We start from the raw sequence: 110,150 nt of genomic DNA on the forward strand, positions 1-110,150 counted from the left end.
CGTGGACTGCATGGAAGTGAGAATGTCGGCTTGAGTAGCGAAAACATGGGTGAGAATCCCATGCCCCGAAACCCTAAGGGTTCCTCCGGCAGGCTCGTCCGCGGAGGGTTAGTCAGGACCTAAGGCGAGGCCGAAAGGCGTAGTCGATGGACAACAGGTCAACATTCCTGTACCTGTCATGTTTTGGGAAGGGGGACGGAGAAGGCTAGCCCAGCCAGATGTTGGTTACTGGTTCAAGCGTTCGAGGCGTTGAGGGGTGGTGAAAACATCCCGAGCTGAGGCGTGAGTACGAGCTGCTACGGCAGCGAAGTGGGTGATGTCAAGCTTCCAAGAAAAGCCCTATACCCGTTAAGGCATGACGGCCTGTACCCGAAACCGACACAGGTGGGGTGGTAGAGAATACCGAGGGGCGCGAGGTAACTCTCTCTAAGGAACTCGGCAAAATGGCCCCGTAACTTCGGGAGAAGGGGTGCCACCGCAAGGTGGTCGCAGTGAAGAGGCCCAGGCGACTGTTTACCAAAAACACAGGTCTCCGCTAAGTCGCAAGACGATGTATGGGGGCTGACGCCTGCCCAGTGCCGGAAGGTTAAGGAAGCTGGTCAGCGAAAGCGAAGCTGGCGACTGAAGCCCCGGTGAACGGCGGCCGTAACTATAACGGTCCTAAGGTAGCGAAATTCCTTGTCGGGTAAGTTCCGACCCGCACGAAAGGCGTAACGATCTGGGCGCTGTCTCGGAGAGAGGCTCGGCGAAATAGAATTGTCTGTGAAGATGCGGACTACGTGCACCCGGACAGAAAGACCCTATGAAGCTTTACTGTAGCTTGGTATTGTGCCCGGGCTCTGAATGCGCAGGATAGGTGGGAGACATTGATGCATGGCTTGCGGGTCATGCGGAGTCAACGGTGAGATACCACTCTTTCAGAGCTAGGGTTCTAACAGCCACCCGTTATCCGGGGGCTGGACAGTATCAGGTGGGCAGTTTGACTGGGGCGGTCGCCTCCTAAAAGGTAACGGAGGCGCGCAAAGGTTTGCTCAGGCTGGTTGGAAATCAGCCGACGAGTGTAAAAGCAGAAGCAAGCTTGACTGTGAGACCTACAAGTCGAACAGGGACGAAAGTCGGCTTTAGTGATCCGACGGTTCTGAGTGGAAGGGCCGTCGCTCAACGGATAAAAGTTACTCTAGGGATAACAGGCTGATCTCCCCCAAGAGTTCACATCGACGGGGAGGTTTGGCACCTCGATGTCGGCTCATCGCAACCTGGGGCTGAAGTCGGTCCCAAGGGTTGGGCTGTTCGCCCATTAAAGCGGTACGCGAGCTGGGTTCAGAACGTCGTGAGACAGTTCGGTCCATATCCGGTGCATGCGTAAGAACATTGAGAGGAGTTCTCCCTAGTACGAGAGGACCGGGAGGAACGCACCTCTGGTGTACCAGTTATCGTGCCAACGGTAAACGCTGGGTAGCCATGTGCGGAGAGGATAACCGCTGAAAGCATCTAAGTGGGAAGCCCACCTCAAGATGAGTGTTCTCATGGCTTAAGCCAGTAAGGTCACGGGAAGAACACCCGTTGATAGGCTCTACGTGGAAGCTTGGCAACAGGTGAAGCGGAGGAGTACTAATAGACCGAGGGCTTGACCAACACTTGGCTCCTTGCTGAGGAGACCAGGGATGCATTGTTTCCAGACGTCACCTTGAGATGACTCATTGCAGCAGGCTTGTGCTTGTCAGTAATGAGATAACTTCGATAGGATGACTAGCTTATGCAGTTCTCAGGGTTCACCTGAGGATGAAAAGTCTATTTCCTGGTGTTCATGGCACTGTGGCCCCACTCCGATCCATCTCGAACTCGGTTGTGAAACGCAGTAGCGGCGAAGATAGTTGGAGGGTAGCTTCCTGCAAAAATAGCTCAATGCCAGGATAAAACTTTTCATTCCTACCAAGTTTTGCATTGATCGAGCTTGTCATCTGATGATGATGAATCGAGAGAAGCAAAACACTGAAAGCCACCCGAAAGGGTGGCTTTTTTGTTGGTTGCGTGTTGGCTGGAGGATGAATTGCTGGTGGGGCAGATTCAAGACACATGCTGGGCACCATTTGTTCATGGGTTTCGCCTCTTCGCTCCCAGCAAGTGCTGCTGCAACAGGACTCTGTGAGGCGTGATCCAGCTGCCCATGCCAAGAACTGCGCTGTGCAGCCGCTGGTGTGTGCTTAAAGTATGCAGGCTGGCCGTGTTGATACTGTGCCGATCAGGCTTCCGCTGGCAGCAAAGAGGCTCGCTCTGACTGGTTGGAGGGCCTATCGCCTCTGGGATCGTTGCGACTGTATTGACCTCAGTGCGGCCTTTGCGTATCACACACTTCAATCCATATTCCCAGTGTTGCTGATCGTGCTCTCTACTGCGAGTGGCATTCTCGGTAGAGAGGATGGGCTTACTGAACAGATTATCAGTTGGTCTGCCCAGTTTTTCCCCGAGGCTTCTTTGCCACTGATTCGCACCACTCTGCTCAAGTTGCAATCTGCCAGGGCCAGTGCTGGTTGGTTTGGGTTGGGGATGTTGTTGCTCACCTCCAGCAACGCCTATCTCACACTGCAGCGTGGGGCTGATCGTCTCTGGGGCGATGACTCGGCCATCCCTTCCGTTGCCTCTCCCATTCAGCAACAGCAGCCCTGGTTCGCTGTGCGCCGCTTTGTATTGCAACGCCTCAAGGCGTTTGGGTTCGTGGGTTCAGTCGGTCTCCTGTTGGTGATTGATCAGCTCACCACTAACCTCCGATCAATGGGCACGCAGACGTGGCGTTCCATGTTTGATTCACACTTCTCCTGGTTGATCCAGGTCTTCCTTCCTGACCCGACCGTGTTGAATCTGGTGGGGTCGCTGCTCATATCCGTGTTGGTGGCACTTCTTCTTTTGCGCGTGTTGCCTTCAGGGGTGACGCCTTGGCGTCCCCTGCTGCCTGCTGCGTTGTTGATCGGGGTGGTGCAGTTGGTGTTGAACCTAGCGGTGGGCCGCAGTCTCGTTTCCCTAGGGACCCGCTTTCAGGCCTATGGCGTGATCAGTGGTGTGCTCGTGCTGACTCTTTGGGTCTGGTTGCAGGGTCTGATTTTTTATTACGGCATCGCATGGAGCGTCGTTCTGGGCCGGCGGCGCAGTGGGGGCGATCCACACCTCGATTCGGCCGATGGTCTTGCGCCATTCGCGCGAGGATAAGGGGAGCTAGGAGTAAACCCGTGGCCCGACCAGGTCTCTCCCTCCGACCACTCCCCGCCAGCCTTTTGCTGCTTGCTGCCGGTGTGGGCTCCATCGTTCTGATTGGCCTTCTCAGCCTTGCCTTGGTGCCTGTGCTGCTGGGGGCTGGCCTCCTGCTTTGCTTTTTGGTGGGCGTTGTGCTTTTCAGCTGGGCTGGTATTGAGGGGCTTGCGGCTCTGGAGAGGTGGATCGAAAGCGACCCTCGCTTTCAACGCTGATGGAGCGGCGGATTCCCTGGGTCTGGATTCTGTTGGGTGCTCTGCTGCTCTTGGCACCGGGACCTGCTGGACGGCTCATCCTTGATCTGTTGGGTGGACTCACCCTCATCATTGTGCTGCTGCCATTTTTGCTGGCCGGCGGTGGATGGGTGGCGTGGAGAATCATTAGCAGCCGCGTGCGCACTTGTCCCACCTGCGGACTCACCACCCTGTCGGCGGTGAACTGCCCGGCCTGTGGATCCCGACTTGATCTAGATGGACCACAGGCTCGTGGCGTCGATCAGCAAACACAGGCACCAATGGACGCCGGATTACGGCGAAATCCGTTTTCTGCCTCGTTGTTCAACCGCTCTCTTTTCATTCAGGTCGATGACGACCCTGGGAGGGACCAAGCGAGCCGCACTACTGGTTCAGAACGCGAGGCAACCGATGTGACCATTGACGTTGCTGCCAGGCCGATCAGTGACAACGAACCGCCGGAATGATCAAGCACCGATGACACTGTTTGTGTTGATCGTATCCAGAAGAGATTGAGGAGACCCCCAGGTGAGTACGGTCTCCCATCGCTAACGGCGACACCACATGAGTGGTAGTGAGTCAGCGGGACCCCTGGCCGTAAACATACAGACTCTGCTTCGGACATCTACACTTGATAGCGTTCGCGCCGCCTAACCATCCAACACTGTCGACATCGCCGATGTCCCCACTGATTGTCTCCGTGAACACCATTGAAGCTTGAACCCTGTTGTCAGCGGTTTTTTCAACCGCCGGCATCACTGTTCACCGACGCTCAAGCGGCTGAGACTGGTGACTCGCCTCTATCCGGCTGCTGAAAGATCAACCGAGCCGCGGGAGATTGGCCCAACGGAACCGAGCAGAGGCGCGGCCAGCAGGAACGGACCGGTCCTCTGTTCTCCTACGTCCCCAACCAAGGACCGAATCCCCAAGCGCCACCCCATGCGGCAGGCACAGGAGTTGGACCACTAGGTGCTCGACCGGCTGACTCCAAGCTTTTTCAGGCTGTACCCCGAGGGTGCCTGGCCCCCAATCCCTCCTGAGCAGTTGCTGATGGCCCTGTTGCTGCAGGGGATCTACGGCAATCGCACGGAGTGACGTGACCCCCTTTGCTGGTCCAGTTCCTCTGAGAGCTTGGGGGTAGTCAGGCCGCTCTCCACTGCTGGAGGACTTCCAGGGGCGTACGCCCCTGGAGCGCCGAATGCGGTCTGTAGGTGTTGTACTCGATTCGGTGCTGTTCAGCCAACAGCCTGGCTTCCGCCACCGTTGCGAACAGCTCGATATTCAGGAACTCATCCCGGAAGCGGCCGTTGAACGACTCCACGAATGGATTCTCCCAGGGCGAACCTGGCTCGATGTAAGCCGTACCCAAACCGCTGCCTGTGCACCACTCCTGCAGGGCATGAGCAATGAACTCAGGCCCATTGTCCATTCGCAGATAGGTGGGTGCCGGAAACAGCCTGAGCAGCTCCTCGATCGTGTCGATCACATCTACAGCCTTGCAGCGGCGGCCGACACGAATGGCCAGGCAGACCCGGCTGTATTCATCCAGCACGTTCAGGAACTTCAGCGTCCGTCCATCCATCGTCTGGTCAAACTGGAAGTCGATCGCCCAAACGTGGTGGGGGTATTCGGCCCGCAGGAGCTCTCAGGAGCCGCTGGCAGTGCGGGAACGCTTGCGCCGGCGCGGCAGGGGCCGCTGGAGGCCCTCCTCCCGCCAGATCCGTTGCACCCGCTTGTGGTTGACACTCCAGCCCTCCAGCCGCAGCCGGCGGTAGACCAGACGCCGGCCCCAGCGCACATGGCGCCGGGCCAGCTCACGGATCCGCCGGCGGAGCTTCTGCTCCTCGATCGCCGCCACCGGCATGGGCCGGCGCTGGGTGTTGCGGTTCTGGCCGGCCAGCCGGCAGGCCCGTCTCTGGGAGACCCGGAATTGATCCTGCAGAACCATCACGGCCCTGCGACGTCGTTCCGGGCTCAGAAGTTTCCCTCGGCCAGCTCCTTCAGCATCGCCTTGTCCAGCTCAGCGTCGGCCAGCAATCGCTTGAGACGAGTGTTCTCCTGCTCAAGCTCCTTGAGGCGCTTGGCTTCTGTGGCCTTCATGCCGCCGTAGAGCTGCTGCCAGCGGTGGTAGGTCGGGACCGACACCTCCAGGGCTCGACACACGTCGGCGACGGTCTGACCCTGGTTGAGGAGCTGCTCAGCGGTGCGCAGCTTGCGGATGATCTGATCGGGCGTGTGGCGCTTGCGTTTCATGGGGCTTCTCCTGGCCAAGTCTGGCCGGTAGGGAAGCTCTCATAAGGGCTGGCTCAGTTTTCGGGGTCCACGTCAGGAGCGGATGCACACAGATGCGCACAGGAATCGCCCGATTGGCCGATCGACCTCCCCACATGGCGCCGACAAACGACGCCGGTGGTGGTGCAAGCGCTACAGCAATCGGTTGAGCGGCAATTTCAGCGGGCTCCTATCCGCTGGCTGCGTTGGTATGGTCCAGCTCCTGCAACCGCCGTTCGCGAAGGAACAGGAACAAAGGAGCACCGCAGGCGAAGGCCAGCGTCACACAGCAGAGGAGGCAGATCGCGATGCCCTTCACCTGCAGCCGACGGGCTTCTGCCACCATCCAGATGGTTATGGCTGTAGCGCCAATGAAAAGATCACGCGAAAGAGACTGCGCCGCTGGATTGGCATTCGCCAGGCGGAGGAACAGACCCAGATCAAAGGCGCTGTTGCTGAGCTGGATGAACTCCAGATTGGCCAGCCAGGGCAGGACGGCTCCCGCCACCGCCAACGCCAGATAGAGCCACTGAAGTCGATGCGAACTGGCGGGCGCCCCTGTGATCGGAAGGAAAGTGGGCCGTTCTGACCGTTCCGGGATTGTCATGGCTGCGTCTCGATGAATGGGGCGGCAGTGGCTTGATCACTTGCGTTGACCTCAAGCTGCAAGACCTCTTGCTCCACCTGCTTCAGTACGGCTTCGCAACGGTGGCCGTAGGCCAGTGCCCGCTGATAGAGCTCCGCCATTCTTTCCACCTCAAGATCCTCCGACTGGAGCTGGGCCAGGGCCAGCTCCAGTGCCGTGAGGGCCTGGCTGTATGTGAGTTCGCCGATCTCCGCAGCCCAGGCGGGCGGAACGCCGGCAAGGGGGCCTGCTGCGCGGGCTTTGGCCTGTGGCTTGCTTTTGCGTAGGGTCATGAAGGGGGCAAGCTGACGAAAGACTCCACCATGGCTTCGCCGATGGGGCTGGTGTCGGTGACCTGAACGTCCGCTAGCCCATCAGTCCATTCCAGCTGAAGGTGCTGGCCGATGCCCACCTGTCTGAGCGAACGCACCAGCTGACCGTTCTCGCCACGGGCCAGACAGAAGCCCCGACGCAGCAGGCGTTGAGGCGAAAGGGCTTCGCGCAGATTCTCCAATTGCTGAAGCCGCTGGCGACGGTCCTGCAGGACCCGGGCGGGATGGCAACGGTCGCGCTGGGCCGCTAGGGCGAGCAGGTTCTGGCGCTGGCTCTGCAGGCGCCAGCGCAATTCGCCGCCCAGCTGGGACCTGAGCGAGCGCAGGCGCTGGAGGGCACTGGAGCGGTCCGGCAACAGGGCCACCAGCGCAGCGGTAGGTGTGGCGGCCCGATAGTCCGCCACCAGGTCAGCGATGGTGGTGTCGCTTTCATGGCCGAGCCCGGTGATGACGGGGAGCGGGCACGTTGCCAGAGCCTGGGCCAGTCGTTCACCATCGAAGACGGAGAGATCTTCACGGCTCCCCCCACCACGGGCCAGCACCAGCGCCTCAAGGCCGAGGGCGCCGGCGTGCCGGCCCGCAGCGGCAATGGCACGACAGATCTCGTCCTCCACGCCCCCCTGCACAGGGATCGGCAGGATCACGATCCGGGTGGCCGGCCATCGTTCCCGCGCGGTGCGAAGCATGTCCGCGAGCGCTGCGCTCGGCACGCTGGTGAGTAAGGCAATCGCCTCGGGGAGAGCGGGGAGGGGACGTTTGCGGGCGGCACTGAAGATCCCGGACGGTTCCAGCAGGTCGCGGACCCGCTCAAAACGACGCAGCACACTGCTGAGGCTTGGCCGAACGTCGAGAACCTGTACACAGAGAGTGGCCCGCGCCGGCCAGAAATTCAGCTTCCCCACCACCGTGACGCCGTCCCCATCGCCGGGGCGAAAGCTGAGACGCGGCAACTGGGAAGCCCACACCACACCGGCAATGGAGGCCTCTTCGTCCATCAGCGTGAGCCAGAGGTGACCCTTCTTGAGCTGAGGCCGGGACACCGTGGCTTCGATCAGGAAGCGTGGCGCGAAGCCCCGCTCGATCAAAGTGCCGATCGCCACGTTGAGTTCGGCGACGCTGAAGCGGGGGAGAACACCGGTGGCGGAGTCAGCGTTCAAGACGGCCGTAGCAGAAACCCCAGTAGAGACTCACGGCGGCGGCCACCAGGAAAATGGATCGGCCGCTGGGGTGATCAAAACGGACCAATCCCGCGGCGCACACCACGAGGGCTGTGCTCAACAGGCGAGATCCATCGCGTCGGTTCTTGACGTAGAACGGAGCCATGCGAGCAACGTCGGCACGGAAGGCCCAGTCTTGCCGATCAGCAGTCGTCGTGGTGGACCAGTGGACAGGCCCACTGTGAAACGTCAAAGGAATAGGCCCCACCACTCCTGAAGAAGCGGCGAGGCCAATGGGACGCTGCAGGCAGGAAATCAGCCCAGGCCGATCTGGGAGAGAATTCCCTGGCCGGTCAGCACTTCGGTGGTCAGGCCGATCACGAAGCCCAGCATGGCCAGGCGGCCATTCCAGGTTTCCGCGAAGTTGACGAAGCCGAAGCGGGGGGAGGTGGAGTCAGCCATGACGCAAGCTCAATGACAGATCAAATCGTAACGAAAGATGGGGATGGCTTGACAGTTGCTCGTCTGTCGTTGGGAGGTTCGGGAATCCGTTCTGGTGATGCTTGCTCCACCGTGTTTCCGAGGGTTCTACCAACTGCCAACGACCAACCGGCAAACAGCCAGCAGTTATTGAGCCAGCAGACAGCCACAGACAACTGCGGCAGAGGCCGCCGACCAGCACTTCGCGAGCCAACCCGCCGCAGTTCAGCCCTCCGCAACCCAGCGCTCGGCAATCCACCCCTTTGCGATCGTTCACTCCGCACGCTTCAGCGATCAACGCTCCACCCGTCAACGCCCCACCGATCAACATCCCATCGTTTACCCCGCCATCGATAACCACCCCTTCAACCAGCACGCCGGCGGCCAACACTTCGGTGAACATCTCACCAACGACCACCGCGCCATTGGCCATCCCGCCGCTGATGTCCGCGCCATCAGTCGCTGCGCGACCGACCATCCGGCCACGGCCCAGCTGGTGGCTCGACTGCCGCGGGAGCCGCAGCTCGTGCTCGTCACCGATCTCGACGGCACGCTGCTGGAGGGCAGTCCGGCGGCCAAAGGCGCCTTCTACGCCTGGCTGGAGCAGCGCCGCGACCGGGTGCTGCACGTCTTCAGCACCGGCAGGGATCTGGCCTCCGTGGGTCGCTTGCTGCTCCAGGAGACCATCCAGCGGCCACCAGCTCCCCATCTGGTGATCAGTGACGTGGGCGCCACCGTGGCCTGTGGCACCAGCCTGGCGCTACTGCCGGGTCTGGTGGATCCGATCGATCGCCGCTGGCAGGGCTGCGCGGAACGGCTGGCCCCTCTGCTGCGGAACCAGCCCGGGCTCAGCCCCCAGCCGGTGAGCGCCCACCGCCGCCTCGCCTACGACGTGGATCTTGGCAAGCTCGACCCGGGCCTGCCGTCCCGCCTGAGCGACTTGGGGGTGGATTGCCTCATCTCCGCCGACCGCTACCTGGATGTGCTGCCGGCGGGAGTCAACAAGGGCTCGACACTGCAGGCACTGGTGGAGTGGCTGGAGCTGGATCCGAACACAGTGATCACCGCCGGCGACAGCCTCAACGATCTGGCCATGTTCGAGACCGGCCTCAAGGGCGTGATGGTGGGCAATGCAGAACCCGCCCTGCGCCAGGAGCTGCCCCGGCTGCAGCGCACCTATGCGGCGCGCGCTCCTGGCTGTGAGGGTATAGCGGAGGGGTTGAGGCATTTCGGCTTTGCCCACCTGTTCGACTGACACTTCGGGCCAGCCCTTCGACGTCGGCTCGTCGCTGCCACATCTTCGCCGCCGTCATGTTGCGGTCATTTCCGGGCAGCGGGCTTGGCGCGGCTCGTGGGCAGGGCCTGGCGGGGATCCTCCGGCCAGGGATGGCGCGGATAGCGGCCCCGAAGCTCGGCGCGCACCTGCCGGTAGCTGCTGCCCCAGAAGCCGTCGAGGTCCTGGGTGATCTGGACCGGGCGGCCCGCGGGGGAGAGCAGGTGCAGGGTTACGTTCAGGCGCCCCTGGAGCAGCGCCGGCGTGCGGCTGCAACCGAACATCTCCTGCAGCCGCACGGCCAGCACGGGGGGAGAGTGGCCGTAGTCGATCGGTACCAGCCGTCCGGATGGCACCAGCAGCTTGGCAGGCAGGAGCTGGTCCAGGTCGCGGCGGCAATCCCAGGGGATCCCCGACCAGAGCGCTTCCTGTAGATCGAGCGCCTGCAACTCCTGCAGGGAACGCCGGCCGGCGAGTTGATCGCCGAGCCAGGCGCCGAAATCACCCCCCAGGGCCGCCTCGCTCCGGTCGGGCCAGGGTGGCCCCAGCTCCCGATGGGCCAGGCAGAGGCGTTGCTGCAACTGCCGGCTGCCGGCGCTCCAGGGCAGGGCGATGAGGCCGTGCTCCCGCAGGCCCGCCATCAGGGCGTCCTGCACCTGATCGAGCGGGGCGTCCTGCCAGGGCCGCCGGCTCAGCACCAGGGCCCCCAGTCGGTGCTCCCGCACGGCCACCACCCGTTGCTCCTGGCCATCCCAGCGAACCGTTGCCACGCTGCTGCCTTCAAGCTGGGCCAACTGCTCCAGGCTGGCCCTCGCCAGGGGGAGGGCCAGCAGAATCCGCGCCTCGCTGCCTCCGGCGTCGGCCCGGGCGATGGCCAGGACCTCGGCGCCCGCCAACGGATCGCCGGGATGGAGCCGGGCGCCGCGACCGTTACGCATCAGAAAGCGGCCCCCGGCTTCCTGACGGGCCAGGGCCACCTGCTCCGGGTAGGCCAAGCCGATCAGCTCGGCCGCCTGCTGGGCTTCAGAGCCACCCGTGCTGGCTCTGAAGCCGCTGGTCGCCAACGGTTGGGCCACGCGCCACCCGCCCGCCTGCCGCTGCAGCTGTGCCAGCTGTTGGAGCAGGAGCTGACGGCGAGGGTCAGCGCCTCCTTGCCTCAACCAGTCGAGCCGCCGCAGCAGATCCGAGCCGGCTTCCTGTAGCCCGAGCGGATCGCGGGCCTCCAGCAGCACCGCCAGCTCGCAGGCCAACGGCAGCAGGTTGCGCTGCTTGGCGATCAGCAGCATGTGGGCGAGCCGGGGATGCAGGCCTAGCTGGGCCATGGCACGGCCATGGGCCGTGATGCGGCCGTGGACGTCCGTGGCTCCGAGCTGGCCCAGCAGGTCGATCGCCGCCAGCAATGGCTGCTGTGGGGGGGGATCCAGCCAGGGCAACGACCCCCCGGCTCCAGCGCCCCACTGCGCCAGTTGCAGGGCCACCGGCAGGGGATCCCGCTCCAGCAGCTCCGGCAGATCGAACGGAGGACGCCGCTGCTGCTCTGCCGGCGACCAGAGCCGCAGACAGCGGCCCGGGCCCAGTCGTCCGGCCCTGCCCTGACGCTGGATGGCTGAGGCCTGGCTCGCTGGCTGCGTGACCAGCCCATCCATGCCGGTGCCGTGATCGAAGCGGCTGCGACGGCTGAGGCCGCTGTCGATCACCAGACGCACCCCCGCGATCGTGAGCGAGCTCTCGGCGATGGCGCTGGCGAGCACTACCTTGCCCGCCTCGCTGCGTGCCTCCCGCATGGCCGCCGACTGCGCTCCCAGCGGCAAGCCACCGTGCAGGGGGGCAAGTTCCAGCTCCGCCCCCCAGCCAGTGGCCTGGATCGCCCGTTGGCATTGGAGGATTTCCCGCTGCCCGGGCAGAAACACCAGCACGGTTTCGCCTGTGCCGCGGGCTTCCAGCCAATGCTGCTCAAGCCCGCGCACCACCTGCTGCTCCAGGGTCTCCTGCGGCCTCGGGGGCTGGTACGCCAGTTGCACCGGGAAGCTTTTCCCTTCACTGCGGATCACTGCGGCCTCCGGCAGCTGGCGGGCCAGCGGGGTGAGATCCAGCGTGGCCGACATCACCAGCAGTCGCAGCTCCGGCGCCAGCAGTGGCCGGGATTCCAGTAGTAACGCCAGGGCGAGATCCGTGTCCGCTCGGCGCTCGTGAAACTCGTCGAAGATCACACACGACACGCCCGTGAGTGCGGGATCTCCTTGCAGCCGCCGCAGGAACAGCCCATCGGTCAGCACTTCAATCCGGGTGGCTGCCGAACAGCGCTGCTCAAGCCGCACCCGATAGCCCACCGTGCCGCCCACCGCTTCATCGAGGCTGGCGGCGAGCCGCTGTGCGGCGGCCTTGGCCGCCAGACGCCGGGGCTCCAGCATCAGAACGGTGTGGGGTTCAGCCTGGGGCAGTTGCTCCTGCAGGCGGCGCAGTAGCGCCAGCGGGACACGTGTGGTCTTGCCTGCTCCGGGGGGGGCGTGCAGCAGCACTGTGGATCCGGCCGGCTCAAGCCGCTCCAGGATGTCCGGCAGAACCGCCTCAATCGGCAGGGGGGCCTTGGACGGGCCAGAGGCCGGAGGGAAGCTACGACCGAGCGGTTGCATGCCGGATCTCAGCGGCAGTCCGACGATGGTCCCCGGCAACGCAGGCGGGGGGTCAGCCGGAGGTCGCTGCGGGATCAGCCGAGCAGCTTCAGGATCAGAGCCAGCAGGGCGGTGCTGAGCAGCCCGAGGGATGCCAGCAGTCTCACCAGGGGTCCGATGGACAGGGCCAGCGAGGACATAAAGAAAAACGGAAGAAACCGATGCGTCCGTTTTAGCGCCCCTCTGGACCACAGGTGGTGGTCTTAGCCACGTTTCTTTGCCTGTTGATCAGGGGTAGCGCCGCTGCCACGCCGATCGTCAGCAGCTTGCGCACGGCACCGCCGGCCGCCTTTCAACGCACGTGACGGGCGCCATCCACCGGGTGATACGCCTCGCCGGTGGTTTCTTCGTAGACGACTGCCGGCAAGCCGGTTTCAAACATCGTCTGCAGGGCTTCCTTCAGGTAGGGGTTCCAGCCCCCGGTTGTGACCTTGCCGTGCCGCACGGTCCAGTCCCAGGTGCCCTGCAGGTCGCGGGGGATCCTGCCCTCCCGATCGCGGCGTGCCACGAGATCCTGGGATTCCACCAGGCCCACCAGGATCGGATCCTTGCCGTAGGAGGGCGTGAGGCTCAGCTCCAGGCGGATCGGATCCTCCTTCGTGAGCTGGAGGCGAAACCGGGGAGGAAGTTTGAGGCTGCGCAGAACGGCTGCCACGATTCGAGTTCTCTGATCCAACTGTCGGCCTCCGCCGTGATTCGGTTCTACGTTCTGGTTGTACCAGCCCATGGGACCGCAGCAGGCTGATCCGGTGCGCATGTGCGCAAGCCAAGGCTCCGCTCAGAGCGGGTAGCAGTTCATGGCGCCTTGGCTGGGCTAAGGGGTTTCCGGAGGAAGAACCGTTTCCTCCGCACCATCACTGAAGCGCACTGTCAACAGATCCTCCTGGGTAAGGCTGCCGTCGGCGTCGAGTAACTCCGGGTGGATGGTGAGACGGCCGGTGCGGTCAGTGCTCTCCGGCTGAGCACTGACCGGGGCGAAGGGGCTGGGAAACGGGAGATCGGCGGGTCGGGAGACCGCTGTGAATCCCTTGGCCATCACCCGGAACGCCTGCCACAGCAGGCCAAGCAGGCAGGCGCCGTAGAGGAGGGGAAACAGGCGGGCGAGAAAGGGGTCCATCGGTGATGGGCAAGCTGCCGTGGCCGTGGAAGGCCATGGCCCATCATCGCCTGCTTGAAGACCCGGGTGCCATGCTCCAGGCCCAGAGGGTGCTGCAGGCGGCGCCAAAGGCGAGAAACACCAGCAGAACGCTGCTTGTGTCCATATTCATTCATAAAAGTTCTTCAACCCTAGGGGCGGAGCGTCTTGCGTGCAGAGATCCTTTGAGCCTGCGCTTTGCCGCACTTCGTCACACCTTCACTGCCGCAGGCGTTCCTCAACGCCAGGCAACACCGTTACGGTCGGAATCACGTCCCGTTCCTGTTCTGATCGCCATGTCCATAAGGCGTTTGTCTCTCCGCCAGCTGCCTTATCTGCTCCCCCTTGCCGTTCTGCTGGCCTCCCCGGTGCTCACCCGGCCCGCTCCTGCGCCGGCCCAGGCTCAGCCAGGCGGTGCGCCTGGGCTCTCCCGGCAGTCGTTCGTCGCGGACGCTGTCCGCAGCGCCGGGCCGGCGGTGGTGACGATCGACACGGAGCGCACGGTGGTGAGCGGTGGCGGCTCAGGGCTGCCGCGCGGCCTGATGGCTGATCCCTTTTTCCGCCAGTTCTTCAACCTGCCCCAGGCGCAGCAGCCGTCCCAGCGCACCGAGCGGGGTCAGGGCAGCGGTGTGATCTTCCAGGCCGATGGCCTGCTTCTGACCAACGCTCACGTGGTGGAGAACAGCGACCGGGTGTATGTGGGCCTCAAGGATGGGCGCCGGGTGGAAGGGAAAGTGGTGGGGCTTGACCGGCTCACCGATCTCGCCTTGGTGCGTTTGCTGAGCCCAGGGCCGTGGCCGGTGGCCAGGCTCGGGAACTCTGATGCGCTGCAGGTGGGCGACTGGGCGATTGCAGTGGGCAATCCCTTCGGTCTCGATAACACCGTGACCATGGGGATCATCAGTAACCTCAACCGCAACGTGAGCAAGCTGGGCATCACCGACAAGCGGCTGGATCTGATCCAGACCGATGCCGCCATCAATCCCGGCAATTCCGGCGGGCCCTTGCTCAATGCCGATGGTGAAGTGGTGGGGATCAACACCCTGGTGCGCTCCGGCCCCGGCGCCGGCCTTGGTTTTGCGATTCCGATCAACCGCGCCCGCAGCATCGCGAATCAGCTGCTGGCCACCGGCCGAGTGGACCACCCGATGATCGGCGTCGGCCTCGACAACGTGCCCGGCACAAATCCAGGCAGCGCCCCGCGCGGTGCCCTCGTGCGCTCGGTGCTGCCGGGCAGCCCTGCCGCATCAGCGGGTCTGCGGCCCGGCGATGTGATCGTGGCGGTCGAGGGGCGTCCGCTGCCCGGCCCCGCCCAGATGATCGCCGCCGTGGAAAGCAATGGTGTGGGCCGGCCGATGGCGTTGCGCATCATCCGGAACGGCGCTGACATCGACCTTCAGGTCACCCCGACCGCCATGGTGGGCCAGGGCCAGCGGCGCTGATCGATCTCCGGTGCCCAGCGATCCGGGCCACTGAGCAGCTCGCAGAAACGGACGGTGATCAGCAGGGCCACAAAAACGAGCACTGCTGCAGACCCTGGCGAGAGGAACCACGAAGCGAAAGGTCAGAGAAAAGCCATTGGGTCGTCAGACCCAATGGCTTGCTCGTTGGCGTTCAGGCTTGAGTCAAACGGGCTTGGGCCCGTCCTCCTTGGGACAATCGGCCGTGCGCCAATCGGCATTGCGATCGGATCTTTTGAACCATGCAGCCGCTGGTTGAGCGCTGCCGGCCGGAGGGGCTGGCAGCGCTGCGGCGACAGTTCAGAGGCCACCGTCAGAGCACATCCGGGCCAGCCACGGAAAACTCCTGATTCACTTTGAGAGCCGTGGGCTGGCTCTGCCCCGGAGGGTCGCTGAGGCGGCTCGGCGGACTGCCGAGCTGCTGGCGCATCATCCACTCGGTAGCGGCCCGCTGGGTTTGCCAGGCCTGGAGCAACTGTTTGGCCAGACCGCGCAGCGACTGGGCGTCTCCGGTGGAGTCAATGACGCGGGTCATGCGCTCCAACTCAAATTGCTGGCCAAGGGTGAGGGCGAGCGGTTCGGACATTCCTGGCATCGCGGCGGATCAATGAGCCGCCCCAATGCTACGAAGTGTTTCGAGGTCGCTCGTATCGATCGCCACAGAGTTAGAGGGATCGTGTCAGGGTCCCACCATGGCGGGTCTCGCGCCCAGGGATCAGTGGTGCATCCGCAATTGCTCTACACACTCGGTGATGCAGGCACCATCATCCAGTGAGCAAGTGGTGATGCATTCGAAGTAAGACTCGACAGAGTCTCCTGCGGCATCTCGCCCGAGGGCAGCATCCATGGCGATCATGCCGCCGTCAAGGGCATCGGCGCCAAAGGAGGAGGAGGAGGTCAGACGGGGATCGCTCATTGGTCCTGCGGCGTGGGATACGGTCAGGATATGCAGATCAATAGGAGGGGTCCAGGAAAATGAGTTTTCCTGCCTAAGCCTTCATGAAGTTTTCTGTGGTATTCGCTGCATAGAGCGGGCTCTCAGGCGCTTCTCCTGCCTCAGGTCCAGGTGATGCATCCGGCCGTAAGCGGGTGTGGAGTGGCGGGAAGCGGGCCTGGCCATGGTTGGCGCCCCGCTCAAGAGGCCTGGGCACCACTGACCCCGCACAGCTGAAGCCCGGCTCCGACAGCGGGTGATCAGACGTTGAGGGGCCGGTGGGATGCACCGATTGGTCCGGTTGCTTTCGGTTGGTACCCCTGCTTCCTGGTGGCCAACCGTCTGGGGTTGGCGCTGTGGCTTGCCCTGGCTGCGGGCGGCCGCGCTCAGTCCTGGCGGGTCTTGCGCGAGGCCGCTTTGGCCTGCTGCTTTTCCTTGTTGGCGGCCGTTCTGGCGCGACGGGCCTGGACCTCCTGCTCCAGCCGCTCGGCTTCGGCCTCTTCGCGCTTTTTCTCCAGGTAGTAGGCGTAATCCCCCCGGTAGAGCACCAGCTCACCATCGCGCAGCTCCACGATGCGGTTGGCCACCTGGGCGATGAAAAAGCGGTCGTGGGAGACGATCAGCGCCGCCCCGTCGTACTCCTGCAGTGCCTGCTCGAGCATCTGCTTGGCGGGGATGTCGAGGTGGTTGGTGGGCTCGTCAAGGATCAGCAGGTTGCAGGGAGTGAGCAGCATCAACGCCAGAGCCAGCCGCGCCTTTTCGCCGCCGCTGAGCTGCCCCACCTGTTTGAACACCGCATCGTTGCTGAAGCAGAAGCTGCCCAGCAGGGAGCGCACCTGGGTCTGGGTCCAGTCGGGCACCGCCTCGAACAGGGTGTCGATCACGGTTTTCTCCAGATCGAGTGCCTCGGCTTGGTTCTGCTCGAAGTAACCCGGCACCACGTTGTGATCGCCAAGGCGGGCGATGCCCTCGTCGACCGGCTCCAGTCCCATCACCAGGCGCAGCAGCGTCGATTTTCCGGCGCCGTTGGGGCCGACAAAGGCGATCCGATCGCCCCGCTCCACTTCGAGCCCTGCGCCGAGAAACAGGATCCGGTCGCCGTAGCTGTGGCTCATGTCTTCGATCAGCGCCACCTGCCGGCCGGAGCGGGGCGCCGGCGGGAACTGGAAGCTGGGGCCGGACACCCCTTCCAGCGGAGCTTCGATCCGCTCCACCTTCTCCAGCAGCTTTTCGCGGCTCTTGGCCTGGGTGCTGCGGGTGGCGCTGGCGCGGAAGCGGTCGATGTAGGCCTGCTGGCCCGCCAGTTCCTTCTGCTGCCGTTCGAAGGCGGCCTGGGTGGCTTCCCTCTCCAGTGCCTTCTGCTCAAGGTGCTGGCTGTAGTTGCCCAGGTAGGTGCGGGAGATGCCGCGCTCGGTTTCCACGATCTGGTTGCAGATCCTGTCGAGGAAGGTGCGGTCGTGACTGACCACAACGATCGGCACGGGCTGGGCCACCAGGTAACCCTCCAGCCACTGGATCGTTTCCACATCCAGGTGGTTGGTGGGTTCGTCGAGCAGCAGCAGATCGGGATCCTGCAGCAGGACCTTGCCGAGCGCGATCCGCATCTGCCAGCCGCCGGAGTAGTCGCCCACCGGCAGGTCGGCGGATTCGGGGGTGAAGCCGATCGTGGGCAGGAGCTTGTCGATGCGGGCGTCGAGTTCGTAGCCGTGCAGGGCTTCGAAGCGGCTGTGCAGCCGCCCCAGTTCGTGGATCAGATCGTCGAGATGATCGGGGTCGGCGCTGGCCTGCTCGCTCGCCATTTCATGCTCCACCCGGTGCTGCCGGATCAGCACCTCGGCGGCCTCCCCGAACGCCTGGAAGAGCTCCTCCCGCACGGTACGGCTGGGATCCACATCGAATTCCTGCTTGAGGTACACGATGCGGGGATTCCCCTGGCGCACCACCTGGCCGCTGCTGGGTTCCTCAAGCCCGGCGATCAGCCGCAGCTGGGTGGATTTGCCGGCACCGTTCACCCCCACCAGACCGATACGGTCGCCTGGCTTCACTTCCCAGGTGACGTCGCGCAGCACTTCGCCGGTGGGGTAAAGCTTTGAGACGCGTTCCAGACGAAGCACAGCGTGGGGGGTATTGGGAGTTGTGTCCCATCATCACGCCTGTGCCCGCCTGGAACCGTATCGGCACACTGGAGGGAGGAGAAAGGCGCCGCGATGATGACCCACCGGCTGGAGCCATGGTGAAACGACTGGAGCAAGTGGCGGCGCTGGTGGTGGCCGCCGGTCTGGCACTGGTGAGCTACTGGCTGTTCTTCAGCTGGTCGCAGGGTGGCCGCTCCGATCGCCTGGCTCCGCGCAGCCTGACGCCCATGCCGGAAGGAACGGGAACCGAGCTGGCGCGCCCCCAAGGAACAGCCGCGCCGTTAGCAGGGGGCAACCTGCCGCTGCCAGCGGACCGCACACACCCCTGAGCTGGCGCACCTCCCTCTTCATCAGACGTGCGCCAAGGGGCTTGCGCAGAGCCACGCCGGCTGGGTTACGTAGAGCTCGCTGGCCTGGCCTGAGCAGGTAGCTGCGCACCTCGATCAGAGCCCGCCGCGCGCCTTGACCAGCCACTGCCGCGTGCCTTCATCGTGGCTGGCCAGATGCTCCTTCACCTGCTCGGCGGTGACGGGCAGATTCCATTGCGCGCCCAGTTCCACGATCCGCTGCAAGGTGCCCTTCGGGTCTTGCAGCGCCTGGCGGAACAGCAACTGGGTGAGCTCGTGGTCTTGCTGGATGCGGGCGTACAGCTCGGCAACGGGGGTTGGAGCAGCGCTGGAATCTGTCATGGAAACGGATGGGAGCCGTTGATCTGGTTCGACGTTATGGGTGGCTGGTGAGTGGGGCGAGAGATTGTGTGGTGTTGATGGACTTCGGCACCAGGCTGCGGCGGAAGGGGCGTGCCTCCCGCGGGGCCCGCAGCAGCTGGGAGAACAGCACCGCAAGCGCCTTCCACTCCGGCGGAGCCTGACGCTGCGGCCAGCTGCCCGGGGTGCAGTACAGAAACTGAATGAGCGCGTTGTGGCTGTCCCAGCTGAGCGCCTCCCAGGCCAGTGCCACGTTCCGTTCGCGCTTGGCCAGGCAGCTGGCCGGCAGGGGCGCCGGCAGGCCAGGCAGCTGCAGGGTGGCCTCGCTGAACGGCTGCAGGTCGGCGGTGAGGCGGCCTTCCAACCCCCGCTCGCTGATGGCTTCGAGCTGGAGCGTGCAGGTGATCCCCTCCGCCCGCAGCTGGACCGGCAGGTGGAGCGCCAGCCAGGGGGTGGGATCGAGACAGGGGGGATCGATGCAGCAGCGCAACGCCACCAGCAGGGCAAAGGTGTTGAGGCCGCCCCAGAACAGCCCCACCCAGTGGGTGGTGGGAGCCAGCGGGCCCGCCTGCAGCTGCAGCAGCACGGCGCCGAGGTTGGCGAGGTTGACCACCAGCAGCACGAGCAGCGGCAACATCAACGACCAGGCGCCTCCGCCGTGCTGGCGCAGGCGGTGCTTGGGCGTGATCGTGAAGCCTCCGCCCGGCATCACCAGGCTGCGCAGCACGGTGATCGCCAGTGGCACCGCCAACAGCCAGCTCATCAGCTCCGGCAGCAGGGCATGGCGGGAGCCGCGGGTGAGCCAGCCCACCAGGGCCAGTTGGCTGCAGAGCACGGGCAGGGCGTAAACGAGAAACTGCTCGAGCGTCATGCGGATCGGCAGGATGCCCAGCAGCCCCACACACAACGGCATCAGCAGCAGGATCAGCCGGGGCAGGTTGTTGAACCAGTGCAGCAGCCCCTCGCTGTAGGAGAAGCGCTGCTGGGCCGAGAGCCCCCGCAGCCGCAGCGGATTGGCGTTCAGGCGCAGGGTCTGCAGGGTGCCGGTGCACCAGCGCAAGCGCTGCTGGACGAAATCGGCCATCGTTTCCGCCGCCAGACCGGCGCTGAGCTTCTCCGGCAGGTACACGAGGCGATGGCCGCGGGCGGTGAGCTCCAGGCCGGCCACGAAATCCTCGGAGAGCGCCCCCGGGTTGAACCCACCGATGGCCGCCAGCGCCGAACGCCGCACCACGAAGGAGGTGCCGGCACAGACGACGGCGGCATTGCCATCCCGCACCGGCTGGATCCAGCGGTAGAAGCTCTCCTCATCGGGCAGCAGCCAGCGCTCCATCGCCAGGTTGCGCATCAACGGATCGGCGTTGATGAAGGTCTGGGGGGTTTGCACCAGCGCCACATCCGCCTCCAGAAAGAAGCCGAGCGTGCGCTCGAGAAAGTGGGTCTGCGGGATGAAGTCGGCATCGAACACCGCCACCAGTTCCGCATGGCTGTGGCTGAGACCGAAATTCAGATTGCCCGCCTTGGCGCCGCGGCGATCGAGGCGGCTGAGGTAAGTGCAACCGAGGCGGTTGGCGAGCTCTTCCACCTCAGCGCGGCCGCTGTCGTCGAGCACGAACACGCGCTTGTGGGGATAACGCATCGCTGTCACTCCCACCAGACAGCGCCGCAACACCGCCAGCGGCTCGCCGCAGGTGGGAATCAGCACATCCACCGGCGGCTGCCAGGTTCCGGTGCGGAAACAGGCTTCGAGTCGATCGGCCTGCCGCTCCCGTGGCGGAATCGCGCGCCAGCTGAGCAGGATCTGCATCATGCCGGTGCCCAGCAGGAAGGCTTCGCAGCCCAGCAGCACCAGGGAGAGGGTGAGCGCCAGCGCTGATGAGGTGTTGAGGCTGAAGCCCACCCGCCACACCAGGTAACGCAGCACCAGAAACAGCAGCAGCGCCACCGCCAATCGGCGCGCCGCCAGCGGACGCAGGGCTTCAGGCCGGTGGGTGAGCCAGCGGGCCGCCGCCAGCACCAACAGCACCGGCAGCAGGGCGGGGGCCAGCGAGGCCGAAGGAATCAGAGGGAAGGCGTCCAAGGTGGGGTCGGCGTTCCCTGAATACCGTCCAAACACCTTGCCGGATGCATTCCTGCGCCGTGGAAATCGCCGGCCGGGCCTGTGACAGGGTGCGTCTGAGCGTTGCTTGGCCAGCGGGACAGGGGCGCTCGCCTCTGGCGCGTTGGTGTTCTGGGTTGCGCTCAGGCGAGTGGCGCTCAGCCGGGTTCAGGCTGGCACAAGGGGTGGGTAGGCTTCGCCGCGCAGCCGCTCACCTCAGGCCGCGCACGGCGAGTCGAGCTCCTCCTGTTCGGACGCGGAGGCATCTTCCATGGTGCGGGCGTCGAGGCAGAGCACCTTGCGCAGTTGGGCGTAGTTGGAGGCCTGGGATTTGTGGCCCTCCTGGGCTGCGGCGAACTCCGCGCGCTGAAGAACGTGGTGCAGATGGGTGAGCAGATACGTGCTGATCACGGCGGACACGAGCACGTCACTTTTCTCGGCGCCACGGCCCGATCGATCGCTGCGGCCGGCGGCGCGGGCTGCAGTGCTGGCGGCAGCCTGGGCTGGCAGTTTGCTGGCGGCGCGCCTGGCGGGTTTCGAGGCTGCCACCTGGCTTGCCTTGGTGTCGCCGGGGGTGGTGGGTCCGTCCGTGGCCCGGGTCACAGCCCTTGTCACGGCTTTCGTCATGGCTTCGGTCGTGGCTTTGGTCATGGCTTGGGGGCGGCGCATGCGCAGAGCTCCACAAGCATACGGCTGGATACTATCCCTGTGCACTTCTGTACACTCGTGTGTAGAGCAAGCGCACCCTGGGGCCGTGGCCACCCGTCAGACCTCCGCCAGCGGCCGCCCCAAGTCACCTCGCATTCAGGTGGTGCTGCCTGAAGAACTCTGTGAACGGCTCGCCGCGGTGGCGGAGGCGGAGTCGCGCACGGTCAGCAACATGGCCAAGGTGCTCATCCAGCAGGGCCTGGATCGTCTCGATCAGCCGCCGCCCGAGCTGCCGCCGGAACGGCCGCGCGATGCCCGCAGTCAGCGCCAGTTGCGCACCGATCAGTTCCGCCAAGCCCTGGAGCGGCAGCAACGCAATGGACCAGGTCGTCTGCGGGGGGCGCCGCGGCGCCTACGGCTCTACCGGCCGGCGAGCTGAACGGCTTTCTGGTCCGCCGGTTGACCGCGGCTTGGGCTGGCCGGTGCCTGCGGCGGCGGCAGTCGCGGGCGCTCAGGTGGTGGGAGTTGCGCGCACGCCCAGCACTGCGCTGCGGGAGGCCCCGGTGACGGAAGGCAGGGAACCGGGATGGCGGTGGTGGTGCCACCAGGCCAGCAGCGCGAAACCCAGCGCTTCCCGCTGGGCCGGCTCCACCCCCAGCTCCGACAGGGGCCTCACCATCACGCCGCGGCAGCGCTGGCGGAGCTCACGCACCAGCGTGCCGTTGTGGGCGCCGCCGCCGGCCAGTACCAGCTCCACTGGCCGGGTGCCCCGCTCCAGGTCCTGAGCGACAACCGCCGCACTGAAGGCGGTGAGGGTGGCAAGTGCATCTGCCTGCTGGGTGGCAAGTCCTGAGTTCCCGGGTTCGGCTGCCAGGGCGAGTTCCTGCAGGCGGCGGCGCAGATCCTCCTGGCCGAACAGTTCGCGGCCGGTGGACTTCGGCGGTGGCAAGTGGAAATAGTCGTCCTGCAGCCAACGGGCGATCAAGGCGTTCTGCACCTTGCCGCGGGCAGCCCAGGCGCCATCGCGGTCGTAGCCGAGGCGGCCATCGCTGAACTGCGCCACCGCAAGGTCGATCAGGGTGTTGGCCGGGCCGCAGTCCCAGCCCGTCACCGGGGCCTGCCGCTCCGGGCCACTGGCCGGCGGCAGCAAGGTGAGATTGGCGATGCCACCGAGGTTGAGCACCGCCCGCCAGCCGCCGATGCGTGGCAGCAACGCGGCATCGGCGGCTGGCACCAGTGGCGCGCCATGCCCGCCGAGTGCCAGGTCATGGGCGCGCAGATCAAACACCACCGGCGTGTGCAACAGCTGGGCCAGCAGGGGGCCCTGCAGGAGTTGCCAGCTGGCACCGCGACCTTCGGGTGTGGGCGGGCGATGCCAGAGGGTCTGGCCATGGCAGCCCACCAGCTCCGCATCGCCGGCAGGATCGCAGCTGCGGGCGGCGCGCGCCTGTTCGACGGTGACCGCCTCCGCCAGATCCAAGAGCGCGGCGGCGGTGTGTGGCTCCCCCTGACCCACCGCCACCAACTGGGAGCGCAGCTGCTCGGGGTAGGGGGTCGAGGTGCTGTGCAAGACACGCCAACGGGGATGGTCGCGAGGACCTTCAAAGCTGGCCAGCACGGCGTCGATGCCATCGGCGCTTGTGCCGCTCATCAGGCCCAGAACCTTCATCGGCTCAATGGGAGGGAAGGGCCTCGAGCGCCTCGCTGCTGCCCATCACCACCAGCAGTTCGTCCTCGTTGAGCACGTGGGAGGCCGGCGGGTTCACGGTGAGGTGGTTCTGGGGACCGGCCGCCAGCACGCTGACGTCGTGGTTCTTGCGCAGGTTCAGATCGCGCAACGAGCGACCCACGAACGCCGTCGGTACCTTGATCTCCTCGATGCTGTTGCGGTCGTCGAGACGCAGCCGCTCCAGCAAGTTGGGCCGCACCAACTCCATGCCGAGCCGGGTGCCCTGCATCTTCGAGGGGAACACCACCCGATCGGCGCCGACCCGCCGGAGCATCTTTTCGTGAAGATCGCTGGTGGCCCGCGCGATCACCTGGCGCACGCGGCTGCCGGGAGCATCCTTGACGATCAAGGTGGCGGTGATGCTCGCCTCGATCGGCTCACTGATCGCCACCACCACCGTGCCCACATCAAGGGCGCCAGCTGCGCGCAGCGCTTCCTCATCGGTGCAGTCCACGACCCGCGCCTCGATGGCCGGGTCCACCTGGCGCATTTCATCGATCGCCCGCTGGGAGTTGTCGATGGCCAGCACCTCCGCATCGAAGCGAAGCAACTCCTTGCAGACGGCACTGCCGAAGCGGCCCACGCCGATCACGGCGAAGCTTCTCGATACCGTGTCGCTGCCACCTTGCCACTGCCACCACTGGGTCATGAGCGGTGCAATGGCAGGGGACACAGGGAAAGGCGCATGACGATCAGAGGGGGAGCTCTTCGCGGGGATAGCCCTCACGATTGTGGGTCCTGTTGGGGTAGAGGGAGGAGAGCAGCAGCAGAATCCCCACCCGGCCCACAAGCATGCCCACCATCAGCACCAACTGCCCGCAGCGGTTGAACTGGGCGGTGACGCCCACATTGAGCCTCACGGCGTCGAAGGCCAAGCACCGGGGCCATGGCCACCACGCACAGCACGAAGCAGGGCGAATGTGGTGGTTGTGGTGCCGACACCGACGATCGACAGCTGCATGACCGTGATCACCGAGGTGACGGTGAACAACCCTTCCCACCAGCACACGTCGTCGCTGGAGCAGAACGGGCTGGCCATCACCACGGTGCTCAGGGCGATCACCAGCATCCCTGTCACCAGGGTGAACTGCGGAACGATGAGACGTGCTGCCAGCCCGATCGTGTGATCACGTGTTGGGCTGGGGGGTCATGCGCAGGTAGGGCTTGACCTCAGTGACGCCTTTGGGGAACTTGGCCCGGGCGTCTTCGGTGGAGATCGAGGGAACCACGACGCAGTCGTCGCCCTGCTGCCAGTTCACCGGTGTGGCCACCTGGTGGTGATCGGTGAGCTGCAGGGAATCGATCACCCGGAGGATTTCATGGAAGTTCCGGCCCGTGCTGGCGGGATAGGTGATCTGCAGACGCAGTTTCTTGCTGGGATCGATGATGAACACCGAACGCACGGTGAGGTTGTTCAGCGCCTTCGGGTGGATCATCCCGTACAGATCGCTCACTGATTTGTCCGCATCCGCCAGGATCGGATAATCAACGATCGTGCACTGGGTTTCATTGATGTCGCCGATCCAGCCTTTGTGGCTCTCGGCGGAATCAACGCTCAGGGCAATCGTCTTGACATTGCGCTTCTCCCACTCCGGGCGCAGGCGGGCCACTTCACCCAGCTCCGTGGTGCACACGGGGGTGTAGTCAGCCGGGTGGGAAAACAGCACGACCCAGCTGTCGCCGGCGAAGTCGTAGAGGTTGATCGGACCCAGCTGGGAATCCTGGGTGAAATCGGGGACGGTGTCACCGAGTTGAAGAGGCATGGCAGGGGGGATGAGACATGGTTGATCGTGCCATAGCCCTGCGGTCAGCTGACCCGGGTGATCATCCAGTTACGCAGTCCCTCCAGGCCGAAGTTTGCGGTCGCTGACACAAACAGCATGGTGGGGTGCAAGGTGCGGGCCAGCTCCAGCGCCTGCGCGTCGCAGCGGTCGATCTGGTTGCCCACCATCTGACGCGGCGCGGTGCTGCCGAGGGTGTCGAGCAGGGCGTTCACTGCTTCGAGCTGCTGCGGCCAGGCCGGGTCCGAAAGATCGACCACCACCAGCAGCTGATCGGCGTCGAGGGTTTCCTCCAGCGTCGAGCGGAACGCCTCCACCAGGGGCGGCGGGAGGGCGCGGATGAAGCCGACCGTGTCAGTGATCAACAGCCGCACCAGCCCCCCTTGCCCATCCGGCAGGTCAAGCCGCCGCGTGGTGGGATCGAGGGTGGCGAACAGCTTGTTCTCGGCCAGCACCTCCTCCCCCGCCACCGGGCGGGTGAGGGCATTGAGCAGGGAGCTCTTGCCGGCATTGGTGTAGCCCACCAGGGCCAGCCGCCTGACGCCCTGGCGTCCCTCGCGCAGGCGCGCCCGGTGCTCCCCCAGCCGCTGAACCTCCCGCTGCAGTCGGTCGAGGCGTCGGGCAATGGCCCGCCGGTCTTTTTCCAGCTGGGTTTCCCCCGGGCCCCGGGTGCCGATGCCACCCCCCTGACGCGAGAGGCTCTGGCCGCGGCCGCTGAGCCGCGGCAGCCGGTAGCGCAGCTGGGCCAGTTCCACCTGCAGACGCCCGGCGCCGCTGGCGGCCCGCTGGGCAAAGATGTCGAGAATCAGTTCGGTGCGGTCGCTGATCGGCAGGTCCAGCAGCCGCTCCAGGTTGCGGGCCTGCACCGGCGTCAGGTCCCGATCGGTCACCACCAGGGTGGCTCCCAGTCGGCGGGCCTCCAGGGCCGCCTCGCGCAGTTTCCCTTCTCCCCAGAGCGTCTGGGGCGCCGCTTGCTGGCGCTTCTGCTGGATCAAGCCCACCGGCAGCGCGCCGGCGCTGCGCACCAGCCCTTCGAGCTCGGCGATGTCGCGCTGGCTGGCGGCACCGTCCTCACCGATCAGGGCCAGCAACAGCACCCGCTCGGGCCCAGCCTGGGGCGCCGGCCCCGGGGCGTCGTTGGCGGCCTCCGCGGGCAACGGCGAGTCAGCGGCCTCGCAGAGCTCGGCCAGGTCGGCCTCTCGGTACAGGGCCCAGGGGCGCCCCTCCTCCTGGCTGATGGTGTAGGACGCTGCCGCCCAGCGCCCGCCCGCGGCGGCCTTGTCGGGGTAGCGCAGCCACACCAGCGGCTCCAGATCGAGCCCCACCAGCGCTTCGCTGGCCAGCGGCTCCAGGCCGGGCTTGCGGCCCACGCAGGTGATCAGGCGCAGGTCGCTCCCCTGGCGCCGCTCGCTGCCGGGCAGTCGCTCGATCAGCCGGCCCGATTGCTCCAGTGGCCCCACCCACAGCAGGCGGGTGAGGCCGCGGCCGTCCACCACCAGGCTCAGCGGCAGCTCCAGCTCACGGGCCTCGGCGGCCAGCCGTTGCAGGCAGAGCAGTTCCGCGCCTCCCCCTTCCGGGTGCCGGCGGTGAGACAGCCGCTCCAGGCGGCGTTTCTGGGCGGGGCGCAGACCGCTGACACGCCCCAGCAGCACAGCTTGTTTCAACGGCGCGGGTGCATCGGGTCAGGGGCGTTGGATCCGCAGGCAACGCACACCGGTGGCAGCCGCCCCTTCAGCATCCTCGGGGCTGTCCCCCACATGCCACACCTCAGCGGCCTCAAGGCCGAGGGCCGTCAGCGCCAGCCGGAAGGGCAGGGGATCGGGTTTGGCGGCCCCGGCCGCGCTGGACACGATCACCGCCTGAAGATGTTCCGCCAGGCCCAGCCCGCTGAGCAGCCCGTTCAGACGCCCGTCGAAATTGCTCACCACCGCCAGCCGGAGGCCCACGGCCGCCCAGTGTTCAAGCGCGGGAGCCACCCCGGGGAGCACCCGCCACAAAGCAGGATCAGCAAAGCGGAGATACAGCTCCTCCTGCAGGGCGCCAGGGGCGGGCGCGCCGCTGCCAGCGCCCTGCAGGGCAGCATCGATGCGTGCGCCCCACCACTGCCGCTCGGCCCGTTCCAGTTCCTGCTGTTGCAGACCCGGAAAGGCCAGGGGCGGGGCCTGGCGCAGCACGGCCGGAAAGACCTGGTCGATCGCGGCAGCGCTCAGCGTGATTCCATGCCCGGCGGCGGCGGCGGCATAGGTGGTGCCCACCGATTCCCGCAGGCCGATCAGGGTGCCCATCGCATCGAGCAGCAGCCCCTTCGGGGCCGGCCAGGCGTCCGTGGCAGCGGCGGCGATCAGGGTCGGGGCGGCGGCGTGCGGGCGGGTTCGCCGGCGCCGAACAGGGGGCGGCCCAGATCGGAAAGCCAGCCGGCGGCCACGCGCAGCTGGTGGGGGAGCCCCGGCAGACGGCCCAGGTAGGTGAGCTGGCGGAGGCGGTAGGCGGCGGATCCGGCCAGGGTGAGGCCCAGCCCGGTGAGGCTGGCCTCGCCGATGCCAAGGCTGATCATCTCGCCGAGATCGTTCCAACGGAATGGGCTGGTGGGTTCGCCGGCCAGGCTGCGAATCAGGTTGTCGGCCAGCACGTCGGCCTGCTGGAAGGCCACCTGGGCCGTGCCGGCCAGGGGCTCACCATCGGCATCGGCCGCATGGGCCACATCGCCGAGGGCAAACAGGTGGGGATGGTGCACCAACGACAGATCGGGGTGGCAAAGCAGACGGCCGCGGCGGTCGGTGGCCGCGGTGGGCGTGATCGCCGGCGCCGCCGCTGTCACCCCGGCGGTCCAGACCACGCCATCGACGCTGAGATGCTCCGTGTTGGCGGCGCCCCCGCCCGCCGGTTCGTGTCGCAGCGTGACCCCGCCCGCCTCCACGGCTTCCACCCGGGTGTGGGTGCGCAGGCGCACATCGCGGCGCAGCAGGGCGGCGCGGGCCTGCTCCCGGTTGAAGGCTCGCGCCTCAGGCAACAGCTCGGCGCCCTGCTCCACCAGTTCCAGCACGGCGTGGCCGTGCAGCAGGTCGGCAAGCTTGCAGGCCAGCTCCACTCCGCTGGCCCCGGCCCCCACGATCGCCAGACGCTGCAGGGGGCGCTGCTGCGCCTGGAGTTGTTGTACCAGCGCCTGAAGGCGCTCCACATCCGCCAGGCAGCGGAACTGCAGGGCGTGGTCGTGCACGCCGGGGATGCCGAAATCATTGCTGCGGCTACCGGTGGCCACCACCAGCCGGGAGTAGGGAAGGCAGCGGCCCTGCGCGGTGGTGACGGTGCCGCTGGCGGCGTCGATGCTCACCACCCGGTCGCGCAGCCAGGCGATGCCGCGGCTGGCCAGCAGGCTGGCGTAGGGCGGCGCCACCTCCCAGGCACGCAGCTCATCGGAGAGCAGCTCGTAGAGGAGCGGCAGAAAAACGAACCGCTCGTTCGGCTCCACCAGCACCACAGGCGGAGGGTCACGCCGGGCAGCCAGGGCGAGCGCCGTGTAGAGGCCACCGAAGCCGCCCCCGACGATCACCACCGGATGGGGGGGCTCCCACGAGGACGTGGTGCCCGCACCGGCTTCGGCTGGATTGGGGAAGGGGGTGCGGTCCCCGCTGGTCTCCGCCATGGGTACGGCGTCTCGGTTGTGGCGTTGGCTACCCGAACCCTAACCAGAGCGTTTCATCACAGGAGATGATGGCGTTCATGGCCGCCACCATCTCCCCCACCCTTCCCACCGACCGCCAGGGCCTGCCACTCGACGCCGAGGCCGCAGGGGCGGTACTGGAAAGCCTCACTCCCCCGCATCAGCTGCGCTGGGGAACGGACACCTTCGGGGATCGCTTCGCCGTGATCACCAGCTTTGGCATTCAGTCTGCGGTGCTGTTGCACATGGCCGCCGCCCACGATCCCGCTCTGCCGGTGATCTGGGTCGACACGGGCTATCTCCCCCCCGAGACCTACCGCTATGCAGAGCAGCTCACGGATCTGCTGTCGCTCAATCTGCACGTGGCCCAAGCCGAGCTCAGCCCAGCCCGTATGGAGGCTCTGCATGGCCGGCTGTGGGCCACAGGCGATGCCGATGATCTGGATCTGTACCACCGCCTCCGCAAGGTGGAACCACTCGATCGCGCGTTCGACACGATCGGCGTGGCCTGCTGGGCCAGCGGGGTGCGTGGCGTACAGACTGACCACCGCGCCTCAATGCTGCCGCTCCAACCGGTGCGGGGCCGCTGGTCGCTTCGACCGCTGCTGAACTGGACCAACCGGGACGTCTACTACTACCTGCAGAACAACGGCCTCCCCCAGCACCCGCTCTTCGAACAGGGGTACTCCACTGTGGGCGACTGGCACTCCAGCGGCCCCGACGACGGTAGTGGCCGCGCCACCCGGTTCGGTGGCCTGCATCAGGAATGCGGCATCCATCTCTCCGGTGTGATGGGCGAGGGCATCTAGGTGGTGGGGCTCGCCGGCGGCACTCCGGGCCGCGCTGCGAGCCTGGTGCTGCTGATCGGCAACACTCACTGGCACTGGGGGCGGCGCGAACCGGCCTCGGAGCCTGATGAACTGGCAGGCCTCCGCTGCTGGAGCACGCGGCCGCCCCAGAGCCTGGAGCCAGCAGACCGCGACCTGCTGGTGGCCTGGGCCGCCGTGGGCCCCTTGCCGCCGGAGCTGGCCTTGCCGCTGCGGCACAGGTGCACGCTTGATGCCGTGCCCCTGCTGGGCATGCCGGCCTGGCTTGGCATCGATCGGGCTCTGGCGGGCTGGGGAGCCTGGCAGCGTCAGCAGGCGCGTCTGGCGCCTCAAGGGCGCCTGGGGGGTGGTGGCCAAAGCGATGGCACCAGTGGCGCGGTGCTGGTAGCCGATGCCGGCACGGCGCTGAGCCTCACCCGGGTGGCCGGAAGCGGCGCCTTCGCGGGCGGAAGGCTGCTGGCTGGCGCCGGTCTGCAGCTGGCGGCGCTGGCCGGGGCCACGGCCCTGCTGCCGCAAGAGCGACTGCCGGATCCGGGCATGCCCCTCGACCTCTGGCCCAGCGTCACTGGAGCTGCCATGGCCAGCGGTTGCCTGTGGGGGTTGGCCCATGCGATCGCCGGGGCCTGCCGGCAACACGATCCGGAGCCGCCGCCGGGCCTGTGGCTCACCGGCGGCGATGGCCCCCGGCTGGCCCCGCTGCTGCAGGAGCTGGGTCAGCCGTTCGAGCTCGTGCCCGACCTGGCGCTGGAGGCGCTGGACGCGCTGAGCGCTGCCCGGCTCAGGCGGCTGGGGCGCTCAGGCCCAGATCGATGAGCACCTGCTCCGCCATTTCCTCGGCTTTCACCTTGCGGTAGATCTTCTCGAGGGTGCCATCGGGGGCCACCACGAAGCTGTGGCGCATCATCCCCATGTATTCCTTGCCCATGAACTTCTTCAGTCCATAGCTCTCGTAGGCGGTGGCCACCGGACAGGGTTCCGCATCCGTGAGCAGGGTGAAGGGGAGCTCGTATTTGCTGATGAACTTGCCGTGGCTGGCGGCCCCGTCCTTGCTGATGCCCAGCACCTTGATGCCATGGGCTTCGAACTGGCTCCACAGATCGCGGAAGCCGCAGGCTTCCTTGGTGCAGCCCGGGGTGTCATCCTTCGGATAGAAGTAGATCACCACGCGCTGGCCCTTCAGGGCGGAGAGCTGCACCGGATGGCCTTCCTGATCCGGCAGGGTGAACTCGGGCGCGGGATCACCGATCTCAAGGGTCATGAAGCTGTCCAAAGCTGGGCTGGCTGGAGCCTAGGGGCGGCTAGGGTCCGCCCACTTCCTGGCCGCTCATGGCCCCCGTCGTGCGCCTTGGTCTGATCGGAATCCTGGTGGCGCTCGGCCTGGCCGGCCTCACCCAGATGCGCCTGCACCCCCCCCTGGCCAGCCGTACCGATGCGGACACGGCGGGGCTGTTGGCGCGGCTGGAGACCCAGGAAGCCCTGCTCGGGCAGCGCCAACAGGTGTCGCTCTTGCTGAACCGTTTCGTGGGCGCGGAGATCACCCGCTACTTCTGGGGCGGCTTCACCCCTTACCTCGATGTGCTCGGCATCGAGATTCCCGCCACCATGACGGCCGATGTGGTCTTCAACCAGGACCGGGTTCAGCTGGTGCTCACCCCGACCGGTGGCGATGAGATCTACCTTGCCCGGGTGGAGGCGGTCGAGAATGCCCCCCGCGGTGCCGTCTGCCGTGGATCCCGGCCGGCGCCTGATCCCGAGGCCTTCCCCAGCCAGGACAACCGGCTCCTGTGTCCCGCCGGCTGGGTGGCCCTACCGGCCGTTCGCCCCGCCACCGCAGGGGCGGTGCGGTCTTGAACCCCTGGTGAGCGGCCTGCCGGTCATGCCCCACGCTGATGAGGTTCCGCTGCAGAGGCGCCGCATCCCTAGCACCTGACGCGCTTGGGTCTTCATGTTCGACCGATGACGAGTTGTTGGCAGATGCAACCGGGCTGATTAGGTTCGGATTGTTGTTCCAGAACTGATCCGTGCTGAAGCGTCTTGCCGCTGGCCTCCTGATGGGGTCGGCTCTCGTGGCCTCCACCCTGCCGGCCTCCGCCGCTGTTGATAACGACCTCCCCGTGCGCTGGAACACCGGCGGTGCCGTTTGGTCCACCCCCATGGGCGCTTTCGGCACCTTCCTTGAAACCGGCGAAATCACCGACCGTGGCTTGGCTGGTGGCCTCAATCTTTCCGGCTGGACGGCCGCCGAAGTGCGCGACGGTCTCTCCAAGTCGTACAGCGTCGACCTGGTCGGCGTCACCCGTTTCCTCTATTCCGATGAGGGCGTGAAGTTCCTCAAGAATCAGAGCCGCAGCTATTTCCCGTACTGGACGATGAGCACCTACGCCGTGCAGGGTCTGCGCAGCGCGATCATTGCCGATGCCAAGGATGGCCAGATTTCCTCGGCCGGAATCATGGCGGCGCTGCCGGTGGATTACCGCCTGGCTGATACCTGCGGCACCTACGACGGCAAGCAGAACATCTGCGCCGAAGGCAAGTGCAAGGAAGGTTCCGCCCAGTGCACCTCCCTGCTGTCCTGGTACGTCTTCCTGCCGGCCTGCATCCAGGCCAACCAGATGGGCGATCCCGTGGCCAAGGTTCAAAACTTCCAGGCTCCTGTGGTTGCCCCTGCCGCCGCCGACCCCATGCCCATCCGCGGCCTCTGGTGAACCCTCGCGGTTCAGCCTTACCGCCCCGGGATTCCCGGGGCTTTTTTCATGGCCACCAGCAGCGTGTGCTGCAAGGCCTGTGCCAGCTCTGCCCCTTCCAGATCGGCGCTGAGCTGCTCCAGCCGCCCGGTGGAGTTGCTGCCGAGGGCGGCGCTCAGCTGGCGCCCATAGCTCGCCCCCTCGCTGAACCAGCGCTGACGCAAACCGGCGGAGAGCGTCACGCTGAGCGGTTCGCGCCACTGCTCCGCTGCCACGCGCCAGCCCCGCGCCTCAAGGCCCTGTTGCAGGGCGTCCGCGCCGGGGCCGTTGGCCAGTTCGCCGCTCTCCCAGGCAGCCGCCTGCTGCAGAAGGGTGGCCAGCTCCCGGGGCATGGATCGCTGCCGTTGCCGCACCAGCTCAGTGAGGGCTCCTGCTGGACCGATCAGCGGCAGGCTCTGCAGCAACCGGATCTGGGCCTGGGGCGCCGCCAGCTCGTCGATGCGATCCAGCCAGGCCGCCAGGCCTGACGGCCCCAGCTCCTGAAAAGGGGAGCGGCCCACGATCCACTCGAAGCGCTCACCCGGCTCCAGAGTCGCGATCAGTGCCTCGGGCTGATCACTGGGAACGCACAGCAGCCGCGGGCGTCGCAGCTGATCCAGCACCTGCAGCTGGGCCTCCAGCCGGCCCCGTTCCGCCTCTGCCGCCACCGTGATCACCACGCCTCCTTCCGGCGTGGCGTCGAGCGGATCCAGGCTCCACAGCAGCGAGCGCGCATTCAACACCAGGCAGCGGTCCTGCCGCTGCCACCGCACCCCCTGCCAGAAGCGCTGCCGCAGCCGCTCGAGGCGCTGGCCCTCACTGCCGATCTGGCGCCGTAGCCAACGTTGCAGAGCCGGATCCTCCGGGCCAGTGGTGAGCAGGATCCCCTGCTCGAGATCGGCTTCGGCCGCGGCCGCCAGCTGGGCAGCCCGACGCCGCTGCAGGCCCGCTCCGAGCCCTCCCTCCCAGCCCAGGGCACCCGGCTTCCAGAACACCTCCCCCTGCAGGGCACCGGGCAGATATTGCTGGGCCACCCAGTGCTCCGCGTAGGCGTGGGGGTAGCGGTAGCCCACCCCGTCGCCGAAGGCCTTGCCATCGCGGTTGGCATCCCGCAGGTGGGAGGGCACCTCCTGGCGGCTGGTGGCATGCACGCTCTTGAGCGCATCGAAGAACCCCAGCACGCTGTTGCTCTTTTCGGTGGAGGCCAGGTAGAGCGCCGCCTGGGCCAGGGGGTAGAGCCCTTCGGGCAGGCCCACCCGCTCGAAGGCGGCGGCGCAGGCCTCCACCACCACCACGGCCTGCGGATCCGCCAGCCCCACGTCCTCACCGGCGGCGATCAGCATGCGGCGGAAGATGAAGCGGGGGTTTTCGCCTGCCTCCACCATGCGGGCCAGCCAGAACAGGGCGGCATCGGGATCGGAGCCCCGCAGTGACTTGATGAAGGCACTGATCGTGTCGAAGTGGGCATCGCCCTGCTTGTCGTAGAGCACGGCCCGCTGCTGAATCGACTCTTCGGCGATCGCCAGATCGATGCGGATCACCCCATCGGCGCCGGGGTCTGTGGTTTCCACCGCCAGTTCCAGGGCATTGAGCAGGCTGCGGGCATCGCCGCCGGCCACATCCAGCAGGTGGGCGCTGGCGTCGGCCTCGATCTGGATCGGCCGCCCGCCATAGCCATGCTCCACATCCGCCAGCGCCCTCTCCAGTAAGCGGCGCAGATCCCCAGGCTCGAGCGGTTGCAGGCGGAACAGGCGGGAGCGGCTCACCAGCGCCTTGTTCACCTCGAAGAACGGGTTTTCCGTGGTGGCGCCGATCAGGGTGATCGTGCCGTTCTCGACCCAGGGCAACAGGGCGTCCTGCTGGGCAGCGTTGAAGCGGTGCACCTCATCGATGAACAGGAAGCTGCGCAGACCGTGCCGACCCAGCCGTTCACGCGCGGCCTCCACCTCGGCCCGCAGCTCCTTCACCCCCGCCAGCACCGCGTTCAGGCTGGCGAAGTGGGAGCGGGTGGTCCCGGCGATGATGCGGGCGAGTGTGGTCTTCCCCACACCAGGTGGCCCGTGCAGGATCAGGTTGCCCACCCGGTCGGCGGCGATGGCGCGGCGCAGCAGGCGCCCCGGGCCGAGGATCGCCTCCTGGCCGACGAAGTCATCAAGCCCGCGCGGCCGCATGCGGTCGGCCAGCGGGGCGATCTGCTGGCGCTGGCGCGCAGCTTCGAAGTCGAACAGATCGGTCACACCCTTCTGGTTCGCCGCAATCCTCGGCATGCTGACCCGGTGGGTGACAATCCTGCGACCCACCCCGGCGCAGTGCATTGACGCGTGGGTCCTTCAGAATCCCCCCAACCAGAGCCTGCTGCGTGATTCTTCCTCTCCGCTCCATGTCAGTTGGAACGGGTGTGTCTCTGGCGGCCGCCCTGCTGGCACTCTCGGGTTGTGGAAGCGGCCCGCCAGCGCCGCAGCAGCGCCAGGTGCAGGTGTCCACCCAGCCGGTGGCGCTGGGTCGCTTCAGCAACGATGTCGACACGATCAGCACCCTGGAGGCGATTGAGGAGGTGCAGCTGGCCGCCCAGACCGCCGGCCGCATCGAGCGCCTGTTCGTGCGTCAGGGCGATGTGGTGCGCCAGGGCCAGCTTCTGCTCGTGCTCGACCAGGCCCAGGTGCGCGCCGATGTGGCCAGCCTGATCGCGCAGCGCGACAAGGACCGGCTCAATTACGAGCGCTTTGAGTTCCTGGTGCGCCAGGGTGCCGCCAGCGCACTGCAGCGTGATCAGCTGCGCGCCGAATACATCCAGTCGCGCGAGGCGGTGGTGGCCCGACAGGCTGACCTCGCCTTCAACAACCTCACCGCGCCGATCGGGGGGGTGATCAGTGACCTGCAGGTGAAGCAGGGCGATGTGATCGCCGCCGGCGCGCCCTTCACCAAGGTGGTGCGCAACGACCGGCTGATGGCCCGCATCGATGTGCCGGGCGCCTTCAGCGACCGGGTGCGGCCCGGCCTGCCGGTGGTGCTCCAGGAGCCGCTGGGCGATCGGGTGCTGGCCAGGGGCGTGGTGGGATCGGTGGACCCGGCCGTCACCCCCGGCACCCAGGCGTTGCTGCTGAAGGCGGAGTTCCCCAATCCCAATGGCGCGTTGCGCACCGGTCTGCGGCTGCGCACCCGCGTGCAGCTGGCGGCTGGCGATGTGCCCTCCGTGCCGTTCGTGGCGGTCACCCAATCGTCGGGTCAGAGCTTTGTGTTCGCGGTGGGAACCCTGCAGGATCTGGAGCGCAACCCCGGCAGGGCCGACCTGGAGGCGCTGCGCAAGTTGCCACCGGGCACCAGCTTCGCCTTGCAGGTGCCGGTGCAGCTCGGTGAGCTGCAGAACAACCGCTATCCGGTGCTCAAGGGCGTGGATCTCAACGATCGGGTGATCACAACCAACCTGCTCACCCTGCGTCACGGCACACCCGTGACGGTGAAGTAGGGAGCCGCCGATGTCTGCTTCCGACAATTTCATCACGCGGCCGGTTCTGACCACCGTCTGCAGCCTTCTGATCGTGATCGGCGGATTGATTGCGATTCCGCTGCTGCCGATCGAGAACCTCCCTGATATTGCTCCGCCCACCGTCACGGTTAATTCCAGTTACAACGGCGCCGATGCGGTGTCGGTGGAGGAGGGGGTCACCAATGTGCTGGAGCAGCAGATCAACGGGGTGGAGAACATGGAGTTCATCACCTCCTCCAGCTCCGCTTCGGGGGCCAGTTCCATCACCGTGTCGTTTGCCAGTGGCACCGACGGTGACATCAACCAGGTGAATGTGCAGAACCGGGTGTCTCAAGCCCAGCCCCAGTTGCCCGAGGAAGTGAGGCAGTCGGGGGTCTTGGTGAACAAAGCCTCCAACTCCATTCTGCTCGTTTATAACTTCGGCAGCGAGGATGCCGCCAATGCCTACAGCACGGAATTCATCAGTGGTCTGCTTGACCAGAACCTGATCGATGAGCTCAAACGGGTGCGTGGGGTGGGCAACATTGCCTACGCCGGTAACCGCAAGCTCGCCTTCCGTCTCTGGCTCGACCCCGACCGGCTCGCGGCCAACAAGCTGAGCTCGGCCGATGTGGTGAACGCGTTGCGCAGCCAGAGCCGTCTGGTGCCGGCCGGCCAGGTGGGCGGCGAGCCTTCACCGGAGGGCCAGCTGTTCACCTTCACCGTGCAACTGCAGGGCCGCCTGCGCAGCACCCAGGAATTCAGCAACCTGATTCTGCGCACCACCGATCAGGGCGGCCTGGTGCGTCTGCGAGATGTGGGCCGGGTGGAGCTGGGGGCGGAAAGCTACGACGCCAATGCCACTGACCTCAGGGCGACACCTTCTGTGGGCCTGCTGGTTTATCAGCTGGGCGGCAGCAATGCTCTGGAGGTGTCAGAGGCGGTGGAGAACGTGATCGAGAACTTCCGGCTCACGATTCCGCCGGGAATGAAGATCGAGAAGATCTACGACACCACCGATTTCATCAACGCGTCCATCAGAGGCGTCACCAACTCGCTGCGGGATGCGGTGGTGCTTGTGGTGCTGATCCTGTTCCTGTTTCTCCAGAACTGGAAAGCCACGCTCGTGCCCGGCATTGCCATTCCGGTGGCGCTGGTGGGTACCTTCCTGTTTGTGAAGGTGGCGGGCTTCTCGCTCAATCAGCTCACCCTGTTCGGCCTGGTGCTGGCCACAGGCCTGGTGGTGGATGACGCGATCACCGTGATCGAAGACACCTCCACCAAAAAGGGGCAGGGCATGACTGCCCTGGAGGCCGCCAAGAGCACGATGAACGAGCTGTTCGGCGCCGTGATTGCCACGTCGCTCGTGCTGTTTGCGGTGTTCCTCCCGGTGCTCTTCTTCCCGGGGGCCACCGGCACGATCTACCAGCAGTTCGCCGCCACGATCATCTTTTCGGTGGCGATCTCCACCTTCAATGCGCTCACCTTTTCCCCCATGCTCTCGGCCCTGCTGCTGGCCAGGGAGGGGGATCCGCCAGGCCGCCGCGCTTACACGATCGCCGGCGGATCCATCGGCTTCATCTACGGCCTGCTGGTGAGTGGCCGCGGGGCTCTGCTGGTGATCGGTGTGGTAGTCGCGGGCCTGCTGCTGGGCTATCTGCTGAGTCTGATCACCCGGCTGCCACTTCGTCTGCCCATCACGATCGGCGCTGCCGTGGTGGGGCTGCTGATGGCCCGGGTGGAAGCGCCGATCACGGTGCTGGTGTTCACCGCGATCGGCGTGCTGGTGGGTTTCTTCCTCGGCCCGATCTTCAAGGGCTTCAACCGGGTCTATGCCTCCGGAGAAGCGTGGTACCAGCGGGCCCTGGGCTGGGTGCTCAGCCGCCGCGCTCTGATCATGGGAGTGCTGGTGGGGGGCGTGGTGCTGACGGGAGTGGCCTTCACCTCAATCCCCTCCGGCTTCGTGCCGATCGAAGACCAGGGCTATGCGATCGGTTTTGTGCAGGCCCCCGATGGCAGCTCCTCTCAGACCACCAGCAAGATCAACGATCAGGTGGCGGAGATCCTTCGCACCGAAAAAGACATCAGTACCGCCTTGCTCATCAGTGGCTTCAGCCTGGATGGCAATGCCCCCAACAAGGGCCTGTTCTTCTTCGGTACCAAGAACTGGGACGTACGTCCCAACCCCGATCAGGCCATGGAGGCGATCGTGGAGAGGCTGAACCGCAAGCTTTCGGTGATCAGTGGCGCTCGGATTTTCGTGGTGGAGCCCCCCGCGATCCCCGGCTACGGCACCTCCGGTGGTTTCGAGTTCCAGATGCTCGACCAGAGCGCCGGCGCCCTCACCCTGCCCGATTTCTTCGCCAGAGCCCAACAGCTGATCGCCAAGGCCACCGCCACCGGTGATTTTGGCCGGGTGTTCACCCAGTTCAGCCCTGAATCTCCGCAGCTGGAGGTGAGTGTCAACCGCGATCAGCTGGCGGCTCTCCAGGTGGATTACGGCCAGGCGATGCAGGCCTTCAGCTTCTATTTCGGTGGTGCCTACATCAACGACACCTTCCAGGAGGGCAAGATCCGGCGTGTCTATGTGCAGTCGGATGAGGCTTTCCGGGCCACGCCGCAGCAGCTCACCTCGCTGTTCGTCAACAATCTCAAGGGTGAACCCGTTCCGTTGGCAGAGGTGTTCACGGTGGAACCTGCCACCGGCCCTTCGGTGATCCCTCACTTCAACCTGTTCCGCTCGATCAAGGTGGAAGGCAGCCCGGCGCCGGGGCGCAGCTCCGGCCAAGCGATCACGGGCATTCAGGACCTGTTCAAGCAGATGGAGGTCAACGGGCTCGGCTTCGACTGGACCGGCCTCTCGCGCGAGGAGATCAAGGCCGGAGCGCTGGCTGTGGTGATCTTCGCTCTCGGCATCCTGGTGGTGTACCTGGTGTTGGCCGCCCAATATGAGAGCTACACCGATCCGATCATCATCCTGATGACCGTGCCCACCGCCATGCTCGGCGCTCTGGCGTTTCTGGCGGCCCGCGGCGAGGTGCTCAACATCTATGCCCAGGTAGGCCTGGTGATGCTGATCGGCCTGGCGGCCAAGAACGGCATCCTGATCGTGGATCTGGCCAACCAGCGCATGGCTGAGGGGGCCACGGCGATGGCGGCGGCGCGGGACGCGGCGGAATCCCGCCTGCGGCCGATCCTGATGACGGCCATCTCGTCTCTGTTTGGCTTTCTCCCCCTGGTGCTGGCCAATGGTGCCGGCGCCCGCAGCCAGGCCTCACTCGGCACCGTGGTGTTCGGTGGCCTCACGGTGGCCACGGTGTTGTCTCTGTTCGTGGTGCCTGTGTTTTACGTGGTGCTGAAGGGATTCGGCTCCGCTGAGGCTTCCAAGCCTGACCAGTTGCCCTCCGCTGCTCCCTGATGGCCTGTCCTCCCGAGCCCCTGCAAGGCCGCCGCATCGTTCTCGCCGGACTTGTGGGGGCCGTGCTCGGTCTTTCCGTCAGCCTCTTTCTTCAGGCCATCGTTGCCCATACACCGGTCACGGTGAGCTCCAGTGCTTTGGTGTGGTTCCGCATCCTGTTGGCCTCCTTCGGCAGCCTGGGTGGCATGGCGATTGAAACCGTGCGACAGCTGCAGGTCACTAACCCGGATCCCGCTTACCACAGGAAGGTTTACCGAACGGGCCGAAGCTGCGAACGGATCTGATCCTTCCGATCGGCACAGTGGGCATCGGTGCCACAAGGTTTACGCGGGTCTGTGATAGGCGATCGCTTTCGCTATCGCATTCCCACGCAACCCATCAACACGCAACGGAGTGGCGATGGGTGTAGACACCACAGCCGTTGTGCGCCAGCCTGGGGCGAACGCATGACCAGGCAGTTGCGGCCACCCACCACCGTTCTGGCGGCATCCTCTCTTCTCTCGCTGGTTGCTCTCATTGGCTGTGCGCCGGCCAAGCTTCCCGAGCAGCCCCCGGCGGCCGTCAGGCTGGTGAATCCACGCACTTCCGTCTTCACCGACTCCGCCGATTACCAGAGCACGCTGGAGGCTATCCGCGAGGTCAAGCTCGCTCCAGAGATCGATGGCCGCATCGTGGCGATGCCGATGCAGGAGGGACAGGCGGTGCGAAAGGGAGAGTTGCTCTTCCGGCTCGACCAGGTGCAGCAGGAGGCCACCACCAATTCGGATCGGGCGGAAGCCCGGAAGGACCTGGTGAACGCCGAGCGTTATATTTTTCTCAACGAGCAGGGTGCCGTAACCACCAAGGAACGTGATTTTTATGTCACCCAGGCTCTGGTGAGCCGTGATCGGCTGCTGTCCTCGAAAGCCACCCTGGGTTACAAGAACGTCACGGCTCCGATCACCGGTCAGGTGGGCAGCATCAACGCCAAGCTTGGTGATGTCGTTCGTGCCGGCGGTGTTGTCACCAGCGTGGTCGACAACTCCCGCCTGTGGGTGCGCCTCGATGTGCCGGGCACCGATGCCGCCCGCGTGAAGGTGGGGATGCCCGTGGTGCTGAGCGCGCCCGATCGCCCCGAGCTCACGGCCCGCGGCGCCGTGAGTTTTGTGGCCCCGTCCCTCGACAAGGAGCGCCAGACCCTGCTGGTGAAGGCCACCTTCGCCAACGACGACGGCGTCCTGCGCAACAGCCAGCGGGTGAACGCCAGGTTGATCTTCTCGCAGGGCAACGCGTTGTCGATTCCCGAGCAGGCGGTGCTGCTCCAGGCCGGCAAGACCTTCGTGTTCCTGGCTGTGAGCCCCGAGGAGGCACGGCAGCGGCTGGGCCGGCCGATTGAGCCACCGCCACCCGCCGGTGCCCTGGTGGCGGTGCAGGTGCCCGTCACCCTGGGCACGCTGCAGGGCGGGATGTTCCCGGTGGCTTCGGGCCTGCAGAGCACCGATTCGGTGATCCTGGGCAACCTGGCCCAGTTGCGCAGTGGCCTGGCTGTGCGCGCCGCCGCTGCAGCGGCGCCTGCTTCCGCCCCCCCGGCGGCCCGTCAATGAGCCTTTCGGACACCTTCATCCGCCGCCCCGTGCTCAGCACGGTGTGCAGTGTGCTCATCCTGCTGGCAGGCGTGATCGCCCTGCCCCTGCTGCCGATCGAGAACCTGCCGGACATCGCTCCGCCCACGATTCAGGTGAACGCCAACCTGCCCGGGGCCGATGCGCTCACGGTGGAAAGCGCCGTGACCGGGCCGCTTGAGGAGCAGATCAACGGGGCGCCGGGGATGGATTACATCACCTCCACCAGCACCGGGGAGGGCAGCAGCCAGATCAACGTCTACTTCAAGCCGGGCACGAACGCGGACATCGATCAGGTGAACGTGCTGAACCGCGTTCAGACCGCCACCCCGCAATTACCGCCCCAGGTGAATGCTCAAGGGGTCACGGTTCAGCAGACCTCCGGCAGCTACCTCCTCGTTTACAACCTCACGTCCACAGCAGGCCAGTTCGACGGCACCTTCTTGAACGGGCTCCTGCAACTGAATCTTGTGTATCCGCTCACGCGCGCGGATGGTGTCGGCCAGGTGAACATCTTCGGGGCCAGTGATCCCGCCTTCCGCCTCTGGGTGGATCCACTACGACTGGCCCGTTTCAACCTTTCCATCACCGATGTGGTGAATGCGCTGAAATCTCAGAACGTGGTGGTGATCGCTGGCAGCGTGGGCGGCCCGCCCTCACTGCCTACAAACCGCTCCACCTTCCCGATTCTGGTGAACGGCAATCTGGAGACAGTTGGTGACTTCGAAAAACTCATTCTCTCCAAGGGCCCCGACGGTGGATTGATTCGTCTGGGGGATGTGGGCCGCGCAGAATACGCCTTTCAGAACTTCAATCAGGCCGCCATCAACGCCATCAGCGGCTACCCATCGGTGGGCTTCGGGGTGATCCAGTTGCCTGGCAGCAATGCGATTACTACAGCGGATGCGGTGGATGAGGTGCTCACCCAGTTCCGCAACTCCCTGCCGCCAGGTGTGGTGCTGGAGAAGGTGTTTGACCAGACCGACTTCATCAATGCCTCGATCGAAGGGGCCCTCGATGCCCTGCGCGATGCGGTGGTGCTGGTGTTGCTGATCATCTTCCTGTTTCTGCAGGATTGGAAGGCCACGGCCGTGCCGGCCCTCGCCCTGCCCATCGCCCTGCTGGGGGCGATGGTGTTCGTGAAGGCGTTCGGCTTTTCGATCAACGAACTCACGCTCCTGGGCATCATCCTGGCCACCGGCCTGGTGGTGGATGACGCGATCGTGGTGGTGGAGGCCGTGTCGGCGCGCATCGAAGCCGGCGACCCACCGTTTGTGGCGGCCTCCAATGCCATGAAGGAACTCACTGGCGCCATCTTGGCCACCGCCCTGGTGCTGCTGGCCGTGTTCGTGCCTGTGGCCTTCTTCCCGGGCGCCACCGGCGTGATTTACCGGCAGTTCGCGCTCACGATCGTCTTCTCGATCATCGTGTCCACCTTCAATGCGATCACCGGCAAGCCTCTGCAATCGGCGTTGCTGCTCGGTGGCGGCAAAACCGAACCCAGGGGCTGGCGTTGGACGGCGATCGGCGGGGCCTTCGGGGCGTTGTACGGCACCCTGGCCGGCGGCTGGCTGCTGGCTGTGGTGCTGGGCCTGGTGGGGGCCGTGGTGGGCACCTTCCTGATGCCCATCTTCACGGCCTTCAACAAGGTGTTCGATCAGGTGGCCCGTGGCTATGCCGCCCTGCTTCAACAGGTGATCCGGCTTAGGCGGCTGGTGCTGGCGGCGTTGCTGGGCGGGGTGCTGCTCACCGGCGCCGCCTTCGTGCTGATTCCCACCGGTTTCGTTCCCACCGAAGACCAGGGCTATGGCCTTGGCATCATCCAGTTGCCGGCCCAGTCGTCGATCGAGGCCACCATGGCGGTGGCGGATGAGGCCCGCAGGATCATCGCCAAGGAGCCTGATGTGGTGTCCGGAGAACTGGTGGGTGGGGCCGGATTCAACGGCGGCTCGTTGAACCAGGGCATCTTCTTCTTCGGCTTCAAGCCGATCGAGGAACGCACCAGCCCGGAGCAATCGGCGAATGCCATCATCGGGCGGATGAACCAGGCCTTCGCCAAGATTCCCGGGGCGATTGTGCTCGCTCAGGCGCCCGCGGCCGTGCCTGGCTTCGGCGCCCAGGGGGGGCTCTCCTTCCAGTTCAACGACCTCAGCAATGGCGGCTACAGCCCCACCGAACTGGCCGGCCTCGCCAAGCAACTGATCGCCAAGGCCAGGGGCACCGGCACCTTCGGCAACCTCTACACCCAGTTCGTCAGTGATGCGCCGGTGTGGCGCCTCGACGTGGACCGCGACCGCATGGCCTCGCTCGACATCGACTTCAGTGCCGCCATGGAGGCCCTGGGTACCCTCACGGGCGGCAGCTTCGTGAACCAGACCTACGAGCAGCAGCAATACCGGCAGGTGTATGTCCAGGCCGATGCGAGCCACCGCACCATGATCCAGGACCTCAACAATCTCTATGTGAGCAACCGCTCCGGTGGGCTGGTGCCTCTTTCCAACGTGGTGAAGGCCCGCCTCGACAGCGCCCCGCCGATCATCAGCCACTTCGATCTCTATCGCACCGTGCTGATTCAGGGGGTGGAGGCCGCCGGCAAGAGCAGCGGCCAGGCGATCGATACGATCGCGGCGGTGTTCCGCCGGCTCAATTTCGCCAACATCGGCTCAGCCTGGTCGGCGTTGACCCGATCGGAGGTGCAGGCCGGCGCCCTGGCCATCCTGGTGTTCGCGCTGGGGATCGTGGTGGTGTACCTGGTGCTCTCCGCTCAGTACGGCAGCTACATCGATCCGCTGATCATCCTGATGACGGTGCCCCTGGCCATGCTCGGGGCGCTGATGTTCCTTGTGTTGCGCGGCCAGGTGAACAACGTGTACGCCCAGGTGGGCCTGGTGACATTGATCGGCCTGGCGGCCAAGAACGGCATCCTGATCGTGGATCTGGCCAACCAGCGCATGGAGCAGGGCATGAGCTCCGCCGAAGCGGCCATGGCGGCCGCCTGCTCTCGCCTGCGCCCGATCCTGATGACGGCCATGGCGGCATTGGCCGGTTTCTTCCCCCTGCTGGTGGCCAGCGGTGCCGGCGCCCTCAGCCAGCAGTCGCTGGGGGCCGTGATCTTCGGTGGCTTGCTGGTGGCCACGGTGCTCAGCCTGTTTGTGGTGCCCTCCTTCTATGTGCTGATGAAGCAGCTGGAAGCCTCCTGGTTCCCCGCCAGCCAGGCCACCGAACCGGTGCTGCCGTCAGGCCCGGCCGCCTGAGATGCCCCTGCCCCGCCCTGCCGGCTACCGTCCGCGCCGCCAGTTGCGGGTGGATTGCCGCCGCATCGCCCTGGCCGGATGTCTCTATGCCCTCGCCGTGCTGGTGCTGCTGGTGTTGGCCCACCACGCCTCGCGCACCCCTGGTGAACTTCTGCCGACCATCCACCCCCGCTTCTGGGCTCTGGTGATCGGCATGGCGGGCTTCTGCGGCGCCTGGGGAGAAACGCTGCGGCAGATCAGCCTCACCCGCCGCGGCCAACCTGGCGCGCCGCTGGACGAACGCGGAGACGACTTCTGAGGGCCGGCCGCGAGCCCCACAACCGGCCCGCCCCGCACACGGACGGTCCGCACGTGCTGGGTGTGGCGCTGCTGAGGGGCATGCTGCCGGTCCGCCGCTCCGGCCTCGCCGACGACCTGCTCGCCGGGCTCACCCTGGCGGCTCTGGCCATTCCCGAGGTGATGGGCTACACCCGCATCTCGCACACCCCTGTGGTGACCGGGCTTTACACCCTGCTGATCCCGGTGCTGGCCTTTGCCGTGTTCGGCGCCTCCCGCCAGCTGGTGGTGGCGGCCGATTCCGCCACCGCCGCGATCCTGGCGGCCACGCTCAGCGCGGTGGCGGCGCCAGGTTCCAGCGCCTATGTGCAGCTCACCTCGGCGGTAGCCCTGCTGGTGGGGGCCATGCTTGTGCTTGCCACCTGGCTGCGGCTGGGCTTTCTTGCAGACTTCCTTTCCCGCAGTGCTCTGATCGGCCTGCTCACTGGGATCGGCCTGCAGGTGGCCGCCGGCGAGCTCAGTGGCCTGCTGGGTCTGGAGAAGCAAGGGGACGGATCGTTCGCGCAGATCCTCTCGGTGCTGCAGCGGCTGGGGCAGGCCAGCGGCGTGTCCCTGCTGCTGGCGGTGCTGGTGCTGGTGGTGATCGCTGGCTGCAAGCGCTGGTCGCCGCGGCTGCCTGGGGCTCTGATCGCGGTGGTGGCCACGATCGTGGCCAGTGCCGCGCTCGATTTCCAGCACCACGGCCTGGAGGTGGTGGGCGCGGTTCCCCATGGTCTGCCGCAGCTGGCCTGGCCCACGCTGCAGGCCGCCCAGCTCAATCAGGCCCTCACCACCGCCGCTTCCTGCTTTGTGGTGATTCTTGCCCAGAGTGCTGCCACGGCCCGGGCCTATGCCCAGCGGCATCACGAACGTGTGGATCAGAATGGCGATCTGATCGGCCTGGCCATCGCCAACCTGGGCGCGGCGCTCTCCGGGACGTTCGTGGTCAACGGCAGCCCCACCAAGACGGAAATGCTGGATGCCGCCGGCGGCCGCAGCCAGGTGGCGCACTTCACCATGGCCACGGTGGTGCTGGCGGTGCTGGCTTTTTTCACCGATCCGCTCGGCTTTCTCCCGGCTGTGGTGTTGTCGACGATCGTGTTTGTGATCGGCCTGAAGTTGATCGATCTTCGTGGCCTGCGTGAGCTCTACCGGTTGCAGCGCAGCGAGTTCGTGATTGCCATCCTCACCGCCCTCTGTGTGGCGCTGCTGGGGGTGATGCAGGGGATTCTGCTGGCAGTGGGCCTGTCGTTGATCGATCAGGTGCGGCACACCTACAGGCCCCGAACGCGCCTGTGGGCCCATGACGCCGACCGGGGCTGGCACACAGTGCCGGTGGCGGCGGGGGTGTTTGCGGCGCCGGGCATCGTGGCCTATCGCTTCGAGGCCAATCTGTTTTATGCCAACGCCAGCGCCTTCATGGAGGAGGTGCTGAACCTGATCACACTCAATGGCCCGGACCTCAAGGGGCTGGTGATCGATGCCTCCGGTATCGATGCGGTGGATTATTCAGCCGCCAAGACATTGATGGATCTCCAGGCCGAGTTCCAGCGCCGTCAGTTGTTTCCGGTGTTCGTGGTGAGCGCTGACGAGCTGTTGGCCAAACTGTCGCGCTATGGCTTCACCCCCCACGGCAAGCCCTATCGCACCGTCAAGAAGGCGATCCGGGCGCTGTCGGCGCAGCTTGCCCAGCAGGATGCCACCAGCTCGGCGGCGACCAGACCGACGACGGCAGCGCTTGACCCCGCGGACGATGCTGCCGCCCCGGAGGATTGAGTTGGAGACGATGCCAAGCCGGAAGAAGGCCCAGTCCCAGTTTTAGGTCCAGGCACTGAACCAGATACAGGCGTAATCCCTGCCCTAGGCACAGAACTAGGTCCAGGTCCAGTTCCCGGCCAAGGCCCAGAACCAGGTCAAGACCCAGGCCCGCGCCGGATCGAACCGCCGATCAGGTGATCACCGTGGGCTGATCCATGCCGGTGCGGCTGCGGATCTCGGCCAGGCCATCGGCGGCGTTGATCAGATCGGCGAGGGCCGCCTGGGGATCCTGGGCCAGGTTGCCGCCGGAGGGCACGAAGCTCTCGAGGTAAAGGCGCAGAGTGGCGCCCTGGGTGCCGGTGCCGGAGAGGCGGAAGACCACCCGGCTGCCGTCGTCGAGCAGCAGGCGCAGACCCTGCCCCCGCGTTGTCGATTGATCCACCGGATCGTCGTAGCTGAAGTCGTCGGCGGTGGCGATCGAGCGACCGGCAAAGCCGGTGCCCTTCAAGGAGGGCAGCAGGGCATGAAGGCGGTCGTAGAGGCCGTGGGCGCGGTCGCTGGCGATGGCTTCGTAATCGTGGCGGGAGTAGTAGTGGCGGCCGAAGCGGGCCCAGTGACTGGCCATCACCTCGGCCACTGAGCAGCGGCGCCGGGCCAGGATCTGCAGCCAGAACAGCACCGCCCACAGCCCGTCTTTTTCGCGGATGTGGTTGCTGCCGGTGCCGAAGCTTTCCTCGCCGCAGAGGGTGATCCGGCCGGCATCCAGCAGGTTGCCGAAGAACTTCCAGCCCGTGGGCGTTTCGTAGCAGGGGAGCCCCAGCTCGGCAGCCACCACATCCACCGCAGCGCTCGTGGGCATCGAGCGGGCCACGCCCGCCAGGCCGCCGGCATATCCCGGTGCCAACGTCGCGTTGGCGGTGAGCACCGCCAGGCTGTCGCTGGGGTTCACGAAACAGCGGCGGCCCAGGATCATGTTGCGATCGCCATCGCCATCGCAGGCGGCGCCGAAGCTGTAGGCATCGCCCTTCAGCAGCAGATCCGCCAGCTCATGGGCATAGGTGAGGTTGGGGTCGGGGTGCCCGTCGCCGAAATCCTCGAGGGGGATGCCGTTGCGCACCGTGCCTGCGGGTGCCCCCAGCAGCCCTTCGAACAAGCGGCGGGCGTAGGGGCCGGTGACGGCGTGCATGGCATCGAAGGCCACCGGGAAGTCACCCGCCAGCAGGTCGGCGATCGCGTCGAAGTCGAACAGGCTCTCCAGCAGCGTCAGATAGTCGTCCACGCCGTCGATCACCTCCACCTGCAACCCGCCGATGTGGTGGGTGCCGGGCGCCTCCAATGGCAAGGGGCTGCCCTCCACGATCCGGTAGCCGTCGAGGGTCTGGGTGACGGCGTAGATGGCGTCGGTGATCGATTCCGGCGCCGGACCACCGTTCGCCCCGTTCACCTTCACACCGAAGTCGCCGTCGGGACCGCCGGAGTTGTGGCTGGCCGAGAGGATGATGCCGCCGATCGCCGCGTGCCTGCGGATCAGGTGGGAGGCGGCGGGGGTCGAGAGGATGCCGTCGGTGGTGGTGATCAGCCGGGCCAGGCCGTGGGCGGCGCCCATGCGGCAGATCACATCGATGGCCTGGCGGTTGCCGTAACGGCCATCGCCCCCGAGGATCAAGGTGCCGCCCTCCACGCCAGGAAGCACCCGGAACACAGCTTCCACGAAGCTTTCCAGGTAGTGGGCCTGCTGGAACTGCCTGGTGCTTTTACGCAGCCCGGAGGTGCCCGGTTTCTGGTCGGTGAACGGGCTGGCCAGCGTCACGCGGCAGGAGGCAACAGAGCCTGCGGAAGCGCTGCTCGTCATCGGGCCAACTGTGTGGGGGTCCAACGTAACCCTGCCTCCTGTGAGGCAGATCCGGGCGACCTCGGTAGCGTGCGCAAGGACACCCCCCTTCGCTTTTCCGGCCCGTGACCCTGTTCACTCCCGTCCTGCGTCGTCCGCGGGGCCGATACGCCCTGGTGACGTCCCTGCTGGCCGCCATCGCCCTGGTGGGAGCGCCTTCCCTCCCGGCCCGTGGCGGTGTTCCTGCGGCTGCTCCATCGCCTGCCCTCGCCCAGGCGATCAACCGCACCCGGGAGGCCGCCCAAGCGGTGCTCGATCAATCGGGCACGGAGCATTGCCTGCGCGGCAAGCTCACCAACGCACTCCTGGGGCTCTCCGCCAGTTGCGCCGGTGCCGCCTCGCCGCTCTGTGAGCTGGCTGATCGCGTGGTGGTCACCACCGGCTGGTCGGTGACGTTCATGGAAACGACAGCGCGTCAGCTGCTGGCGCTGGCAGCCCCGCCTGCAGGCCCTCACACCCAACCCTGACCGCCGATGGACATCGAACGCACCGGCGGCAAGCCCCTGACCGCGGAGCAGCAGGCCCTGCTGGATCTCTTCCGCGCCAAGGTGGACGAGGTGATCAAGTACCGCGGTCTCTCCGAATCCGACGTGAAGCGTCTGGTCAAGGAGGTGCGGGCCCATCCTGATTGCGGTCCTGAAATCCTCGCCACCGTGTTCGCCGAGCTGAGCGAACGGATGCCCGGTTCCCGCCTCAGCTACGACTGGGACTGACCCGCGTCAGGAGCCACCGGCGCCGGCGGGCCGCCCGCTGCCGGCTCCATGCCCACCAGCGGCGGGCGGACGGCGGGGGCCATCGTCCTGCTTCCTGGTGCTGGCGGCGCTGGGTTGCTGGCAGCGCTTGAGCAGTTGTTCACCCGCCCGATCGAGGTCGTCGCGGCGCTGGAAGCTGTTGGTGGCGGCCGGCTCGGCCTGCTGCACGATGCTCCACACCGTGTCCTTGCAGAATGAGGTCAGCAGGGGGTTGTCCATCAGCGGATCCGCGAGGCTGCGGGCGCGGCTGCAGGGTTCGGCACCGTTCTCGCGGGAGCAGGCGAAGGTGGCCAACTGAATCGTGCGCAACTCCGCCGTGGTGGGAAACGCCGGCGGCTTGGGCCTGGCCGCGGCGACGGGGCTGGCCCCCGTCAGGGCTCCAGCCGCCAGCCAACCACCCAGCAGCCAGCCGGCGCCCACAGGTCCAGTCCATGGCGGGAGCCTTCGGGAGATGGCGGAGCGCCAGATGGGGAGGCGGTGCCGGGACATGGGGCGCGGAGGGGTAGCCCGCTCATCATGACCGCAGCGGCCGTGATGCTGGGGTAACGCCGTGGTCACACGCGCAGTCGCACCGGCAGGAAGCCGTCGCGGAGCGGTGCCTGGCGCCGCACCCAGAGCGCCTTCACCAGGGGGCCGGCCAGGGGCGCCAGTGGCGCGAGCAGAAAGCGCAGATCCGGCCGCCGCCGCAAAAGATCGCCCTGGGCCGCCTCGGCCTGCTGGGCCCGCTGCGCCAGCTGGATCTCCGCCTGCCGCTCCTGCTGAATCCGGGGCAGCACCGCATCGATGGCCTGCGTGCCGGCGCCCTGCTGCAGCGGCGGCACCAGCCAGTTGGCCGCCACGATCGCGTCGCGGAGCGCCATGTTGATGCCCTGCGCCCGCACCGGGCTCATCGGGTGGGCGGCATCTCCGAGCAGCAGCAGGCCGGGCTCCTGCCAGCGCGGGCAGCAGCCCACCTGCACCGACAGCGCCTCCGGACCCCGGATCGCAGCAGCATGGCCCCGAACGTGGGCGGCCAGCCAGTCGGGCGCCAGGGAGGCGAAGGCCTCTGCCCACTCCAGCGACGTGCGCGTGATCCGCTCGCCAGGGCCCACCAGCCAGCCCAGCTGCAGCTCGCCGCCTTCTGCGGCGGGAAAGACGCTGCAGCCGCCGCCGGGGCCGAGCAGCACCATGAAGCGGTTGTCGGCGCTGCAGCGCGGCTGGGCGGGCAGCCGGAACCAGAGCACGTCGATCGGGCTGGGAGCGCTGACGATCGGCAGGCCGGCCGCGCGCCGCAGGCCCGAGCTGCGGCCATCGCAGGCGATCACCAGATCGGCGGCCAGCACCCGATCGCCGGAGAGCCGCACCCCATCGACGCGCCCCTGTCGGCGCACGAGGCCCTGCACGGTTTCCCCCGGCCTCCAGCTGAAGCTCTCGTTCCGGCAGGCCCGCTGCACCAGCGCCTCCAGCAGGGCCGGCTGGGGCACGAGCGTGCACGGTCTTGTGCTGCCCAGTGGCTCGGCGGCGTCGAACAGCTCGCGCCCGTTGATCCAGAACGACCACCCCGCCAGCGCCCGTTGGGGCAGACCGGCCAGTAGGGGCTCCAGACCCATCTCGGCGAGCGCCTCCAGCCCGCAGGGCATCAGCCCTTGGCCGCGGAACTGGCGATCGAAGCGGCGGGTCGCCTCCACCAGCGTGACCCTCAGGCCCCGCTCCGCCAGCAGCAGGCCAAGGGAGGCACCGGCAGGGCCGGCGCCCACGATCACAACATCGCTGCGGGAAGGGGCGGCAGCGGCGGAGGAGGCGACGGGCAAGGGGTGGAGCGGCCGGGTGGCGGTCGGTGGGGCGCAGGGCTGCCCAGACCCATGGTGGGACCCACGTGGATGAATTGCGTGGGTGGGGTGCACGGCAATGGTGCGCACCCTGTTCGTATAGAGAGACGCTGGATCCGCTTTCCGTGATGCAGATGGTGGGCCTTTCTGCCGTCACAGCCGCTTATCTCCACGACCTTTCGGAGCGCCTGGCCTGGAAGCTTTCCGGTTGAGAACGGCGCGATCAGCCCGGCGCTACTCGTTGCTACGGATCCGGCGCTGGGATGGCTTCATGCCGCGTCAACTGCGCTGCTCACCGATGCCGCAGCGTTGCCTGCTTTGTTGAAGCTTGCGCTGCAGTCGTGGCGTCAGTCCCAGCTCGGCCCCTTGCCACAGTTGATCCATTTCGCGGTTGAAGTGGGCGGCCAGCTGCGGTGAGCGGATGATCATCAGGGTTTCGTCATTGCCATGGGCCGCTGATGGACTCCAGTTGAAAGAGCCGGTGATCACGCTGCGGTCATCGATCACTGCCACCTTGTGGTGCAGCTTGTCGCCCCGGGCCAGCCGCGGCGTGCCTACCCCAGCGAGGGGATGGGCCAGGGGCGCGTTGCCCGCTTCCCGTTTGCAGCGGTGATCGGCCATGGCCAGGCCCAGCAGGTCGAGCACCTCCGAGAAGGAGCGGGTGGCGAAGCCTGGATCTGCCAGCACCCGGATCCGTACCCCCTGCTGGTGCAGTTGGGCGATGCGATTGGCCAGATTCTGGGCAGAGAACACGAACAGATTGAGATCGAGGCGCTGCTGCGCCTGGCCCAGTTCCGTCTCGATCAGGGCGAGGCCGTTGCGGGGATCGCGACGCCGGTGTGGTGCGAACAGCACTTCCACCTTGGTGGGGCCCACCATCACCTGCTGGAGGTCCCCGTTGTCCTTGCCGATGCCGAAGCGGCTGTTCGGCAAGCCGCCAGGGCCATCGCCCCAGAGACGGGAAAACTCGTGGTTGAACACAGTCGCCAGGGGGCGGCTGTCGATCCGCAGCAGGTGGTTGGCATTGCCCCGGGTGCGCCCATCATTGAGGTCGCCGTGAATGCAGGAGGGGGTGAAATTCGCCGAGCCGGTCACCACCCAGCGGCCATCCACCACGAGAAACTTGTGGTGCATCAGACCGCTGCCGGCGCTGCCATCGGCGGTGTCATCGAGCAGGGGCACACCGCCGCGCCGCAGCAGCGCCACCGCATCCCCCTGTTGCCGTTCCTCCAGGCTGAGCACCCCGTCACGGTTGCTGTCCGCCAGTGCCTTCAACTGGTGGTGCCGGCTGCGCTGGCGGCTGTCGAGATCCACCGGGTGCTCTTCGCTCCACGGCCGGCTGTAGGTGTTCTCCAGCACCACCTTCACACTGACCCCGGCATGCTGTTTGGCCACCAGCGCCCGCGAGACCTCCGGCAGGCTGAGCTCCTGCACCGCCACGAGGATCTCCCGTTGGGCGCGAGCGATCGTATCGAGCAGCATCTGCTCGAGGTTGTCGCCATTGCGCTTCAGGCCACTGACCGGGCTGCGGTAGTGACGGTCAACCCTGTGGTTGAACGCCACCTCCATGCCCGGCGGCAAAGACAGATCGGAGGGAGGCTGCCCGGTGATGCGCGCGGCGCCGCTGCAACCGGCCAGGCTGAGCATCAACCCGCCCAGGGCGAGCACGGTGACTCCGGACCTCCGCCGCGTCCTTGCGACGTTCGGCAACTCCCCAGCAGCGGGTGGTCGCCGGCACGGCGAAGGGATGCGAAGCAGCACGTGCGCTGGCACTGGCTTGGGCACGGGCGGACGGCGTGAACTCAGCTGAGCGTTCCCAGCCTGCCGCCATTCGGTACGGACAAAAGCGCTCTGCTGCAACCGCCGGCCGAAGGCCTCGGGAATGCAAGAGAGCGCTGGATAGAGACAATGAGAGCAACAAACCCTCGGCACAGCTCATGATCAGCGCCGTGCAGACAGAAGCAATGCGATCAGGAGATGGCGGACAGTGGTCTGGGTTTAGCTGCTTGCACGTGGCAGTTGGAAGCTGACAGCCTGTAATCACAGGCTCGAGATGCAACTCCTCCGGTGTTCAAGAGCAACACGTGAGGGAGTAGATCGCCCGGTCAAGGGGGGGTGAGATCCTCGTCAGGCTGTGATTACCGCCAGCAGATGATCAACTGAACAGGATTCTGGGATCCTGATGAGTTCATGGTCGACTTCAGCGCCTCAACACAGGGCGCAACGGGCAAGCTCAGTGGTGGCCAGGCATCTCGGCAGTGCGCAGCATGGCCACAAACCACACGCAGCTGGCGGCCACTGCTACGCCCACACCGGTGCTCACCCCGAAACGCACCATCAGCACGGGCACCACGAGGGGCAGTACCACCGCTCCCACCAGCGGGGTGAAGGCCACGAAAGCCTTCAGAGCCGCGCGTGAGTCAGAGTGAGCCGCAGTAGCGGCCGAATCCTCGCTGGGCGGTGGGGTCAGAACCATTCGGCCACGGCCTGGCTGGCCGGGTTGCTGTTGTCTTCGGGGGTGAAGCGCTCAAACTGCAGGGTGATGTTGCGCTTTTGCTCGCCATCGGCGGCAACCGCCTGGATGGGATAGAGCTGCTGGCCGTCGCGGAACGGAACCTGCACCCGGAAGGTGCCTTCGGCGGAGAGCGGCACCACCTCAGAGCCGATCGTGAGCTGGGCGGAAGGATCTGTGGCGCCGTAGACAATCAGCTCAGCATCAGCCACGAGCCAGAAGGAGCGCTGGCGGGGAGCCACTCCACCCACGCCGGATTCATTACGACCACTGGCCCAGGCACCGACGCCGGAGTCGCTGAGCGCGCGCCGCTGATGATCCGCCCCTGAATCCTCCACTTCGTGGAAGGCTTCAGAGCCGCGACCGAAGTGTTTCCAGCGCACGGTGGCCGTTTGATAGAGCCGTTCGTGCAGGCCGTTGTCGGCATAGTCGGCGGGAGCGGGCAGGCTGCCCGGTGCAGGTGCCACATCAAGGGAAAAGGGCACGAACTGATCAAGGATCTGCTCGCTCGGATGAAGGGCGGGAACGCGTGCCACCGAGGAGAAGGCCAGGGAGATCCAGCCGCCGCCGATCTTGCGATAGCCCAGCTCAAGCCTGTAGTCGCGGTCGCTCAGGGGCACCGGCAGGTACCACTCCGAGGCATGGCTGTCGACGGGAACTTCCTGCAGCGTGTGGGGATGGGCGGCGCCCTCGCTCAGACCGGTGACGTCGGCGACCCGCAGGCAGAGCTGGCTGGCACCCACATTGAGGGCCTGGCGCCGATCAGCTTCGGCGATTTCCCAGAACACGTAGGCCCATTGGGGATCGCGGGGCAGGAACACCACCCGGGTCTGGGCGGTGGGACGGGGGGCCGGCTCGAAGCTGGCTTCCAGATCCGCCAGGGTGGCGGGTGAGGCGGGTTCACCGCTGGCCCCACCGGAGGCAGCGGCTTCACTGAAGCCAGTGCTCGCGGCCTGGGCCGACGGCTGGCGGGTGGTGATTTCCGTGACCAGCTCGTCTTTGGATTTACGGCTGTACAGGCTCACACCCAGATCACTGGCGATCTGGCGGAGTTGCCTGAGCGTCATACGAGCGAGGGCATTGAGGGCCTGGGTCACCTGATCTCCAGCTTTTGTTTGGGATCAGTCTGGGGGTAGATCCCCGGTTTTGACGTGGTTCCCCGCCGCTGCGTCAGCAAGCTCTGACGGCCCCTGTGTCCTCCCGGCGGCGTTGGACACAAAAAAACGGCGGGGGACCGCCGTTTGCTGCTCTGGGAGCCAGGAGACGGGGCACAGGGCCCCGCCGGTTTGTCAGCGTCCGACGCTGCGATAAGGAACCTTGGAGAGGTAATCCATGCCGGCGTTGCCGGAGGACGCAGCCCCCACACGCAGGGCGGGCAGCGTGCGCACCCAGGGGAGGTAATCCTCGGGATAGCCACCACGGCGCTGACGCGCGCGCTCGGGCAGGGAGCGCTTGGTGCCGGTGTAGATGATCTGGGGGAAGCCCAGGATGCCCCGGTGGTAGGCGTCGTAACGGGGGGTGGTGATGTTGAAGGGGGTTTCACCCACCTCGCGGGAGCCGACCACCCGGTTGCGATGGTACGGAACCGTGTCGTAGCCGAAGTTCTCGAGGTATTCATCGCTGTCGAGAATCTTGTCGACAGCACCGGCCACGCCCTTGGTCATGATGACGGCGGACCAGGCGATTTCCTCAGCCTTGCCATACACCTGGCGGCCCAGCAGCTTCTCCACAAGGTGGCGGGCCACCCGGTAGTTGTTATTGAGGTTGTAGAAGCTGCGAGTGAAGGTGTCAGACAGGCAGAGTGCGCGGATGAAATCACGCACGGTGATCTGACCGTCGCGCAGTTGCGACTCGAGAATCGTGTCGCGGTCAACCTTGAACGCGTGGAAGAAAATCTGGCGGTAAGCCGACTCGATCACGAAGTTCTGGTCTTCACGGTCGATCGCCTTGTCGAGCGCGACAGCCTTCGGGTCCTCCTCGGAACCCACGCGGAAGGCCTTCACCCGGGAGTTCTGGGTGGTGGGCGCGTACTTCAGAAGCGGAATTGCCACACGAGCATCGTCATCCGTCGCTGTGGATCGTAGAAGTGAGGCCCCGCGGACCCCGTCAGCGAAGGGGCAGGGCTCACAGTCCGTAACGTTTGCGACATCGGCGGCTCACCAGCCGAAAGCGGACAGCCTCTCGTTGCCATCGCCGGTTACGGCCCCCACCGACGCTGCTTCCCCCCCGGCGGCCTCGCTGCCTGGGGCGTTGTCGTCGCGGCAGCGGGTTTCCATGCAGAAGGATGCGGTGTTCGAAAGCCCCTCCACCGTGCTGGTGCGCAGGCGCAGATCCGGGTTGGGGAACCAGAAGCGCTCCAGGGAGCTCATCGTTTCGTAGGCGGTGGTGAGCAGCAGGCCGTCGCGCTCATCCATGCAGAACCGCCCGGCCACCGGGGCTGTTTCGGCGTAGCCGCGGTCGCGCAGCAGCAGGCCCTCGCGCCCGTCCGCATCGGTGGGGATCAGGCCGAACACCGACTCCCCCTGGTGCTCCTCTCCGGCCTTATCCCAATCCATCGAACCGCTCCAGCGCACCTGGCAGCCCCCCACCAGCGCGCCGGGATCCTGGCCATGCAGCTCGGCGATTGCCACCAGGCGGGGATCGTCGGCGCTCACGTCCACCACCTGGATCAGCGAGCCGCCCCCCTCGGCGCGTCGATGCAACAGGTGGTGGCTGGTGCGCTGGGAACGCCAGCGGCCGCAACTCAGCCGGAAAAAGCTGATGGCATCGGCGATCGGAACGGTCACGGCGGGTGGACGGCTACAGCGATGATCGCAATCCGTCCACCTCGACTGTTGCCGGTGGCCATCACGGGAGTTCTGGCCGCCCTCGCCGCCGCTTTCTGCTGGACAGCCTCCAGCAGCCTCTGGCGGCAGCTGCCCACCTCGCTGAGCGCTGCCCAGCTCAACCTGGTGAAGAACCTGCTGGCGGTGGCGACGCTGCTGCCGCTCGTGCTGCTGAGTCCCTGGCGCGTCGCGCCCCTGCCGCTGGCGTTGCTGGTGCTGAGCGGTGTGGTGGGGATTGCCCTGGGCGACAGCCTTTATCTGGCAGCCCTGCGCCGGCTCGGCACCCGCCGCACCCTCACCCTCGATGCCGGCGGCCCGGCTGTGGCAATGCTTGGCGGGGTGGTGTTCCTGGCAGAGGTGCCCACGTTGGTGCAGTGGCTGGGGGTGGGGCTGATCTGTCTGTCGGTCCTGCTGGTGGCGCGACAGGCCCCTGCCACCCCACTGGTGCCGCAGCGGGATCGGCTTGGCCTGGCCCTGGCGCTGGCGGCGCTGCTGTGCGGCAGCACGGGCGCCCTGCTGGCCCGCGCTGCGCTGCGGGCCTCGGCCCTGACTCCCCTGGAATCGGCCACCCTGCGCCTGGCGTCCGCAGCCGTGGTGATGCTGCCGCTGCTGTGGCGGTTGCCGCTCCCTGGCCAGCGGCCCCGGCTGGGCTGGCGGCGCTGGCCGCTGGTGCTGCTGGCCACGCTGCTGGGCACCAGCGCGGGCATCGTGCTGCAGCAGACCGCCCTGCAGCACCTGCCGGGCGGTCTGGCGGTGGCGCTGCTGGCCACGGCGCCTGTGATGGCGCTGCCATTGGCTGGGCTGGAAGGCGACACGCCTGGCTGGCGGGGCCTGGCGGCCGCCGTGCTGGCTTTGGCCGGGGTCAGCCTGGTGACGGGGGCGCTGGGGAACCTGGCTGCGGCGATGACGCGGTGACGCGGGAGCGGGCCAGACCATCGACCCAGGTGATCAGGTCGTCGAGCTGCAGCGAAAGCGGCGCGCGGCCCAGGGCCCCGGCGAGGGCGTCGAGCTGGCAGGCGGCGCGATCGAGTTCCGTCAGGAAAGCCTGACGAAAGCCGGGATCACCTGCCACTACTGGATGGTTGTTGACCCAGCGCTCCCGCTCCGGCTGGCTGGGCAGGGCGCCGTCGCGGCGGCCTGCGATCTCCTGAAGGCTGCGCAGGCTGTGGGCCAGCAGCCGCAGGTGGTGGCGTTCGAGCGCGGGGAGCAGGTTGGCTTCGAGCAGGGCCAGGTCGTCGTGGCTGAGTGGGCCTGCCTCAGCCATCACCGGGGGTGTCGCTGGAGCTGGTGGGGGCGGCCGGGGGGCGTGGGGTGAGCCGGAAGCCGCAGGAGTGGCCGCCCTCCAACCGCCAGTGGACGCGCTCCACGGTGCAATCGGGGAAGGTGTGGCGGATCTGCTGGAGCTCCTGGTCGCAGATCAGCGGGAACTGGTCGGCGATGCGGGAGACGGAGCAGTGGAATTCGCTCATGCACCAGGAAAGCCCGTCGCCGTCGCGGCGGCATTCGGTCATGTAGCCCTCGCGGCGACGCAGCTCCACCAGCCGCTGCACCCGCTCGGTGAGGCTGCCTTCGCCGATCAGGCGTCGATCGACGCTGGCCTTGGCGACCGCCTGCTGCTTCAGCAAAGTCTGGATGGCATCGCGGGGCATGCTCGCCGCCATCGACTGCAGCAGGCCGATGGCGAAGTTCTCGCCACTGTCGGGAAAGCTATCGTGGCCTTGGCGGGTGAGGCGCCAGTGATTGCTGGGACGGCCTGGACCTTCGGGCGTGGGGCTGGCTTCAAGCACGCCTTCTTCTTCGAGGCTGCGCAGATGGCGACGCATCGCCTGAACCGACACCGAGAGTGCTTCTGCGAGCTGGGCCGCTGTGGCCTCACCGAGACGCATCAGCAGCGTGAGCACCGCCTCGCGGGTGGGGGCCTGGGTGGTGGAAGGCATGGAAAAGCAGGCCGGTCTGGCGAGACGCAACCTTCCTCACACCTTGCCACGCTCCGCTGGCGACTGGGGGAGAGTGACCGGTGATGTGCGCGGATCACCGGCCGGCGGTCTCGCTGTCCTAGGCTCAGGTGATTAACGAAACTTCCTGGTTTCGTAATTCGCGTAGCTCTTTCCCGCCACCAGATCGCCTCTGGTTGATCGCTTCCGGCGAGCGGGTCTCTTCTTCTTCTCGAAGGGGGCCGGCCACGCGAAACCCTTGCCGCGATCCCCGCTTCAGGCCAGCCACCAGCCTTTCGCCCGCTTTCCCGCCGAGCCCATGCCCGAATCCGTTTCCGCCCCCTCCGCCCCCACCAGCGAAAGCCTGGAGGTGATCCGGAAGTTTGCCGAAACCTACGCCCAGCGCACCGGCACCTACTTCTGCAGCGATCCCGGCGTCACCGCCGTGGTCCTGGAAGGCCTCGCCCGCCACAAAGACCAGCTGGGCGGCGCCCTCTGCCCCTGCCGCCACTACGAAGACAAGCAGGCGGAAGTGTCCCAGGCGTTCTGGAACTGCCCTTGCGTGCCGATGCGGGAACGCAAGGAGTGCCACTGCATGCTCTTCCTCACCGAAGACAATCCCTTCCGCGGCGACCAGCAGACGATCAGCACCGAAGAGATTCTTTCCCATACAGCCGGCTGAGGAGGCCTCCGTCATGTCCACAGCGCCCACCGTTGGTGATCTGGTCAGCCAGCCGTACAAGTACGGCTTCGTCACCGACATCGAAACCGAGAAGATCGCCAAGGGCCTCAGCGAGGACGTGGTGCGGCTGATCTCGGCCAAGAAGAACGAGCCCGCCTTCCTGCTGGATTTCCGCCTGCGGGCCTACCGGCAGTGGCTGCGCATGACTGAGCCCGATTGGGCAGCCCTTGGCCATGCCCCGATCGATTATCAGGAGCTGATCTACTACGCGGCGCCCAAGCAGCAGGAAAAGAAGGCCAGTCTTGATGAGGTGGATCCCAAGCTGCTGGAAACCTTCGACAAGCTCGGCATTCCGCTGAGCGAGCAGAAGCGGCTCAGCAATGTGGCTGTGGATGCGGTGTTCGACAGCGTGTCGATCGCCACCACCTACCGGGAGAAGCTGGCCGAGCACGGCGTGATCTTTTGCTCGATCAGTGAGGCGGTGAAAGACCATCCCGAACTGATCGCCCGTTATCTCGGCACGGTGGTTCCCAGCAACGACAACTTCTTCGCTGCTCTCAATTCGGCGGTGTTCAGCGACGGCTCCTTCGTGTTCATCCCGAAGGGGGTGGAGTGCCCGATGGAGCTCTCCACCTATTTCCGGATCAACTCCGGTGACACCGGCCAGTTCGAGCGCACCCTGATCGTGGCGGAGGAAGGCGCATCGGTCAGCTATCTGGAGGGCTGCACCGCCCCGATGTTCGACACCAACCAACTGCACGCCGCCGTTGTGGAGCTGGTGGCCCTCGATGATGCCTCGATCAAGTATTCCACCGTTCAGAACTGGTATGCCGGCGATGAGCACGGCAAGGGTGGCATCTACAACTTCGTTACCAAGCGGGGACAGTGCCGCGGCGATCGCAGCCATATCAGCTGGACCCAGGTGGAAACCGGCTCAGCGATCACCTGGAAGTATCCCAGCTGTGTTCTGCAGGGGGCTGATTCGGTGGGCGAGTTCTACTCCGTAGCCCTCACCAACAACCGCCAGCAGGCCGACACCGGCACCAAGATGATCCATCTGGGTCCGCGCAGCCGCTCCACGATCGTGAGCAAGGGCATCAGCGCCGGCCAGTCGTCGAACAGCTACCGGGGGCTGGTGCAGATCGGCCCCAAGGCCGTGGGCGCCAAGAACTACAGCCAGTGCGATTCGATGCTGATCGGCGACCAGGCCGCCGCCAACACCTACCCCTACATCCGCTCCCAGCAGCCGGATGCCGCGATCGAGCATGAGGCGAGCACCTGTCGCATCTCTGCCGATCAGCTGTTCTATCTGCAGAGCCGCGGCATCGGTTTCGAAGCGGCGGTGTCGATGATGGTGAGTGGCTTCTGCCGCGATGTGTTCAACCAGCTGCCGATGGAGTTCGCCGCCGAAGCCGACAAACTGCTGGCCCTGAAGCTCGAAGGCTCCGTGGGCTGATCGCCGCCACTCAGCTCCGCCGCCTCTCTGGCGGCCCCGCTCCCTCTCCCCACCCCGTTCTCCCCTGCCCCCCTGCCCGTGATTCGCCCCGACGCTGATCTTCTGCTTGAAATCGTGGATCTCCATGCGCGCGTGGAGGACCAGCCGATCCTCAAGGGTGTGAACCTCACGGTGCGTGCCGGCGAGATCCATGCGGTGATGGGCCGGAACGGCAGCGGCAAGAGCACGCTGTCCAAGGTGCTGGCCGGCCACCCTGCCTACACCGTCACCGGAGGCAGCGTGCGGTACCGGGGTGCTGATCTGCTTGATCTGGAGCCGGAGCAGCGCTCCCGCATCGGTCTGTTCCTCGGTTTTCAATACCCCGTGGAGATCCCCGGGGTCAGCAATCTCGAGTTCCTGCGGGTGTCCACCAACGCCCGTCGCAGTGAGCTGGGCAAGGAAGAACTGGACACCTTCGCCTTTGAAGATGTGGTGCGCGAGCGGCTGGAGGTGGTGAAGATGGACCCCGCCTTCCTGGAGCGCAGTGTGAACGAAGGCTTCTCCGGTGGTGAGAAGAAGCGCAATGAAATCCTGCAGATGGCGCTGCTGGAGCCGTCGGTGGCGATCCTCGATGAAACCGATTCCGGCCTCGACATCGACGCCCTGCGCATCGTTGCCGCCGGCGTCAATCAGCTCTCCACCCCGGAGAACGCCACGCTGCTGATCACCCACTACCAGCGCCTGCTGGATGTGATCATCCCCGACTACGTGCATGTGATGGCGGCCGGGCGGATCCTGCGTACCGGCGGTAAGGAACTGGCGTTCGAACTGGAAGAGCGCGGTTACGACTGGGTCGACGCCGAACTGGCATCCGAGCAGCGCAGCGTTGCCGAGGTGGCCTGATGATGGCGTCCCTTTCCGACACTGACGCCGCCGCCCTCGCCCAGGGCGTGGCCACCGCCCCCTGGACCCAGCGCTTCCTCGACGCGCTCGATGCGCCGGTCGGCGAGCTGGAAACCGTGCAGTGGCGCGGCCGCGAAGCCCTGGCCCGTCAGCCGCTGCCCTCCCGCCGCGACGAAGACTGGCGCTTCACCGACCTGGCTCCCCTCCTGGCGGTGTTCGACGGCACCGCCCCCACAACCGGCAGCTCCGGCGGCACTGACAGCCCTGCCGCTGCCAGCGCCCTGCCCCCACCGGCGCCGGACACGGTGCGGCTGCTGCTGGATGGCCGCAGTGATCCCCTGGCCGGCCAGAGCCTGCCTGCCGGCCTGTCGCTGCTGGGCGAAGGCGAATGGCCGCTGGCCTTGGGCCACACCCTGGCGGCCACCGGCTGCCAGGCCCACTGGCCGGTGGAACTGAACCAGGCCACCGCCACCCGCTGCCTGGCGTTGCGCGTCAGCGGCACGGTGGCTTCCACGCTGGAGCTGGTGAGTGTGGCGGGCGCGAATCGTCCCGATGCAGCTGAACCCGGCACTCACCCCATCGGGCAGCGCCTCACCCCGGTGCGGGTGCTGCTGCTGCTCGAGGAGAAGGCGAGCCTGAATGTGCTCCAGGTGCAGCTGGGCGATGGCCCATGCCTGAGCAGCCTGGTGTGTGAGGCCCGGCTGGGACGTGGCTCCACTTTGCGCCACGGTCTGCTGGCGTTCGGTACGGGCGAGGCCTGTTTCCTGGGCCATCTGGCGGTGGAGCAGGAGATCGAAAGCCGTCTGGAATCGGTGTGGGCCAGCCGCGGCTGGGCGCTGGCGCGCTTCGAGCCGCGGGTGAGCCAGGCCGAGGGCGGTGCCTTCACCAGCCTCAAGGCCCTGCAGCTGGCTGAAGAGCACCAGCGCGTGGACACCCACAGCCGGGTGGTGTTCGAAGGGCCCGACGGGCAGTTGGAGCAACTCCACAAGGCGATCGCCGACGGCCACGGCCGCAGCGTGTTCAACGGCGCCGTGAAGGTGCCGCGGCTGGCCCAGCGCACCAATGCCGCCCAGTTGAGCCGCAACCTGCTGCTCTCCAACCAGGCCCGCATCGACACCAAGCCCGAGCTCGAGATCGTTGCCGACGACGTGCGCTGCGCCCATGGCGCCACGGTGAGCCGTCTGCAGCAGAACGAACTCTTCTATCTGCAGAGCCGGGGCATCAGTGCCGCCGTGGCCGCGGGGCTGCTCAAGCGGGGCTTCTGCCAGGAGGTGCTACGCGATCTGCCGCCGGCGGCGGCAGGGTGGGAGCCCCTCAAGCGTCTGCTCGCGGAGGCCTGACCCCGATGCCCGTCACCGTTCCCTCGCTGACCACAGCCACCACGGAGCCCAACGGTGCTCCGGGCACCGAGCCGAATGGTGCTTCAGGCGCGATGGCCTCTGGGGTTGCCGCTGCGGCGACTGGGACCGCCCCGGGCGAGAACCTGGCGGCGCTCACCCGGCCCGATTTTCCGCTGCTCGCCCAGCAGGCCTGCCTGGGGCAACCGCTGATTTATCTCGATCACGCCGCCACCAGCCAGAAGCCGCGGCAGGTGCTGGAGGCGCTGCAGGGCTACTACTCCCACGACAATGCCAACGTGCACCGCGGCGCCCACCAGCTGAGCGCTCGGGCCACCGATGCGTTTGAAGGCGCTCGCGACAAGACCGCCCGCTTCATCGCTGCGGCCACCCCCAGGGAGATCGTGTTCACCCGCAATGCCAGCGAGGCGATCAATCTGGTGGCCCGCAGCTGGGGGGATGCATTCCTGCGGCCCGGCGACGAAATCCTGCTCACGGTGATGGAGCACCACAGCAATCTGGTGCCCTGGCAGCTGCTGGCGGCCCGCACCGGCGCCGTGCTGCGCCACGCCGGCCTCACCGACACCGGCGAGCTCGACATGGAGGATTTCAGCCGTCTGCTCAATGAACGCACGCGGCTGGTGAGCGTGGTGCAGATCAGCAACACGCTCGGTTGCCTCAATCCGATCGCGGCGATCGCCCAGCTCACGCACCAGGCCGGTGCGCTGCTGCTGGTGGATGCCTGCCAGAGCCTGCCGCACCTGCCGGTGAACGTGGCCGCGCTGGGCGCTGATTTCCTGGTGGGCTCTTCGCACAAGCTCTGCGGCCCCACCGGCATGGGCTTCCTCTGGGCCCGCGAGGCGCTGCTGGAGGCGATGCCGCCATTTCTGGGCGGCGGCGAGATGATCCAGGATGTGGGCCTCGACGTCAGCACCTGGGCGGAGCTGCCCCATAAGTTTGAAGCCGGCACCCCGGCGATCGGTGAAGCGGTGGGGATGGGCGCCGCGCTCGACTACCTCAATGCCATCGGTCTGGAGCGTATCCACGCCTGGGAGCAGGGGCTCACCCGCCACCTGTTCCAGCGGCTGCAGGCGATCGAAGGGCTCACGGTCCTCGGCCCCACGCCGGAGCAGCAACCCGATCGCGGCGCCCTGGCCGCCTTCACGGTGGAGGGCCTGCATGCCAACGACCTCTCGGCCCTGCTGGATGCCGGTGGCATCTGCATCCGCAGCGGCCACCACTGCACCCAGCCGTTGCATCGCCACTACGGCCTGTCGGCCACGGCGCGCGCCAGCCTGGCCTTCACCACCACCTTCGAAGAAATCGACCGCTTCGCCGACGAACTGCAGAGCAGCGTGGAGTTTCTGAAGGAGCACGGCTGACCACCGGCCGCCGGTCAGCAGGGGGTGAGCAGGGCCAGGGCTTCGGCGCGGTGGCTTCCACGCCAGAGCCACTGCCATCGCCAGCCGCACGCTTCTGCCGTGTGCTGGATCGCGGTCGCGTCGGCGGGGTGATCAAAGCGGCTGAGGTGATCCATCACCCGCTGCCGTTCTTCGGCTGCGAGCGCCTGCCAGCCGTCCGAGATGCGCTGCACGTAACGGGCCACATAGGCCTCGCGGCTTTCGCCCGGTTCACGGAACACATCGGCCCAGAGGAGGAGGCCGGTGGGTGCGAGCCGTGCGCGGCAGGCCGCCAGAAACCGGGCCTTCTCCGGCGTGGTGAGGTGATGCACCGCGAAGGAGGTGTGGATCAGATCCACCGGTGCGGCGGCGCTGGCGCCGGGGTCGTCGCTGGCCGGCTCCAGCGCCCAGGAGAGCAGATCCTGCTCACGCCAGGCGCAGGGATAGGGCACCCCCTGCAGCTGGGCGGCGGCCAGGGGCAGCACGGGAGCGGCAAGATCAATCCCGAGGTACGACCCCAGCGGCAGCCGCCGCAGCAGCGGCGCCAGCAGGGCCAGATCGCCACAGCCCAGATCCACCATCCGGGGCAGCGGCGACCCTGACGGGCGCTGGGCCAGCCAGCCTTCGATCGCCGCTGTGGTGGCTGCCGAGAGCGCCTTGTGCTCCATCAGGTCGTGGTCGACCACGCGGCGGTAGGTGCTCCACTGGCGCTCGAAAAGGTCCATGGCTCAGGACTGGGCTGCCGGTGAGGCCTCCCGCAGCTTGTGCAGGGAGCGTAGGTGGCTGGTGTGGAACGCCGTGCGGATGGCTCGAAGGATCTGGTGACTGGAAGGATCTGGTGGCTTGAAAGATCTGAGGACGTGAACGTTGCTGGTTCGGCGCAGATCATCAGGGCCGCTTTCCATTGAGGCTCATCAGGGCGTGGACACGTGTGTCCTGGCCTCCAACACCCTCGGCAGATTCACTTCAATCCAGTTGGCCAAGGTGGCGACATGCTCGGCCACTTCTTCTCCCAGGGGCGTGAGGCTGTACTCCACGAATGGAGGCACCACCGGATAGGACACGCGCAGGACAAAGCCATCGTCTGCGAGAGCTTGGAGGCTCTGGGCCAGCATTTTCTCGCTGACGCCACCGATTTTGCGTCTGAGCTCACTGAACCGATGCGTGCCCTGGCGCAGGGATAGCAGGCAGAGCACTCCCCAGCGGCTGCATACGTGCTTGAGGATGTCGCGCGAGGGGCAGGGTTGGGCGAAGAGATCGCCCTGGTCGAGGCGCTGGCTCAGCGAGTCGGGCTGGGCAGGGAAGACGCTCATGCACTTACCTTTTGGTTGGTACTTGCGATTCGTTAGTGTCTCACATTACGGTGACCTTGCCGACCAAAAGGAACGAGCTGACTTCATGATTGTTGTGACGGGCGCCTCGGGGCAACTTGGGCAGTTGGTTGTGCGTGAGCTGTTGCAATCGGTTCCGGCCAGTGCGTTGGTGGCCGCGGTTCGTAACCCTCAGAGCGTTGCTGGCTTCGCCAGCCTTGGTGTACAGGTTCGGCAGATCGATTACGCCCAGCCCTCCACGCTGGACGCCGCATTTTCCGGTGCCGACAAAGTGTTGTTGATCTCCGGCAGTGAGGTTGGAAGCCGCGTGCCGCAGCATGCCAACGTGATCCATGCCTGCAAAGCTGTGGGTGTAAAGCTGCTGGCGTATACCAGCCTTCTGTACGCTGATGTGAGCCCGCTTCTGCTAGCGGCAGAACATCACCAGACGGAAATCCTCCTGCAAGACTCTGGAGTTCCCCACGTTGTCTTGCGGCATGGCTGGTACACCGAGAACTATCTCGCCAGCATTCCGGCCGCCCTTGGCTATGGTGTCGTGATGGGCTGCGCGGGTGAAGGCCGAATTGCTTCGGCAACGCGCGCTGATTACGCAGCTGCCGATGCTGCTGTGTTGCTGGCCGATGATCAGGCTGGCAAGGTGTATGAATTGGCAGGTGATGAGGCTTACACGTTGACGGAGTTTGCGGACGAGCTCAGCCGGCAGGCTCACAAGCCGGTCTGCTATCAGAACATGTCTCAGGCTGACTACAGCCAAGCGCTGGAAGGTGCCGGCTTCCCGCCGCCCTTTGCCATCATGCTGGCGGAGTCAGACACTGGCGCTGCTCAGGGTGGATTGTATGACGACAGCAGAACCTTGAGCAGACTGATCGGCCGTCCGACGACTCCACTCAGCACATCGATTCAAGCAACACTTCTCGCCTGACCAGCGACTCAAGTGTAGACATCAGGCCTCTGCTCCTGGCGGCTAGCCTTCGGTTGTTCAGTGATGAACGAATAGTGCCGTCAGTGGAGGCATGGGCTTTACGCTGCGCTCTTGACCCGTGCAGCCGTGATCTCTGTGCACTGCTTCACGCTTGCATGGCATTCAGGCACGCGCCGTCGACCCCGACGGGAGTGAATCGCGTAGCTAGCATCCAGAGACTGTGTCAACCCTCTTTCCCGTGCCCGCACTGGAACCCGTTTCTGAAGACGAGGCCCGTTCAATCATCCTGGAGTGGGGACGTCTGCACGATCTGCAGGTGGGGTTGTCTGCGTTCCTCCCTGTCATTGCCACGGATGGCTTCTACATGCGTTTTGGTGATAAGCAATGGGTTGGTTACGCGGATTTTGAAGCCCATCAGATCGCGAAGAGAAGATTCTTCGATGAGATTCACGATTACACCTCCATCCATGTGGCGGTTCAGGAGCCTTTCACCATGGCCAGGACGGTGATGCTGTGGACCTATCGCCATCGCCCTGAGAACAGCCCAACCAGCCAGCTCCTGAAGGCCCGCATTGAGCACACCTGGGAGTTTCGCCGTTGCCCCACGTCTGGATGTGCCTTCATGCAAGGGCATGTTGTTGATCGTTTCGAATACATCGATGGGTTTAGGCCCGTCTCCGCTGAACAAGCGGCTCAGGGCGAAGACCCGCATCTTGATCCCCGTTGGACAACCCGCTGATGGGCTGCCACGCACGAGCTGGCGATGTGAGTGGTGTGGACTTGCAGGCTGATGGCTCTGGCCGGCGCTGCTTCAGGCTTCTTTTAAGCCACTCGTTTCGCAATCATCTTCAGTTTGGTGAATCCTGGGTGTCATCGGTGAGGTCATTGGTGAGGTCAATTCAGGGGCTTTTCGGACGACGTCAGGCGGAAGGCTTGAGGCCATTGTTTGGATCTCGCTTCGGGGCAGACGAGGAGCCATGGTTCAAGTCATTTCTGGATTCAGGCTTGGAGTTTTTTGCGTTGTCTCGGTGCGATGCCTGACTGCCGGCTCTAGGTGGTGACCTGCCGATGACCCGCTTCATCCACATCACATCTGCGAAGTTCTCCATTCTTCCAGGAGAAGCTGATCAGATCATCAACGAAGGCACCTATGGGAAGGCCCTGGCGGAGTATCTCACTGACAGACTGCGGGAACTTGGATACCTTGCTCCATTCTTCTGTTGTGAAGACTGGGGGTGGTGGGTGGAGTTGGCCGGCTACCCCTTCACCTTTGGCGTGTGTATTTATGGGCGTGCCTGTGCTGATGGCAGCCTGGAGCTCTACCTCGGCGATGGGGCTACTCCCACAAGACGGTGGAGTTGGCGTCGCTTTCGCTTCGTTAACACCGGTGCCGATGAAGCTGCCGGAGCATTGCACAACGACTTGGTGGCTATCCTCTGCGCCGATCCCGATGTGCACGTGCATGCCACCGATCTGGATTCACCATTTTCCGACGAGGTTCTGATGCCACCTTGTTGACGGATCCGTGTGGCTTCTCGCTTCCACCGGTTCTTGTCTTTTTGGCATTCCGCAATGACCCTGAGCCTGGCCATCTCTGTTCCAGGTCCTGAGCCTCAGCAATGCTGTCGTGATCGCCATGCTTCAGCATGGAGACTGGCATGGATGAGGGGTTGCTGAAGGGTTCGCGCAGATGGCGATCGCGTTGATTGGGTACCACTTCCCTGACAGCAGAGAGGAGGATATTGGCTTACTTGTTGCAGGCTGGTTGCTCGCTGTCTTTCTTGCAAGCGTTGGGGCCAGCCTCTATAACAAGACTGTTGCTAAGTCCTCGATGGGCATGCAGGCACACGTCTCGGTCGGCGACATTGACGATGATGAAGAGGAGCGTCCTTTGTCGTCCAGGCCGGAGCGCTTGCCGCCGGCTGGCTTCACGAGGGGCGTCCGTGTGGGTATGCCCTTGCTCCCAGCTTCAGGCCCAGACCTTCACCTGCAGGTTTCTCCATGGACATCGGCCTTCTTGTGTTTCCTCAGGTTGAAGAGCTCGATGTGATCGGCCCATGGGAGATGTTCTCGCTCTGGAAGCAGCATGACGGTGGCCCCAGCAGCTGCCTCACCGTGGCGGAGCGGCTGGAGCCGGTGGTCTGCGCCAATGGCCTGTCGATCAATCCGCATGTGTCCTTCGAGGCGTGCCCAGCACTCGATGTCTTGCTGGTACCGGGCGGCCAGGGAACCCGCGTAGAAGTGTTCAACACTTGCCTGCTGGAGTTCGTGGCGGAGCAGGCCCGCTCTTGTCAGGCGGTGTTGTCCGTATGCACCGGTGCTTTTCTGCTGCAGGCGGCGGGGCTGCTCGCCGGCAAGCGAGCCACCACTCACTGGGCCTCGCTGGATCGTTTGCGTGCCTTTGGCGATGTGGAGGTGGTGGAGGAGCGATTCACCCGGGATGGAATGATCTGGTGTTCTGCGGGTGTTTCTGCTGGTATTGATCTCACGCTGCGCTTCATTGCTGAGGTGGCGGGTGAGGAGGTGGCCGGCAAGGTGCAGTTCGATGCCGAGTACTTCCCATCGGGTGTTGTTTATGGCCATGCCCACAGTGATGATCAAGCTCCGGATTATCTCCGGAAAACTGACTGACTGGCTGCTTCTCGTCAAACCAGCTCTGTTCCCTGGAACCATTCCCGTCGTGCTAGGTGCAGGTGGCCATGCCATTCCTATTGAGCTTCATCCTTCGCAGATGGGAGGTTCGTAACATCTTGAGTAGCCTCCTTGCGGTTGGCCACGGGGTCGCCCCCGGTTGGCTGCGGCTCGGTCAAAGGTTGGTCACCTGTTGGCTGGAGGATGGCCACAGGGAGGCCAGGGGGTATCGCCCCTGGGCACACTCAGGACGTCCTGACACAGGATTGGCTCCTGGTTTTGACCTCAGATGAGGTTTCTGGCTTTGGTCTCCTGATGCGCTTTCATGAGCTCCCTTCAGGGTGATCGCCAGAGCTGGCTCACCGCCTGCGGCCTCTTGTCTGGATCGCTAAAGCACCCCAGGCCCGCGCCTCAGGTCCGGCTTGTACGTGAGCCCGGTGAGGGCTGGGATTAGGGTCTAGGCCGGCAGACTTCTTTCCTCTCTTGACCAGCAGCGGCTGATGCAAAGCACCATCTTCACGGCGGTTCTGCTGCCGCTTGCGTTGGCGATCGTGATGCTGGGCATGGGGCTCAGTCTGGTGGCTGAGGATTTTCAGCGCATCACACGTGATCCCAAGGCTGTGGCCATCGGTACGTTGTGCCAGCTCCTGGTGTTGCCGCTGATCGGCGTTCTTGTGGCCCTGGTGGTGCCCATGCAGCCGACGATTGCGGTGGGTCTGATTGTGTTGACGCTCTGTCCTGGTGGCCCCTCCTCCAACCTGCTCACCTATCTGGCGCGGGGTGATGTGGCGTTGTCGGTCACTCTCACGGCCGTGAGCAGCATCCTCACCGTGTTCACGATTCCGCTGTTCACCAACCTGGCACTGCAGCATTTTCTCAACGCGCAGGCGGCGATTTCCCTGCCAATTGGATCCACCATGCTGCAGATCTTCCTGATCACCCTCTTGCCTACAGCGATCGGCATGATCATTCGCCGGCGCTTCCCCAGAACGGCGCGACGTCTCGAGCCGCACATGAGCCGCCTGGCGGCGGGGCTGCTGGCGCTCATCATTGTGCTGTTGCTCGCGCGGGAGGGCACCAGGCTGCCGGGCTTCCTGGCGCAGGTGGGCCTCGCTGTGCTGATGCTCAACCTGCTGGCGATGCTGGCGGGTTTCTTCACTGGCCGTCTGTTTCGTCTGCCCCCAGCTCAGCGGATCTGCCTGGCGATCGAGGTGGGCCTCCAGAACGGCACGCTGGCGATCGCCATCACCGCCGGCCTGCTCAACAGCCCGGAGATGGCGATACCAGCCGCCGTCTACAGCCTGTTGATGTATGTCACCGGTTTCGGCGCCATTGTCTATGGCCGTCGCAGCAGCGCAGCACGCGCTGCCCGCTGAATGAATGGCTTGCTGCAGGAAGGTTTCGTGCACGAATGGCATGCTGAAACAATGGTCCGCTCAGTGACTATCCCGCGAGGGGGATGGACTTGGAAAGGCTCCCCGCTCCTTCCCGCCACCAGATGCTCTTGCCTCTACGCCTTCATCAGTGCTGTATCCGCAACGCATGAGCAGGTCATCCGCTCTGCATCAACTGAATACCTCCCAGCTGACCACGCGATGAACATCGGCGGCACCTGTAGTTCCCCTGGCCGGGCGGATTGACGAGCCTGGCCGCTTAGCTGTGCAGTGCCACTTGGAACACCACGAGCACATCAACGGATGTAGATGCCCTGACGCCCTGCCAGGCAATCAATTGTTGATGGAAGACAGGATCCTGGCTGTGGCCGACGTGGTTGAGACGATGTGTTTCCACCGGTCCTACCGTGCAGGCTTGGGCCCCACTGCCGCTGTCGAGGAGATCACCCACCACCGCGGTGTTCTCTACGACTCGGAGGTGGCGGATGCCTGCCTGGTGTTGTTCAACGACAAGGGATACCGCTGCCCGAGCTGAAGGCTGCGTTCCAACGCCGACAACCGCCAGAACAGGACGCCTTCTTTCCGCCGCCTGACCCTGGTGGCTTCGGCTAACGCAGCGAATGCAGCCCGATTGGGTTGCCCTCCGTGTCGATGACCACGGAGATGAAGCCGAAGTTGCCGATCGCCATCTTCGGCCGGCACACCGTGCCGCCAGCGGGCACCACGCGGCTTTCCTCCACCGCGCAATCGTCGCAATTGAAATACACCATCGTGCCGCCTTTGCCCGGTTCGCACCCCGCCATCTTCATCAATGCCCCACCGGCGCCCACCTGCCCGTCATCCATCGGGAAGCACCAGTAGGCCATCTCTGGGTTGGAGAAGTCCTGGAACTCCACCTGGAACACGGCCGTATAGAACGCTTTGGCCCGCTCGATGTCGTGCACGTTCAGCTCAAACCAGGTGACCGGATTCGACGCCATGGCCTGGAGGGATGGGTTTCGCTGATTTTAGGTTGGTTTTCTGATCATTTCCTGCCGTGGTGTTCTGGCTCACGTCCCCGCCCGGCGCCGCTGGGCAGCAGGGCGAAACAATGGGGCCGATGCCCGCACCCCCCGCACCCCCATGAACATCGACGGCAGGCCCTGGCGCACCATCTGGCTGGAGGATGGCGGCCGCTCGGTCGGTGTGATCGACCAGACCCTGCTGCCGCACTGCTTCGTCACCCGCTCGCTCACCAGCGTTGAGGAGGCGGCCGAGGCGATCGTCACCATGGTGGTGCGGGGGGCTCCTCTGATCGGCGTCACCGGGGCTTACGGCCTGATGCTGGCCCTGCAGGCCGATCCCTCCGATGCCTCCCTGGCTGAGGCCTTCGAGCGCCTCGATGCCACCCGCCCCACCGCCATCAACCTGCGCTGGGCCCTGGAGCGGGTGCGGGCCGCCGTGCTGCCTCTGGCGGTGGAGCTGCGCGCCGAGGCGGCCAAGGCCGAGGCGGCCGCCATCGCCGAGGAGGACGTGGCCATGTGCGAGGCGATCGGCGACCACGGCCTGCGCCTGTTTCAGGAGATCGCCGCCCGCCGCCCCGAGGAGCGCCGCGGCCAGCCCCTGAACGTGCTCACCCATTGCAACGCCGGCTGGCTGGCCACGGTCGACTGGGGCACGGCCCTGGCGCCGATCTACAAGGCGCACCGCTGCGGCCTGCCGATCCACGTGTGGGTCGACGAGACCCGCCCCCGCAACCAGGGGGCCAGCCTGACGGCCTTCGAGCTGGGCCGCGAAGGGGTGCCCCACACGGTGATCGTCGACAACGCAGGCGGGCACCTGATGCAGCACGGCCAGGTGGATGCGGTGATCGTCGGCACTGACCGCACCACACGCTGCGGCGATGTCTGCAACAAGATCGGCACCTACCTCAAGGCCCTGGCCGCCCACGACAACGGCGTGCCCTTCTACGTGGCCCTGCCTGCCTCCACCATCGACTGGTCGATCGCCGACGGGGTGGCCGAGATCCCGATCGAGGCCCGTTCCCCCCTGGAGGTGACCCGCATCGCCGGCAAGCCCGTCGCAGGGGAGCCCACCAGCGTGCAGCTGGTGCCCGACGGCAGCGACGGCTTCAACCCCGCCTTCGATGTCACCCCCGCCCGCCTGGTGACGGCCCTGATCACCGAGCGGGGCGTGGCGCCGGCCAGCGAGGCGGGCCTCCAGGCCCTCTATGCCGCCTCGGTGGCGGTGGCCGCGGGTTGATCAGCTGCCCGTCGCCGCCCGGTGCTCGATTCAGAGCGAGGGCCGCAGCAGGCTGATGGGTTCACCGGCGCCGTCCGGTCGGACCGTCAGGGTGGAGTAGGTCCAGGTGCCGGCGCTCTGGCGGGCCTCCACGTACAGGGTGCCGTTGCCCCTGGACCCCTGCAGGGGAATGGCCAGGTTGGCCTGGCCCGTGCCACCGGAAAGATTGACGCTGCCGGACACCAGCAAGCCCCCATTGATCGGGGCGCCCAGCCGACTGATCACCACCGGATCCTTCTGGGCCTTGGCCAGGGCCTGCTGGTAGGGCGTGGTCGATTTGATCAGCCCGAACACGAGGCCGACGATCAGAGCGATGAAGCCGGCAAGCCCGGCCACCCCCGTGAGGCAGCCGGCCGGCACCAGCCATTTCCAGTTGCGGGCCCACCAGTTGGGGGCTGGCTTGCTGTCCATGGGGCCACTCTGGTCCTTGACCCCTCAGAGCCCTTCGAAGCGGACGTTGAGGTTCAGCTGGTTGGGGCCGAGGGCGGTGGCCTGAAGCACCAGGGCGGCCGCCTTGCCCTCGGCGGTGCCATCCACCTTGGTGCCCGCCGGCGGATCCAGCACCAGGTTGAAGCCCCACGGGCCCACCACGGTGTTGATCTTGCGCTCGCTGTAGCCCTGCTTGGCCAGGGAGGCCTTCACCTTGGCGAGCAGCTCGTCCGGCTTGCCGGGCAGCTGGGTGTTGAGGCTGGTCTGGCCGATGGCGTTCGCGGCGAACAGGCTGGCGGCCGGCTTGGGCAGCGGCAGTGACAGGCCCTTGAGCAGGGATCCGGCCGGGGTGGCCAGGGCGGCTCCGCCGACCAGGGCGCCGGCTCCCACCAGCAGGGAGGTGGAGAAGGCCAGCAGACGGGGACGCCAGTGCATGGCTTGGTCTTCGCGGCAGCAGTGCAACCGTACCCCGATTCAGCCGGGCTGGCTGCGGCGAGAATGCAGTCCCCCGCCGCTGCCGCTCCGCCGCCATGGCCCAGGCCCAGCCCGCCGCTCCGGCCCTGACCGCCGCCGCCCCGCCCCCCAACTGGGTGGCTTCGCGCCATCCCCTCGGCTGGCTGATCGACCGGCTGCTGGCGGTCGAGCCCCTGCGCCGGCTGCTGTTCCTGCAGGCCCGCCAGCTGATCATCCGCACCGCCGAGCGACGCGGCATCGCCTGGCGGGCCCGGCGCGAGGAGCTCGTGCGGCAGGCCGAGCCGCTGCTGGCCAGCAGCACGGATGCGGCCACCGCCACGCCGGCCTACTACCGGGCCCGCTTCCACGCTTACCAGGAGGGCAACCTCTGCTGGCAGGCGGCCGGTGAGGCGGAGCAGGCCACCGATGCCATGGCCCTGCGGGTGTGGCCGGGGGAAACCCTGGAGCCCCAGGACGCCCAGCGGCGGCTGCGGGACGCGATCTTCGCGGCGATCGAGCCCAGCCTCACCGGCCCGGTGCGCAGTGCCCTCGACATCGGCTGCTCGGTGGGCGTCGGCACCCTGGCCCTCAAGAACTGGCTGGAGCGGCGTGAGGGCACAGGCGTCGCCGTCGACGGCCTCGACCTCTCCCCCCAGATGCTGGCGGTGGCCAGGGTCCGCGACCCCGGCGGCCGCATCCGCCGCTGGCACCACGCCGCCGCCGAAGCCACCGGCCTGCCGGCGGCCAGCGTCGACCTGATCACCCTCCAGTTCGTCTGCCACGAGCTGCCCGCAGGCGCCACCCAGGCGGTGCTGCGGGAGGCGGCCCGCCTGCTGCGGCCCGGCGGGGTGGTGGCCCTGGTGGATCAGGACCCCGATTCAGACGTGATCCGCCGCCTGCCGGCGCCGATCGCCACCCTGCTCAAGAGCACCGAGCCCTACCTGGCCGACTACTTCAGCCTCGATCTGCCCAGGACCCTGGAGCAGGCCGGCTTCCGCGACGTGCGCCGGCAGGCCTGCGACCCCCGCCACCGGGTGCTGGTGGCGCGGCTGGCCTAGTCCCAGCCCACCAGCGCGATCTTGCCGATCGTGCTCCCGGAGGCCAGCTGGGCATGGGCAAGCTCCAGGTTGGCGGCGTTGATGGGGCTGAGGGTGCGGCCCAGGGTGGGGCGCAGCTCGCCGGCCTCGAAAAGCGCGGCGAGGTGATCCAGGATCTCCCCCTGCCGCCCCATGTCGGCGGTCTGGAACTGGGAGCGGCTGAACATGAACTCCCAGGCGAACGTCACGCTCTTGGCCTTGAGCCGGTTGAGGTCAAGGGGGTGGCGGTTGCCCACGATCGCCACGATCGAGCCCAGCGGGGCGATGAGCTCGGCCATCACCTCCCAGTAGGCGTCAGTGTCGCTGAAGTTGGCGATCCGATCCACCGCCTCGAAGCCCAGGGCGGCCAGCTGGGGAGCCAGGGGCCGGTGGTGGTCGACGACGTGGTGGGCCCCCAGCTCCTGCACCCAGGCGGCGCTCTCGGGGCGCGAGGCACTGGCGATCACCACCGCCCCGGCCCGGCGGGCCAGCTGGATGGCGATCGAGCCCACCCCGCCGGCGCCGCCGAGGATCAGCAGGCTGGGGCCACCCCCGCCCCCGGCCGCACCAGCGTCGGGCGGATCGAGCCCGAGCCGCTCGAACAGTGATTCCCAGGCCGTCAGCCCCGTCAGCGGAATGCTGGCTGCCTCGGCCCAGGAGAGCCGGGCCGGTTTGCGCCCCACCAGCCGCTCGTCCACCAGCACGGCTTCGGCGTTGCAGCCGGCCCTGCCCGCATCGCCGGCGAACATCACCGGATCCCCCACTCGGAAGCGGCGCACCCGCTCCCCCACCGCGCTCACCACCCCGGCACCATCCCAGCCCAGCTGCTTCGGAGCCGCGCCGGGGCCCACGGCCGCCCGCAGCTTGGTGTCGATCGGGTTCACTGCCACCGCCTCGATCCGCACCAGCAGGTCGTGGGGGCCGGGCACGGGCTCCGGCAGCTCCGTGTCCACCAGGGCAGGGGTGGCGAGAATCGCTCTCATGGCGGCGGGGTCAGTAGCGGCAGTAGCCCACCTCCCCCTTCAGGGGCGGTTTGCAGGGGAAGCGCAGCGGCACGAAGATCCGGTTGCCGTTGGCGTCGTTGGTGAGCGAGATGTTGCCCTGCACGTAGAGCTCCCGGCGCCAGAGGCCCCCCAGCCGGTCGCGCAGCAGGTCGCTGCCGCTGGGGTCCTTGCCCTTGCCGGACACCTCCCGGTAGGTCATCGACAGGCCGTCCTTCCAGCGGATCTTCAGGCCGCCGGGGATCTGCTCGTCCACGCAGGCCAGGGGCTTGCCGTTGTACTCGCAGTCCTTCCAGCCGTCGCGGGGAATCTGGGGCGGGTTCGGCTGCTGGGCCGGGCCGGGCGCCGCCAGGGCCAGCAGCACCAGTGGCACCACCGGCAGCAACGCTGCAGCCGCCCACCCCCTGCCCTTCTGCTGCGGGGTGAGCGGGGGCCTGCGGCGGCAGTGGGACGACACGGGCAGGCCCTGCAGGGTGGCTCCCCGTAGTCTCCCCCAAGCTCCTTCCCGTCCCATGGCCGTGCTCAACCGCTGGTCCGACGCCGATGCGCAGGCGGCTGTGGCCCACTACGGCGCCCGGGGCGTGAGCGAGGCGCTGGCCCTGCGCACCTACTCCGCCCGCCTGCTGGGCGCCGACCCGGAACTGGTGCTGCACGGCGGCGGCAACACCTCGCTGAAAACGAGCGTCACCGACCTCCTCGGCGACACCATCTCCGTGTTGTGCGTCAAGGGCAGCGGCTGGGATCTGGCCACGATCGAGCCGCCGGGCCACCCGGCCGTGCAGCTGGAGCCGCTGCTGCGGCTGCGCGCGCTGCCGTCCCTCAGCGACGAGGACATGGTGGCGGCCCAGCGGCGCCACCTGATCGATCCGGCGGCGCCCAACCCCTCGGTGGAGGCCCTTCTGCATGCCTTCCTGCCCCACGCCTTCATCGATCACACCCATGCGGTGGCGCTGCTAGCGCTGGCCGATCAGCCCGACGCCGAGACGGTGTGCCGCCGGGTCTATGGCGAGCGGGTGGCGATCGTTCCCTACGTGATGCCCGGCTTCGCGCTGGCCAAGGCCGCCGCCGAGGCCTATGAGGCGGCCGCCGAGGCCGCCGCCGCCCGCGGCCAGGAGCTGGAGGGGATGGTGCTGCTCCAGCACGGGCTGTTTTCCTTCGGGGCCACGGCCAAGCAGAGCTACGAGCGGATGATTGCGCTGGTGGAGGAGGCCGAGCGCGCCCTCAGCCCCAGCGAGCGCCTGTTTCAGCCATGCGCCCTGCCGAGCCGCCCGGCACCTGCGGCGGCGTTGCTGCCGCTGGTGCGTGGGGCCCTGAGCCGGGCCGCCGGGCGTCAGGGCTGTGCGCGCCGCTGGCTGCTGGATCTGCGGCAGACCGCCACCGCCCTGGCGGTGGCCAACGACCAGCGCCTTGGCGACTGGGCCGGGCGGGGGGTCGCCACCCCCGACCATGTGATCCGCACCAAGGCCCAACCGTTGGTGCTGCCGCCGGCGCCGCCGGCAGAGGGTCCCGAGGCCGGGCCGGCTCTGCAGTCCTGGGCGGTGCAACTGGAAGCGGCGATGCAGGCCTATGTGGACGACTATCAGGCCTACGTGCACCGCCAGAACAGCCGCGTGGGCGGCCACAAGACGCCGCTGGATCCCCTGCCACGCGTGATCGCCATCCCCGGCCTGGGCCTGGTGGGGGTGGGCGCCAGTGCGGCGGCGGCTGCCGTCACCGCCGACATCGCCGAGGCCTGGGCCCAGACGCTGCTGGCCGCCGAGGCGCTGGGCCGCTTTCAGCCCGTTGGTGAGGACGACACCTTCGACATGGAGTACTGGAGCCTGGAGCAGGCCAAGCTCGGCAAGGGCAAGGAGCTGCCCCTGGCCCGGCACGTGGTGCTGGTCACCGGTGGAGCGGGTGGCATCGGCGCGGCGATCGCCCGGGCTTTCGCCGTCGTCGGTGCTGAGGTGGCCGTGCTCGATCGTGACGCCGAGGGGGCTGCCGCCGTGGCCGCCAGCTGCGGCAAGCGGGCGCTGGCGCTCAATGCCGATGTCACCGCACCGGCGCAGGTGCGCGCGGCCATCGATCAGCTGGTGACCCGCTTCGGTGGCCTCGATCTGGTGGTGTCCAATGCCGGCGCCGCCTGGACCGGCCCGATCGCCACCCTTGAAGACGCCGATCTGCGTGCCAGCTTCGAGCTCAACCTTTTCGCCCACCAGCACGTGGCCCAGGCCGCAGTCGCCGTTTTCCGCGCCCAGGACGGCGCAGGCCTCACCTCAGCTGCTCCCGATCCCTCCCCGCTGGGCGGCCAGCTGCTGTTCAACGTCTCCAAGCAGGCCCTCAATCCCGGCCCGAACTTCGGTGCCTACGGCATCGCCAAAGCGGCCCTGCTGGCGCTGATGCGCCAATACGCGCTCGAGGGGGGTACGGAGTGCATCCGTGCCAATGCCATCAATGCTGATCGCATCCGCTCCGGCCTGCTCGACGACGCCATGATCCGCGCGCGCTCCGTCGCCCGCGGCGTCAGCGAGGCCGCCTACATGGGCGGCAACCTGCTGGGCCGGGAAGTGACCGCCGCCGATGTGGCCGAGGCCTTCGTGGCCCTGGCCCGCCTGGATCGCACCACCGGCGCCGTGCTCACCGTCGACGGCGGCAACGTGGCGGCGATGGTGCGGTGAGGGATCAAGCCCACCAACCAACTGCCGGCCCATGCGCTTGCAAGCAGCCATTCCCTCTCAAGCGGGCTCTGCCACTTCCTTGATCGCCGCCGCGATCGCGGCACGCTGCTCGGCGTCGTAGCCCCAGCGCTCCAGGAAAGCCACGTCGTTACCACGGCCTGCCGTGGCCTCCAGCAGCGTTTCAAGCCGCTCCTTCACAGCCCTGGGGTCCAGCAGGCGCAGCAACTCCACACACCGCTGGTGCACCCGCTCGGAACTGGCCTGCATGGCCCCATCGTCCTGGCGCTGATGGTGCAAGGCCATCGCCTTGCTCATCGCCAGGTTGCGGGCGGTGAGATCCACCACCCCGGCGCCTGCCTGGCGTAACTGCCACACCAGGCCATCGGGCAGGCGGTCCATCAGGGGGGAATCGCCGGCCAGCGCCACCACGAAGAACCCCCGGGCGCCATCGCGGCTCTGCACCAGCTCCCCCACCCGATCCGCCAGCACTTCGTCGCTCAGCTCGCCGTTCTCCCACAAGCCCAGCCACTGGGCCGTGATCTCCATGGCCTGCGGAAAGCTGGGAACAGCAGCGGGGCTTCCGGCTCCCGCACCGAGTGAAGCCGGGGTGGAGGCAGACATCGACGGCCCTTGGGATGACACTGTTGAAGGTATGCATTCTCCGCTCCTACCGGCGAGCCACCCGCCCGACTTCCGCTCCGGGTTCGTGGCCCTGGTGGGCCGGCCCAACGTCGGCAAATCGACGCTGCTCAACCAGCTGGTGGGGGAGAAGGTGGCGATCACCTCCCCCGTGGCCCAGACCACCCGCAACCGTCTACGGGCGATCCTCACCACTCCCGCCGCCCAGCTGGTGCTGCTGGACACTCCCGGCATCCACAAGCCCCATCACCTGCTGGGGGAACGGCTGGTGCGCAGCGCCCGCTCCGCCATCGGCGACGTGGACGTGGTGCTGCTGTTGGTGGACGGCAGCCAGCCGGCCGGCCGCGGCGACGGCTTCATCGTGGAGCTGCTGCGCCAGAGCCGCAGGCCTGTGCTGGTGGCCCTGAACAAATGGGACCTGGTGGATCCGGCGGAAGCCACCGCCCTGCAACGCAGCTATGACGCCCTGCTGAACGACCGAGGAACCACCGGCTTCCGCGGCGACGAGCCCGGTGGTGCCCCTGCTGACGCCACCAGCGGCGCAGGCGCCCGTGAAGCCCTCGCCCCCTTCGCCGAGCTCTTCCCGTGCAGCGCCACCAGTGGCGAGGGCTGCGAGGCGCTGGTGGCGGCCCTCACGGCACGGCTGCCGCTGGGCCCGGCGCTCTACCCGGCCGACACCATCAGCGACCAGCCGGAGCAGTTGCTGCTCGCCGAACTGATCCGCGAGCAGGTGTTGACCCTCACCCGCGAGGAGGTGCCCCACTCGGTGGCGGTCCAGGTGGAGCGGATCGTGGAAGACGGCAAGCGAACGGCCGTGCTCGCCACGGTGGTGGTGGAGCGCTCCAGCCAGAAAGGCATCCTGATCGGCAAGGGCGGAACCATGCTGCGGGACATCGGCAGCGGCGCCCGCGTCCAGATGCAGAAGGTGTTCGACGGGCCCGTGTACCTCGAGCTGTTCGTGAAGGTGGTGCCGAACTGGCGCCGCAACCCGGCGCGGCTCGCGGAGCTGGGCTACCGGGAGGAGTGAAGGCTGGCCGCGCGAGCCGCCCGGCGGCGCGCTGGCCCCTGCCGTTGCCGCTGGGCCCTGAGCCGTGCTTCAGGATGGGCGCACCGCCCGCCCACTGCCGCCATGACCGGCCCGAGCCCAGCGTTCCCACCGGCGGATCTGCCCGCCTTCCTGCAGCTCTGCGCCGGCCGCTGGATGGGTCTGCGCAGCACGCTGGCCGGCAGCGCCAGCAGCAACCCAGACGACGGCGCCGCTCCCTTGAGCGAGCGGGGGGAGGTGGAGGTGACCCTGCTGGAGGCAGGTGCCGCAGGCGATCTGGGCGGCCTGCAGGTGAATGCCCCGGAGGGCATCCGTAGCACGCTCGGCTTTGACGGTGACGGCGGCCTGCGGGGCGTCGACGGAACGATCGGTCGCTGGCAACTCTGGCCTGACGGAAGCCTGGAACTGGAACTTCAGCGCCGTGAGGGCCTGGTGCGGGAACGGATCTGGTTCACCAAGCCCAACCTGCGCCTGCGCAGCAGCGTGGAGCACCGCGCCGATGGCAGTGCCGCGGTGGCCAGTTTCTGCAGCGAGATTCGCCGCGTGAGCGCCTCCTGAGCACCGTGAGCGGCCTGCGGATCGATGTCGTGACGCTGGTGCCGGAGGCCTTCGAGCCCCTGCGCGGGCTCGGGGTGATCGGCCGCTCGTTCGCCGCCGGTCGGGCCAGCCTGCACACCCACAACCCCCGCGATTTCGCCACCGACCGCTACCGCAAGGTGGACGATGTGCCCTACGGCGGTGGTGCGGGCATGGTGCTCAAACCCGAGCCGGTCTTCGCCGCCTTCGAGGCGATCCCGCAACTGGAGCGCCGCACGGTGTTGCTGATGAGCCCGCAGGGCCAGCCTCTGCGGCAGGCCCACCTGCGCCACTGGGCCACCAGCTGCGACCAGCTGGTGCTGCTCTGCGGCCACTACGAGGGCTTCGACGAACGCATCCGCAGCCTGGCCGATGCGGAGGTGTCGATCGGCGACTTCGTGCTCACTGGCGGGGAGCTGCCGGCGATGACCGTGATCAATGGGGTGGTGCGGCTGCTGCCCGGCACGGTGGGCACCGCCGCCTCGCTCGACGACGAAAGCCACAGCGCCCTGCTGCTGGAGCATCCCCAGTACACCCGCCCGGCCAGCTTTCGCGGCATGGAGGTGCCCCAGGTGCTGCGCAACGGCCACCACGCGGTGATCGCCAGCTGGCGCCACGCGCAGCAACTGCAGCGCACCCGCGAGCGCCGCCCCGATCTCTACCAGCGCTGGCTGGAGCAGGGAGGCGGCGCGGAGGACGCGTCCGCGCCGGGAGAATGCCCATGATGGCTCCGCTTCGCCTCACGGCTTCGGCATGCAGCTGCGCATCGGCAACGGCTACGACATCCACCGGCTGGTAAGCGGACGGCCCCTGATCCTCGGGGGCATCCGGCTCGACCATCCGCTCGGCCTCGATGGCCACAGCGACGCCGACGTGCTGGTGCACGCGCTGATGGATGCCCTGCTGGGCGCCCTCAGCCTCGGCGACATCGGCCGCCATTTCCCGCCGGAGGACGCGCGCTGGAAAGGCGCCGACAGCCTGCTGCTGCTTGAGCGGGTGATGGAGCTGGTGCGCGAGCAGGGCTGGCAGGTGGTGAACGTGGATGCGGTGGTGGTGGCGGAGCAGCCCAAGCTCAAGCCCCACATCGAGGCCATGCGCGCCGCCATCGCCGCACGGCTGGCGGTGGAGCCGGAACAGGTGGGGGTGAAAGCCACCACCAACGAAGGTCTGGGGCCTACCGGCCGTCAGGAGGGCATCGCCTGCCATGCCGTCGCCCTGCTGCAGAAACCATGAAGGGTTGGTGGCTGGCGCTCTGCCTGGGGCTGGCCCTGCTGGTGGCGCCTGGGCTACAACCGGGCATGGCTCTTGCCGCGCCGGGCGCTGCCGGCTCAGGCCTGGAAGCTGGCGCAGACGTGGCAGCCAGGGCCGACGTGGGCATCGGAGCTGGAGCCATCGAGCTCTTGCGGTTGCGGGTGCCGGCAGAGCAGCGCAACTGCTGGTTGCAGGCTGAAGCGGTGGGGTGGGGGCCCTGGTTGGAGCGGCAGCAGGGTTTCGCGGGCCGGGAGCTGTTCTGGAACGCCCGCGACACGGAAGGCGTGCTGCTGATCCGCTGGCGGCGGGCGTCCGACTGGCATGGCCTTGCAGAAACCAGCCTGGCGGAGCCCCAGCAACGCTTTGAGGCGGAGGCACGCCGCTGTCTGGCTCTGCCCACCACCGCAGACAACCCCTTTGCGCTGCTGGGCAGCGCCGAACTGCTTCCGCAACCATGAACACCTTCGGCACCGGGCCGATCCCTCCCCACAACGACCCCGAGATCGCGTCTCAGCACAACCCGGGGCCCGGCCTGATTGCTGGGGTGGCCGAGCTCGATCTGGAGCGTCCGCTACGGCTGGGGATGACGGAAGCGATCTGGGGCCAGGACAAGAGCGCTACACAGATCGCCGCCATCCTGCTGCGGCTGGCCCAGACCGCCCAGACCGTTCTGGTGACGCGCGTGAGCGACGAGAAGGCTGCCGCTGTTGCCGTTCTCTGCCGAGAGGCGCTGCCGCCGCTACCGGCAGAGCGGGCTCTGGCCTATCACCCGATCGCCCGCTGCCTGACGCTCGGCCTGCAGGAGGGCAGCAGCGAGCCGCCCGTGGCTGCCACGCCGTCGGTGGCGGTGGTGTGCGCCGGCAGCAGCGACCTGGCCGTGGCCCAGGAGGCGGGCCTGGCCCTGCGCTGCCACGGCATTGCCCACGACCTGGTGGTGGACGTGGGCGTGGCGGGACTGCAGCGCCTGCTCGGCAAGCTGGAGCGGCTGCGGCGTGCCCGCGTGTTGATCGTGTGCGCCGGCATGGAAGGGGCCCTGCCCACCGTGGTGGCCGGGCTGTTGCCCCAGCCGGTGATCGCCGTGCCGGTGTCGGTGGGCTACGGCGTGAGTGCCGGCGGCATGGCAGCGCTGCATGGCATGCTCGCCAGCTGCGCGCCAGGGCTTGCCGTGGTGAACATCGACAACGGCTACGGTGCCGCCATGGCCGCTCTGCGCATCCTCAACGCAAATGAACAGGGCGATCACTGAGTGGGTTGCCAGCTCAAGCAGTTGAAGCGGCTGTGGCCGACAGCCGGTTCAACTGATGGGATCGAGCGGCTGCAGCCGTTGCTTGGCCTTTGCAGGGGTTGAACGGCTATGGCTGTGTGGCGCGTGCAGCCGTGGCTGAGGCTCAGAGGTGCTGCAGCTGTGGGTAGGCGGTAAGCAGTTCCTCGGTGCTGAGCACTTCGCCCTCGCCTTCGGGCTGCCAGATCACTTCGAGGGCCAGCAGATCAGTGGAGCTCACAGCTCCCAGCACGCCAAGCGCGTTGCGGAGGTCGTCGGCGGTGCTGGCGGATTTGATCGGGATGCGGCCGCGGCTGGCCACCAGCAGGGTGATGGCGATGAAATCGCTGGTGGCATCGGCGTTGCCCACCGGCGCGGCGGCATCCTGGAAGCGCTTGCCGCCCACATTGGAGGTGACCTCGCGGCGCAGCTTGCTGCGCTCTGTCATCGAGAGGCGGTTGAAGGTGGTTTCGGCGCTGGGAAAGGGCACCTGACCCACTTCCACGTTGGCGTACACCCAGAGATCGGGGTTGCGCAGCAACGAGAGGGTGGTTTCCTGCAGCACCCGCTGCAGGCCGGCGCTGCTGCCCGTGTCCGCCTGTGCTGCCAGGCGGCGCAGATCGCTCTGCAGATCGCGGGCCGTGGCGAGCAGGCCCATCTGCAGCTGCGCCACTGCCACGGGGCCGTCGGCGCGGGGAGCGACCATCGCCCCGCCGCCATTGCCGCCGGTCAGCGCGCCGCCACCTCCACCGCGCAGGGTGTTGGCGATCACGCCCACGATCGCCATCAGGACCAGGAAGCCGAACAAGCCGCCGCCGCCGAAGCCGAAGATCGGGATCAGGAAGGGGAAGCCGATGCCGCCGCCGAAGCCGCCACCGCCGCCCCGGTAGCCGCCACCCCCGAAGCTCCCGCCACCACCGCCGCTGAAGTTACGCGGCATGGAGGGGGCGGAACGGAAACTGCCGCCGCCGATGCGGCCACCGCTGGCGGCCTGGCTCGGCTGCGGCGCAGCGAACATCACCAGGGTGCTGAGCAGGAACGGCAGCACCAGCCAGGCCGACAGGCGCAGGCGCCCCGCGCTGGCACGGCCGGTGGCTTGGGGAGAGGACACGTCAGTTGCCGCTGCGAATGGCTCGAATCTAGGAACCACCCCCCACGATGGTGACGACTTCCAGAACGTCGCCATCGTTGAGGGGCTGCTCCGGCCAATGCCGCCGGGCCAGCACCGTGCCGTTGAACTCGACCACCACCAGGCGGGGCTCGTAGCCGAAGTGCTTCAGCGCCTCCTGCAGGCTGAGACCTGCCTGGCACTGGCGGGCCTCACCGTTGAGTTTCAGAGAGAGGGTCACGGCAGCGGAAGGGCGAAGAGGTTGTGGAGGCGACGGAGTTCAGGGCAGGGGTGGTGAGGGAAATGGTGCTGAGTGAAGTGGTGGCAGGGCGGCCAGCAGCTCGCGGCTGGCCGCCGCCGGATCGGCGGCCTCCATGATCGCGCGCACCACCGCCACCCCCCGGGCGCCGGCCGCCAGCACCGGCGCGAGCGTGGCGGCCTCGATGCCGCCGATCGCGAAGAAGGGCAGCGGGCTCTCCGCCGCGGCCTCACTGAGATAGGCGAACCCCACCGGTGCGCGGCCGGGCTTGGTGGGCGTGGCATGCACGGGCCCCACCCCCACGTAGTCACAGCCATCGGTCACGGCCTGGCGCAGCTGCTCGATGCAGTGGGTGCTGCGGCCGATCAAGCGCTCCGGCCCGAGCAGGCGACGGGCGATCGCCGGCGGCAGATCCCCCTGGCCCAGGTGCACGCCATCGGCGTCCACCGCCAGGGCCAGATCCACCCGGTCGTTCACCAGGAACAGGGCACCATGGCCGGCGCAGAGCCGGCGCAGGGCGGTGGCTTCGGCGAAGCGCTGGCTGTCGTCGGCCTGCTTGGCCCGGTACTGCACCAGACGGACCCCCGCCTCCAGGGCAGCCGCCACCGTGGTTTCGAGAGCTTCAAGGGTCTGGCAGGGGCTGGTGATCAGATACAGCCGGCAGGAGGCCAGCTGCTGGCGCCGGTGGCCCAGGCCCGCCGTGGCCTGCAGCACGGCCACTTCCAGGTCGTAGGCGAGATAGCGCAGCGCTGAGGCCTCCGCCGCCAGCTCCGGATCGCTGCTGCGGCCGAATTCCTCGAGCACCCGCAGGGCTTCCTGCACCCGGGCGGCATTGGCCCCCAGCACTGCCGCGGAGCCAAGCCGCTGCTGCTGGGCCGGATGGGCCAGGCCCGCCGCCGGATCGGTGGCGCTGTGGCGCGCCTGCTTATAAATGTCCTGATGGCGCCGGCCGAGACGCTGGCGCATGTCCTTGCTGCGGGCCACCAGGTCGTCGCGGCCGAGGCCGAAGCGGCACCAGTCTTCGATCACCCGCAGCCCCTCCCGGGCCCGGTCGAGGTTGGCGTCCAGCAGGCGCAGCACGGCCGGCTCCGCCAGCTGTGGACCGGAGGCAGAGAAAGGAATGTCCATCGGAGCAGGGGAAGGGTTGAGGCAGGCAACGGTGAGGCCGCGTGGCGGCGGGCCAGTGAAGCAATGAGACGGCGTGGAGGTGAGCCAGCCAGGTGGCAGGCGGGCGGACGGCGCCGGGATGGCGCGGCGGGAATGTGGGGACGGGACGGAATGGGCTCGTTAGGGTGGAGGACCATTCCCAGAGCCCATGAATTCCGGCGGCGGCGACAGCCCGATGTGGGTGCTGGTTTCAGGGATTCTGCTGCTGGGCGGCATCGCGGCCTTCATCAGCTGGGGCCTCACGAACGCCTATCCCGCCGCCTGAGCTGGCCACCGCCGCTTCAAGCATGCGCTCGGGCATCAAGGCGCGGGCCTGCTCGGCATCCCGGCCGATCTGGGCCTTGAGGTCCTCCAGGCTCTCGAACCGCTGCTGGCAACGCAGCAAGGCCAGCGGCTGCACCTCCAGCACGTGCCCCTCCAGCTCAATCTGGCGATCCAGCAGGTGCACCTCCACCGCCGAGGGCGCCAGGGGGTCCACCGTGGGCTGCGGCCCCAGATTCATCACCGCCGCCATAGGGCCGCCACCCTGGGTCCAGGCCAGGGCGGCATACACCCCCTCCAGCGGAAGGAACTTGCGCCCGTCCACCGCCAGGTTGGCCGTGGGCCAGCCGAGCGTGCGGCCCAGCCGGCGCCCGCGCCCCACAGTGCCGCTGAACCGGTAGGGACGCTCCAGCAGCCGCCCGGCCTCATCGATCCGGCCAGCGGCCAGGGCCCTGCGGATGCGGCTGCTGCTCACCCGCTCGCTGCCATCCCACAGCATCGGCAGCACCGACACCTTCAGGCCGTGCTGGGCGCCGATCGCGACGAGGGCAGCCGCATCACCGCAGCGGTTCACGCCGAAGCGGAAATTCTCTCCCACTGCCACCTCATGGCACTGCAGCGCCCCCACCAGAACCCGTTCGACGAACTCCTGCGGTGTGAAGCAGGCGAGCTCGCGGGTGAAGGACACCATCACCAGCTGGCGGATGCCGAAGGGTTGAAGCAGCGAGAGCTGCTCGCTGGGCAGATCGAGGCGCAGGCGGGGCTCGCCATGCAGCAGCTCGCGGGGATGGGGCCAGAAGCTCACCACCGTGGGCACCAGGCCAGCGGTGGGGGCGGCAGCGATCGAGGCAATGACCCGTTGGTGACCCTGGTGCAGGCCGTCGAAGCTCCCAAGGGCGACGGCGGTGGGGGTCAGGGCATCCTGGGGAGATCGCAGCGGTATCAACTGTCCAGACGGTTCCCGCGGGGGTCCATCCTTCCACGCGGCGCCGGGCGCTGTGGCCCTGCGGTCAGGGCCTCGCAGCACGGGTGGCCGGCCATGCCAAGTTTGTTGCCATTCGCCCTTCCCCACGCAAGCGCCGCCGATGGCCGATCGCCTCGATCTCCAGCTGGTTTCCGCGGCGGTGCGTCGCATGGCCTGGATCCGTTTCTGGACCCAGGTGGTGCTGTCCGTGGTGGTGGTGGGGGTGCTGATCTTCAACAACATCGGCACCCGGCTGATGGCCAACACCCAGCGGGCCCTGGGGCTGGGCCCCGGGCTGTCGCTCACGACGCTGTCGTTTTTCGTGCTGCTCTGGAGCCTCTGGCAGGGCTGGCTGATGGTGCGCTGCGGCCGCGCCCTGGCCAGCCCGGTGCGGCCCAGCCGCGGCGAAACCGGCCGGCTGATCAAGCGCAGCGTGCTGGGCGATCTGCTTGGCCTCACCCTGGCGGCGGTGGGCTACCAGGCCCTGGCCGGCAGCCTGTTCGTGCAGGCCTCCATGCAGGTGCCCGGCTTCTTCGGCGCCCAGATCACGACCCCCGGCGGCGCCGGCGGCAACGTGATGGGTCTGCCGATCACCTCGATCGAGATGCTCTCGGTGCTGAGCAACACCCAGGTGCTGTTCGCCCATCTGGTGGGCCTGCTGCTCAGCCTGTGGCTGCTGCAGCGGGTCTACAGGCCGCTGCCGTCAGAGCGGCCCGGCTGAAAGGGACCCCTGCGCCAGCAGGGGATCGAGTGCCGCCAGCTGCGACAGCGCCCCGCGCCAGAACAGTTCCGGCTGCAGCGGCGTGAGCGCCGCACCACCGCTGTGCACCTGCTCCACATCCGTGGGCCAGTCGCGCGGGCCGGCGGTGGCCGCCTCCAGATCGTTGACCACCTCACCAGCGAGCCAGTAATAGGTGCGGCCGCGGGGATCGGTGCGGCAATCGAACTGATCCACGTAGCGGCGCACCGCCGGGCGGCACCAGCGCACCGGGCCGATCGCAGCGGCGGGCTGGGCCGGCACGTTCAGGTTCAGCAGCAGGCCTTCGGGCCAGCCACCGGCGAGCATCTGCTCGGCCACCTCCAGCGCCAGCCCGGCCGCCGGGCCGAACTCGCGCCAGTCGAAGCAGGCGCTGCTCACCGCCAGCGCCTTGAGGCCCTCCAGGGTGCCCTCCATCGCCGCCGACACCGTGCCGGAATAAAAGACATCGCTGCCCAGGTTGGGGCCGTGGTTGATGCCGGAGAGCACCAGATCGGGCGGTTCCGCCAACAGGCGGCCCAGGGCCAGCTTCACGCAATCGGAAGGGGTGCCGCTGCAGGCCCAGGCCACCACCCCTTCGGCGAACAGGGCATCGGCCCGTTCCGCCCGCAGCGGGGTCTGCAGCGTGAGGCCGTGGCCGGTGGCGGAGCGTTCCTGGTCGGGGCAGACCACCGTGACCCGATGCCCCCGGGCGGCGGCGGCATTCGCCAGGGTGCGGATGCCCTCGGCGAACACCCCGTCGTCGTTGCTGATCAGGATGCGGAGGGGATGCATCGGCGCGAGCACAGCGGCGGCAGAGGTGGAGGGATCCAGCCTGGCGGCAACCTAGGCGGCCCGGATCCGTACAGTCGAGCCGCTACGCCACCCCTCCGTGAGCGCCACGATCACCCTCCAGCAGCTCACCGATCAACTCGATGCCCTTGAGGCAGAAGCGGCCGCCGAGGTGCGGGCAGCTCCCGCCGCCGCCGACCTGGAGCAGTTGCGGGTGGCGCTGCTGGGCAAGAAAGGGCGGCTTTCGGCGGTGCTCGGCGCCATGGGCAAGCTCTCGGCCGAGGAGCGGCCGCTGGTGGGACAACGGGCCAACCGGCTCAAGGAGCAACTGCAGGCCCTGCTGGGCGAGCGGCTGGAGGCGCTGCGCGAGGCCGCCATGGCCGAGAAGTTGCGCGGCGAAAGCCTCGATGTGACCGCACCGAGCCGCTACGTGCCCGCCGGCCACCGCCATCCACTGATCACCACCACCGAGGAGATCGTCGACATCTTCGCCGGTCTCGGCTACCGGGTGGAGGAAGGCCCGGAGGTGGAGACCGACCACTACAACTTCACCGCGCTCAACATCCCGCCCCACCACCCGGCGCGGGACATGCAGGACACCTTTTATCTGACGGCCAGCACCCTGCTGCGCACCCACACCTCACCGGTGCAAATCCGCCATCTGGAGCAGAACCCACCGCCGGTGCGGATCGTGGCGCCGGGGCGCGTGTACCGACGGGATGCAGTGGATGCCACCCATTCGCCGGTGTTTCACCAGGTGGAGGTGCTGGCGATCGACGAAGGGCTGGATTTCAGCCACCTGCGCGGCACGGTCACCACCTTTCTGCAGGCCTTCTTCGGCGACCTGCCGGTGCGGTTCCGCGCCAGCTACTTCCCCTTCACCGAACCCTCCGCTGAGGTGGACGTGCAGTGGCGCGGCCGCTGGCTGGAGGTGATGGGCTGCGGGATGGTTGATCCGGCGGTGCTGGAGGGGCTGGGACTGGACCCCGAGCGCTGGAGTGGCTTCGCCGCCGGACTGGGGGTGGAGCGCTTCTGCATGGTGCGCCACGGCATCGATGACATCCGCCGCCTCTATACCAGCGATCTGCGCTTCCTCGAACAGTTCTGACCCTGCGGAGCGCCCGCCAGGATCCCCACACCAGCACCACCACTGAGAGCCGGACCCCCCTCATAAACTCTCGAAACCCCTGCGCGCGATCGGTGCCCTGCGTCGGACTGATCGTCAACGACGGCAAGGCTGTGGCCGTCCGCACCGCCGATGCGATTGAGGCGCGCTTCATCGCCGCCGGCAACAGCGTGGTGCGGGTGAGCAGTTCCGGCGGCATGGTGGGCTTCGCCAACCCCGACACGCACCTGCGCAGCCTCGGCTACGCCGCCTGCGTGCCGTCCAGTTTTCATGGGGCAATGCAACTGGCGGTGGTGCTCGGCGGGGATGGCACCGTGCTCTCCGCCGCCCGCCAGACGGCCCCGATCGGGGTGCCGATCCTGACGATCAACACCGGCCACATGGGCTTCCTGGCCGAGGCCTACCTCAACGAGCTCGATGCCGCCATCGACCAGCTGCTGCAGGGCAACTGGACGGTGGAGGAGCGCACCATGCTGGTGGTGAGCGTGATGCGGGGGGAGCATCGCCGCTGGGAGGTGCTCTGCCTCAACGAAATGGCCCTGCACCGGGAGCCGCTCACCAGCATGTGCCACTTCGAGATCGCCATCGGCCGCCACGTGCCGGTGGACATCTCCGCCGACGGGGTGATTCTCTCGACCCCCACAGGCTCCACCGCCTATGCCCTCTCCGCCGGCGGTCCGGTGATCACCCCCGACTGCCCGGTGCTGCAACTCACCCCGATCGCGCCCCATTCATTGGCGTCCCGCGCCCTGGTCTTCAGCGACCGGGAGCCGGTGACCGTGTTCCCCGCCACGCCCGAGCGGCTGATGATGGTGGTGGACGGCAGTGCCGGCTGCTACGTGTGGCCGGAAGACCGGGTGCTGATCCGCCGCAGTGAACATACGGCCCGCTTCGTGCGGCTGCACGACCACGAGTTCTTCCAGGTGCTGCGCAACAAGCTGGGCTGGGGCCTGCCCCATGTGGCCAAACCCGACAGCCATGAGCACGGCGGCGGCGGCCCGCGCCCGGAGACCGGGGATGAGCGGGCGTGAGCCAGCCGTTGATCCTGCTGATCGGCCCGGAGGCCGAAGCGATGGCGCCGCGGCTGGAAGCTTCCGGTTACCGCACCGCCCTGGCGGGCTCCCTGCCCGAGCCCGCCGCCGCGGTGTTGCTGTCGGGGGAGATCGGCGCTCTCAGCATTCCTGCCCTGCGGCTCACGATGGAGCAGGTGCCCCTGCTGCTCGACATCGGCGAGGACAGCGTGGAGGGCCGCTCCGAGTGCCTCAGCGCCGGTGCCAATGATTTCTGGCTGTCGTCGGCCGGTGCCAGCGATCTGCTGACGCGGCTGCGGCTGATCCTGCAGCGGCGCGTGCAACCCCTGCCGATCAAGGCCGTGCTGGAGGTGGCCGATCTGCGGCTCGACCCCACCCTCAAACGCGTCCAGCGCGGCAACCGCGTGCTCACCCTCACGGGCCGTGAATACCGGCTGCTGGTGCTGCTGGTGCGCCAGGCGGGCGAGGTGCTGAGCCGCGAGCAGATCCTGCGGGAAGCCTGGGACGACCAGACCGAAGCTGCCAGCAACGTGGTGGAGGTGTATGTGCGCTACCTGCGCCAGAAGCTCGAGGAAGGGGGTGAGCGCCGCTTGATCCATACGGTGCGGGGGCGGGGCTACTGCCTCTGCGATCGTCAGCTTCCCAGCGGCAAGCCGGCGCCATGACATCCACCCCCCTGCGCTCCAGCGGTCAGAGGCCCGCAGCCTTGCCGGCCCTCAGTGGTCCCGTACGAGTATTCGGGCGGGGGGACTTGCTCCGGGTGATGGGGCTGGGCGTGCTGGCGGTGATGGTCGGGCCGGTTGGGGCCATAGGGGCCGCTGCGGCCGGCGCGGCATCCACTGCGCAGGGGCCCCCGCAGTTTCTGCCGCTGGAAGCGGAATGGTGTCTGGAGCATCCCGCCAGGCCTGCTGGCTGCATTCAGCTGGAGGTGCCGCGCAGCGTGCGCCAGATGGCCCTGGGGTTGATGGAGCGGCCCCCGCTCGGCCCGTTGCGGGGCATGTGGTTTCGCTTTGATCCGCCCACACCGGTGAGCTTCTGGATGCACCGTGTTCCCCAGCCACTCGACCTGATCTACCTGCGCCAGGGGCGGGTGATCGCCATCGATCCAGCCGTGCCGCCCTGTCCACGCCTGCCATGCCCCAGCTACGGGCCGGCGGAACCCGCCGATGGGGTGGTGGAGCTCCAGGCTCACGAAGCCCAGCGGCTCGGGATCGTGGTGGGCAGCCCGGCACCCCTGCGCTGGCTCCCTGGCCGGGGAGCTGGCCGCTGATCGGTGCGTGGCCAACCACAGACGGAAAACAGGAAGCACTGATCTCTGAGCACTGATCTCTGAGCACGGAGCGCTTCGTCGCTGAACGGTGAGCGCTGAACAGTGCGTACCGAGCGCTAAGCACAGAGCGGCTACATCAGGGAAAGCTGGGGCAAGCAGCTCAGCGGATGCGCAGGATTTGGATTGGCGGAAGTGGGCCCGTTGCCGCTGGCCGCCCTGCCGACCGCCTTTGCCTGGAGCCGCCGCCTGCAGGTCGTACCGCCGCGCTCAGGTCCCGGCCACTGAGCGGCGCCCTTTCAGCACCAGCACCGGGTTGAGCGGCGCGAGGCGGGTGCCGTCGGCCAGGGGCGCACCGCGCCAGGCCTGGTGCTGGCTCACGCCCACCTCCAGCTGGCCCCGCTCCAGCACTGGCCGCAGCTCCGCCAGCGCCTCCACGGTGGCCAGCGGAATCACCACCACACCGCCGGGACGCAGGCGTTGCAGCACGGCCGCCAGCAGTGCGGCGCGGCCGCGGCCGCCACCGCCGATCAACACGCGGTCGGGGTCGGGCAGGGGGGAGGGGTGCTCGCCAGGGGCGCAGGCCGCCAGCGCCTCCAGCTCCAGCACGCCGGCGGGCCGCACCCCCAGCCGCTCGGCATTGGCCTGGATCAGCGCCGCCGAGCCGCCGCGCCGCTCCACCGCCCACAGCTGCAACTGGGGCCGCAGGCGCAGGGCCTCCAGGCCGATCGAGCCCACCCCGGCGCCCAGATCCCAGAGCACGCCCTGAGCCGGCAGCTCCAGGTCGGCCAGCAGCTGGATCCGCACCTCCCGCTTGGTCATCAGGCCGGGCCGATCGGGATGCTGCAGCCAGAGGCCGTCGTCGAGGCCGAACAGGGGCAGGCCGGCCGGATCGGGAGCGGCCGGGGGCTCGGCGATCAGCAGCACCAGGTGCAGTGGATCGAGATCACTGGGCAGGGGTGCGGTGGGGGCCAGCCGCATCAGCCGCTCCTGCGGATGTCCCAGCCGCTCGGCCAGCCACAGGCTGTAGGCGGCCTCCAGGCCACTGGCCCGCAGCAGGCGGCGCACCTCCTCGGCACCGCCACGGGAGGGGTCGGTGAGCACCGCCAGCGCCGCGGGGCGCTGCTGCAGCCGCTGGGCCAGGGGTTCCGTTTCGCGGCCATGCAGGCTCACCCAGCCGGCGTCCTGCCAGGGGCGCCCCAGGCGCGCGAAGGCCAGCTGCAGGCTGGTGGGCGCCGGATGGAAGCGCAGGCGCTCCGGCGGAATGTGCTGCAGCAGCAACCGGCCGATGCCGAACCAGAGCGGATCGCCGCTGGCCAGCAGCACCACCGACTCGCCAGCGGCAAGGGCCTGCTGCAGGGCCGCGAGCAGCGGCTCGGGCTTGTCGCTGGCCAGCAGACGCGGGGGCTTCCAGGCGAGGGCGGGGCGGGTGGTGGCCTCGATGGCCTCACTGGGCTCGACGGCCTCGACAGTTTCAGTGGCCGCAGCCGCCTGCGCTGCCCAGGCGGCCAGCTGGGCCTCAAGGCCGGAATGCTGCCGGGACGGTGCCGCCAGCAGGGACGCCCCCCGCACCAGCTCCAGCGCCGCCGCGGACAGGGAGGCGAGGCCGCCCGCGTCAGTGCCGATCACCTGCAACGGCGGGCCTTGCTGCCGCCGGCCGGCCTGCGGGTCGCTGCTCATGCCGGCAGGGCGGCGAGGGAATCCGGCCATGATGACCGCCCCCCCGTTCCGCCATGGCCGAGCCGCCCGATGCCGCGATCCGCAGCCGTCGCCAGCGGATCCACGAACTGGTGCTGGCCCTGCTGGCGCAGCAGGGGGATCTGGAGCTGCTCGACGGCGATGGGGCCGCCCTCAGCGGCAACCCGGGCGAAGCCGGCCAGTGGCTGGAGCGCAACCGGCGGGTGGTGGCCCGCTACCAGGCCCTGGTGCGCTCGGCCGTCACCCTCGACGCCCTGATCGACCAGGACAGCAACGGCCAGCTCTGACAAGCTGGCCCCACCTTGTGCAGCACCATGGCGCGCTTCGGCTTCTCCGCTCTCCAGACGCTGCTGGGACGCGGGGGCGGCAAGGAGGGGTGGCAGGCGCCGCCGGCCAGCTGGCAGCGGCCCTTCGGCCTGGGCTGGGACTCGCCCTATACGGTGCGCTACGCCAGCAACCTGGACGACGGCCCCTGGCACGGCATGCCGCTGGGCGGCTTCGGCGCAGGCTGCATCGGCCGCAGCTCCGCCGGCCATGTGAATCTCTGGCACCTCGATGGCGGTGAGCACTGGTTCGGCACCCTGCCCGACTGCCAGTTCGCCCTGTTCGAAAGCGACGGCACCACACCGCTGGCCATGGCGCTGGCCACGGCGCCGGAGCAGGACGACTCCCGGCCGGGCTCCGGTGAGAACCCCCTGCCTGCCTGGCAGTGGTACCCGGCCAGCAGCGCCGAGCAGCAGACCGGCACCTACGCCGCCCGCTACCCGCTCAGCTGGTTCCAGCACAGCGGCGTGTTCCGTGCCGGTGTCTGCTGCGAAGCCTTCAGCCCGATCCTGCCGGGCGACTATGCGCGCAGCAGCTACCCGGTGGCCGTGTTCCGCTGGCAGCTCAGCAATCCCACCGAAGCGCCGCTGGACCTCTCGCTGCTGGTGAGCTGGCGCAACACCACCGGCTGGTTCACCAACACCGATCCCAGCGCTGCCGTCACCTTCCGTGATGACGGCAGCCCCGAGCACAGCTACGTGCCGGCGATCGGCCATGGCGCCGGCCAGCGCAACCGCCAGATCAACCAGCCCGGCCTGAAGGGGGTGCTGCTGGAGGGGCCGATCAGCACGCCGATCGCCGAAGGGGAAGGCCAGTGGTGCGTGGCGGTGCCCGACGACCTGCCCGGCGTGGAGGTGCTGCGCTGCAGCCGCTGGGATCCCACCGGCAGCGGCGCCGAGATCTGGGCCCCGTTCGCCCGCGACGGCTCCATTCCCGCCAGTGACAACGACCGCCGCAGCAGCGCCGGCGAGCAGGCCAGTGCGGCCATCGCCCTGCGGCTGCGGCTGGAGCCAGGGGCCACGATCGAGCTGCCGGTGGTGATCAGCTGGGACCTGCCGGTGACCGCCTTCGCCAGCGGCCAGCAGGCGCTGCGCCGCTACACCGATGTGTTCGGTGGGAGTGGCACCAATGCCACGGCGATCGCCGCCGAGGCCCTGCGCGACTGGCCCCAGTGGCGCGAGGCGATCGAGGCTTGGCAGCAGCCGGTGCTGGAGCGCAGCGACCTGCCCGAGCCGATCCGCATGGCGCTGTTCAACGAGCTCTACGACCTCGCCAGCGGCGGCAGCCTCTGGACCGCCGCCACAACCGCCGACCCGGTGGGCCGCTTCGGGGTGCTCGAGTGCCTGGATTACGCCTGGTACGAAAGCCTCGACGTGCGCCTCTACGGCTCCCTCGCCCTGCTGCAACTGTGGCCCGAGCTCGACAAGGCGGTGCTGCGCAGCTTCGCGAGGGCCATCCCCGCCGCCGACGCCACGCCACGACCGATCGGTTGGTACTTCACCCAGGGCAAGGGGCGGGTGGAGGCGGCCCGCAAGCTGGCGGGGGCCACGCCCCACGATCTGGGCGCTCCGAACGAGCGGCCCTTTGATGCCACCAACTACACCGCCTACCAGGACTGCAACCTCTGGAAGGACCTGGCCAGTGATTTCGTGCTGCAGGTGTGGCGCACCTTCCAGCTGGCGCCCACCGGCAGTGACCTGCGCTTCCTGGCCGACTGCTGGCCCGCCGCGGTGCAGGCCCTGCAGTACCTCAAGACCTTCGACATCAACGACGACGGCCTGCCCGACAACGGCGGCGCCCCCGACCAGACCTTCGACGACTGGGCCCTGAAGGGGGTGAGCACCTATTGCGGCGCCCTCTGGATCGCGGCCCTGGAGGCGGCCCTCGCGATGGGGCAGCGGCTGCAGCTGGATCTGGGGCTCGACACCAGCGCGGAGCAGCGGCAGTTCAGCGACTGGCTGGAGCAGTCGCGGGCGAACTTCGACCGGCTGCTCTGGAACGGCGAGTACTACCGCATCGATGCCGGCAGCGGCACGCCGGTGGTGATGGCCGATCAGCTCTGCGGCGACTTCTACGCCCGCCTGCTGAACCTGCCGCCGGTGGTGAGCGATGCCAACGCGCTGTCCTCGCTCACGGCGATCCGCGACGCCTGCTTCGAGCGCTTCGAGGGCGGCAAGCTCGGGGTGGCCAATGGCCTGCGCCGCGACGGCACGCCGCTCGACCCCAACGGCACCCACCCATTGGAAGTGTGGACCGGCATCAACTTCGGCCTGGCCGCCTACTACCGGCTCATGGGCCAGACCGGCACCGCTCTGGCGATCACCGGCGCCGTGGTGCAGCAGGTGTACGACGGGGGCCTGCAGTTCCGCACCCCCGAAGCCCTCACCGCCGCAGGCACCTTCCGCGCCTGCCACTATCTACGGGCGATGGCGATCTGGGCTCTGTGGGCCACACACACCCAGTGGCAACCGATTCCGGGCAGTGCCCGTCAGCCATGAGCAGCGGCTTGCCGTCCAGGGCGCTCACCCTCGCGCTCTCCCTGCTGCTGGCCCTGGGCGCACTGGCTGGCCTGATCGGCCTGGCGCCACCGGCCTTCGCCCAGATTCACAGCCACCCCGACGAAAACGGCACGCCAGTGGTGCGCAGCCTCGAGAGCCTGCGGGATCTCGACGACCAGAGCTGGCAGCTGGTGGGCTACCGGCAGGGGCCACCCGGCGGCCCGCTGCGCCTGCGCATCGTGGGCTATCCGGGCAAGTTGCGCCTCGATCACCCCACCCCGCTGGCGGTGCGCTCCGGGGTGTTCCAGTGGGAGCTCGCCGATCTCACCCTCGCCAATCCCCAGCTCACAGCCGATGCCCGGGCGGCCGCGGCCGAATTCGATCTGGCGCCGCTGCTGGCCGACCTTGACCGCGACCGGCCGCTGCGGCTGAGGCTGCGCGGCGGGTTCACCGATCTGCTGGTTCCTCCCTACGTGGTGGCTGAATGGCGGCAGCTGCCGGACGCGCCCCTTTGAGCGCGGCGCCGGCTGACTCCGGCCACCGCCCCTGGCTGGCCTGGATGGACCGGGCGCTGCAACTGGCCGCCCTCGGCCAGGGCCGCACCAGCCCGAACCCGATGGTGGGCGCCGTGGTGCTCAGCGCCGACGGCACCCTGGTGGGGGAGGGCTTCCATGCCGCCGCCGGGCAGCCGCATGCGGAGGTGGGGGCGCTGGCCCAGGCCGGGGCACGAGCCCGGGGGGGCACCCTGCTGGTGACCCTGGAGCCGTGCTGCCACCACGGCCGCACGCCGCCGTGCAGCGAGGCCGTGATCGCCGCCGGCATCCGCCGGGTGGTGGTGGCGATGGAGGATCCCGATCCGCGCGTGGCGGGCGGTGGCCTCGCCCGGCTGCGGCAGGCGGGGGTGGAGGTGATCGGCGGGGTGCGTCAGGCGCAGGCCCTGGAACTCAATCGCGCCTTCGTGCACAGGGTGCTCAACGGCAGGCCGCTGGGCCTGCTCAAGTGGGGCATGAGCCTCGACGGGCGCACCGCCCTGCCCAGCGGGCAGAGCCAGTGGATCACCGGCCCCGCCGCCCGCGACTGGGTGCACCGTCTGCGGGCCCGCTGCGATGCCGTGATCGTGGGCGGCGGCACCGTGCGGGCCGACAACCCGTTGCTCACCAGCCGCGGCCGGCGCCAGCCCGAACCGCTGCGGGTGGTGCTCAGCCGCCAGCTGGAGCTGCCCGGCCTGCCAATGCAGCTCTGGAACCAGGCGCAGGCCCGCACCCTGGTAGCCCATGGTCCGGAGGCGCCGCCGCAGCGCCGTGACGCACTGGCGGCCCTCGGTGTGGAAACGCTGGAGCTGAGCGCCTGCGAACCCCGGCCGCTGCTGGAGGCCCTGGCTGGACGCGGCTGCAACCAGGTGCTGTGGGAATGCGGGCCCAGCCTGGCGGCGGCCGCCCTGCGGCAGGGTTGCGTGCAGCGGTTGGCGGCCGTGATCGCGCCGCGGCTGCTTGGTGGGGCGGCCGCCCGCACGCCGCTGGGTGATCTGGAGCTGGCAGACCTGGCGGAAGCCCGGCTGTGGACCGGCCAACAGCTGAGCCGCTGCGGGCCTGATCTGCTCTGGGAGCTGGAGGCGCCGGAGCCTGATCCGTAGGGTGTCGGGCAGCCACCACGGCCGCCATGCCGGTGCCTGCCCTGCTGCCCCCCCGCTTCCCGATACCGATCGCCGGCCTGCTGCTGGCGGTGGCGGTGTGGGTGGCCTTGCAGCTGATCGGCACACGCCTGCGGCGGGATTCCCTGGCCCGGGCCCTGCTGATGCGCAGCCGGCTCAGCCTCTGCCTGACGATCCTGCTGGCCAGCGTGGGCTGGTGGGTGGCCACGCTGATTGGCACCGAGCTGCTGCCGCTGCCGCGCGGCGGGCTGGAGGTGCGCGACGGGCTGATCGTGATCGGCCTGGTCTGGACGGTGCTGCGCTGCAAGGGGGAGCTGCTGCGCCGGGTGGACACCTACTCCAAGCAGGTGTTCCCGAACCTGCCAGAGCGCGACCGCCTGTTCCTGTTCGACCTGGCCGACAAGCTGATCGCGATTCTGGTGGCGGTGATCGTCACCCTGGAGCTGCTGCGGCTGCTCGGCACCCCCACGGCGTTGCTCGCCACCGCCGGCGGCTTCGGGGCGGCGGCCCTCGGCTTCGGCGCCAAGACGATCGTGGAGAACGCCCTCAGCGGCATCAGCCTTTACATCAACCGCCCCTTCGTGGTGGGGGATTTCATCCGCATCCCCTCCGAAGAGCTGACCGGCACCGTGGTTCAGATCGGCTGGTTCTACACCCAGCTGCGCGATCCCGAGCGGCAACCGGTGTTCATTCCCAATGGCCTGTTCACCACCCAGCCGGTGATCAACATCGCCCGCATCGATAACCGCAGGATCTGGATCGATTTCGGCGTGCGCTACCAGGATCGCCCTGTGCTGGAGGCGATCATCAACGCGCTGCAGCACCAGCTGGCCGCCGATCCCGCCATCGATCACGACAAGACCCTGGCAGTGCACTTCGTGGGCTACGGCGAGTCCAGCCTGCAGTTGCGGCTGCTCTGCCACGCCAGCGATGGCGACATGGCCACTGCCTGGGACCTGCAGCAACGGCTGCTGCTGCAGATCGGCCGGGTGGTGGAGGAGCACGGTGCCCAGATGCCAGCTCCGCTCCACTCCCTGCTCAAGACTTGAGCCGCTGCCCCCTCACCATGCCGCTCACCTTCGAGGAACTCCAACAGCAGCTGCGGCCCGCCTGGGGGGCACTGGATGTGGGCACCAGCGATGGCCTCGATCCCGAGGGCTGCGATCTGCTGGTGGTGCCGTCGTTGAGCCTGGATCAGAACCAGATCGACCTGGTGGCCGGCGCTCACCACTACGAGGAGCGGCAGCTGTTCTCGCTGATCAGCCTGCGGCATCCGGCTGTGCAGGCCGTATACCTCACCAGCAAGCTGCTGCCCGATCTGGTGGTGGATGCGGTGCTGGAGCTGCTGCCGGGGGTGCCCGCCTCCCACGCCCGGCGCCGGTTGCAGCTGTTCGACACCGACGACGCCTCGCCGCGGCCCCTCACCCAGAAACTGCTGGAGCGGCCCGCCCTGCTGCAGCGCATCCGCGAGCGGCTGCGGCCAGGCCGCAGCTTCATGACCTGCTTCAACGTGACGCCACTGGAGAAGGAACTCTCGGTGCGGTTGCAGGTACCGCTGCTGGGCACCGATCCCGGCCTGGGGCGCTGGGGCAGCAAGGCGGGCAGCCGCGAGCTGTTCCGCCGCTGCGGGGTGCCCCATCCGGCCGGCAGCGCGCTGGTGCACGATCTCGACGCCCTCAGCGAGGCCACCGCTGCCCTGTGGGAGGCCCATCCGGATCTGGAGCGGGTGGTGGTGAAGCTGAACGAAGGCTTCAGTGGCGAAGGCAACGCCCCGCTGGAGCTGGGGCCGCTGCAGCTGGCGGAACGCAGTGGCGGCGAACGGCGCCGGCTGCTGCGTCAGGTGCTGGAGGTGCTGCCGATGCCGCCGCCCCAGTGGCAGCAGTTGCTGGTGGAGCAGGGGGCCCTGGTGGAGGCCTGGCTGCAGGGGGGAGAGGCGCTCAGCTCACCCAGCGTGCAGGGCACGATTCACCCGGGCGGGCAGGTGGAGATGCTCTCCACCCACGAGCAGATCCTCGGCGGTCCGAACGGGCAGACCTATCAGGGCTGCCGCTTCCCCGCCGACACCGCCTACCGGGAGGCGCTGCTGCGCCATGGGCGGGCGGTGGGGGAAGCGCTGGCGCAGGAGGGCGCGCTGGAGCGCTTCGCGGTGGATTTCATCGCCCGCCGCTTCGCTGAGCAGTGGGATGTGCAGGCGATCGAGGTGAACCTGCGCAAAGGGGGCACCACCCATCCGTTCATGGCCCTGCGCTACGCCACCAATGGCCGGATCGATCCGGTCAGTGGCGTGTTCCATTCGCCTACGGGCCAGGAGCTCTGCTATGTGGCCACCGACAACCTTTGCGATGCCCGCCTGCGCGGTCTGTTGCCGATCGACCTGATCGACATCGTGGCCGTAGCGGGGCTGCACTTCGATCCCGCGGAGCTGCGCGGCAGCCTGTTTCACCTGCTGGGTTGCCTGTCCCAGTACGGCAAGCTCGGCATGACCTGCATCGGCCATGACGCCGCCGAAGCCAGCCGCCTCTACGACGCCACCGCCGAGCGGTTGATGCAGGGGGCGCAGGCGCTGCGGCGGCATCCACACCCCGGCACACGCTGAGGTGGCCACATCAGCGGCAGCCTGGCCCGGCGCGACAACCCTCTGCGAAAGGCCCGAAAATGGAAGGCCCCTGTACCTTTTCCATGGAAGCCCGCTGGAACGACTGCGTGATCGCCTCCAGTGACGACATCGTCAAGCTCGAAGGCAATGCCTACTTCCCGCCGCAGGCCCTGCGACCGGAATGCTTCCGCCCCTCCACGCACCGCAGCGTCTGTGGCTGGAAGGGGGAAGCCCACTACTACGACGTGGTGGTGGGAGACCAGGTGAATGCCAACGCCGCCTGGTTCTACCCGTCGCCCAAGCCAGCCGCCGAGGAGATCGCCGGACGGGTGGCCTTCTGGAAAGGCGTCAGCGTGGCCTGAACGCTCAAACCAACGCGGCCAGCTGGGGCAGCGGCAGCCCGTGGGGTCCGTAGGCCCGCTGCAGGCGGTGGACCAGCCCTGGCTCCGGCGTCCAGCGCAGTTCCGTGATCAGTGGTTCACCCGGCAGGCGCGGGTTGGTGGTTTCCAGCTGCAGGTTCGCCTCCAGCTGCCAGAGCTCCCGGCTGCCGCCGACGGGCTGGCGACGCACCCGATGGGGCGCTGCCGGCGCCGCCTCCTGGAGGCCGGGCCGGGCTTCCACCACCAGCACCACGGCTTCGAGGCGCTCGGCGCCGTGCCGCACCACCACCCGCCGGCGCCGCTCGCCGTGCACGAGGCAGAGCTCGGTGAGACAGCTCCAGGGACCAACCTTGTCGGGGCCGAGGCTCCAGTGCCCCTGCGGGGAGATCTCCATCTCGGCGGGAGGCTCCTGAAACCGCATCGTGGCCACCCGGCCGGTGTGGCGGTAGGTGAGGGCGGCCTCCACGTTGCCGTCCACCTCCCGCACCTCCAGGCCGGTGGGAAAGCGCTGAGCTTCGATCCCGGCCCCATCCAGCCGGATGAAGGTGCCCTCCCACAGCCCGGCGCTGGCATCGAGAAGGATCTGGCGCGGCGATCGGAGCATGGGGCGCTGATGAGGCCGCCCATGCTGGCAAGCATGGCGCTGGCCGCGCGAGCGGAGGCACTGAATGGCCTGCGCCATGGTGCGGCCGGCGCCCGGGCCGGGACAGGGGCCTTGGCAAGGACCGAGCCTTGGCCAAGGCTGGTGGCTGGGTCATCGCCGGTGGCTTCGTTCCGCAGCAGGCCTGCCTACCATCGGGGAATCATCGTGATTCCGAGGCCCGCGCCTGAGCCTTCAATTGCTGCTGACCTGCAGCCCCCTTCTCCGTCCACTCACGGCTTCGGCGGCAGCCGCCCCCCAACGATGATCCCGTCCGTCACCACTTCCACCCAACCTGGCGCCAATTCGCCGGGCCCGGCGTCACGCGCTGCGGCTGCGCAGAGCAGGCCTTCAGTTGCCGCCCAGCCGCAAGCAGGCCAGGCCCTGCCATCCCGCCGCGTGCGCCGCTCCGATTTCATCCTCACCCCCTATTGCCGCAGCGACGACCGCATCGCTAGCTGGCAGCTGGTCAACACCGTGGTGCCCTACCTGTTGCTGTGGGCGCTGGTGATGCGGCTGCTGGCAGCCGGTCACCCTTGGCTGTGCGCCCCGTTGCTGGTGGTGATGGTGCTGTTCTCCGGGCGGTGCTTTTCGCTGATGCACGATTGCGGCCACCGCTCGCTGTTCCGCACCGCCTGGATGAACCGGGGCGCGGGCTTCCTGCTGGGTGTGATCAATGCCATTCCGCAGCATCCCTGGTCGGAAGGGCACGCCTATCACCACCGCCACAACGGCAACTGGGAGCTCTACCGCGGCCCATCGGCGCTGATTTCGGTAGACGAATTTCTCAACCTCTCAGCCGGCCAGCAGCGTTTTTACCAGTTTCTGCGTCACCCGCTGATGCTGTTTCCCGGTGGCTTCTTCTATCTGGTGATCAAGCCCCGCGTGGCCCTGTTGCTTGGCAGTGTGGATGCGCTGCGCCATGCGGCGCGCACCTGTCGCCAGAACCCACGCACGCCCTTCAACAAACTGCTCAGCACCCACACCTCAAAGCACTGGTATTCCACTTCCCAGTTTGTTGATCTGCTTCTGAACAACATCTGCGTGATCAGCGGCTGGGTGCTGCTCTCCCATTGGCTGGGGGCCGGACGTTTCTGGAGTGTGTATTCGATCGTGATGGCCTGCTCGGCGGCGCTGTTCATCTGCATCTTCTTCGTGCAGCACAACTTCGAAACCTCCTATGCCCATCGCACCGAGGGCTGGAGTGGCTTAACCGGCGCTCTCGATGGCACGAGCCTTTTGTTATTGCCGCCGATCCTGAACTGGTTCACCGCCGACATCGGCTTCCACAACATCCATCACCTCTGCGAAACGATCCCGAACTACCGCCTGCGGGCCTGCCACGAACGCAACGCAGAGCTCCTGAAACACGCCCAGGTTCTGCACATCCGCGACATACCGGATTGCTTCAAGTTCGTCCTGTGGGATCGCAACCGCGATCGCCTGCAGTCGGTGGCGGCCGCCCTTGCGGAAGCGTTGGCCGGCGCCGCCGGGCCACAGGCTCCTGTGGTTGAGGCGCGGGCCTGAGGGGGCACCTCCCTCAGGGGCAGGGTGTCAGCCCGAATGACGGCGTCGGCCTCAACCCCCGGGCCGGGCTTCAGACATTGATTGGTTCAGCAACCCGACGCTCTCAGGCTGACGTCATTGCTTGGGCGCCTTCGCGTTGATTGATCTAGGCACCAGGGCGTGGCTCCTTGATGCCTCTGGACGCCGGAAACGGCGCCCGTTTCGGAGGATGTGCTCGGTGCTCGGTGCTCGGTGCTCGGTGCTCGGTGCTCAGCGCTCGCCGAGCAGCTCAGCCCAGCTGAGTGGCTGGTGGGCGCGCTCCTTGCTGCGACGCGCTTTCGAGGCCATGGAAGCCAGGCCGGCGAAGTGGCTGGCGCGATCAATGCAGCAGAACAGGGCGCTTGTGGCGGCCGGGGCCGGCAGCACCTGGCGGCGGGCCGATCGGGTGGTACGCGTCGCCGGGCTGGTGGTGGTGGGCAAGGTGGTGGTGATGGTCATGGAAACAGTGGGCATGAAAAAACGGGTCAAGGAAAACGGGTCAGGAACGTTGGATGAAGTGAAAAAGCGGGGCATGGAAACGCCCAGGAGCAAGGAGCAAGCACGGCACGGACCCAGAAAGCCCGGGCTTGACGCAGAAACACCGGATCCGGCCACGAGGCGCCGTTGGATCCAGTCACCGAACAAGCCGCCTCACGCGCTGCGTGAGAAAGGGCCATCAAGGGAGGAAGGCCGGAGCCGGATTGACCATGAGCAGAGGAAGACCGGAATCCCGGAAAGCCATCCAGCTCTTGCCTGGCGCTGAAGCGATGCAGCCAGGCGATGAAACAGGTGGGTTGAGCCAGCTTGGAGGAAGCCGCTGAAACAAACCGTTGATTGAATCGGCCCCTCGCGGAGCTTCGGCCGACACTTCACCGTACACCCTCAAGGGAATTCTACGATGCTCCGGATCGGATCGGCTGCTGGTGGGGGTCCGGGCAGATCAGATCCACTTCGATCAGATCAACTCTGATGAGATCAACTCAGATCAGCTCCGGATGCTGTGGATCTCCCTTGAACGGGCCGCACACCCGCGAGGTGATCCAGCCACCGTAGAAGCCTCCGGGTTGCGGCGTCACCCGCTCACCATCAAGGAAACAGGCGTCCATCAGGGCCGGATAGAAGCTGAACCAGCCGGCCAGCTCACGGAACGCCGGCGTGGGATCTGTGTAGGTCCAGCCGGCACGGCGCAGGCGCCGCTCGTCCAGCACCACATCCACGTAGGTGGCCAGCCCCTTCCACTCGCAGAAGCTGCGGCCCGGCACAGCCTCAAGCAGCTCCAGCTGCACGGCCTCCGGTGGTAGGTAGACCGTGGGGGGATGGAAGGTTTCCTTCACCAGCAGGGAGCGGTGGCTGTCGGCGAGCCGCCTGCCCAGGGCCTGCACTTCCACATGGGCTGTGCTCGCCACGAGGGCGGGGGGACGGGGATAGTCAGCGACGCGCTCCATGGTCCTGGCTGTGCTGCCGTCAGTGTGATGGCTCAGAACTTGCCCCGCAGCAGCAGCAGCGCGCCGAGGAAGAGCGGCACGTTGATCACCGCCGCGATCACCAGCACGGCACTGGCCCAGCCTGGCTGGTGAATGGCGGCGGCAGCCAGCAGGAAGCTGCCGTCCACCACCACCAGCGAGCCCATCCAGGCGAGCGGAAACCGAATCGACCCCTGACGCTGCTGGGGCTCGGCGCCCATGGGAGGGGGCGTGAGCGGGGACAAAGGTGGAGATGGGGATGGAGCCAGCGGATCCTTGAGCGAGGGGTTGTTGGAGGAAGCAGGAGCGGCCATGACGTTCCGGGGAAACTCCCAACTTCGAGAAAAACAATGGCAACGGTGGTCAGGTCTGGGCAGCCCGCCCAGCCAGCCAGCGAACGGGCTGGGTGCTCTCAGGCAGCCGGCCCGCCCCAGGCGCCCCCTACCCGATAGCGTCGGACGCGCCAAGGAGCGTTGGCTAACGATGCCGCTTCCAATCCTGCCGGGGCTGCAGCCGGCCCCAGGCCATCTCTCCGCTCATGCCTTCGCCCGCCGTTTCTCCCGCGGCTGCCGCTGATGGCGAACGGCTCCGGTGTGATGGTCAAACTGCAGCAGACCTTCTGGCTGCCGCTGTTGGTGGTGGCGGTGCCCTGGGGCCAAGAGCTGATCGACCAGATCTTCTTCGGCGGCCAGTGGAACCTGCCGATGCAGCCCGGTGGCTCGTTTGTGGGCGTGCTCACGGCGCCGTTCAGCCACGGCGGCTTCGGCCACCTGATCGGCAACACCCTCTGGTTCCTGCCGCTGTCCTGGCTGGTGCTGCTGAAGAGCTGGCGCGACTACCTGGCGGTGTGGCTCGGGGTGTACGCCACCGCCATTCCGGTGTGGCTGCTCTGGCCCAATGGCAGCCATGGCCTTTCAGGGGTGGTGTTCGGCTTGCTGGGCTATCTGCTGGTGATCGGTTTTCTGGAGAAGCGCCCGCTGGTGCTAGCCCTGTCGCTGTTCAGCCTGGTGAGCTACGGCGGCCTGCTGCCCAGCCTGATTCCCTTCTTCTCCCCACCGGGAGTGAGCTGGATCGGCCATGCGTCCGGATTCGCAGGCGGCATACTGGCGGCTGGGGCGATCTACCGGGAGCCCGTACCAGGACCGAGGCTTTAGGGCCTGTCCTTCGCAATGCCCTTTCACCTTCGACTCTGCGCTTGTTCTGATGTCCTGCCCCCGCTGCGGCAGTTGGAGTGTGCGAAGGGACCGCAGCCTGGCCGGACGCATGGTGTGCGGTAACTGCAGCCTGCCGCTGGGCCCGAACGCCAGTCGCGGCGGTGCTCCCCGCTCCGGTCTGCCACGCCTGGGCGGGCTCTCCCGGCTGCGGTCGTGGCGCTGGACGCTGCCGCTCGGCCTGCTGCTGGTGAGTGCCTACCTGGCCCAGGTGAGCGCCGATCGCCCCCAGGAGTGGCCACCCGCCACTCAGGTCCGCTGACCGTTCGTTGAACCGCTTAGCCGCCCCAACCCGGCGCAGCCGCGAACTGCGTGGGTGCCCTGCGCCGGCAGCTCTGCTTGAAGGCCTGCCGCTCAGCCAGGGATGAAACTGCGCAGGCGGCGGGCATCGGCGCCTGCCCGCTGCTGCAGCTCGGCGGCGCTGCACTGCGACTCATCCCGTTCGCGCGCGGCGAGCACGTCGCGCTCCTCCACCGTGTAGCCCTCCTGGGAAGTCAGGGCGAGGAACGCCTCCAGCTCCAGCGGTTCAGCCAAGAGGGCCTGCAGAGCCGGAGTGCGGCGGGCGTGAGCCAGGAAGGCATCGAGTTGGGCGAGGCTCACGGTGTCCGGGCGGATCGGCTCTGTCCTAACGGATCGCTGCCAAAAGAACTCAGTCGAACGAGGCACTCGGGCCTCCGGCGACCGGCCAACCGGGAACCTTCGGTGCGATGGCGGGCGGTCAACCTGCAGGAGGGCGTCCGGCAGAAGGGCGTCCGGCGAAGGGCCAACTGGCGAGCGGCAAGCCCGCAACCCTCAGGGCGACGGCGGGCGACCGGCCTTGAGCTGCCTGAGCGCTTCCGCCACCTCCTGCGCCTCGGCGGAATTGGAGCGGTTGATCAGCAAGCCCAGCACCAGGGCCATGTAGGTGGGGCCGATCACGCAGAAGCTGATCGTGAGCATCTGCGCCTGCGGGGTCTGGGGGGCGATGTCCCCGAAGCCCACGGTGGTGAGGCAGACGAAGGCGAAATAGTTGAGCCGCACGAAATCGAGCTGCCAGATGAGCTTCTGCATCTCGGCCGAGGTGATCGGCCCGAGCAGCTGCGTCGAGGCATCCAGCGCTGTGAAGCTGCCGGGCACGATCGTCTCGAGGATCGTCATCAACAGCCCGGCGGTGAGGCCGAGCAGCAGATAGCCGGCCACGGCACCCATCAGCACCCGCCGCTCCACCGTGGGCTCCAGTGCCAGCAGCGCCAGCAGCCGTAGCACGCTCCAGGTGATGAATACCGTGACCATCACCAGCAGCGGCAGCCCGCTGCGCTGCGCGCCGGCGGGGGCAAACGACCACAGCCCCTGCACCATCAGGACCGAGAGGCCCAGCAGGCGGTAAAGGAGATTGCCGAGACAGGGCCGTCCCGCGAGCCGGATCGGTCCGCCCATGGCGACCACGAGCAGCAGCAGGGTGAGCCCGTAGCCGAGGGCGCCGAGCGGGCGCCATTCCATCGGCAGGGCGAAGCTCGCCATCACCAGCACGGTGAGCAGCAGCAGGGCGGGGTAGAAGCGCAGGCGACGTTCCAGGCGCAGCAGCGCGCTGGGGTCATGCCGGAAGGCCGGAGCGAACAAGGGCGCGACCGCAGCGGGCCACCCATTGTGTCGACGGCAGCTGCGAAACCAGCAGCAGCCCCGGCCAGCGCTCAGCCGAACAGATCCAGCTGCGCTGCCGCTCTGCCGGTCTCCCTGGTGTCAGTCCCGAGTGGATCCGCCTGCCAGGCCTCCGGCTCCCAGCCGCGCAGCAGCGGCTCCAGGGCCCGCAGCCCCGCGCCATCGCTGGGCGCCAGCCACGCCTCTTCCAGACCGTCGGGAAGGATCACCGGCATGCGGTCGTGGATCGGCGCCATCAGCGCATTGGGCGCGGTGGTGAGCACGCAACAGCTCTCCACCTCGCTGCCGTCAGGGCCGATCCAGCGGTCCCACACTCCCGCCAGCCAGAACAGCTGCTGATCGCGGCGGTGGATCCGCCAGGGCCGGCGCCGTCCCTTCGGGCCGCTCCATTCGTAGAACGCGTCGGCGGGCAACAGGCAGCGGCGGTGGCGCCAGGCGCCACGGAAGGAGGCTTTCTCCGCCACCGTTTCGGCGCGGGCGTTGATCGGCCGCGGTGCCCCGAGCGGGTCCTTGGCCCATTCCGGCAGCAGGCCCCAGAGCAGCAGGGCGGCGCCGATCACGCCGTGCTCCTGGCGCTGGGCCAGCACCGGCTCGCCCGGGCGCACCTCGGGCCGGGCGGCGTGATGGGCCGCCAGATCCGCCGGCAGGCGACCGCCGAGCCGCGGCAGCAGGCGGTCGAGATCGCTGGTGAGGGAGTAGCGGCCACACATGGCGTTACACGTTCAGGCGGGTCAGGTCACGTTCGGTTGTCACCCCCCGGAGCAGGGGCCGCTGCCTCAGGAGGGCCGCTTAGCTTGGCTCCACTGCATCTTCAGGCGATGGCCCTCCGTCAGGACGAGAACAAGCCGAACCGCCGTTTCAGCATCATCAATCTGGTGCTGATCGGCTTCGGCGTGTTGCTGCTGTTCAGCAACTTCCTGCCGAACCCGGCCACCCAGGTGCCGCGCGTCCCCTATTCCTTGTTCATCGACCAGGTCAATGACGGCAATGTCAAACGTGCCTTCATCACTCAGGACCAGATCCGCTACGAGCTGAGCAACGCCCCTGAGGGATCGCCGTCGGTGCTGGCCACCACGCCGATCTTCGACATGGACCTGCCCCAGCGCCTGGAGCAGAAAGGGGTGGAATTCGCCGCTGCGCCACCGAAGCGCCCCAGCTTCTTCACCACCCTGTTGAGCTGGGTGGTGCCGCCATTGATCTTCATCGTGGTGCTGCAGTTTTTCGCCCGCCGTTCGATGGGCGGTGGCGGTGCCCAGGGCGCGCTCAGCTTCACAAAATCCAAGGCCCGCGTTTACGTGCCTGATGAGGAATCCCGCGTCACCTTCGCGGATGTGGCCGGCGTGGATGAAGCCAAGGCCGAGCTCTCCGAGATCGTCGACTTCCTCAAGACCCCTGAGCGCTATGTGGAGATCGGCGCCCGCATCCCCAAAGGCGTGCTGCTGGTGGGCCCTCCGGGCACCGGCAAAACCCTCCTGGCCAAGGCAGTGGCGGGTGAATCCGGCGTGCCCTTCTTCATCATCTCCGGCTCGGAATTCGTGGAGCTGTTCGTGGGTGCCGGTGCCGCCCGCGTGCGTGATCTGTTCGAGCAGGCCAAACAGAAGGCGCCCTGCATCATCTTCATCGACGAACTCGATGCCATCGGCAAGAGCCGGGGCGGCTCGATGGGCGTGGTGGGCGGCAACGACGAACGGGAGCAGACCCTCAACCAGTTGCTCACCGAAATGGATGGCTTCACCTCCAAGGACAAGCCAGTGATCGTGGTGGGAGCCACCAACCAGCCGGAAACCCTCGATGCCGCCCTGCTGCGTCCTGGCCGTTTCGACCGCCAGGTGCTGGTCGACCGCCCCGACCTCTCCGGCCGCAAGACGATCCTGGAGATCTACGCCGACAAGGTGAAACTCGCCCCTGGCGTCGATCTCGACAAGATCGCCCAGGCCACCAGCGGCTTCGCCGGAGCCGACCTGGCCAACCTGGTGAATGAAGCGGCCCTGCTGGCGGCACGGGTCAAGCGCACCTCGGTGGAACAGGGCGACCTCAACGAAGCGATCGAACGGGTGGTGGCGGGCCTTGAGAAGCGCAGCCGCGTCCTGCAGGACGACGAGAAGCGGGTGGTGGCGTACCACGAAGTGGGCCACGCGATCGTGGGGCACCTGATGCCCGGCGGCGCCAAGGTGGCCAAGATCTCGATCGTGCCGCGCGGCATGTCGGCACTCGGCTACACCCTGCAGCTGCCGCAGGAAGAGCGCTTCCTCAATTCCAAGGAAGACCTCGAAGGCCAGATCGCCACCCTGCTGGGCGGCCGTTCCGCCGAAGAGGTGGTGTTCGGTGAAATCACCACCGGCGCCGCCAACGACCTGCAGCGCGCTACCGATATCGCCGAGCAGATGGTGGGCACCTACGGCATGAGCGACACGCTCGGCCCCCTGGCCTACGACAAGCAGGGCGGCAACCGCTTCCTCGGCAACGGCAGCAACCCCCGCCGAGTGGTGAGCGATTCCACGGCGGTGGCGATCGACCGCGAGGTGCGCAGCCTGGTGGACCGGGCCCATGAACGGGCGCTGGCGATCCTCAAGGGGAACCGCGGCCTGCTGGAGGACATCGCCGCCAAGATCCTCGAGAAAGAGGTGATCGAAGGCGACGAGCTCAAGCAGCTGCTCTCCTCCAGCGTGATGCCTGAGGACGCCGCCTTCGCCGAGCCGGTGCCGGTTCCCGCCTGAGCCCGGCCAGTAGCCGCACCAGCACCGGCGCGCCCACCACCAGCGGGATCTCCCCCCTTGACGTCAGGGGGGTTGATCTCGCATAAGTGTTGTTTGCCGTGGGCCGATGGCGTTCTCCTTCGCCGCCCTGAACCCGCTCCAAGGCCACGACCTGCTCTCCTCAGCCGATCTCAACGGGTACCAGACGCTGGAGCTGCTGCGGCTGGCGGCGGCGCTCAAGCGCGGTGAGCAACGCATCGATCTCGGCGGCAAAGTGCTGGGGCTGATCTTCCAGAAGGCCTCCACCCGCACGCGGGTGAGTTTTTCAGTGGCGATGGCCCGCCTCGGCGGCCAGACCCTCGACCTCAACCCGGCCGTCACCCAGGTGGGGCGCGGCGAACCGATCGCCGACACCGCCCGCGTGCTGAGCCGCTACGTGGACGTCCTGGCCATCCGCACCTTTGCCCAGAGCGAGCTGGAGGAGTACGCGCACTGGGCCTCGATTCCGGTGATCAATGCCCTCACCGATCTGGAGCACCCCTGCCAGGCCCTCGCCGACTACCTGACGCTGCAGGAGGCCTTCTGCGGCAGTGGCTCCAGCAGCCGTGCGGCGGCGGATGGCCTTGCCGGCCTCACTCTGGCCTACGTGGGCGATGGCAACAACGTGGCCCACTCGCTGTTGCTCTGCGGCGCCTTACTGGGGGTGAACGTGCGGATCGGCTGCCCGCCGGGCTT

General features: G+C 67.4%; 113 protein-coding genes, 2 rRNA genes and 1 pseudogene (1 of these 116 running past the window's edge). 59 read left to right on the forward strand and 57 right to left on the reverse strand.

The window, feature by feature from the left end; genetic code table 11:
- The 4 genes from KBY86_RS07265 to KBY86_RS07280 form a co-directional block, all read left to right on the forward strand.
- A 23S ribosomal RNA gene (locus KBY86_RS07265) occupies positions 1-1,635 on the forward strand; the annotation flags it as partial.
- A gap of 162 nt (positions 1,636-1,797) precedes the next feature.
- A 5S ribosomal RNA gene (gene rrf, locus KBY86_RS07270) occupies positions 1,798-1,914 on the forward strand.
- 297 nt (positions 1,915-2,211) lie between these two features.
- Positions 2,212-3,204, forward strand: coding sequence for a YihY/virulence factor BrkB family protein (locus KBY86_RS07275; RefSeq protein WP_255140690.1), 993 nt, complete (start codon positions 2,212-2,214; stop codon positions 3,202-3,204).
- Between the two features lie 256 nt (positions 3,205-3,460).
- Positions 3,461-3,946: a zinc ribbon domain-containing protein gene (locus tag KBY86_RS07280; RefSeq protein WP_255140691.1), complete on the forward strand. Its 486-nt coding sequence runs from the start codon at positions 3,461-3,463 to the stop codon at positions 3,944-3,946.
- A gap of 674 nt (positions 3,947-4,620) precedes the next feature.
- Here the strand turns inward: KBY86_RS07280 and KBY86_RS07285 are convergent.
- The 7 genes and pseudogenes from KBY86_RS07285 to KBY86_RS07315 all read right to left on the reverse strand — a co-directional run bounded on the left by KBY86_RS07285 (position 4,621) and on the right by KBY86_RS07315 (position 8,822).
- Positions 4,621-5,732, reverse strand: a pseudogene (locus tag KBY86_RS07285) (IS3 family transposase).
- 208 nt (positions 5,733-5,940) lie between these two features.
- A complete protein-coding gene (locus tag KBY86_RS07290; protein WP_255100988.1) occupies positions 5,941-6,357 on the reverse strand; it encodes a DUF2834 domain-containing protein in 417 nt (138 codons plus the stop codon).
- On the reverse strand, positions 6,354-6,668 hold the full coding sequence (gene xseB / locus KBY86_RS07295) for an exodeoxyribonuclease VII small subunit (RefSeq protein ID WP_255140692.1): 315 nt from the start codon (positions 6,666-6,668) through the stop codon (positions 6,354-6,356). Before xseB ends, KBY86_RS07290 begins: the two co-directional genes overlap by 4 nt.
- A complete protein-coding gene (xseA, locus tag KBY86_RS07300; protein WP_255140693.1) occupies positions 6,665-7,864 on the reverse strand; it encodes an exodeoxyribonuclease VII large subunit in 1,200 nt (399 codons plus the stop codon). Before xseA ends, xseB begins: the two co-directional genes overlap by 4 nt.
- Positions 7,854-7,985: a hypothetical protein gene (locus tag KBY86_RS07305; protein WP_255140774.1), complete on the reverse strand. Its 132-nt coding sequence runs from the start codon at positions 7,983-7,985 to the stop codon at positions 7,854-7,856. The genes xseA and KBY86_RS07305 overlap by 11 nt, the downstream gene beginning before the upstream one ends.
- Positions 7,986-8,179: 194 nt before the next feature.
- A complete protein-coding gene (locus KBY86_RS07310; protein ID WP_094512408.1) occupies positions 8,180-8,326 on the reverse strand; it encodes a chlorophyll a/b-binding protein in 147 nt (48 codons plus the stop codon).
- The gene (locus tag KBY86_RS07315) at positions 8,319-8,822 is read right to left on the reverse strand and encodes a hypothetical protein (RefSeq protein ID WP_255140694.1); all 504 of its coding nucleotides are present in this window, start codon (positions 8,820-8,822) and stop codon (positions 8,319-8,321) included. Before KBY86_RS07315 ends, KBY86_RS07310 begins: the two co-directional genes overlap by 8 nt.
- An 18-nt stretch (positions 8,823-8,840) precedes the next feature.
- On the opposite strand from KBY86_RS07315, the gene KBY86_RS07320 reads away from it, so the two are divergent.
- Positions 8,841-9,599 (forward strand): HAD family hydrolase, encoded by a 759-nt coding sequence (locus KBY86_RS07320; RefSeq protein WP_233132922.1) that lies wholly within the window; start codon positions 8,841-8,843, stop codon positions 9,597-9,599.
- Between the two features lie 65 nt (positions 9,600-9,664).
- Here the strand turns inward: KBY86_RS07320 and hrpB are convergent, their stop codons facing one another.
- The 3 genes from hrpB to KBY86_RS07335 all read right to left on the reverse strand — a co-directional run bounded on the left by hrpB (position 9,665) and on the right by KBY86_RS07335 (position 13,406).
- On the reverse strand, positions 9,665-12,250 hold the full coding sequence (hrpB, locus tag KBY86_RS07325) for an ATP-dependent helicase HrpB (protein WP_255140695.1): 2,586 nt from the start codon (positions 12,248-12,250) through the stop codon (positions 9,665-9,667).
- 331 nt (positions 12,251-12,581) lie between these two features.
- Entirely contained in the window at positions 12,582-12,965 is a 384-nt protein-coding gene (locus KBY86_RS07330; RefSeq protein WP_094512782.1) for a hypothetical protein, read from the reverse strand.
- A 138-nt stretch (positions 12,966-13,103) separates the two neighbouring features.
- Entirely contained in the window at positions 13,104-13,406 is a 303-nt protein-coding gene (locus KBY86_RS07335) for a DUF2973 domain-containing protein (protein ID WP_094512419.1), read from the reverse strand.
- A 314-nt stretch (positions 13,407-13,720) separates the two neighbouring features.
- Between KBY86_RS07335 and KBY86_RS07340 the strand changes: the two genes are divergently transcribed.
- The gene (locus KBY86_RS07340) at positions 13,721-14,866 is read left to right on the forward strand and encodes a trypsin-like peptidase domain-containing protein (RefSeq protein ID WP_255140696.1); all 1,146 of its coding nucleotides are present in this window, start codon (positions 13,721-13,723) and stop codon (positions 14,864-14,866) included.
- Between the two features lie 331 nt (positions 14,867-15,197).
- On the opposite strand, the gene KBY86_RS07345 is transcribed toward KBY86_RS07340, so the two are convergent.
- From KBY86_RS07345 to KBY86_RS07355, 3 genes are all read right to left on the reverse strand, one after another.
- Positions 15,198-15,470, reverse strand: a complete 273-nt coding sequence (locus KBY86_RS07345; RefSeq protein ID WP_094512427.1) for a hypothetical protein — start codon at positions 15,468-15,470, stop codon at positions 15,198-15,200.
- Between the two features lie 129 nt (positions 15,471-15,599).
- Positions 15,600-15,800, reverse strand: a complete 201-nt coding sequence (locus KBY86_RS07350; RefSeq protein WP_094512430.1) for a hypothetical protein — start codon at positions 15,798-15,800, stop codon at positions 15,600-15,602.
- 404 nt (positions 15,801-16,204) lie between these two features.
- Positions 16,205-17,932 (reverse strand): ABC-F family ATP-binding cassette domain-containing protein, encoded by a 1,728-nt coding sequence (locus KBY86_RS07355; protein ID WP_255140697.1) that lies wholly within the window; start codon positions 17,930-17,932, stop codon positions 16,205-16,207.
- A 116-nt stretch (positions 17,933-18,048) separates the two neighbouring features.
- On the opposite strand from KBY86_RS07355, the gene KBY86_RS07360 reads away from it, so the two are divergent.
- Positions 18,049-18,282, forward strand: a complete 234-nt coding sequence (locus tag KBY86_RS07360) for a hypothetical protein (protein ID WP_094512438.1) — start codon at positions 18,049-18,051, stop codon at positions 18,280-18,282.
- A 114-nt stretch (positions 18,283-18,396) separates the two neighbouring features.
- Here the strand turns inward: KBY86_RS07360 and KBY86_RS07365 are convergent, their stop codons facing one another.
- From KBY86_RS07365 to KBY86_RS07375, 3 genes are all read right to left on the reverse strand, one after another.
- Positions 18,397-18,642 (reverse strand): hypothetical protein, encoded by a 246-nt coding sequence (locus KBY86_RS07365; protein WP_094512441.1) that lies wholly within the window; start codon positions 18,640-18,642, stop codon positions 18,397-18,399.
- Between the two features lie 34 nt (positions 18,643-18,676).
- A complete protein-coding gene (locus KBY86_RS07370) occupies positions 18,677-20,740 on the reverse strand; it encodes a glycosyltransferase (protein WP_255140698.1) in 2,064 nt (687 codons plus the stop codon).
- A gap of 234 nt (positions 20,741-20,974) precedes the next feature.
- A complete protein-coding gene (locus KBY86_RS07375; protein ID WP_261346545.1) occupies positions 20,975-21,268 on the reverse strand; it encodes a hypothetical protein in 294 nt (97 codons plus the stop codon).
- Positions 21,269-21,512: 244 nt separating this feature from the next.
- On the opposite strand from KBY86_RS07375, the gene KBY86_RS07380 reads away from it, so the two are divergent.
- Positions 21,513-21,845: a ribbon-helix-helix domain-containing protein gene (locus tag KBY86_RS07380; RefSeq protein WP_094512444.1), complete on the forward strand. Its 333-nt coding sequence runs from the start codon at positions 21,513-21,515 to the stop codon at positions 21,843-21,845.
- 72 nt (positions 21,846-21,917) lie between these two features.
- Here KBY86_RS07380 and KBY86_RS07385 read toward each other — a convergent pair whose 3' ends face one another.
- Genes KBY86_RS07385 through KBY86_RS07420 form a run of 8 tightly spaced genes read right to left on the reverse strand, consistent with a single transcriptional unit; the run spans position 21,918 to position 28,559 of the window.
- Positions 21,918-23,075: an anhydro-N-acetylmuramic acid kinase gene (locus KBY86_RS07385; RefSeq protein ID WP_255140699.1), complete on the reverse strand. Its 1,158-nt coding sequence runs from the start codon at positions 23,073-23,075 to the stop codon at positions 21,918-21,920.
- Positions 23,076-23,079: 4 nt separating this feature from the next.
- The gene (locus KBY86_RS07390) at positions 23,080-23,784 is read right to left on the reverse strand and encodes a TrkA family potassium uptake protein (protein ID WP_255140766.1); all 705 of its coding nucleotides are present in this window, start codon (positions 23,782-23,784) and stop codon (positions 23,080-23,082) included.
- A 43-nt stretch (positions 23,785-23,827) separates the two neighbouring features.
- Positions 23,828-24,010, reverse strand: a complete 183-nt coding sequence (locus tag KBY86_RS07395; RefSeq protein ID WP_255140700.1) for a hypothetical protein — start codon at positions 24,008-24,010, stop codon at positions 23,828-23,830.
- Positions 23,992-24,204 (reverse strand): hypothetical protein, encoded by a 213-nt coding sequence (locus KBY86_RS07400; RefSeq protein WP_255140701.1) that lies wholly within the window; start codon positions 24,202-24,204, stop codon positions 23,992-23,994. Before KBY86_RS07400 ends, KBY86_RS07395 begins: the two co-directional genes overlap by 19 nt.
- Positions 24,205-24,262: 58 nt before the next feature.
- Positions 24,263-24,898, reverse strand: a complete 636-nt coding sequence (locus KBY86_RS07405) for a peroxiredoxin (RefSeq protein ID WP_094512461.1) — start codon at positions 24,896-24,898, stop codon at positions 24,263-24,265.
- A gap of 44 nt (positions 24,899-24,942) precedes the next feature.
- Positions 24,943-26,580, reverse strand: a complete 1,638-nt coding sequence (hflX, locus tag KBY86_RS07410; protein ID WP_255100999.1) for a GTPase HflX — start codon at positions 26,578-26,580, stop codon at positions 24,943-24,945.
- A gap of 18 nt (positions 26,581-26,598) precedes the next feature.
- Complete coding sequence (locus KBY86_RS07415) at positions 26,599-27,261, reverse strand: HAD-IA family hydrolase (protein ID WP_261346547.1); 663 nt, start codon at positions 27,259-27,261, stop codon at positions 26,599-26,601.
- On the reverse strand, positions 27,258-28,559 hold the full coding sequence (locus KBY86_RS07420; protein WP_094512472.1) for an NAD(P)/FAD-dependent oxidoreductase: 1,302 nt from the start codon (positions 28,557-28,559) through the stop codon (positions 27,258-27,260). Before KBY86_RS07420 ends, KBY86_RS07415 begins: the two co-directional genes overlap by 4 nt.
- 77 nt (positions 28,560-28,636) lie before the next feature.
- Here KBY86_RS07420 and KBY86_RS07425 point away from each other — a divergent pair, with 77 nt between their 5' ends.
- Positions 28,637-29,386: a phosphoadenylyl-sulfate reductase gene (locus KBY86_RS07425; protein WP_233132926.1), complete on the forward strand. Its 750-nt coding sequence runs from the start codon at positions 28,637-28,639 to the stop codon at positions 29,384-29,386.
- Positions 29,387-30,217, forward strand: coding sequence for a type III pantothenate kinase (locus tag KBY86_RS07430; RefSeq protein WP_255140702.1), 831 nt, complete (start codon positions 29,387-29,389; stop codon positions 30,215-30,217).
- Here the strand turns inward: KBY86_RS07430 and bcp are convergent.
- Positions 30,183-30,662, reverse strand: a complete 480-nt coding sequence (gene bcp / locus KBY86_RS07435; protein WP_094512786.1) for a thioredoxin-dependent thiol peroxidase — start codon at positions 30,660-30,662, stop codon at positions 30,183-30,185. The two genes, KBY86_RS07430 and bcp, sit on opposite strands and share 35 nt — an antisense overlap.
- Positions 30,663-30,730: 68 nt before the next feature.
- Between bcp and KBY86_RS07440 the strand changes: the two genes are divergently transcribed.
- Together KBY86_RS07440 and KBY86_RS07445 are read left to right on the forward strand one after the other, a co-directional pair.
- Positions 30,731-31,255 carry a hypothetical protein gene (locus tag KBY86_RS07440; protein ID WP_255140703.1) on the forward strand — a complete coding sequence of 175 codons (525 nt, stop codon included), beginning with the start codon at positions 30,731-30,733 and terminating at the stop codon, positions 31,253-31,255.
- 200 nt (positions 31,256-31,455) lie between these two features.
- Positions 31,456-32,109: an alpha/beta hydrolase gene (locus tag KBY86_RS07445; RefSeq protein ID WP_094512787.1), complete on the forward strand. Its 654-nt coding sequence runs from the start codon at positions 31,456-31,458 to the stop codon at positions 32,107-32,109.
- 17 nt (positions 32,110-32,126) lie between these two features.
- On the opposite strand, the gene KBY86_RS07450 is transcribed toward KBY86_RS07445, so the two are convergent.
- Complete coding sequence (locus tag KBY86_RS07450) at positions 32,127-34,394, reverse strand: AAA family ATPase (protein ID WP_255140704.1); 2,268 nt, start codon at positions 34,392-34,394, stop codon at positions 32,127-32,129.
- A gap of 113 nt (positions 34,395-34,507) precedes the next feature.
- Here KBY86_RS07450 and KBY86_RS07455 point away from each other — a divergent pair, with 113 nt between their 5' ends.
- The 7 genes from KBY86_RS07455 to KBY86_RS07485 all read left to right on the forward strand — a co-directional run bounded on the left by KBY86_RS07455 (position 34,508) and on the right by KBY86_RS07485 (position 45,957).
- Positions 34,508-35,593, forward strand: coding sequence for an efflux RND transporter periplasmic adaptor subunit (locus KBY86_RS07455; RefSeq protein WP_094512488.1), 1,086 nt, complete (start codon positions 34,508-34,510; stop codon positions 35,591-35,593).
- Between the two features lie 10 nt (positions 35,594-35,603).
- Positions 35,604-39,011 (forward strand): efflux RND transporter permease subunit, encoded by a 3,408-nt coding sequence (locus KBY86_RS07460; protein WP_094512492.1) that lies wholly within the window; start codon positions 35,604-35,606, stop codon positions 39,009-39,011.
- Positions 39,011-39,295 carry a hypothetical protein gene (locus tag KBY86_RS07465; protein WP_255140705.1) on the forward strand — a complete coding sequence of 95 codons (285 nt, stop codon included), beginning with the start codon at positions 39,011-39,013 and terminating at the stop codon, positions 39,293-39,295. Before KBY86_RS07460 ends, KBY86_RS07465 begins: the two co-directional genes overlap by 1 nt.
- Before the next feature lie 285 nt (positions 39,296-39,580).
- Positions 39,581-40,594: an efflux RND transporter periplasmic adaptor subunit gene (locus KBY86_RS07470; RefSeq protein WP_255101005.1), complete on the forward strand. Its 1,014-nt coding sequence runs from the start codon at positions 39,581-39,583 to the stop codon at positions 40,592-40,594.
- On the forward strand, positions 40,591-43,866 hold the full coding sequence (locus KBY86_RS07475) for an efflux RND transporter permease subunit (protein WP_094512504.1): 3,276 nt from the start codon (positions 40,591-40,593) through the stop codon (positions 43,864-43,866). The genes KBY86_RS07470 and KBY86_RS07475 overlap by 4 nt, the downstream gene beginning before the upstream one ends.
- A 1-nt stretch (position 43,867) precedes the next feature.
- The gene (locus tag KBY86_RS07480) at positions 43,868-44,164 is read left to right on the forward strand and encodes a hypothetical protein (protein ID WP_255140706.1); all 297 of its coding nucleotides are present in this window, start codon (positions 43,868-43,870) and stop codon (positions 44,162-44,164) included.
- Between the two features lie 62 nt (positions 44,165-44,226).
- On the forward strand, positions 44,227-45,957 hold the full coding sequence (locus tag KBY86_RS07485; RefSeq protein WP_255140707.1) for a SulP family inorganic anion transporter: 1,731 nt from the start codon (positions 44,227-44,229) through the stop codon (positions 45,955-45,957).
- A gap of 172 nt (positions 45,958-46,129) precedes the next feature.
- On the opposite strand, the gene KBY86_RS07490 is transcribed toward KBY86_RS07485, so the two are convergent.
- Positions 46,130-47,791, reverse strand: a complete 1,662-nt coding sequence (locus KBY86_RS07490) for an alpha-D-glucose phosphate-specific phosphoglucomutase (RefSeq protein ID WP_255140708.1) — start codon at positions 47,789-47,791, stop codon at positions 46,130-46,132.
- A gap of 104 nt (positions 47,792-47,895) precedes the next feature.
- Between KBY86_RS07490 and KBY86_RS07495 the strand changes: the two genes are divergently transcribed.
- Together KBY86_RS07495 and KBY86_RS07500 are read left to right on the forward strand one after the other, a co-directional pair.
- The gene (locus tag KBY86_RS07495) at positions 47,896-48,297 is read left to right on the forward strand and encodes a hypothetical protein (RefSeq protein ID WP_255140709.1); all 402 of its coding nucleotides are present in this window, start codon (positions 47,896-47,898) and stop codon (positions 48,295-48,297) included.
- A gap of 6 nt (positions 48,298-48,303) precedes the next feature.
- Positions 48,304-48,543, forward strand: a complete 240-nt coding sequence (locus KBY86_RS07500; RefSeq protein ID WP_094512518.1) for a hypothetical protein — start codon at positions 48,304-48,306, stop codon at positions 48,541-48,543.
- A gap of 6 nt (positions 48,544-48,549) precedes the next feature.
- Here the strand turns inward: KBY86_RS07500 and KBY86_RS07505 are convergent, their stop codons facing one another.
- From KBY86_RS07505 to KBY86_RS07535, 7 genes are all read right to left on the reverse strand, one after another.
- Positions 48,550-49,002: a hypothetical protein gene (locus KBY86_RS07505; RefSeq protein WP_255140710.1), complete on the reverse strand. Its 453-nt coding sequence runs from the start codon at positions 49,000-49,002 to the stop codon at positions 48,550-48,552.
- A 134-nt stretch (positions 49,003-49,136) separates the two neighbouring features.
- Entirely contained in the window at positions 49,137-50,372 is a 1,236-nt protein-coding gene (locus tag KBY86_RS07510) for an FAD-dependent oxidoreductase (protein WP_255140711.1), read from the reverse strand.
- Positions 50,373-50,669: 297 nt separating this feature from the next.
- Positions 50,670-52,049, reverse strand: coding sequence for a phosphatidylserine/phosphatidylglycerophosphate/cardiolipin synthase family protein (locus KBY86_RS07515; protein WP_369803018.1), 1,380 nt, complete (start codon positions 52,047-52,049; stop codon positions 50,670-50,672).
- A 574-nt stretch (positions 52,050-52,623) separates the two neighbouring features.
- Positions 52,624-52,785 (reverse strand): hypothetical protein, encoded by a 162-nt coding sequence (locus KBY86_RS07520; protein WP_198948281.1) that lies wholly within the window; start codon positions 52,783-52,785, stop codon positions 52,624-52,626.
- Between the two features lie 71 nt (positions 52,786-52,856).
- Complete coding sequence (locus KBY86_RS07525; RefSeq protein WP_094512531.1) at positions 52,857-53,969, reverse strand: DUF4912 domain-containing protein; 1,113 nt, start codon at positions 53,967-53,969, stop codon at positions 52,857-52,859.
- A gap of 222 nt (positions 53,970-54,191) precedes the next feature.
- Entirely contained in the window at positions 54,192-54,953 is a 762-nt protein-coding gene (locus KBY86_RS07530) for a phycobilisome rod-core linker polypeptide (protein WP_255140712.1), read from the reverse strand.
- 105 nt (positions 54,954-55,058) lie between these two features.
- Positions 55,059-55,688 (reverse strand): phycobiliprotein lyase, encoded by a 630-nt coding sequence (locus KBY86_RS07535; protein ID WP_255140713.1) that lies wholly within the window; start codon positions 55,686-55,688, stop codon positions 55,059-55,061.
- 21 nt (positions 55,689-55,709) lie between these two features.
- On the opposite strand from KBY86_RS07535, the gene KBY86_RS07540 reads away from it, so the two are divergent.
- Positions 55,710-56,642 (forward strand): EamA family transporter, encoded by a 933-nt coding sequence (locus tag KBY86_RS07540; protein ID WP_399221243.1) that lies wholly within the window; start codon positions 55,710-55,712, stop codon positions 56,640-56,642.
- Here KBY86_RS07540 and KBY86_RS07545 read toward each other — a convergent pair.
- On the reverse strand, positions 56,590-56,991 hold the full coding sequence (locus tag KBY86_RS07545) for a hypothetical protein (RefSeq protein ID WP_255140715.1): 402 nt from the start codon (positions 56,989-56,991) through the stop codon (positions 56,590-56,592). The genes KBY86_RS07540 and KBY86_RS07545 overlap by 53 nt on opposite strands.
- A complete protein-coding gene (sufR, locus tag KBY86_RS07550; RefSeq protein WP_255140716.1) occupies positions 56,984-57,664 on the reverse strand; it encodes an iron-sulfur cluster biosynthesis transcriptional regulator SufR in 681 nt (226 codons plus the stop codon). Before sufR ends, KBY86_RS07545 begins: the two co-directional genes overlap by 8 nt.
- 316 nt (positions 57,665-57,980) lie before the next feature.
- On the opposite strand from sufR, the gene KBY86_RS07555 reads away from it, so the two are divergent.
- The 5 genes from KBY86_RS07555 to KBY86_RS07575 all read left to right on the forward strand — a co-directional run bounded on the left by KBY86_RS07555 (position 57,981) and on the right by KBY86_RS07575 (position 63,400).
- The gene (locus KBY86_RS07555; protein WP_094512789.1) at positions 57,981-58,343 is read left to right on the forward strand and encodes a ferredoxin-thioredoxin reductase catalytic domain-containing protein; all 363 of its coding nucleotides are present in this window, start codon (positions 57,981-57,983) and stop codon (positions 58,341-58,343) included.
- Positions 58,344-58,356: 13 nt separating this feature from the next.
- Positions 58,357-59,799 (forward strand): Fe-S cluster assembly protein SufB, encoded by a 1,443-nt coding sequence (sufB, locus tag KBY86_RS07560; protein ID WP_094512558.1) that lies wholly within the window; start codon positions 58,357-58,359, stop codon positions 59,797-59,799.
- Between the two features lie 78 nt (positions 59,800-59,877).
- Positions 59,878-60,681 carry a Fe-S cluster assembly ATPase SufC gene (sufC, locus tag KBY86_RS07565; protein WP_255101015.1) on the forward strand — a complete coding sequence of 268 codons (804 nt, stop codon included), beginning with the start codon at positions 59,878-59,880 and terminating at the stop codon, positions 60,679-60,681.
- Positions 60,681-62,021, forward strand: coding sequence for a SufD family Fe-S cluster assembly protein (locus tag KBY86_RS07570; RefSeq protein ID WP_255140717.1), 1,341 nt, complete (start codon positions 60,681-60,683; stop codon positions 62,019-62,021). Before sufC ends, KBY86_RS07570 begins: the two co-directional genes overlap by 1 nt.
- 92 nt (positions 62,022-62,113) lie before the next feature.
- Positions 62,114-63,400, forward strand: coding sequence for a SufS family cysteine desulfurase (locus KBY86_RS07575; protein ID WP_255140718.1), 1,287 nt, complete (start codon positions 62,114-62,116; stop codon positions 63,398-63,400).
- Between the two features lie 14 nt (positions 63,401-63,414).
- Here KBY86_RS07575 and KBY86_RS07580 read toward each other — a convergent pair whose 3' ends face one another.
- Together KBY86_RS07580 and KBY86_RS07585 are read right to left on the reverse strand one after the other, a co-directional pair.
- Positions 63,415-64,143 carry a class I SAM-dependent methyltransferase gene (locus tag KBY86_RS07580; protein ID WP_255140719.1) on the reverse strand — a complete coding sequence of 243 codons (729 nt, stop codon included), beginning with the start codon at positions 64,141-64,143 and terminating at the stop codon, positions 63,415-63,417.
- Positions 64,144-64,332: 189 nt separating this feature from the next.
- The gene (locus KBY86_RS07585; RefSeq protein ID WP_255140720.1) at positions 64,333-64,731 is read right to left on the reverse strand and encodes a helix-turn-helix domain-containing protein; all 399 of its coding nucleotides are present in this window, start codon (positions 64,729-64,731) and stop codon (positions 64,333-64,335) included.
- Between KBY86_RS07585 and KBY86_RS07590 the strand changes: the two genes are divergently transcribed.
- The 6 genes from KBY86_RS07590 to KBY86_RS15285 all read left to right on the forward strand — a co-directional run bounded on the left by KBY86_RS07590 (position 64,730) and on the right by KBY86_RS15285 (position 70,231).
- Positions 64,730-65,671, forward strand: coding sequence for an SDR family oxidoreductase (locus KBY86_RS07590; RefSeq protein ID WP_315855842.1), 942 nt, complete (start codon positions 64,730-64,732; stop codon positions 65,669-65,671). The two genes, KBY86_RS07585 and KBY86_RS07590, sit on opposite strands and share 2 nt — an antisense overlap.
- A gap of 238 nt (positions 65,672-65,909) precedes the next feature.
- On the forward strand, positions 65,910-66,410 hold the full coding sequence (locus tag KBY86_RS07595) for a hypothetical protein (protein ID WP_255140721.1): 501 nt from the start codon (positions 65,910-65,912) through the stop codon (positions 66,408-66,410).
- A gap of 329 nt (positions 66,411-66,739) precedes the next feature.
- Positions 66,740-67,189, forward strand: a complete 450-nt coding sequence (locus KBY86_RS07600) for a hypothetical protein (RefSeq protein ID WP_255140722.1) — start codon at positions 66,740-66,742, stop codon at positions 67,187-67,189.
- A 483-nt stretch (positions 67,190-67,672) separates the two neighbouring features.
- Positions 67,673-68,302: a DJ-1/PfpI family protein gene (locus KBY86_RS07605; RefSeq protein ID WP_255140723.1), complete on the forward strand. Its 630-nt coding sequence runs from the start codon at positions 67,673-67,675 to the stop codon at positions 68,300-68,302.
- Positions 68,303-68,802: 500 nt separating this feature from the next.
- Positions 68,803-69,678, forward strand: a complete 876-nt coding sequence (locus KBY86_RS07610; protein WP_094512587.1) for a bile acid:sodium symporter family protein — start codon at positions 68,803-68,805, stop codon at positions 69,676-69,678.
- A 283-nt stretch (positions 69,679-69,961) separates the two neighbouring features.
- Positions 69,962-70,231, forward strand: a complete 270-nt coding sequence (locus KBY86_RS15285) for an HD-GYP domain-containing protein (RefSeq protein ID WP_399221249.1) — start codon at positions 69,962-69,964, stop codon at positions 70,229-70,231.
- A gap of 73 nt (positions 70,232-70,304) precedes the next feature.
- Here KBY86_RS15285 and KBY86_RS07615 read toward each other — a convergent pair whose 3' ends face one another.
- Entirely contained in the window at positions 70,305-70,676 is a 372-nt protein-coding gene (locus tag KBY86_RS07615; protein ID WP_094512593.1) for a VOC family protein, read from the reverse strand.
- Between the two features lie 142 nt (positions 70,677-70,818).
- On the opposite strand from KBY86_RS07615, the gene mtnA reads away from it, so the two are divergent.
- Positions 70,819-71,937 carry an S-methyl-5-thioribose-1-phosphate isomerase gene (gene mtnA, locus KBY86_RS07620; protein ID WP_255140724.1) on the forward strand — a complete coding sequence of 373 codons (1,119 nt, stop codon included), beginning with the start codon at positions 70,819-70,821 and terminating at the stop codon, positions 71,935-71,937.
- A gap of 30 nt (positions 71,938-71,967) precedes the next feature.
- Here mtnA and KBY86_RS07625 read toward each other — a convergent pair whose 3' ends face one another.
- Complete coding sequence (locus KBY86_RS07625; RefSeq protein WP_094512598.1) at positions 71,968-72,387, reverse strand: cytochrome c oxidase assembly factor Coa1 family protein; 420 nt, start codon at positions 72,385-72,387, stop codon at positions 71,968-71,970.
- Between the two features lie 24 nt (positions 72,388-72,411).
- Positions 72,412-72,840 carry a hypothetical protein gene (locus tag KBY86_RS07630; RefSeq protein WP_255101024.1) on the reverse strand — a complete coding sequence of 143 codons (429 nt, stop codon included), beginning with the start codon at positions 72,838-72,840 and terminating at the stop codon, positions 72,412-72,414.
- Positions 72,841-72,935: 95 nt separating this feature from the next.
- Between KBY86_RS07630 and KBY86_RS07635 the strand changes: the two genes are divergently transcribed.
- Positions 72,936-73,916 (forward strand): class I SAM-dependent methyltransferase, encoded by a 981-nt coding sequence (locus tag KBY86_RS07635; protein WP_255140725.1) that lies wholly within the window; start codon positions 72,936-72,938, stop codon positions 73,914-73,916.
- On the opposite strand, the gene KBY86_RS07640 is transcribed toward KBY86_RS07635, so the two are convergent.
- Both KBY86_RS07640 and KBY86_RS07645 read right to left on the reverse strand, forming a co-directional pair.
- A complete protein-coding gene (locus KBY86_RS07640) occupies positions 73,913-74,917 on the reverse strand; it encodes a zinc-binding alcohol dehydrogenase family protein (protein WP_255140726.1) in 1,005 nt (334 codons plus the stop codon). The two genes, KBY86_RS07635 and KBY86_RS07640, sit on opposite strands and share 4 nt — an antisense overlap.
- 10 nt (positions 74,918-74,927) lie before the next feature.
- Complete coding sequence (locus tag KBY86_RS07645; protein ID WP_255140727.1) at positions 74,928-75,392, reverse strand: hypothetical protein; 465 nt, start codon at positions 75,390-75,392, stop codon at positions 74,928-74,930.
- Between the two features lie 55 nt (positions 75,393-75,447).
- On the opposite strand from KBY86_RS07645, the gene KBY86_RS07650 reads away from it, so the two are divergent.
- On the forward strand, positions 75,448-77,592 hold the full coding sequence (locus tag KBY86_RS07650) for a bifunctional aldolase/short-chain dehydrogenase (RefSeq protein ID WP_255140728.1): 2,145 nt from the start codon (positions 75,448-75,450) through the stop codon (positions 77,590-77,592).
- 57 nt (positions 77,593-77,649) lie between these two features.
- On the opposite strand, the gene KBY86_RS07655 is transcribed toward KBY86_RS07650, so the two are convergent.
- Positions 77,650-78,213: a hypothetical protein gene (locus KBY86_RS07655; protein ID WP_094512611.1), complete on the reverse strand. Its 564-nt coding sequence runs from the start codon at positions 78,211-78,213 to the stop codon at positions 77,650-77,652.
- Between the two features lie 31 nt (positions 78,214-78,244).
- Between KBY86_RS07655 and era the strand changes: the two genes are divergently transcribed.
- The 6 genes from era to larB all read left to right on the forward strand — a co-directional run bounded on the left by era (position 78,245) and on the right by larB (position 82,349).
- Complete coding sequence (gene era / locus KBY86_RS07660) at positions 78,245-79,258, forward strand: GTPase Era (protein WP_255101030.1); 1,014 nt, start codon at positions 78,245-78,247, stop codon at positions 79,256-79,258.
- A gap of 102 nt (positions 79,259-79,360) precedes the next feature.
- Entirely contained in the window at positions 79,361-79,834 is a 474-nt protein-coding gene (locus tag KBY86_RS07665) for a phycobiliprotein lyase (RefSeq protein ID WP_094512613.1), read from the forward strand.
- 14 nt (positions 79,835-79,848) lie between these two features.
- Positions 79,849-80,577: a tRNA (guanosine(37)-N1)-methyltransferase TrmD gene (gene trmD, locus KBY86_RS07670; RefSeq protein WP_255140768.1), complete on the forward strand. Its 729-nt coding sequence runs from the start codon at positions 79,849-79,851 to the stop codon at positions 80,575-80,577.
- A 28-nt stretch (positions 80,578-80,605) separates the two neighbouring features.
- Entirely contained in the window at positions 80,606-81,085 is a 480-nt protein-coding gene (gene ispF, locus KBY86_RS07675; RefSeq protein ID WP_094512614.1) for a 2-C-methyl-D-erythritol 2,4-cyclodiphosphate synthase, read from the forward strand.
- Entirely contained in the window at positions 81,082-81,561 is a 480-nt protein-coding gene (locus KBY86_RS07680) for a TIGR03792 family protein (RefSeq protein WP_255101031.1), read from the forward strand. The genes ispF and KBY86_RS07680 overlap by 4 nt, the downstream gene beginning before the upstream one ends.
- Positions 81,558-82,349, forward strand: coding sequence for a nickel pincer cofactor biosynthesis protein LarB (gene larB / locus KBY86_RS07685; protein WP_094512615.1), 792 nt, complete (start codon positions 81,558-81,560; stop codon positions 82,347-82,349). The genes KBY86_RS07680 and larB overlap by 4 nt, the downstream gene beginning before the upstream one ends.
- A 142-nt stretch (positions 82,350-82,491) precedes the next feature.
- On the opposite strand, the gene KBY86_RS07690 is transcribed toward larB, so the two are convergent.
- The 4 genes from KBY86_RS07690 to KBY86_RS07705 form a co-directional block, all read right to left on the reverse strand.
- Positions 82,492-83,475 carry a DUF1517 domain-containing protein gene (locus tag KBY86_RS07690; protein ID WP_369803013.1) on the reverse strand — a complete coding sequence of 328 codons (984 nt, stop codon included), beginning with the start codon at positions 83,473-83,475 and terminating at the stop codon, positions 82,492-82,494.
- Positions 83,476-83,503: 28 nt separating this feature from the next.
- Positions 83,504-83,713 (reverse strand): sulfur carrier protein ThiS, encoded by a 210-nt coding sequence (gene thiS, locus KBY86_RS07695; RefSeq protein WP_094512617.1) that lies wholly within the window; start codon positions 83,711-83,713, stop codon positions 83,504-83,506.
- A 39-nt stretch (positions 83,714-83,752) separates the two neighbouring features.
- Positions 83,753-84,859, reverse strand: a complete 1,107-nt coding sequence (locus KBY86_RS07700) for a thiamine phosphate synthase (protein WP_255140729.1) — start codon at positions 84,857-84,859, stop codon at positions 83,753-83,755.
- Positions 84,860-85,088: 229 nt separating this feature from the next.
- Entirely contained in the window at positions 85,089-86,105 is a 1,017-nt protein-coding gene (locus tag KBY86_RS07705; RefSeq protein WP_255140730.1) for a bifunctional riboflavin kinase/FAD synthetase, read from the reverse strand.
- 139 nt (positions 86,106-86,244) lie between these two features.
- Here KBY86_RS07705 and KBY86_RS07710 point away from each other — a divergent pair, with 139 nt between their 5' ends.
- Positions 86,245-86,844 (forward strand): DUF3611 family protein, encoded by a 600-nt coding sequence (locus KBY86_RS07710; RefSeq protein ID WP_094512620.1) that lies wholly within the window; start codon positions 86,245-86,247, stop codon positions 86,842-86,844.
- On the opposite strand, the gene surE is transcribed toward KBY86_RS07710, so the two are convergent.
- Positions 86,827-87,654: a 5'/3'-nucleotidase SurE gene (gene surE / locus KBY86_RS07715; protein WP_255140731.1), complete on the reverse strand. Its 828-nt coding sequence runs from the start codon at positions 87,652-87,654 to the stop codon at positions 86,827-86,829. The genes KBY86_RS07710 and surE overlap by 18 nt on opposite strands.
- Positions 87,655-87,751: 97 nt before the next feature.
- Between surE and pheS the strand changes: the two genes are divergently transcribed.
- From pheS to KBY86_RS07735, 4 genes are all read left to right on the forward strand, one after another.
- The gene (gene pheS / locus KBY86_RS07720) at positions 87,752-88,759 is read left to right on the forward strand and encodes a phenylalanine--tRNA ligase subunit alpha (protein WP_094512622.1); all 1,008 of its coding nucleotides are present in this window, start codon (positions 87,752-87,754) and stop codon (positions 88,757-88,759) included.
- 92 nt (positions 88,760-88,851) lie between these two features.
- Complete coding sequence (locus tag KBY86_RS07725) at positions 88,852-89,808, forward strand: NAD(+) kinase (protein WP_255140732.1); 957 nt, start codon at positions 88,852-88,854, stop codon at positions 89,806-89,808.
- Positions 89,805-90,473: a response regulator transcription factor gene (locus tag KBY86_RS07730; protein ID WP_255140733.1), complete on the forward strand. Its 669-nt coding sequence runs from the start codon at positions 89,805-89,807 to the stop codon at positions 90,471-90,473. The genes KBY86_RS07725 and KBY86_RS07730 overlap by 4 nt, the downstream gene beginning before the upstream one ends.
- Positions 90,470-91,078, forward strand: coding sequence for a DUF192 domain-containing protein (locus KBY86_RS07735; protein ID WP_315855843.1), 609 nt, complete (start codon positions 90,470-90,472; stop codon positions 91,076-91,078). Before KBY86_RS07730 ends, KBY86_RS07735 begins: the two co-directional genes overlap by 4 nt.
- A gap of 267 nt (positions 91,079-91,345) precedes the next feature.
- Here KBY86_RS07735 and cbiE read toward each other — a convergent pair whose 3' ends face one another.
- Positions 91,346-92,755 (reverse strand): precorrin-6y C5,15-methyltransferase (decarboxylating) subunit CbiE, encoded by a 1,410-nt coding sequence (gene cbiE / locus KBY86_RS07740; protein WP_255140770.1) that lies wholly within the window; start codon positions 92,753-92,755, stop codon positions 91,346-91,348.
- Between the two features lie 53 nt (positions 92,756-92,808).
- On the opposite strand from cbiE, the gene KBY86_RS07745 reads away from it, so the two are divergent.
- From KBY86_RS07745 to KBY86_RS07775, 7 genes are all read left to right on the forward strand, one after another.
- Positions 92,809-93,060 carry a hypothetical protein gene (locus tag KBY86_RS07745; RefSeq protein ID WP_094512626.1) on the forward strand — a complete coding sequence of 84 codons (252 nt, stop codon included), beginning with the start codon at positions 92,809-92,811 and terminating at the stop codon, positions 93,058-93,060.
- Between the two features lie 27 nt (positions 93,061-93,087).
- Positions 93,088-95,595: a GH116 family glycosyl hydrolase gene (locus tag KBY86_RS07750; RefSeq protein ID WP_255140734.1), complete on the forward strand. Its 2,508-nt coding sequence runs from the start codon at positions 93,088-93,090 to the stop codon at positions 95,593-95,595.
- Positions 95,592-96,110, forward strand: a complete 519-nt coding sequence (locus KBY86_RS07755; RefSeq protein WP_094512628.1) for a DUF3122 domain-containing protein — start codon at positions 95,592-95,594, stop codon at positions 96,108-96,110. The genes KBY86_RS07750 and KBY86_RS07755 overlap by 4 nt, the downstream gene beginning before the upstream one ends.
- 44 nt (positions 96,111-96,154) lie before the next feature.
- A complete protein-coding gene (ribD, locus tag KBY86_RS07760) occupies positions 96,155-97,228 on the forward strand; it encodes a bifunctional diaminohydroxyphosphoribosylaminopyrimidine deaminase/5-amino-6-(5-phosphoribosylamino)uracil reductase RibD (protein WP_255140771.1) in 1,074 nt (357 codons plus the stop codon).
- Between the two features lie 26 nt (positions 97,229-97,254).
- Positions 97,255-98,295 carry a mechanosensitive ion channel family protein gene (locus tag KBY86_RS07765; protein WP_255140735.1) on the forward strand — a complete coding sequence of 347 codons (1,041 nt, stop codon included), beginning with the start codon at positions 97,255-97,257 and terminating at the stop codon, positions 98,293-98,295.
- A gap of 17 nt (positions 98,296-98,312) precedes the next feature.
- The gene (locus KBY86_RS07770) at positions 98,313-99,842 is read left to right on the forward strand and encodes a peptide ligase PGM1-related protein (protein WP_255140772.1); all 1,530 of its coding nucleotides are present in this window, start codon (positions 98,313-98,315) and stop codon (positions 99,840-99,842) included.
- 83 nt (positions 99,843-99,925) lie between these two features.
- The gene (locus tag KBY86_RS07775; protein ID WP_255140736.1) at positions 99,926-100,204 is read left to right on the forward strand and encodes a DUF427 domain-containing protein; all 279 of its coding nucleotides are present in this window, start codon (positions 99,926-99,928) and stop codon (positions 100,202-100,204) included.
- A gap of 4 nt (positions 100,205-100,208) precedes the next feature.
- Here the strand turns inward: KBY86_RS07775 and KBY86_RS07780 are convergent, their stop codons facing one another.
- A complete protein-coding gene (locus tag KBY86_RS07780; RefSeq protein WP_255140737.1) occupies positions 100,209-100,826 on the reverse strand; it encodes a DUF3598 family protein in 618 nt (205 codons plus the stop codon).
- 435 nt (positions 100,827-101,261) lie between these two features.
- Between KBY86_RS07780 and KBY86_RS07785 the strand changes: the two genes are divergently transcribed.
- Positions 101,262-102,389, forward strand: coding sequence for a fatty acid desaturase (locus tag KBY86_RS07785; RefSeq protein ID WP_255140738.1), 1,128 nt, complete (start codon positions 101,262-101,264; stop codon positions 102,387-102,389).
- 249 nt (positions 102,390-102,638) lie between these two features.
- Here KBY86_RS07785 and KBY86_RS07790 read toward each other — a convergent pair whose 3' ends face one another.
- The 3 genes from KBY86_RS07790 to KBY86_RS07800 form a co-directional block, all read right to left on the reverse strand.
- Positions 102,639-102,866: a hypothetical protein gene (locus KBY86_RS07790; RefSeq protein WP_255101041.1), complete on the reverse strand. Its 228-nt coding sequence runs from the start codon at positions 102,864-102,866 to the stop codon at positions 102,639-102,641.
- Positions 102,867-103,387: 521 nt separating this feature from the next.
- On the reverse strand, positions 103,388-103,852 hold the full coding sequence (locus tag KBY86_RS07795) for a DUF427 domain-containing protein (protein ID WP_255140739.1): 465 nt from the start codon (positions 103,850-103,852) through the stop codon (positions 103,388-103,390).
- Between the two features lie 32 nt (positions 103,853-103,884).
- Positions 103,885-104,091: a hypothetical protein gene (locus KBY86_RS07800; RefSeq protein ID WP_094512635.1), complete on the reverse strand. Its 207-nt coding sequence runs from the start codon at positions 104,089-104,091 to the stop codon at positions 103,885-103,887.
- Positions 104,092-104,445: 354 nt separating this feature from the next.
- On the opposite strand from KBY86_RS07800, the gene KBY86_RS07805 reads away from it, so the two are divergent.
- Both KBY86_RS07805 and KBY86_RS07810 read left to right on the forward strand, forming a co-directional pair.
- Entirely contained in the window at positions 104,446-105,024 is a 579-nt protein-coding gene (locus KBY86_RS07805) for a rhomboid family intramembrane serine protease (protein WP_255140740.1), read from the forward strand.
- Positions 105,025-105,073: 49 nt separating this feature from the next.
- A complete protein-coding gene (locus KBY86_RS07810) occupies positions 105,074-105,343 on the forward strand; it encodes a hypothetical protein (protein WP_144036995.1) in 270 nt (89 codons plus the stop codon).
- Positions 105,344-105,435: 92 nt separating this feature from the next.
- Here the strand turns inward: KBY86_RS07810 and KBY86_RS15230 are convergent, their stop codons facing one another.
- From KBY86_RS15230 to KBY86_RS07825, 3 genes are all read right to left on the reverse strand, one after another.
- Positions 105,436-105,681, reverse strand: a complete 246-nt coding sequence (locus KBY86_RS15230; RefSeq protein WP_255140741.1) for a Nif11-like leader peptide family natural product precursor — start codon at positions 105,679-105,681, stop codon at positions 105,436-105,438.
- Between the two features lie 192 nt (positions 105,682-105,873).
- On the reverse strand, positions 105,874-106,680 hold the full coding sequence (locus KBY86_RS07820; protein ID WP_233132934.1) for a potassium channel family protein: 807 nt from the start codon (positions 106,678-106,680) through the stop codon (positions 105,874-105,876).
- A gap of 71 nt (positions 106,681-106,751) precedes the next feature.
- Complete coding sequence (locus tag KBY86_RS07825) at positions 106,752-107,429, reverse strand: SOS response-associated peptidase (protein WP_255140742.1); 678 nt, start codon at positions 107,427-107,429, stop codon at positions 106,752-106,754.
- Positions 107,430-107,537: 108 nt separating this feature from the next.
- On the opposite strand from KBY86_RS07825, the gene ftsH reads away from it, so the two are divergent.
- Together ftsH and argF are read left to right on the forward strand one after the other, a co-directional pair.
- The gene (gene ftsH / locus KBY86_RS07830; RefSeq protein ID WP_094512639.1) at positions 107,538-109,436 is read left to right on the forward strand and encodes an ATP-dependent zinc metalloprotease FtsH; all 1,899 of its coding nucleotides are present in this window, start codon (positions 107,538-107,540) and stop codon (positions 109,434-109,436) included.
- Between the two features lie 106 nt (positions 109,437-109,542).
- A protein-coding gene (argF, locus tag KBY86_RS07835; protein ID WP_255140743.1) for an ornithine carbamoyltransferase crosses the window boundary here: on the forward strand, positions 109,543-110,150 show its 5' portion. The gene runs 376 nt beyond the window's last position; only the first 608 of its 984 coding nucleotides appear in the window; the start codon lies at positions 109,543-109,545; its stop codon lies beyond the right edge, outside the window.

It is taken from the genome of Synechococcus sp. Lug-A, assembly GCF_024345655.1.
Taxonomy (GTDB): Bacteria; Cyanobacteriota; Cyanobacteriia; order PCC-6307; family Cyanobiaceae; genus MW101C3.

Coding starts and splice junctions, on each gene's coding strand:
- KBY86_RS07425 (WP_233132926.1), top strand. CDS start 28,637: ATGGCCGCCACCATCTCCCCCACCCTTCCCACCGACCGCCAGGGCCTG.
- KBY86_RS07795 (WP_255140739.1), bottom strand. CDS start 103,852: ATGGAGCGCGTCGCTGACTATCCCCGTCCCCCCGCCCTCGTGGCGAGC.
- KBY86_RS07445 (WP_094512787.1), top strand. CDS start 31,456: ATGGGGTCGGCTCTCGTGGCCTCCACCCTGCCGGCCTCCGCCGCTGTT.
- KBY86_RS07440 (WP_255140703.1), top strand. CDS start 30,731: ATGGCCCCCGTCGTGCGCCTTGGTCTGATCGGAATCCTGGTGGCGCTC.
- KBY86_RS07400 (WP_255140701.1), bottom strand. CDS start 24,204: ATGCTGGTGATCGCCCTGAGCACCGTGGTGATGGCCAGCCCGTTCTGC.
- KBY86_RS07465 (WP_255140705.1), top strand. CDS start 39,011: ATGGCCTGTCCTCCCGAGCCCCTGCAAGGCCGCCGCATCGTTCTCGCC.
- KBY86_RS07585 (WP_255140720.1), bottom strand. CDS start 64,731: ATGAGCGTCTTCCCTGCCCAGCCCGACTCGCTGAGCCAGCGCCTCGAC.
- KBY86_RS07805 (WP_255140740.1), top strand. CDS start 104,446: ATGGCGAACGGCTCCGGTGTGATGGTCAAACTGCAGCAGACCTTCTGG.
- KBY86_RS07735 (WP_315855843.1), top strand. CDS start 90,470: ATGACATCCACCCCCCTGCGCTCCAGCGGTCAGAGGCCCGCAGCCTTG.
- KBY86_RS07450 (WP_255140704.1), bottom strand. CDS start 34,394: ATGCCGAGGATTGCGGCGAACCAGAAGGGTGTGACCGATCTGTTCGAC.
- hrpB (WP_255140695.1), bottom strand. CDS start 12,250: ATGCAACCGCTCGGTCGTAGCTTCCCTCCGGCCTCTGGCCCGTCCAAG.
- KBY86_RS07335 (WP_094512419.1), bottom strand. CDS start 13,406: ATGGACCCCTTTCTCGCCCGCCTGTTTCCCCTCCTCTACGGCGCCTGC.
- KBY86_RS07350 (WP_094512430.1), bottom strand. CDS start 15,800: ATGAGCGATCCCCGTCTGACCTCCTCCTCCTCCTTTGGCGCCGATGCC.
- KBY86_RS07770 (WP_255140772.1), top strand. CDS start 98,313: ATGCCGCTCACCTTCGAGGAACTCCAACAGCAGCTGCGGCCCGCCTGG.
- KBY86_RS07545 (WP_255140715.1), bottom strand. CDS start 56,991: ATGGCTGAGGCAGGCCCACTCAGCCACGACGACCTGGCCCTGCTCGAA.
- KBY86_RS07800 (WP_094512635.1), bottom strand. CDS start 104,091: ATGGGCGCCGAGCCCCAGCAGCGTCAGGGGTCGATTCGGTTTCCGCTC.
- KBY86_RS07540 (WP_399221243.1), top strand. CDS start 55,710: ATGATCGCAATCCGTCCACCTCGACTGTTGCCGGTGGCCATCACGGGA.
- era (WP_255101030.1), top strand. CDS start 78,245: ATGCATTCTCCGCTCCTACCGGCGAGCCACCCGCCCGACTTCCGCTCC.
- KBY86_RS07315 (WP_255140694.1), bottom strand. CDS start 8,822: ATGGTCGGTCGCGCAGCGACTGATGGCGCGGACATCAGCGGCGGGATG.
- KBY86_RS07745 (WP_094512626.1), top strand. CDS start 92,809: ATGGCCGAGCCGCCCGATGCCGCGATCCGCAGCCGTCGCCAGCGGATC.
- KBY86_RS07810 (WP_144036995.1), top strand. CDS start 105,074: ATGTCCTGCCCCCGCTGCGGCAGTTGGAGTGTGCGAAGGGACCGCAGC.
- KBY86_RS07390 (WP_255140766.1), bottom strand. CDS start 23,784: ATGACCCAGTGGTGGCAGTGGCAAGGTGGCAGCGACACGGTATCGAGA.
- KBY86_RS07600 (WP_255140722.1), top strand. CDS start 66,740: ATGACCCGCTTCATCCACATCACATCTGCGAAGTTCTCCATTCTTCCA.
- KBY86_RS07570 (WP_255140717.1), top strand. CDS start 60,681: ATGATGGCGTCCCTTTCCGACACTGACGCCGCCGCCCTCGCCCAGGGC.
- ribD (WP_255140771.1), top strand. CDS start 96,155: ATGGACCGGGCGCTGCAACTGGCCGCCCTCGGCCAGGGCCGCACCAGC.
- KBY86_RS07310 (WP_094512408.1), bottom strand. CDS start 8,326: ATGGCTGACTCCACCTCCCCCCGCTTCGGCTTCGTCAACTTCGCGGAA.
- sufB (WP_094512558.1), top strand. CDS start 58,357: ATGTCCACAGCGCCCACCGTTGGTGATCTGGTCAGCCAGCCGTACAAG.
- KBY86_RS07790 (WP_255101041.1), bottom strand. CDS start 102,866: ATGACCATCACCACCACCTTGCCCACCACCACCAGCCCGGCGACGCGT.
- KBY86_RS07365 (WP_094512441.1), bottom strand. CDS start 18,642: ATGACAGATTCCAGCGCTGCTCCAACCCCCGTTGCCGAGCTGTACGCC.
- cbiE (WP_255140770.1), bottom strand. CDS start 92,755: ATGAGCAGCGACCCGCAGGCCGGCCGGCGGCAGCAAGGCCCGCCGTTG.
- KBY86_RS07625 (WP_094512598.1), bottom strand. CDS start 72,387: ATGGACAGCAAGCCAGCCCCCAACTGGTGGGCCCGCAACTGGAAATGG.
- surE (WP_255140731.1), bottom strand. CDS start 87,654: ATGCATCCCCTCCGCATCCTGATCAGCAACGACGACGGGGTGTTCGCC.
- KBY86_RS07680 (WP_255101031.1), top strand. CDS start 81,082: ATGAAGGGTTGGTGGCTGGCGCTCTGCCTGGGGCTGGCCCTGCTGGTG.
- KBY86_RS07650 (WP_255140728.1), top strand. CDS start 75,448: ATGGCCGTGCTCAACCGCTGGTCCGACGCCGATGCGCAGGCGGCTGTG.
- KBY86_RS07780 (WP_255140737.1), bottom strand. CDS start 100,826: ATGCTCCGATCGCCGCGCCAGATCCTTCTCGATGCCAGCGCCGGGCTG.
- KBY86_RS07420 (WP_094512472.1), bottom strand. CDS start 28,559: ATGGCGGAGACCAGCGGGGACCGCACCCCCTTCCCCAATCCAGCCGAA.
- KBY86_RS07580 (WP_255140719.1), bottom strand. CDS start 64,143: ATGGACCTTTTCGAGCGCCAGTGGAGCACCTACCGCCGCGTGGTCGAC.
- KBY86_RS07825 (WP_255140742.1), bottom strand. CDS start 107,429: ATGTGTGGCCGCTACTCCCTCACCAGCGATCTCGACCGCCTGCTGCCG.
- KBY86_RS07500 (WP_094512518.1), top strand. CDS start 48,304: ATGGACATCGAACGCACCGGCGGCAAGCCCCTGACCGCGGAGCAGCAG.
- KBY86_RS07640 (WP_255140726.1), bottom strand. CDS start 74,917: ATGAGAGCGATTCTCGCCACCCCTGCCCTGGTGGACACGGAGCTGCCG.
- KBY86_RS07405 (WP_094512461.1), bottom strand. CDS start 24,898: ATGCCTCTTCAACTCGGTGACACCGTCCCCGATTTCACCCAGGATTCC.
- bcp (WP_094512786.1), bottom strand. CDS start 30,662: ATGACCCTTGAGATCGGTGATCCCGCGCCCGAGTTCACCCTGCCGGAT.
- KBY86_RS07340 (WP_255140696.1), top strand. CDS start 13,721: ATGTCCATAAGGCGTTTGTCTCTCCGCCAGCTGCCTTATCTGCTCCCC.
- KBY86_RS07765 (WP_255140735.1), top strand. CDS start 97,255: ATGCCGGTGCCTGCCCTGCTGCCCCCCCGCTTCCCGATACCGATCGCC.
- KBY86_RS07665 (WP_094512613.1), top strand. CDS start 79,361: ATGACCGGCCCGAGCCCAGCGTTCCCACCGGCGGATCTGCCCGCCTTC.
- xseB (WP_255140692.1), bottom strand. CDS start 6,668: ATGACCCTACGCAAAAGCAAGCCACAGGCCAAAGCCCGCGCAGCAGGC.
- ftsH (WP_094512639.1), top strand. CDS start 107,538: ATGGCCCTCCGTCAGGACGAGAACAAGCCGAACCGCCGTTTCAGCATC.
- KBY86_RS07615 (WP_094512593.1), bottom strand. CDS start 70,676: ATGGCGTCGAATCCGGTCACCTGGTTTGAGCTGAACGTGCACGACATC.
- KBY86_RS07775 (WP_255140736.1), top strand. CDS start 99,926: ATGGAAGCCCGCTGGAACGACTGCGTGATCGCCTCCAGTGACGACATC.
- KBY86_RS07275 (WP_255140690.1), top strand. CDS start 2,212: ATGCAGGCTGGCCGTGTTGATACTGTGCCGATCAGGCTTCCGCTGGCA.
- KBY86_RS07360 (WP_094512438.1), top strand. CDS start 18,049: ATGGTGAAACGACTGGAGCAAGTGGCGGCGCTGGTGGTGGCCGCCGGT.
- KBY86_RS07555 (WP_094512789.1), top strand. CDS start 57,981: ATGCCCGAATCCGTTTCCGCCCCCTCCGCCCCCACCAGCGAAAGCCTG.
- KBY86_RS07755 (WP_094512628.1), top strand. CDS start 95,592: ATGAGCAGCGGCTTGCCGTCCAGGGCGCTCACCCTCGCGCTCTCCCTG.
- KBY86_RS07655 (WP_094512611.1), bottom strand. CDS start 78,213: ATGTCTGCCTCCACCCCGGCTTCACTCGGTGCGGGAGCCGGAAGCCCC.
- sufR (WP_255140716.1), bottom strand. CDS start 57,664: ATGCCTTCCACCACCCAGGCCCCCACCCGCGAGGCGGTGCTCACGCTG.
- KBY86_RS07475 (WP_094512504.1), top strand. CDS start 40,591: ATGAGCCTTTCGGACACCTTCATCCGCCGCCCCGTGCTCAGCACGGTG.
- KBY86_RS07490 (WP_255140708.1), bottom strand. CDS start 47,791: ATGACGAGCAGCGCTTCCGCAGGCTCTGTTGCCTCCTGCCGCGTGACG.
- KBY86_RS07290 (WP_255100988.1), bottom strand. CDS start 6,357: ATGACAATCCCGGAACGGTCAGAACGGCCCACTTTCCTTCCGATCACA.
- ispF (WP_094512614.1), top strand. CDS start 80,606: ATGCAGCTGCGCATCGGCAACGGCTACGACATCCACCGGCTGGTAAGC.
- KBY86_RS07455 (WP_094512488.1), top strand. CDS start 34,508: ATGTCAGTTGGAACGGGTGTGTCTCTGGCGGCCGCCCTGCTGGCACTC.
- KBY86_RS07590 (WP_315855842.1), top strand. CDS start 64,730: ATGCACTTACCTTTTGGTTGGTACTTGCGATTCGTTAGTGTCTCACAT.
- KBY86_RS07635 (WP_255140725.1), top strand. CDS start 72,936: ATGGCCCAGGCCCAGCCCGCCGCTCCGGCCCTGACCGCCGCCGCCCCG.
- KBY86_RS07575 (WP_255140718.1), top strand. CDS start 62,114: ATGGCCTCTGGGGTTGCCGCTGCGGCGACTGGGACCGCCCCGGGCGAG.
- KBY86_RS07345 (WP_094512427.1), bottom strand. CDS start 15,470: ATGTCCGAACCGCTCGCCCTCACCCTTGGCCAGCAATTTGAGTTGGAG.
- KBY86_RS07710 (WP_094512620.1), top strand. CDS start 86,245: ATGGCCGATCGCCTCGATCTCCAGCTGGTTTCCGCGGCGGTGCGTCGC.
- KBY86_RS07385 (WP_255140699.1), bottom strand. CDS start 23,075: ATGAAGGTTCTGGGCCTGATGAGCGGCACAAGCGCCGATGGCATCGAC.
- KBY86_RS07610 (WP_094512587.1), top strand. CDS start 68,803: ATGCAAAGCACCATCTTCACGGCGGTTCTGCTGCCGCTTGCGTTGGCG.
- larB (WP_094512615.1), top strand. CDS start 81,558: ATGAACACCTTCGGCACCGGGCCGATCCCTCCCCACAACGACCCCGAG.
- mtnA (WP_255140724.1), top strand. CDS start 70,819: ATGAACATCGACGGCAGGCCCTGGCGCACCATCTGGCTGGAGGATGGC.
- KBY86_RS07480 (WP_255140706.1), top strand. CDS start 43,868: ATGCCCCTGCCCCGCCCTGCCGGCTACCGTCCGCGCCGCCAGTTGCGG.
- KBY86_RS07630 (WP_255101024.1), bottom strand. CDS start 72,840: ATGCACTGGCGTCCCCGTCTGCTGGCCTTCTCCACCTCCCTGCTGGTG.
- KBY86_RS07280 (WP_255140691.1), top strand. CDS start 3,461: ATGGAGCGGCGGATTCCCTGGGTCTGGATTCTGTTGGGTGCTCTGCTG.
- KBY86_RS07605 (WP_255140723.1), top strand. CDS start 67,673: ATGGACATCGGCCTTCTTGTGTTTCCTCAGGTTGAAGAGCTCGATGTG.
- KBY86_RS07750 (WP_255140734.1), top strand. CDS start 93,088: ATGGCGCGCTTCGGCTTCTCCGCTCTCCAGACGCTGCTGGGACGCGGG.
- KBY86_RS07460 (WP_094512492.1), top strand. CDS start 35,604: ATGTCTGCTTCCGACAATTTCATCACGCGGCCGGTTCTGACCACCGTC.
- KBY86_RS07700 (WP_255140729.1), bottom strand. CDS start 84,859: ATGGACATTCCTTTCTCTGCCTCCGGTCCACAGCTGGCGGAGCCGGCC.
- KBY86_RS07525 (WP_094512531.1), bottom strand. CDS start 53,969: ATGACGCTCAGGCAACTCCGCCAGATCGCCAGTGATCTGGGTGTGAGC.